This window comes from Bacillus sp. FSL R9-9497, assembly GCF_038005805.1.
GTDB classification, from domain to species: domain Bacteria; phylum Bacillota; class Bacilli; order Bacillales; family Bacillaceae_G; genus Bacillus_A; species Bacillus_A cereus.
On the sequence record NZ_JBBOTY010000001.1, the window covers coordinates 155,001 to 237,500 of the forward strand.

Consider the following 82,500-nt stretch of genomic DNA (forward strand, 5'->3'; position numbering starts at 1 on the left):
TCGCTCAACGGATAAAAGCTACCCCGGGGATAACAGGCTTATCTCCCCCAAGAGTCCACATCGACGGGGAGGTTTGGCACCTCGATGTCGGCTCATCGCATCCTGGGGCTGTAGTCGGTCCCAAGGGTTGGGCTGTTCGCCCATTAAAGCGGTACGCGAGCTGGGTTCAGAACGTCGTGAGACAGTTCGGTCCCTATCCGTCGTGGGCGTAGGAAATTTGAGAGGAGCTGTCCTTAGTACGAGAGGACCGGGATGGACGCACCGCTGGTGTACCAGTTGTTCTGCCAAGGGCATAGCTGGGTAGCTATGTGCGGAAGGGATAAGTGCTGAAAGCATCTAAGCATGAAGCCCCCCTCAAGATGAGATTTCCCATAGCGTAAGCTAGTAAGATCCCTGAAAGATGATCAGGTTGATAGGTTCGAGGTGGAAGCATGGTGACATGTGGAGCTGACGAATACTAATAGATCGAGGACTTAACCATATAATATGTAGCAATGTTATCTAGTTTTGAAGGAATATGCATTGAAATTTCTTCTTGACATTTCGAAAGAAATGTTTATAATGATAAAAGTCTGGTAATGATGGCAGAGAGGTCACACCCGTTCCCATACCGAACACGGAAGTTAAGCTCTCTAGCGCCGATGGTAGTTGGGACCTTGTCCCTGTGAGAGTAGGACGTTGCCAGGCTAATATTATTCCGCAGTAGCTCAGTGGTAGAGCTATCGGCTGTTAACCGATCGGTCGTAGGTTCGAGTCCTACCTGCGGAGCCATTATGCTTCCATAGCTCAGCTGGTAGAGCACTTCCATGGTAAGGAAGAGGTCACCGGTTCAAGCCCGGTTGGAAGCTTGGGAATAGGTTTAAAACTTTTTTGGCCCGTTGGTCAAGTGGTTAAGACACCGCCCTTTCACGGCGGTAACACGGGTTCGAATCCCGTACGGGTCACCACTTTTGGAGGATTAGCTCAGCTGGGAGAGCACCTGCCTTACAAGCAGGGGGTCGGCGGTTCGATCCCGTCATCCTCCACCATATATATTTAAAATGTCGGAGGGGTAGCGAAGTGGCTAAACGCGGCGGACTGTAAATCCGCTCCTTCGGGTTCGGCAGTTCGAATCTGCCCCCCTCCACCATTTTCTTTAAAATAACCTGAGAGGGTTTATTTTTTTGAAAAGATAACCATACTAGTAAATATTAATGGGCTATAGCCAAGCGGTAAGGCAACGGACTTTGACTCCGTCATGCGCTGGTTCGAATCCAGCTAGCCCAGCCATTTACGAGCCATTAGCTCAGTTGGTAGAGCATCTGACTTTTAATCAGAGGGTCGAAGGTTCGAGTCCTTCATGGCTCATCATTTTTGCGGAAGTAGTTCAGTGGTAGAATACAACCTTGCCAAGGTTGGGGTCGCGGGTTCGAATCCCGTCTTCCGCTTAATTAATAAGGGGCCTTAGCTCAGCTGGGAGAGCGCCTGCCTTGCACGCAGGAGGTCAGCGGTTCGATCCCGCTAGGCTCCATCTAAATAAAAAAGCTTACATCATATGATGTAAGCTTTTTTTGTGTTTAAAAAGACAGCTTTTATACTTGTCGTTTAAAATGAAGAAAACGTAAAAATAAGGGATGGGGAGATAATTGTGAAAGTTGTTATTGCATCTGATTCATATAAAGAAAGCCTAAAAGCTATAGAAGTATGTGGAGCTATTGAAAGAGGTTTTAGAGCAATTTTTCCTAATGCAGAGTATGTGAAAATACCAATTGGAGATGGAGGAGAAGGGACGGTTGAATCACTTGTTGATGCTACAGGGGGGAGAATTATATCAATTAGTGTGACAGGACCGCTTAGAGAAGGTATACAAGCTTTTTATGGCATTTCTAAAGATAAAAAGACAGCGTTTATTGAAATGGCAGCAGCATCAGGATTACAGCACGTTCCAGTTGAAAAGCGCAACCCACTTATTACAACGACAAAAGGAACAGGAGAACTTATATTACATGCGTTAGATCAAGGAGTGGAGTACATAATTTTAGGACTTGGAGGAAGTGCTACAAATGATGGTGGGGCAGGTATGTTAGCAGCTTTAGGAGTAAGATTTATAAATGACAAGGGTGAAATAATAGATCCATCTGGAGGCACATTACATTCGATTGTTGCTATTGATTTTTCACGAATGGACCCACGCTTAAAGGGGGTAAAGATAGAAGCGGCATGTGATGTGGATAATCCATTAGTCGGAATGCAGGGAGCATCTTTCATATTTGGGAGACAAAAGGGTGCAAATGTAGAGATGATGAAAGAGCTAGATGAGAATTTACAACATTATGCGAATATGCTTAAACGATATGTATCTTTTGATGTATCTGAAATACCTGGTGCAGGGGCAGCGGGAGGAATGGGAGCGGCTGTTATTTCAGTGTTAAAGGGAGACTTGCGGAGGGGCATTGAAATTGTATTAGATTATACAAATTTCGATAAACATATAGAAGATGCAAATCTCATTATAACTGGTGAAGGTAGAATAGATAAACAAACTGCATATGGAAAGGCTCCTGTGGGTGTTGCGGGGCGTGCAAAACGTTTTTCTGTGCCTGTAATTGCTATTGGAGGGTCTGTATCATCTGATTATTCAGCTGTGTACGAGAAAGGAATAGATGCGGTATTTAGTATTACAACGAGACCGATGACACTAGAAGAAGCATATAAAGTAGCAGAAGAAAATATCGAAATGACAACAAAAAATATTGCAATAGTATGGAAAATAGCATCAGAAAAACACTTCTAAATGTAGGAGTGTTTTATTATTATTATTTAATAATAGTGATTGCGATTGTTTCATTAAGTTAACTTTATACATAGAATAGTCTTGAAATTTGGTTTTCAGTATGAATATAAGTGAATAAATTGTATATCCATACAGAAAAATGTCGAGTTGAGTCAGACTATATAAAAGATTTAAAATATTTAGTGAAGGCATAAAAGGGGGATACTATCTATGAAAAAAGAAATCTCAGTTATTGGAGTTCCAATGGATTTAGGACAGATGCGTCGTGGAGTTGATATGGGACCGAGCGCGATCCGTTATGCAGGGGTAATTGAAAGAATTGAAGAAATTGGATATGACGTTAAAGATATGGGAGATATATGTATAGAGAGAGAAAAAGAGATAGATGAAAATACAAAATTAAGAAACCTTACACAAGTTGCAACTGTATGTAATGAATTAGCAAGTAAGGTGGATCATATTATAGAAGAAGGTCGTTTTCCACTTGTATTAGGTGGTGACCATAGTATTGCTATCGGTACATTAGCTGGTGTAGCAAAACATTATAAAAACTTAGGCGTTATTTGGTATGATGCACACGGTGATTTAAATACAGAGGAAACTTCACCATCTGGAAATATTCATGGTATGTCACTTGCAGCAAGTTTAGGTTATGGACATTCTTCACTTGTAGATTTGTACGGAGCATATCCAAAGGTGAAAAAAGAGAATGTCGTAATTATCGGTGCGCGTGCATTGGATGAAGGAGAAAAAGATTTCATTCGCAATGAAGGTATTAAAGTGTTCTCAATGCATGAAATTGATCGTATGGGGATGACGGCTGTTATGGAAGAAACAATCGCATATTTATCTCATACTGATGGTGTACACTTATCATTAGATTTAGACGGTCTTGATCCTCATGATGCACCAGGTGTTGGAACGCCTGTAATTGGCGGTCTATCTTATCGTGAAAGTCATTTGGCGATGGAAATGTTAGCAGAAGCTGATATTATCACATCTGCTGAATTTGTTGAGGTAAATACGATTTTAGATGAGAGAAATAGAACGGCAACAACAGCAGTTGCTTTAATGGGTTCTTTATTCGGTGAAAAACTAAAATAAATGTAAGAAAAGCAACTGAGAAGTTGCTTTTTTTATTTGAAAATAGGCGTATAATAATGATTTATATTATACTGTACAATAAAAATGTTTGACATCTTACCAATTTGAGCTAAAGGGGGTTGTTTGTAATTGTCGTTTGTTTCATGTATGGTATAATTAACTAGTTGTTGGAAATACATACAGATAGAGCATAAAACAATATTTCAATATATGGATAGAATTGCTCGTAAGTAGGAGGAAGGGATAGCATGCCTTTTGAAGATACGACCATTTTGAAATATCTTAGTACGGCATTAGATATTGCCATTGTATGGTTTATTATATATAAGCTAATTCTTATAATCCGAGGGACGAAAGCTGTTCAACTTTTAAAAGGGATTACAGTTATTATCGTCGTTAAGATGATAAGTATTTTCCTTGAATTGCGTACGCTATCTTGGCTAACTGAACAAGTATTAACGTGGGGATTTTTAGCCGTTATTATTATCTTTCAGCCAGAATTGCGAAGAGCACTTGAGCAGCTAGGGCGCGGAAGTTTATTTTCGCGTGTTGGAACAAATGAGGATGATGAACCTGAAATGGTTGCAACAGCGATAGCAAAAGCAACCGAATATATGGGGAAACGTAGAATTGGTGCATTAATTACTTTGTCAAAAGAGACCGGTATGGGTGATTATGTGGAAACGGGTATTCCGCTTAATGCAAACGTATCATCGGAATTACTTATTAATATTTTTATTCCAAATACACCTCTTCATGACGGAGCGGTAATTATGCAAGGAAGTACAATTAAAGCAGCAGCATGCTATCTTCCATTATCAGAAAGTCCGTTTATTTCTAAAGAATTAGGAACTAGACATCGTGCTGCCATGGGAGTTAGTGAAGTTACTGATAGTATTACAGTAGTTGTGTCTGAAGAAACTGGTCAAATTTCTTTAACGAAAAATGGTAAGTTGCATCGTGATTTGAAGACAGAACAGCTGAAGGATATGTTATTAGCTGAATTTAGTGGAAACGAAAAAACGACTTCTTCGTCTTTATGGAATTGGAGGAGAAAGCGTCATGGATAAGTTAATGGAGAATCATTGGTTTTTAAAAGGGATCTCATTACTATTGGCGTGTATGCTTTTTATGTCAGCGACGTTAACTGAAAAAAATACGACATCAGGTATATTACCTTTTGCAAATGATACGAAAGAAACATTAACTAATTATGCTATTAATCTTAAGTATGATGAGGAGAAATATATTGTAAGTGGTATTCCAGCAGAGGGCGTTAAGGTGAAATTAGAAGGCCCAAAAGCATCAGTTGCTACAGCAAAAGCAAAAAAACAATTTGATATACCGATTGATTTGCGAGATAGTCCAAAAGGAACTTATGAGATTTCTTTAAAAACGAACGGGCTTCCAGATGATGTGAAAGGAACAGTTCAGCCATCAACAATTAAAGTTACTCTTCATGAAAAGGCGAGAAAATATGTTCATGTAGATCTGAAATTATCAAATGAGGATCAGATGCCAGCGGGGACTACACTAGAAAAATCAAGCCTTAAACCGGATACTGTTGAGGTAGTTGGGACGAAAGAAGAAATTGAAAGTATTTCATCTGCCAAAGCGTATGTTGATTTAAAAGGTGTTAATAAAACTGTTACAAAAACGCCCGAAGTTACATTATACAATAAAGAAGGAAAACGTTTAAATGTAAGAACAAGTCCATCTAAGATTAGTGTAACGTTGAATGTGGCAACGCAAACTACAGCCAATAATACTGAAAAAACTGTTCCTGTAACGTATACGAAGAAGGGGAGTTTAGCAGAAGGATTGGCAGTTACAAATATCAGTGTTGAGCCGAGAGAAGTAACTATAGTTGGTCCAAAAGATATTTTGGATAATATACAATCGCTAGAGGGGGTCGAAGTAGATCTTAGTCAATTGACAGAGTCTACAACATTCGATGCCTCTGTTTTATTACCCAAGGGTGTAACAAGTGCAAAACCGAATCAAGTGAAGGTTTCGGTGGGAGTGCAAAAAACAAAACAAACGAAAACAAAAACGATTGATGGTATCCCAATCCAGCAAAATGGACTTTCTAAAGATGTTACTGCTCAGCTACTTTCGCCGCAAGATGGAAAGATAAGTGTTGATATTTCAGGAGAAGCAAGTATAGTAGATAAAATAACAGCTGCTCAAATAACAGCGGTAATTAATCTGCAAAATGTATCTCCAGGAACGAAAGATATTTCCATTCAAGTGAGTGGTCCTGGTAATATTTCAATAGAGCCAAAACAAAAAAGTGCTAAAGTTACTATTGTGAAGAAAGAAAAACCAGATAAAGAAGTACAGGGTAACGGTCAACAACCGGATTCAAACACCGATCAAGAAAATCAAAATGAGAAACCAAAAAATCCTGAACCTGATTCAGAAAAAGAACAGGAAAAGAATCAAAACCAAAATCAAAATCAAGATAAAGATAAAGATAAAGAAACGAGTCAAGAACCAACAGTAGATAATCACAATCAAAAAGAGCAAGAAAAAGGAGCGAATCATAATGGGTAAATATTTTGGTACAGATGGAGTACGCGGAGTTGCAAATAAGGAGTTAACACCTGAATTAGCTTTCAAAATTGGACGTTTTGGTGGTTATGTATTAACAAAAGATACAGATCGTCCAAAAGTAATTATCGGTCGTGATACACGTGTATCTGGCCATATGTTAGAAGGAGCTTTAGTAGCAGGGCTATTATCAACTGGAGCAGAAGTAATGCGCCTTGGCGTTATTTCTACACCGGGCGTTGCTTATTTAACAAAAGCACTAGACGCACAAGCGGGTGTTATGATTTCTGCATCTCATAATCCAGTACAAGATAACGGTATTAAATTCTTTGGTTCAGACGGCTTTAAATTAACAGATGAGCAAGAAGCTGAGATTGAAGCTTTATTAGACAAAGAAGTTGATGAACTACCACGTCCGACAGGTACTAATCTTGGACAAGTGAGTGATTACTTTGAAGGTGGACAAAAATATTTACAGTACATTAAACAAACTGTTGAAGAAGATTTCTCTGGCCTACATATCGCTTTAGATTGTGCACATGGTGCAACTTCTTCTCTAGCTCCATACTTATTTGCAGACCTAGAAGCTGATATTTCAACGATGGGAACTTCTCCAAATGGTATGAATATTAATGAGGGTGTAGGATCTACACATCCAGAAGGCTTAGCTGAATTGGTAAAAGAAAAAGGTGCGGATATCGGACTTGCTTTTGATGGCGATGGCGACCGTTTAATTGCTGTAGACGAAAAAGGAAACATCGTTGACGGTGATCAAATTATGTTCATTTGTGCGAAGTACATGAAAGAAACTGGTCAATTAAAACATAATACAGTTGTTTCAACTGTTATGAGTAACTTAGGTTTCTACAAAGCACTTGAAGCAAATAATATTACAAGTGATAAAACAGCAGTTGGTGACCGCTACGTAATGGAAGAAATGAAGCGCGGAGGTTACAACCTAGGTGGAGAACAATCAGGCCATATTATCTTACTTGATTACATTACAACTGGTGATGGAATGTTAAGTGCACTTCAACTTGTAAACATCATGAAAATGACGAAAAAGCCATTATCTGAGCTTGCAGGAGAAATGACGAAATTCCCACAATTGCTAGTAAACGTTCGTGTAACAGATAAAAAATTAGCATTAGAAAATGAAAAAATTAAAGAAATTATTCGTGTTGTAGAGGAAGAAATGAACGGTGATGGCCGTATTCTTGTTCGCCCATCTGGAACAGAGCCACTTATTCGTGTAATGGCAGAAGCACCAACACAAGAAGTTTGTGATGCATATGTACATCGCATTGTAGAAGTTGTGAAAGCCGAAGTTGGCGCTGAATAATTAGCTGAATTTATATGAAAAAGGAGCACAAAAAGTGCTCCTTTTTCATATGTTTTATAGACGATGAAAAAAATTTCATTGACGGTTTATCCATGTTTGTTATAAGATGGTCTTGTTCTTTTTCTCAAAGGAAATATTGTAAATTATAAAAGCGCCAGAACTACAAATAGTGTAGTTGACGAGGTGGGGTTTATCGAGATTTCGGCGGATGACTCCCGGTTGTTCATCACAACCGCAAGCTTTTACTTAAATCATTAAGGTGACTTAGTGGACAAAGGTGAAAGTGTGATGAGAGAAGAGGAACGGATGAAAACTAGCTGTATAAGTATATACGGACTTAAACCCAATCGAGAGGAAGGTGAAAGCCGTTACAAGCTTACAGGGCTAGCAATATGTAATCCGTTTTTTAGTATAAATAAAAATGGTATCGGACTATGTCGTTACATGTTCGCAGAGCAGTGTAAGCATTTGTAACGGCGACTAAACATGTGTGGAATCGTAGGATTTATTGGAGAGCAAGATGCAAAGGAAATTTTATTAAAAGGTTTAGAAAAGCTAGAATATCGTGGATATGATTCAGCAGGTATTGCAGTACAAGCAGAGAACGGTGTTGTTGTATACAAAGAAAAAGGCCGTATCGCAAAACTTCGTGAAATCGTAGATGAGAACGTAGCAGCAAGCGTAGGTATCGGACACACACGCTGGGCTACACACGGTGTTCCAAGTAAAGTAAACGCGCATCCGCATCAAAGTACATCAAAACGCTTTACATTAGTTCATAACGGTGTAATTGAAAACTATGAATTAGTGAAAAAGGAATATTTACAAGATGTAACGTTCGTAAGTGAAACAGATACAGAGGTTATCGTACAGCTTATGGAACAACAAGTGAGCACAGGATTAAGTGTAGAAGAAGCGTTCCGTAATACGCTATCTCTTTTACATGGCTCTTATGCAATCGGATTACTTGATGCTGAAAATCCAAACATGATTTATGTTGCTAAAAACAAAAGCCCGCTATTAGTAGGTGTTGGTGACAACTTTAATGTTGTGGCAAGCGACGCTATGGCGATGTTACAAGTTACAGATCAATTCATTGAGTTAATGGATAAAGAAATCGTAATCGTAACGAAAGAAAGTATTACAATTAAAAACTTACAAGGTGAAACGATTGAACGTGCACCGTTTACAGCGGAATTAGACGCAAGTGATATTGAAAAGGGAACATATCCTCATTTCATGCTTAAAGAAATCGATGAGCAACCACTTGTAATCCGTAATATAATTCAAAAGTATCAAGATGAAAATGGCGAAATTGAATTAAATCAAGACATCCGCAATGCGATTTTAGATAGCGATCGTATTTACATCATTGCATGTGGAACGAGTTATCATGCAGGTCTTGTTGGAAAACAATTTATCGAGAAGTTTGCAAAAATGCCAGTTGAAGTACACGTGGCAAGTGAATTCTCTTACAACATGCCATTATTAACAGAAAGACCATTCTTCATTTACATTTCACAAAGTGGTGAAACAGCTGATAGCCGTGCAGTACTTGTACAAACAAATGAAATGGGCCATAAAGCATTAACAATTACAAACGTGCCTGGTTCTACGCTTTCTCGTGAAGCTGATTATACACTTCCGTTATACGCTGGACCAGAAATTGCAGTTGCATCAACGAAAGCTTACACAGCACAGCTTGCAGTACTTTCAATTTTAGCGGCTGATATTGCTAAAGCAAAAGGTGAAGTTCTTGATTTCGATTTAACACACGAACTAGGACTTGTAGCAAATGCAATGATAGAACTTTGTGATCAAAAAGAAGAAATGGACGCATTAGCAAAACAATTTTTAGCAACAACGCGTAACTGTTTCTTCATCGGACGTAGCGTAGACTTCTACGTAGGATTAGAAGGTGCGTTAAAACTAAAAGAAATCTCTTACATCCAAGCAGAAGGATTCGCTGGAGGAGAGTTAAAACACGGTACAATCGCTTTAATTGAAAATGGTACACCAGTTATCGCACTTGCTACACAAGAGCACGTAAACCTTGGAATTCGTGGTAACGTGAAAGAAGTAGTAGCACGCGGAGCTAACCCATGTATCATCTCAATGAAAGGCTTAGAAATGGAAGGTGACAGCTTCGTATTACCAGCTGTACACGAAGCACTAGCACCGCTAGTAGCAGTTATTCCATTACAACTTATCTCGTACTACGCAGCACTTCACCGCGAGTGTGACGTTGATAAGCCACGTAACTTAGCTAAGTCTGTTACTGTTGAGTAGGAGATTGGTAGGTTAATAAATATAGTTATGCGTTTGAAATAAATTTTGATAGTTTATAATAAATTAAAACTAAGAAAAGAACTCTGTAAAAATCATTTTACAGAGTTCTTTTAGTTATTTATTGTTTTACATAACAAATTGTTACTTGTTCGTCTATGTGGAAAATCTGTAATGCTTTACCATCTAAATTTTTAACCTCATATGATGAATAAATAGGTCTTTCCAATTTCACTTCTTGACCATTTTGAGTTCCTTTTTCCACCATTAGCGTTAACTGATGGGAAGAAACGTCTGCTTGGTATGTTCCTGTTAAGTAATTATCTTTATTTGGATAAGAACCATTTGCATATGTTTCAAATGTCTTATCTGCTTTTAGGACTAACGTAGTTTTGACTCCGTCTCCGTAATCAATACCCCAATTACCTACAAGCTCTGTACCGTCTTTATAGTTGTTCTGTACATTCTTAAACTTAGCGGAATCCTCGTCTGGTGTATCAATTTTTCCTTTGAATATACCAGTTGTATCTTGGGTACTGTATGTTTTAACTGTATTACCACTAGATAAACTCGGTGAGTTAGAAGAACTAGTACCACTTGTTGTAGAAGTAGTTGTTGAACCACCCTTAGCTTCCGCTTTTAACTTATCAAATACAGGTTTCCAAATGCGTTTTGCTTCATCTAATTTATTGTTTGCTTTATCTATGATTGCATCATCCGTATCTTTAAGTGTTTTAGAGTAATCAAATAACTTCGATACTTCTTTGAAAGATTCTTTTAACTTTTGAACAGCTTTTACAATTTCCTTATGATCTTCCTTGTATTTTCCTGGTGCATCTATACGCTCTATTTTATTAAATACTTTATCTAAGTCTTTAATACTATCTCGTACCTCTTCATTTGACTTACTTCCCTTTTTATTATCCCTCACAGAAGCATCATAGTAATCTAGACGTCTTAATAAGTCTTCTTCAATGTCTACCATAAGTTGTGGGTAATCCTCAGGTAAAACCATAATCATCTTAACATCTTTACTTTCTTCTTTTGAGTTAGTTGATTTTTCCTTTGTTTCAGATGATTTACCTTCTGTCTTAGTTTCTTTACTTTCTTGTTTACCAGATTCAGCATTTGTTTTTTCTTTTTCTCCAAATAAACTAGTTACACTACAAGCTGACATAGAAACTACTAATCCGGATGCTAGTAAAATTTTACCTGTACTCTTTTTGAAATTCTTCATATGATTTTTCAATTCTCCCTCTAAAAACATAAAATAGATGTGCTTTAGCCCCTTTAAAACTAAAAAACATACCCCTTCTATATTTATTTTATAATACCTTTCTATGTATAATATTTTACAATTAATTACAGATGCAGTCAAAATTTATCTTAGTTTAACGATGTTTACAAAAAAGATGCGAAGCTTTATTCTTCAAGTAAAGATTCTAAGTGAGTTTTGATTAAAATTTTTTTATAAAAATCTCATACTTAGTTAAAAAGAGTAATTCTATTTTGATCAATCGCTTTTTCAAAATGGATTTTTTTGTTGTTAAATAAAGATTTATGACTTCATTTTTATCAAATTTTATTCCAAACCAACATATAGTTATAGCTTTAAAATAAATTTACAAATTTGTATCTAAAAGGGGTATTTTTGTGTCGAAAAAGAACATCTAAAATTGATAAGCGGAAAGAGCCCTATAGATTAAAGTTTTACTTTATCGGATTCACTTTTATTTATCTGAATTTTCCGTTACTATTTTAAGTATCCGTGAACAATTTCCTTTATTACGACAAGAAGAGACGGTAGATTCATGGACATTACAAGGGGGCTTATTATATGAAAGTGAAAGCAAAAACATATTTAAGTATAGAAGAGATTATTTCATTACCAACCGTATCAAGTACAAACATAAGTGATGATGGTAAAAACGTATCATTTGTTAAGAAGACGGCTGATTGGAAAGACAATATATATAGGAATCATGTATGGATATATGAAAAAGATAAGAAGCAGAGTTACCCATTATCAAATGGTGATATAGATAGTACACACCCATTATGGTCTCCAGATGCTAGGTGTATCGCATATCTTAGTCCAGTTGGTGATGGGGGAAATCAGATATTTGTTAAGTCACTAGATGATTATAGAGAGGTTCAAATTACTGATGAGAAAGAAGGAGTCAGTACATTCAAATGGGGTCCTACTGGCAAGGGTCTTTATTATGTTACGCAGTCAAAAGAATGTGAAGAGATAAAGAAACGTAAGGACCTATATGGAGATTTTCAACATATTGGTAAGGAACACCAGAATAATTGTTTATATTACATTGAAATAGAAAAGGTGATACAAAGTGATACAGATGAACACGAGAACAGAGTTGTTTATCAATTAACGGATGGTAAGGATTTTCATATCCATGAATTTGATATTTCAAATGATGGTAAAAAGGTTGTATTTATGGCGACACCAAGCTCAAATATGGCAGATTATATAAATGGAGATCTATACATACTCCATATTAAAGCTGGAGAGCTACAAAAGCTGAATGTGGATAAGTTGTTGGGAGGGAGTGTTTGCTTTTCTCCTGACGGCAGTAAAATATGTTACACAGCAAGCATAAGAGAGAAGGATTACTATAGAAACCATATACAAGATAGTACGTTAGAGATATATGATATGAATACTGGAGAGGTAATTCAGCCTCTAACAAACTTTGATAGTACAGTTATGCCATTACAGTGGACAGCTAAAGGAATTTTAATTAGATGGCAGGATAAAACGAATTATCGTATTGGATTGCTAGCCGAAGATGGCACTGTGGAAGCATTAAGCGACAAGGTAGATGGCTTTATAATGGATGCCTCTATAACAAAGGATGGAAATCATATAACCTATAATAAGGCTATAACAAATGAAACCTTTGAAATCTATTTAGACGATAAAAAAATAACGGATGAAAATAGCTTTTTCAAAGGGAAACTTAAAAGTAACAGGGAAATCATCTCATGGAAAAGTAGTGATGGTCTTGAAATAGAAGGTGTTTTATCAACGCCAGTAGAGTTTGACACTAATAAAAAATATCCTTTATTAGTAGTAATTCACGGTGGTCCGGCTTGGGCATCTTTTCCGATATTTTCAGACTGCTTCAATGAGAAATATCCGATTGAACAGTTTGTTGAAAAAGGCTTTATCGTTTTAGAGCCAAATTACAGAGGAAGTTCAGGTTATGGTAATGAATTTTTAAAAGCTAACTATAGAAAACAGGGGATTGCTGACTACGACGATGTTATATCAGGAGTTGATAAACTAGTTGATCAAGGGATAGTAGATAAAGATAGAGTAGGAGTTATGGGATGGAGCAACGGTGGATATGTATCAGCTTTCTGTTCTACATTTAGTAGAAGGTTTAAAGCTATTTCAGTTGGCGGTGGAATAACTAACTGGAGTACCCATTATGTAAATACAGATATACCTTACTTTATTAGAATGTATTTAGGAAATACTCCATGGAATGATCCAGATATATATACGAAGACATCACCTATGACGTATATTAAATCAGCTTGTACGCCTACCTTAATTCAACATGGGGAAAAGGATGCAAGAATTCCAATTACAAATGCATATGATCTATATCAAGGATTAATGGATATGGAAGTTGATACAGAATTAATTATATTTAAAGGAATGGCATATAGTTCTGACCAACCAGGAGTTCATGTGGCTATTATGAAGCAGAACTTGATGTGGTTTTCACACTATATGCTTGAAGAGAGTATGGAGGGTTTTAGGACTTTGTAATAGATGTTTGTACAAGATATATGATTGAAACGGTCTTCATATTGAGATGATTTATTATAAAATATATACTTAAACTACTATCAGTACATATATCAGGGAGGACTAATATGACAGGAAATAAAAATGACTTATTAGTAGAAAAACGTGAAGAGTTATTGAAAGTATTGCAAGCTCGTTTTGAGAAAAACATGAACCGCCATGAAGGTCTTGAATGGGCTAAAGTTGAAGCGAAGATAGAAGCTAATGCTGAAAAATTATGGTCACTTAACGAAATGGAAGTAACTGGTGGTGAGCCGGATGTTATTGGTTATGATGAAGAAAAGGACGAATATACTTTCTATGATTGTTCAAAGGAGAGTCCTAAAGGCCGCAGAAGTCTTTGTTATGATCTTGAAGCGTTAGAATCAAGAAAAAAGCATAAACCAGAAAATAACGCTATTGATGTTGCCAATGCTATGGGCATTGAACTATTAACGGAAGAACAATATCGGGAATTGCAACAACTTGGAGATTTTGATATGAAATCATCAAGTTGGGTACAAACACCTTCAGATATTAGAGAGCTTGGTGGTGCTCTATTTTGCGATTATCGCTTTGGACATGTTTTCGTGTACCACAATGGAGCAGACTCTTACTATGCTGCCAGAGGTTTTCGTGGTTCGTTAAAAGTTTAAATTAGGATAAATAAGAAAAAGAGCCTATATTCAGGCTCTTTTTCTTATTTATATTTTAAAAGTAAATTGTTACTACGCAGTTTTACTTAATTTATATATTCCGTGGTTGTTTTTACGGAAAAGTTTAGGGAAAACATAGCCATCTAATCCAATACGTCCAGCGTTCTGCCCTGCAACTAAAATGAACATAGTCAAAATAAGCAGGTTTGGGTTTACACTAACAGTTCCGCTTAATAAAAATGAAAGATTCATTATGATTCCGAAAAATGCAGCTGTTTTTGTTAATCCGCCTAAAATTAAACCTAGACCTACTAAAATTTCTCCCCATTGAACTAAAAAGCTAAATAGTTCTGCGTTTGGAAGGACAAAATGTTGAAGGAAATCTGCCCACCAACTTTGTACTGCAGGGTGGTCCCCTGATGCTTGAGCAATAGCACCCTTTAGAAAGCCACTTGCGTCAAAAGATTGTCCGAAGACTTTGCCTATCCCAGCAGCGAACCATGTATACCCTATGTAAAGCCGTAAAAGTAATAATATGAAAGTAGCACGTTTATCAGTTCTTAAAAAATTGATAACCATTGAAATCCCTCCAATATTGTATTTACACGTTTATTATATATCCAATGTGAAAAGATTCACAATGGAGAGAATGTGAACAAGGATAGGTTGTGAATAATTGTTTTATTTTTTGTAACATTTTATCTGCTTTGATAAACTAAGAATAGAGATATATGTAAAGGAGACAAAGACTCAATATGTGGATGAACTTGTAATGATTAGAAACTACTAGATAGATAAATTTTGCTCTCATAAGCGAGGGTTTATTTAGTTATCTGTAAATCATTCAAGGAATGCATATTTGGCTTGTACATCCCTTTTATAAGGATAGGTGTCTATTTTATGTATCTGTCTTTTTTGTGGGAAAGTTTATATCTCTTATATAAAATATGCGTCCTTTAAACTTGGAGGAGTATATGATGAACCAATTAAAAAATAAAGTAGCAGTTATTACAGGGGTAAGTCGTCTAGATGGTATAGGGGCAGCGATTTGTAAAGAATTAGCTGAATCAGGATACGATATATTTTTTACGTATTGGACAGCTTACGATAAAGAGATGCCTTGGGGCGTTGATAAAAATGAACAAATACAATTAAAAGAAGAGTTACTAAAAAACGGTGTTAAAGTATCAAGTATGGAGTTAGATTTAACTCAGAATGATGCACCAAAAGAGCTTATAAATAAAGTTACTGAACAATTAGGGTACCCTCATATATTAATTAATAATGCAGCATATTCTACGAATAATGATTTCTCTACGTTGACTGTTGAAGAATTAGATAAGCATTATATGGTAAATGTTCGTGCGAGTACCCTGTTAAGTAGTCAATTTTCTCGGGGATTTGATAAGAAATCTGGTGGTAGAATTGTTAATATTACTTCGGGGCAATTTCAAGGTCCTATGGCAGGAGAACTAGCTTATGCGACAACGAAGGGAGCTATTGATGCTCTTACTAGTACGTTGTCAGCAGAGGTAGCTCATTTAGGAATAACAGTGAATGCAATTAATCCAGGACCAACCGATACAGGATGGATGACTGAAGAGATAAAACAAGGGTTAAAGCCGATGTTTCCTTTTGGCAGAATTGGTGAGCCAAGGGATGCAGCTAGACTCATTAAATTTCTAGTAAGTGAAGAAGCCGAGTGGATTACTGGGCAAGTTATTCATTCAGAAGGTGGATTTAAAAGATAAAAAAGAAGGCATCTCACCAGGGTGAGATGCCTTCTTTTTTAATCTTTCTTCAATCTTCGTGCAACACCATTCCCTAAAGACTGTAATCCTTGAACGAGGATAATTAAAATAAAGACAGTTGCATACATTACTTCAGGCTCGTAGCGTAAATGTCCGAAGCGGTATGCTAAATCCCCTAGCCCGCCAGCACCTACAAGGCCAGCCATTGCTGTTGCGCCGATTAAGCCGATCGTTGCGATTGTTAATCCGAGTACAAGGGAGGGACGTGCTTCTTTCACCATAACGTGCCAAATGATTTTTATAGTAGAAACGCCCATCGCTTGGTAGGCTTCAATGACACCGCGATCGACTTCTAGTAAAGCTGTCTCCATTAAACGTGCGATATAAGGGGCTGTGAAGACGACAAGCGGTACGATAACACCTTGCACGCCAATGGACGTTCCCATTAGAAACTTTGTAAAAGGTAAGATGAAGAATAATAGAATGATAAATGGAAGAGAGCGAATGATATTAATAATTGTATTAAGAATAGGATAGATGATTTTATTTTCACGTTGCCCACCAGGTCTCGTTAAAACAAGTGTGACGCCAAGTGGCAGTGCAATAAGGATCGAGATGAGTAATGAAATAGATGTCATTTGAAATGTTTGGATTGTTGCTTCCCATATGACTTTACCCCATTCATCCAAAAAGGACTTGTTTCCCATAGTCTGTTCTACCTCCTTCTACGATGATTCCTTGCCCTTGTAAAAATGATAAAACACGGTGGATTTCATTTTGTTCCCCTTGCATATGAACGACTAGTTTCCCATATGTTTCATGTTTTAACTGCGTAATATTACCGGATAAAATATTCGGATACACTTGGAAACGTTTTGTGGCAACGGCTAAGGCAGGTTCCCCTGAAGTAGTGCCAATAAATGAAAGTGTTACAATTTCTCCAGTACTTTGTAGTTCTTTCTGTACCTCTTCTGGAATTTTCGCTGCAAATGCGCTATTTACAAATTTCTTCGTTGTTACATGTTGTGGGTTTGTGAAAATATCTTTTACAGTCCCACTTTCGACTACAGATCCATGTTCCATAACAGCAACGCGGTCACATATACGCTGGATGACATTCATTTCATGTGTAATGAGTAAAATCGTAATTCCGATTTCTTCGTTAATCTTTAATAACAAATCAAGGATAGAATCGGTTGTTTCGGGATCTAATGCGCTCGTTGCTTCATCACTTAATAACACTTCAGGTTCATGTGATAGCGCACGAGCAATTGCAACACGCTGTTTTTGACCACCAGAAAGTTCGCTTGGATACGCATCTTTTCGATTAAAAAGATCGACAATGCGTAAATACTTTTCTACTCTTTTTTCAATTTCTGCTTTTGGAATGCCAGCAAGCCGTAACGGTAATGCGATATTTTCATAAACGGTAACAGTTTTAAGTAAATTGAATCCTTGGAAGATCATTCCGATTCTTTGTCTCGCTTTTGCTAGTTCTTTTGTCGATAATGTTGTTAAGTCTTGTTGGTTTACAATGATATTTCCTGTCGTTGGTTTTTCTAATAAATTTACACATCGAATCAATGTACTTTTACCAGCGCCACTATACCCAATGATTCCAAATACCTCGCCTTTTTCTACTTTAAGGGAAGTAGACTTAAGAGCCTCAACATTCCCTTTTTTTGTTGTAAATACTTTGGATATGTTTTGTAATTCAATCATTATCGTCAGCTCCTACCAAGATGGTAAAACTGAACCATCAAATTTTTTCTCGATAAACTCTTTTACTTCCTTAGACTGATAAGCTTTCTTTAATTTATTTACAACGGCATCATCTTTATTTTCAGTACGAACAACGACCCAGTTCACATATGGTGAATCTTTTCCTTCGCGGAAGATAGAATCTTTCGCTGGACTTAATTTTGCACCTAATGCAAAGTTTGTGTTAATAGCAGCTGCTTTCACTTCACTTAGTTGTGTTGGTAATTGAGATGCCTCTAATTCGACAATCTTTAATTTTTTTGGATTTTCAATTACATCTTTTGCAGTCGCTTTTTCTGTAGCCTTCGGATCAACTTTTAAAACCCCTGCTTTTTCAAATAATTTTAAAGCTCGAAGTTCATTCGTTGGGTCATTTGGTACAGCAATTGCGTCGCCCTCTTTTAAGTCTTTTACATCTTTTATATCTTTAGAATATACGCCCATAGGGAATGTTACTGTTGAAAATACTTCAGCTAATTTCATATTGCGTTCAGCTTTAAATACATCTAAATACGATTTCGTTTGGTAGCTATTTACATCAAGGCTTTTTTCATCTAAAGATACGTTTGGCGCTACATAATCATTAAATACTTTTATATCAATTTCGAGACCATCTTTTGCTGCAACTTCTTTTACCTTTTCAAAAATTTGTTCATGTGGTCCACCTGTTACACCGACAGTAATCTTTTTCTCGTCTAATGCTTTTACCTCTTTATCTGAACTCACGCTACATGCGCCTAATAATAATACTGCTCCGCTTACAATGCTTAATAATACCTTTTTCATCTATAAATCCCCCTTCATATACGTTCCAAAATAAAAAGCACCTCCCAAAAATAAGAGAGGTGCCGAATAGACGAAATAGATTCCTCTCTTATCTTCCAAAACGAAAACTCGTTTTGCAGGAATTAGCACCTTAGCTTATACGTCATAAGCTCGGTTGCCGGGCATCATCGGGCCAGTCCCTCCGCCACTCTTGATAAGAGTATGTGTATGTAGTTTTGAATATGGTACTAATAGTAAATCTTACAAAAAGAATTGTCAATAATATTTTCAGAATATATTTTATTTTAAGGTAATCGAAACGTTCCCCTTTTTATGTCCTTTTTCTACATATATATGAGCTTCAGCAATTTCTTCTAATCGGTAAGTTCTATCAATAACAGGTTTTAGCTTTTCTGTTTCAGCTAGTTGTTTTAGCAGGTTCATATCTTCTTTACTGACCTTTGCCATCATTCCGTTCACAGATACATATTTTCCATTAGGCATTAATGCATCTGTACAAAGAGACTTTTTATATTTTCCAACTGCATCAAATATAATATCGTAGTGCTCGCCCCGCTTAGTAAAATCTTCTTCCATATAATCAATTACGTTGTCTGCCCCTAAAGTTGTTACTAAATCGAAATTCGAACTACTACAAATGGCTGTGACAGTCGCCCCGAAGTATTTAGCAAGTTGTATGGCAGCTGTCCCTACTGACCCAGAGGCGCCATATATAAGTACTCGTTGCCCTTTTTTTATCTGTCCTTTTCTAAGGAAGTGCAATGCTGAAGTTCCGCCGAAAGGAATAACGGCAGCTTCTTCATATGTCACATTGGTAGGTTTTAATGCTATTAATCCACTTTCATGCACGCATGTGTATTCCGCATAACCACCAAGGTTTAGTTCTGTTAATGCAAAAACTTGATCTCCTTTTTTAAATTGTGTTACATCTGTTCCAATGTCTTCGATTTCACCGGATAACTCTACGCCAAGTATAGGTTTTCTCGGTTTTCTGAAACCTAATATGATCCGCATAGGAATCCAAAATAAGAGTGGGCTATTAAAGCCACGTATTCTACAATCTCCAGTCGATACACTTGTTGCGTGAATTTTAACTAATACTTCATTTTTTTTAGGTTTAGGCTTTTCTACATTTTGAAGCTGGAGAACATTAGGTGGTCCGTACTTTGTACAAATAATCGCTTTCATAATGACCTCCTGAAATGAGTTGTTATTATTTACATCATATTTAAACTTTTTCTCAAACATGTTGTTATATAGGAAATAAATTTAAAGATAAATATTACGAATTATATAGATTTCATAGGAAAAGAGATGATATTATTTTTGGGAAGGAGGGGACGTTATGAAAAAACTTATTTTAATTTCAAGTTTAGTACTTGCAGTCGGTCTAGGAGTAGGGTGTAGTAATGAGAAAACAAAAAAGACTGACGAACCGAAAAAAGAAGCTGTGCAGAAAGAAAAGGAATTAACAGCGAAGGATGTTTTTAATAAAGCGAATGAAGCTTTTAAAAACGAAGAAAATGTAACGATGACATATGATGTGGGAATAAAGGCTGAAGGAACAGAGATGAATGTAATAAAGGCTAAAATGCAACTAGAGCCGAAGAAAAAAAATTCTCGTTCTGAAATGAATGTTTCTGGTACAGAGGTTGTTGTTTATGATGTGGGTGGCAAAATTGCTGGTCAGTTAAAAAATCCTAATACGGGTGAAATTATGTCTGTACCAGAGGAACAATTGAATGCTAACGGAATGAACGCGACTCAAGGAATGGTAGATAATTTAGAGATTCCATCGGAAATTTTAAATAAAGTGAAGATGGAGAAAAGTGGAGATAATTATAAGCTGAAGTTTGCATTAAAAGGGCAAGAGACAGAGAGTATGTTAGCTAGTATGGATGAAAAGCAGAAACAAATGCTACAAGGCCAAAATGCAAAGATAGAAGAAATAGATGGGGAATATATTATTACAAAAGATTTTAAATATGAATCAGCAAAGATAGATATGGTTATGAGTAGCAATGGTGAGGATAAAGCGCACATTATTACGGATGCAAAGTTTACATCGTATGATAAATTTGATCCAATACAATTGCCAGCAGCAAAGTAATCACTGTCAAGAGAGGTACCTGAAAGAACGGGTATCTCTTTTTGTTGCTAATAAGGAGAGTGTCCTTTGAAAAAAAGAAAGATAGCAGTGGTCATTGTCGCATATACGGTTTTGCTTGCAACGTCTGTACATACGTATAAAAAACAAATTGATCATCCTATTATGAGTGATGTAGGTAAATTGCTTCCGACAAAAATAAAACGTGTTGAAGGTGCTACGGAAGAGCACTCGTTAATAAAATTAGTGCGAGATGCAAAAGTTTCAGGAGAGAAAATTTCCATTGCAGGCATGCAACATAGCCAAGGAGGACAGACATATTATCCGAATGGCACGATGCTCGATATGAAAGGATATAATAAAATATTAGAATTTGATCCAGAGAAGAAGCGGATTACAGTTCAAAGTGGTGTCACCTGGAATGATATTCAGAAGAAAATAAATCCTTATGGCCTTGCGGTACAGGTCATGCAGTCTCAAAATATTTTTACTGTTGGCGGTTCATTAAGTGTAAATGTACACGGGCGTGATATTCGTCATGAGGCACTGATTGATACAGTAGATTCATTTAGATTGTTAATGGCAGATGGCACGGTACGTAATGTAAGTAGAGAAGAAAATGCAGAGTTATTTCCATATGTCATTGGGGGTTACGGTTTATTTGGAGTTATTTTAGATGTGACGCTGAAGTTAACAGATGATGAATTATATGAAATGCACACGAGAATGATAGATTATAAAGAATACGCATCTTATTTCAAAGAGAAAGTGAAAAGAGATGAGAATGTTCGTATGCACTTAGCGCGTATTTCTGTTGCTCCAAATTCATTTTTAAAAGAGATGTATGTGACAGATTATACTTTGGCACAAAATCAAAATATGAGAGAAGAGTACAGTGAATTAAAGGAAGAAAATATTATAGCTGCACCGAAATTTTTACTTGGTTTATCACGTTATAGTGATTGGGGAAAGAATACATTTTGGGATATACAAAGAGGTTATTTTGAACGTACAGATGGAAATTATGAGACGCGTAATAATGTTATGAGATCAGATAGTGCTTTTATGGAATATGAAAATCCAAATAGGACCGAAGTGTTACAAGAATACTTTGTGCCTATAGATGCTTTCACAGAGTATATAGATGATTTACGTAACGTATTAAATGAAGAAGAGTTTAATTTACTCAACATTACGATTCGTTACGTGGAAAAGAATGAAAATGCAGTTTTGTCCTATGCGAAAGATGATATGTTTGCGCTGGTTCTTTTGATTAACCAGGGACGCTCAGAGAGTGAGATAAAGAAAACAGAGGATGTCATTCGAAAGATGATTGATGTTACTTTAAAGCATAATGGTAGTTACTATTTGCCGTATTATTCTTATCCAACGAAAGAGCAGTTAAAGAGGGCATATCCTCGCATTGAAGAATTTCTCAAGAAAAAGAAGGAAGTAGATTCAGAAGAGAGATTTGTGAATTTATTTTATAGGGAGTATACGAAATGACATATAGAAGATTTGTGGCTTCGCAAAGTATCATCATGATGGCAGGAAGTATGGTATTTCCTTTTTATATATTATTGCTTCGAAACGTTGGAAATAGCTTCTCGCAATTTGGCTGGGCGTATGGCTTATTTGCTTTAACATCAGCACTTGTATATCCACTAGTGGGAAAGGTATCTGATCAAGTAGGGGATAAAAAATTATTAATCATATACGCTTGGTCCATGGCAATCTTAATGCTTTGCTTTCCAATTGCCACGGAAGTTTGGCATGTGTATATTCTTCAAATTGTAATGGGCGTTTTAGGTGCTGTGCAGCGTAATACTGAGAAGACTTCGTTAGCACGAAAGGTTGCGCAGGAAAAGGCTGGTTATGAGATTGGAAAATACCATGTGTGGACATCCATTGGCGGAGCAGTAGCGGTTATTGCCACGGGATATTTAGTAGATTTCTTTACAATTGGTACAATTTTTTATATTGCATCTATTTTATATGTAGTGAGCGGGATTGTATTAAGTAGTAAAAAAATATAACTATTCCTATTTTCACCTTAATACCCTTTATTTGTTATACTAAAAGGGAATACAAAAGAAAAGGGGACAGTGCCTTTGATGAAATTTGTAGTTTTAGCTATTCTTACTTTGTTTTTGATTCCATGGACAAGAAGTAGTAGTAAGCTTCGAGCAGTGGATAAGAAGGGAGATAAGAAGGTTGTAAAGGGTAAGAAATCATCTATTTTAGTTATTCCTGTTTTATTTTGGATAGGTATTGCAATCTATGAATACTTTTGGCTAATTGATGATCGAGTAGATTCGATTCTTACTCATTATTCTGTTGCAGTAGCAATTTTAATTGGGCTTGTTTTATTTTCACAAGATCAAATAGGGAAATTAGAAGGTACATTAAAAGGACTTCTAATGTTTATTTTACTCGCAAGTTACGGCTACTTTGGTTATTTGCACGATATAGTAATCTCGCAAAAGAAATATGATTCTGTTGTTAAGGTAGAGAAAGATATTTCAGAGCCATTTACTGAAAATGACCAGCCGTTTACAGTGCCGCCAAAGACAGCGGAGAATAAGATGAAAAAAGTATTTGGTGATATTCCAAAAGTAGCTTATTTTGAGCTAGGAGAATTAACGCCACAAATGGTAAACGGCGAAGCTTTATATGTAGCGCCGATTGAAGTTTCAGGTTTTTTTAAAGCACGTAAAGCTGAGACAATTCCAGGGTATGTAACGATGTCAGGTACGAATCCTGATGCGGAAGCGAAACTGCACCTCGGTTATAAAATGAAATATGTGCCAAGCATGTTTTTTGGTAATAATTTAGAGCGTGTGGTAAGGCAAGCAGAACCAAATTTAATCTTTAAAGGAAAACCTAAATTTGAGGTTGATGATAAAGGAAAACCATATTATACAATGACGTATGGTGAATTTATTTCAGGAAGATCTGGATTTGAGGTAGAAGGTGTTGTCGTAGTAGATGCACAAACAGGTGAAGTGAAAAGATATGATAAAGGAAAGGCACCTAAATTTGTTGATGGTGTATTAAATCATGAGACTGCATCTACGTTAAATACGTACTTTGGTAAATATATTCACGGATTTTGGAATACGAAATTTTCACAAACAGATATGAAAATTCCGACTGAGTGGGGAACGAAAGAAGGCGTGACCCCGATTTTTGGTAAAGATGGAACACTGTATTATTTTACAGACTTTACTTCTCCAAAAGAAGGAGTAGATTCAGCTCTAGGCTATTCATTAGTAGATGCACGCACAGGCAAGCTATATTATTATAATGGAAAAGAAGTAAAGGGGATTATGGATGGTTCAGCAGCTACAGAAGTAGTGGATAATTCCTTTAAGAGAGAGAAATGGCATGGGACAATGCCTGTCATTTATAACGTATACGGTAAACCAGCTTGGATTATTCCGGTTGTTGATGACGGAGGCCTAGTACGTGCGCATACAGTTGTATATGCTGCTAATGCAAAAATATTTGCGACAGGTTCTTCGCAGAAAGAAGCGCTTGAGAATTATAAAAACGTAATGAGCGGTAATGGTGATACATTTAGACCAACCTCAACAGGAAAAGAAGCGCAAAAAGAAGGTATTGTACAACGTGTATATAAAGAAAAATCTGGTGAAAATACAATCGTGTACGTACTTTTAGAGAATGAACAAAAGGTATTTATGATACCAGTGAAGAAATTTCCATATGCTATGTTTACAGAAGTAGGAGATCCAATTCAAATTACATATTTAGATACGGGAGAGACGATGGCCTCGGTATCTAAATTTACGAATAGCAATGTGAAAAAGTAAAGCGGTAGAATTTCTATCGCTTTTTTTACATTATGAAAGAGGAAAATGCACTGTACTTGACGTATGTTTATGATGTAACTATAATTGTTACGATTCAGTGTGTATAGGAAAGGGTGAATTGAAAAAGTGAATGAAGTTAATCACGAAATATATAAACCTGTAAAGGCAAACAGGTTGTGGATGATTCTTGTATTAGGGACACTTACGGCAATTGGGCCATTATCTATTGATATGTATTTGCCTTCATTACCGAAGTTAACGGATGACTTGCAAACAGGTGCATCCCTAGCGCAGCTTACATTAACAGCTTGTTTACTTGGGCTTTCAGTAGGGCAATTATTTGTTGGCTCAATTAGTGATATTTACGGAAGACGCAAACCACTTATTATTGCTCTTATTATTTATGTTGCTTCTTCTTTACTTTGTGCTGTTGCGCCATCTATTTGGACATTAGTATTATTGCGCTTCCTACAAGGAGCTTCAGGATCAGCCGGGATTGTTATATCACGTGCGATGGTAAGAGATATGTACTCAGGTTCTGAAATGACGAAGTTTTTCTCACTGCTTATGTTAGTAAACGGAGCAGCACCTATTTTGGCACCGATTATTGGGGGGCAATTGTTACAGTTTACAACGTGGCGCGGTGTTTTCATCGTTCTTGGAGCAATTAGCGTATTCATGTTAATCTCAGCTACTTTTGTATTACGTGAAACATTACCTCCTGAAGAAAGAGAAACGGGTGGTTTGTCAGGGACTTTGGCGACGTACGGAAAATTGTTAAAGGACCGTCTGTTTATGGGATATGCATTGTCACAAGGATTAGTAACAGCGGCAATGTTTGCATACATTTCGGGCTCACCATTTGTGTTGCAGAACATATACGGAGCATCACCACAGCAATTTAGTTTATTCTTTGCGATTAACGGCATCGGTATTATTATTGCTAGTCAGGTAACGGGTCGTTTAGCGGGGAAAGTGAATGAGAAGACATTATTTGTTGCGGGTATTATTATCGCAGCTGTTGGTGGTCTATCTTTACTACTGACAATCGTACTAGGAATAGGTTTAATTGGTGTTTTATGTTCGTTATTCCTTGTTGTATCAAGTGTCGGGGTTGTATCAACAACTGGGTTCTCATTAGCGATGAGAAATCAGAAACAAGCTGCAGGAACAGCATCAGCTTTATTAGGTTTATTACAGTTTATTTCAGGAGCTCTTGTTGCTCCGCTAGTAGGTATCGGTGGAAGTAATACAGCATTACCGATGGGTATTGTTATTGCGCTTTGTGAAGTAGGAGCAGTGTTATGTTATCTATTTATGGCCAGAAGAAGTGAGAAACAGTTTGAACTGCAACAAAAACAAAATCTAGAGGCTTAACAAAAAAGAACTGATTCAAAGGGAATGTTTGAATCAGTTCTTTTTTCATTTCTTTGAAATACCTCATACAGTTTTGTAAGGTGATGTAGTAAAGCATTGCAAAAATTATTTGTATAAAGTGACGATACTGTGACAAACATGTTGGTATATATATTACGGTGTCGTCTTAAGTGTAAAAAGTAGGATGTTCTCGGTATAATAACAAGTGGAGATAAAAGAAACTATAATGAGTAATAGTTGTAGATAAAAGGAGAAGAAGAGATGAAGAAGGTTTTGGGTATTGCCGTAATGGGAGGAATGCTCCTTCTAGCAGGATGTAATGGAAATAAAGATACGAAAGAACCGAAAGAAAAGGTAGAGCAATCTACAGAACAAACAGAAGAGATGAAAGAATACCGTGCAGTACATGAAAAATACGATACGAAAATGAATAAAGAAATTAATAAAGCACTGCAGTTATTTGAAGTAGCAAAAGAAAAGGGCGGTAAGGAAATAACGACTGCTACATATAAAGAAGATGTGCAAAAGGTAACAACGAGCATGTTAGAAGATATTGATCATATACGTAAAGAAATTCGTGTGCCGAAGTCGAAAGAGCAAGAACATGAAGTATATGTTGGTTTCTTGAATGAATCGGAGCAAGCAATGAAAAAATTACAGAAGTTAGCTAAAGAAGAAGATTCATCGTTGATTCGTGATATAGAAATTAATTTTGCAACAGCATCAACATACTATAAACGTTTTCAAGCAGAAATGAAAAAATAACCTTGCCTGTGCAAGGTTATTTTTTCTTCTTACTACCGCCTACTTCTTTATTTTATTTCTCTTTTGTATTCTTTTTTCGTTCCATCAGAGAAGACAACTTCTAAATCAAATTTTTGATAGTCTTTATCAAGTTTGAAAACGTTCACTACTTGATCGATTACTTCTTGGTCAGCAGTATTTTTATCAAATTTTAATTCTTGTAAGAGTGGGCTTAATTTTGTGATAGCCTCGTCTCCTGTTAATTTTACATCTGCTTTATGATCTTCAATTTTTGCTTCCATTTTCTTATCAGCTGCTACATTTTTATAGTCTGCTTCGTAGTCTTTCTTTGTATCTTGGTAGTCTGCCTTTAAATCGAATTCATTGAAGTTTAGTTTTAAATCTGCAGGAGCCTCATTTTTTGCTTCTTCAGTCGTCTTTTTATTAGAAGTTGTGTCTTCTTTTGCAGGAGCTTTACATCCTGTTAATGCAGGTACTAGCATAAGAGCTAATAAAACTGATAGTAGAATTCTCATTATAAATTCCTCCTTATGTAAATTCGTTCTATACAAGTTTTTCCCAAAAACATGTAATTATGTATGTGTTGAAAATAAATTATTATTCTGTAGTTGCAAGGGCTAATCCGCAATTTAAATCAAAAAAGATTTGTATGTATATGGTAAATTGAAGTTGTGAGGAGGGGCTAAAATGCATGAAGAATATAAAGAGATAATAAAAAAATCAATTGAATATATAGAGAATCACTTACATGAGGAGCTTACAACAGAAAGAGTGGCATCTCACAGTGCAGTATCGATGTACCATTTTCATCGCATCTTTCAAAGATATGTTGGGATGAGTGTAACAGATTATATTCGAAAGAGAAGGTTAACTCATGCTGCGCAAGTTTTAGTGTCAACGGAGAGAGCTGTTATTGATATTGCAGTGCAATACGGTTTTTCCTCACAAGAGGCATTTACGAGAGCTTTTAAAAGAATGTTTCAATTGCCACCAAAGAAATATCGAAAGTACTTTCAGTCATTTTATATAGAAAGAGAGGGTGTTTCAATGCAAAAAGGTATACCGAAAGGATGGATCTTAAGTGGAAGTCATCCTGCTGAATATGAGATGGGTTTAGATTATGAAGTTGTCCATCAGGGGAAAGTATCTGCATACATAAAAGCAAAAGAGAATGTTACGCACGGAGGATTTTCAACATTAATGCAAATGTTCCGAGCGGATAAATATGTAGGAAAGAGATTACGTTTTACAGCATTTATTAAGAGTGAAAATGTAAGAGATTGGGCAGGATTGTGGATGCGAGTAGATGGAAAAGATACAGAACCGCTCGCTATGGATAATATGCAAAATCGCCCCATTAAAAATACGAATAACTGGCAATCGTACTCGGTTGTATTAGATATAAAAGAAGAAGCACTTGGTATTGCATTTGGTGTTTTATTATCAGGAGAAGGTTGTGTGTGGCTAGATAGTATTCGATTTGATGAAGTAGATGAAAAAATTCCTTCAACAGATTTGGCAGAGAACTTTTATGAAACACTTTTAGAAGAGCCAGTGAATCTACAATTTGAAGAAGTAGAAAAATAAAAAACAAGGAGAAAAGATATGCTCAAATATGTAAAACTAATAAGTATTAGTTTAGTAATATCGTCTTGTATTATGGGAATTAATTATTTAGTTAGCTATCTTTGGTCAGGGCATATACCTTCTTTGACGTGAAGAACATATTTGATGTTTGTGTTTATATTTATGATGAGTTTTGGTTCAATGCAAAAAGAAGGAAAAGAGGATTATTGACAATAGTCTTCTTCGCCTTTCTTTCATTAACACAAATGGTTGTAACTGTTTTTGGAGATGCAGGTATGATTTTCAATATCATCTCACTATCGTTACAACTTGTAAGTTTGGGTGTAATTGTACCACATGAAATGCTTTCTAAAACATATCAAACAATCGGTGAATTATTTCCTGCAATATATGCAGGAAATGGCTATTATACAATAATATTTGGAGGAGTTAGTTTAGAAAGAAATATTATTTCATTATTAGTTATTGTATTGGTTATACAATTAGTAGCAGGTATGATTTTAGCTATAAAAGGAATGGCAAAGGGAAGAGGAAGCTCTGTAGTTAAAGTTGTATAAAAGTAAAAAGGTATCCTTCATGGGATACCTTTTACTTTTGTTACTTTGCAACTTCTGTCCACTTGTAGTTAAACTCACCACCGAAGTCAGTTGTTACAAGTCCTTTAATAAAAGAGCGTTGTAAGTAAGAACGACCTTGTTGGTATAAAGGAGCGACAGCGCCGTCTTGTAATAGAATTTTTTCAGCTTGCTTCATTGCTTCAAAGCGTGCTTTTTCATCGCCAGCTAAATCTGTTTTCACTTTATGAATTAGCTCATCGTACTCTTTGTTAGAGTATTTATCGAAGTTATAAGCACTATCTGTTGTAAATAGATCTAAGAATGTAATTGGATCAGCGAAGTCAGGGCCCCAGCCGTCAATACCAATTTCATAGTCACCACTTAATAGTAGTTTTAGCTGTTGTTTACGTGGTTGTGGTTTTAAATTCACTGTTAATCCGTCTAAGTTTTTTTCTAATTCACCTTTTAAATATTCACCAGTCTTTTTAGCTAAAGCATTGTCACTTGTTAATAGTTCGATTGTTACTTTGTCAGTACCAAGTTCTTGTTTTGCTTTTTTCCAGTTTTCTTTCGCTGTTTTCACATCATCCTTGACTAGATTTCCATTTTCTTTACGGAAGTCGTTGCCTTCTGGGCTCTTTGCGAATTTCGCAGGAACCATTCCTTCAGCTGGAACAGCGCCGTTATTTAAAATTGTTTCTACGTAAGCTTTTTTATTCATTGCGCCGTTAATAGCAAGGCGTGCATGTTGATTTTTTAATGTTTCATTTTTCTGATTTAGTCGTAAGAATTGAATGCCGACTTCAGCGCGTTCCTTGAAGTTTGGATCGCTCTTATATTTATCAACAAACTCTGCAGTTAAAGCAACGCGATCAATTTGTCCTGAATCATATAAGTTCACTTCTGTAGACTTATCTTTAACGACATTGAAGTTGATTTCTTCTAATTTTACCGTTTTAGCATCCCAATAGTTAGGGTTTTTCTTCAATTGGAAGCTTTGTTCATGTTTCCAGTTCTCTAATGTGAAAGCACCGTTGTAAATTAAATGATTTGTTTCCAAACCATATTTATCACCTTGAGATTTTAAGTACTCTTCATTAATTGGTAAGAATGTTGAGAATGTCGTTAAGCTTAAGAAGTAGGGAACAGGACGGTCTAGTTGTACTTCTAACGTTTTGTCATCGACAGCTTTGACCCCTAGTTGATCAATTGGCAATTGTTTTTGGTTTATTTGTTTCGCATTCTTTATATCGAAGAATAAGAATGCGTATTCAGCTGCTGTATCAGGATTTACGGCACGTTGCCAAGCGAAGGCAAAGTCCTTTGCTGTAACAGGAGTACCGTTTGACCATTTTGAATCACGCAGATGGAATGTATATTTTGTTTTATCGGGACTAATGTCAACCGACTCAGCGACACCAGGAACCGGTTTATTATCTTCTCCCATTGCATATAACCCTTCAAAAACATTGCGCATTACGTTCATGGATTCCCCATCCGTTGCTTTTGCAACATCCATTGTTGGAATTTCTGAAGCGAATGATAAGTTAATTGCCTGTTTATCAGGTGCTTTATCGTTTGCTTTCGCTCCGCTTGCATTATCTTTATTTCCCCCGCAAGCAGTTAGTAATAGACTTGCCCCTAAAACAGATGCAACAACAGGTATAACTTTTTTCTTCATTGTTCGTTCCTCCCTAAATGTGTTGTTCGTAACGTCATAATGCCCATGTCTGAAGTAGCTATAGAAGGAGAAAAAACCTATTATAAATATTTGTTTATAGGTAATCAGGTGTTCTATATGTATATACATGTTGATTTATAATCTATCGTTATATGTTTCAACGTAGTAGACATTATATTTTGATGGTGAAATATTTCGTTTCTTTGATTATTTAGAATATTAACACTGAAAAGAACTATATGTCAATAATAAAAATAGATTGTTAATTTCTTAGAATAATATATTGAAAAAGCAGATTCTCATGTGTGAGAGAACCTATTTTAAATATATTTTGCTAAAAAAATAATTGGTGTGGGCTAATAATAAGTGGGGATGAAGAAACCCCCACTTATTAAAGTTTCACTTTATTTTTCAATTTTTGCCCACTTGAAGTTTAATTGACCTGCAAAGTCTACTTGCACAATTCCTTTCACATAAGAACGTTCTAAATAAGATTCGCCTTTTTGGTAAAGAGGAGTGATAACAGAGTCTTTAAATAATATTTTCTCGGATGCTAGTAATGCTTCCCAGCGAGCTTTTTCATCACCAGCTAAAGTTGTTTTCACTTTTGCTATTGTTTCATCGAATTCCTTATTAGAGTAATGATCTAAGTTATAAGGGTTATTCGTTGTAAATAGCTCAAGGAATGTAATTGGATCCGCAAAGTCAGGGCTCCAGCCATCAATTCCGATTTCGTAGTCACCTTTTAATAAAAGCGAAACTTGTTGCTTACGCGGTTGCGGTTTTATATTTACTGTTAATCCATCTAGATTCTTTTCTAGTTGTCCTTTTAAGAATTCACCAGTTTTCTTATCAAGGTCAGCATCACTCGTTAATAATTCTAATGCTATCTTTTCAGAACCAAGCTCTTGTTTAGCTTTTTTCCATAACTCTTGTGCAGATTTTGTATCAACTTTTGTTAAATCGCCATTTGCAGTACGGAAGTCTTTTCCTTCAGGTCCTTTTGCAAAGTTTTTTGGAACGAGACCAAATGTTGGTGTAGATCCATCATTTAATAACGTATTTACAAAGGATTTTCTATCAATTGTTTGATCAATTGCTTGGCGTGCAGAAACGTTTTGAAGCACTTTGTTTTGTTGATTCATACGTAAAAATTGTACGCCTACGTTTGGACGTTCTTTAAAGTTAGCATCTTTTTTATATTTATCGACGAAGTCAGATGTTAGTTTTATACGATCTAATTGTTTTGACTCGAATAAATTTACTTCTGTTGATTTTTCTTTTACGACGTTAAAATTGATTTCTTCTAGTTTGACAGTATCTTTATCCCAATAGGTAGGGTTTTTCTTGAATTTAAAGCTTTGTTCGTGCTTCCAATCGCTTAGTGTAAAAGCTCCGTTGTACAAGATTGTATTATCTTCTAAAGCGTACTTATCACCTTGTGCTTTAAAGAATTCCTCGTTAATTGGTAGAAATGTTGGGAACGCTGTTAAGCTAATAAAATACGGAACAGGACGCTCCAATTCTACCTCAAACGTATGGTCATCAACTGCTTTTACACCAAGTTTGTCGGCTGGAAGTTCTTTGTTGTTAATTTTTGTTGCGTTTTTAATATCAAAGAATAGAAATGCATATTCAGAGGCTGTTGCTGGATCTACGGCTCTTTGCCAAGCGAACACAAAATCTTTAGCTGTAACAGGAGTGCCGTTTGACCATTTTGAATCTCGCAAATGGAATGTGTATTTCGTTTTATCGCCACTTACTTCATGAGATTTTGCAACACCAGGAACAGGTTTGTTACCTTCACCAAGATTATACAAACCTTCAAATACGTTTCGCATTACTTGACCAGAATCAGTATCTGTAGCACGAGCCGTATCCATTGTTCGTATTTCAGTAGGTGAAGATAAGTTTAAAACCTGTTTACTAGGTGCCTCGTCTTTTGCATTTGCTCCGCTTGCTTCGTTTTTATAACTACCGCAACCAGTTAATAAAATACTTACTCCTACAACTGATGCAATACCGGGTACAAACTTCTTTTTCATTTGATTTTCCTCCTAAATAATTAAGTTTGGATGATGATGAGGGAAATGAAAAATAAAAAATCCCTCTTTTCATATTGAGAAAGAGGGATTTTTACGTACAAGTTATGCACCCGTATATAAACGAAGTCCCTCATTCTATCTTTCAAGCATAAAGCTTGCAGGAAGTGGCACAGTATTCAAAATGAACCTGTTGCCGAGGTTTCAAAGGGCCAGTCCCTCCACCTCTCTTGATACAATGAGTAAACGAATAAATTTTATTAATTTTTGTGTTTCTTTGATAATTCAAAATCTTACACCTTGAATAATGAAGTGTCAACTAAATGAAATATAGTTTAAATTTTCAGTTTTCTTAAACGAAAAAACCACTGCATAGGGCAGTGGTTTTTCTACTAGAAGTTAAAGTTATCTGGATCTGGACCAACGCGACGATCTTCATTTAAAGCTTGAATTGCTTTCATATCATCAGCATTTAATTCAAAGTCGAAGATGTTTGCATTTTCAATAATGCGATGTTCTTTAATTGATTTGGGAATTGTTACAACTTCGTTTTGTAAATCCCAGCGTAAAATAATTTGCGCAGTTGATTTATTATATTTTGTCGCAATTTCTTGTAACGTTGGATTATCTAGTAGTTGTCCTTGCATTAATGGTGACCAAGCTTCAAGCTGGATATTATGTTCTTTACAGAATGCATGTAACTCTTCTTGTGCTAAACGTGGGTGGTATTCCACTTGGTTGACCATTGGCTTAATTTCAGCAATTTCAAATACGTCTTGTAAGTGGTGAATGTGGAAATTACTCACACCGATAGCGCGAACACGGCCATCTTTATAAAGTTTTTCTAATGCTTTCCATGATTCGGTATATTTCCCTTTCACAGGCCAATGTACTAAATATAAATCTAAATATTCTAGACCTAATTTCTCTAATGTAGTTTCAAATGCTTGAAGTGTTGTTTCATATCCTTGATCGCTATTCCATACTTTTGAGGTAATAAATAATTCTTCGCGTGAAACACCGGATTCACGAATCGCTTGTCCAACGCCTTCTTCATTTTGATAGATTGCTGCAGTATCGATGCTGCGGTAGCCATTTTTAATTGCTGCTTTTACAGAATCAATTACTTCTGAACCATCTTCTACTTTAAAAACACCTAAACCAAACCAAGGCATTTTTACACCGTTATGTAATGTTGTATAGTCTTTTAAACTTGTTAAAATCATATTATTTCCCCCTAGCTTTTTTGTTTGTTGCTTCTACTGCTTTTTGAATTGCCTCTGAAAAATTATATTCGTATAAAGTTTTGAGACCCTCAGCTGTGGAACCACCTGGCGTTGTTACTTGTTCGCGGAGGTTAGCTGGATTTTGCGTTTGTTCGAGCATAGAAGCAGAGCCAGAAATCATTTGAATGACAAGATGTTTTGCGGTTTCTTCATCGACTCCATAACTTTTTGTTGTTTCAATTAAGCTTTCAGCAAAGTAATAAAGGAAGGCTGGTGCACTTCCAGTAACTGCAGTAAGCTGATGAACTTCTTCCTCAGTACAAAGTTGCGAAGTACCAATCCCTTTTAAAAGCAGTTGCAGGGTTTCTTGATGCATCGCGTTTACTGATTGTCCCATTGTATATAAGGAGATAGATTTTCCAATTTCAGCAGCTGTATTAGGCATAATCCAAGCAACAGGCGTGCCCTTTGGGAGTCTAGCTTCTAAATAAGATGGTCCAATGCCGGCTGCGACTGTTACGACTAGTTGATTTGATAGTAACGGAGATAGCTCAGCTAATAACTCTTCATGAGCAGAAGGTGGCATTGCTAAAACAACCGTATCAACAGATGTAACATGCTGTTTCCAATCTGTTGCAGTAGACACATTATATCGATGTTGTAACTGTTTTAGCTTTTCTACGTTGCTTCGGTTAGAGACGATAATTTCTTCGATGTACTCTTTGCTTGTTTTAAGTAATCCGGAAAATATAGCTTCTGCCATACGACCGGCACCAATAAATAAAATTCGATGTTTAGTTAGCATATCCTTTATTCCTTTCTAGTAGAGATATGTTATAAAAACGATATCATCTTTAAGAGAATTTTGTAAAAAGAAAAGACTTACCGTAGATGGAATGGATAATGAGAAGGCGGAAATTCATGCTAATATTAGCTGTTATTAATCTCTTTATATGTGTAGCTGGTTTGCTAGAGTGGAAGAGCAATTATAAGGGGCAAGAACATACAAATAATTATATCTAGAAAATAATTAGAATTGAAAAACCCCTGAGGCATATATGCTTCAGGGGTTTACTAATAGAATATAAGATTATGCTTTTGTCATACCAAGTAATACAGCGCCGCCGATAATTAAAACACTACCGAGTGCAATAAAGATCAATTGGCGTTTTGTTTTCTTTTCACCTAAGAATACAATCGCACCGAATGTTGAGATAACGATTCCAGTTTGAGATAATGGGAAGCTTGTTGCTACTCCAACACGTGGTAATGAAAGAAGTAAGAATAAGTTTCCAGTTCCCCATAGTAAACCAGACAAAGCATTACGGATTGCATATTTGTTAAATGGTTTATGTTTAGACGTCAGTACAACTGCACCAACAAACATACCAACTGCTTGTGGTAAAATAGCAGACCAACCATCGATATTATACCAACGAATAATAATTACATATACAAGATAGCCGAAAGTAGAAACAATTAAAGTAAGAAGTCCTTTTTTCAATTGTCCAGGTGGCTGAGCATTTTCTTTATCATCTAATGATGTGAATACAACACCAACTACGATTAATAGGATTGCAATCGTTCCCAGAATGATCGTTGTAGTAGTAGTCCACTCACGGAAAGCGATAACCCCAAAGATAGAAGTTGCAACAAGTTGCATACCAGTAGAAATCGTTACAGTAGTTGAAACACCTAGTTTTTCAACTGTTTTTAATTGGTTTACTTGTCCTAAAGCCCAGAATAAACCTGAAATAAAACCAACAATTAAGATTGTCATTGTTAAAGCTGGTTGAGTAAATACATACATAATTGTTGCGAAGAATAGAGCACCGATTGTCATACCTACCGTTTGGCTATATGCACCACCGCCCATTTTTACGCTTACTAATAAGATGTTTCCCCATGCAATTGCAGGAAGAAGCGCTAATAAAATGTCCATTACAAGACTCCCTTCGGTTTGCTATACCAATATAGTTACATATCGTTCTAACGATCGGTAATGCCCCACTAATAGAGTAGAAGATTACCGATCGCTAAAACAGGATGAAGAATTCACGATATAAATGCGTTTTCATTTCTTCATTTTTTGAAACACCTCCATATAATAACAGGAAATTGCCTATTTTAGAAAGTGAATTCAAATAAAATGTATATTTTAATAAGAGGTAAAATTCAGTTATTTCCCGGTGGTATATTTTATTTCCTAAGAAATAAAGAAGCAGCTTCGAAAAAAGCTGCTTTAAGAGTTAGTAATTCTTTTATTAATAAGTTGAATACATAGTAGAAATAAGAGTGACATAACGATAGTAATAACTACAAGTGTCCAGGCGAGTTGCATATTACTTGCATCAATAGCCATGTAAATTGCAGTTGGGATTGTCTGTGTTTTACCAGGAATGTTCCCGGCAAACATAAGTGTAGCACCAAACTCACCGAGCGCGCGGACAAAGCTCAAAATCATCCCGCTTAGTAAGGCAGGAAATGCGAGTGGAAGTGTAACGTGCAGAAAAACTTGATATTCACTTGCGCCAAGGTCACGAGCACTTTCTTCAATTTGTACATTTGCGATAGAAAATCCCGTTTTCGCTGATTGGTACATAAGCGGAAATGCAACAACTGTAGAAGCGATGATCGCAGCAGTAGATGTGAACATAATAGACTGCTGAAATAATGATTCAACCCACTTTCCGATCGGGCTGTTGTTTCCAAAGATGATAATGAGAAAGAAGCCGATAACAGTTGGTGGAAGTACCATTGGTAATAAAAATATGGTTTCTAATAGTACTTTATATCGCCATGAGGAGCGAGCTAGTGCTCGCCCGACAATTGTCCCTAAAATTGTAACGAGAATAGTGGCGCACGCAGCTACTCTTAAAGATAGAAAGACAGGCGATAAAATAGCATCAATGCTCATAGTAATTACGACAGAACTGTAAATCCATATTTCTTAAAGATAGATTGTGCATCTTTTGACTGCAAATACTCATAAAATGAAGTCGCCTCTTTCTTATGTTTAGATTCCTTTATAACACCTAAAGGATAGTGGATTGGCTCATGAGAAGTAGCTGCTGCTGTCTCACCAATCTTTACTTTATCCGAAATGAGAGCATCTGTTTTGTATACGATACCAGCATCGACATTCCCTGTTTCTACATATGTTAACACTTGGCGAACATCTTTTGTAAATACGACTTTATTTTGAACATCATTCCAAAGGTTTTCGTGTGTTAGAGAAGCCTTTGCATATTTGCCAGCAGGTACAGATTCAGGTGTACCAAGTGCAATTTTTTTGATTTTCTCATCTTTTAAATCTTGAAATTTTGTAAGAGAACTATCTTTAGGGATGACTAGAACTAGTTCATTTCCAAGAAGATTTTTCCCTTCTTTTTCATTAATGAATCCTTTCTTTACAAGGGTTTGGAATTTATCTTCTGCTGCTGAGAAGAATAAATCAGCAGGTGCACCTTGTTCAATTTGTTGTTGAAGTGCTCCAGAAGCACCGAAGTTAAAAGAAAGTTTGATATTTGGCTCTTTTTCTTTATATTGTTTTTCGATTTCTTTTAATGCATCTTGTAAGCTTGCAGCAGCTGAGATAGTCAGTTCAACTGTTTTATCCTCTTTAGCAGTTGACTTTGTATGCTTTTCCCCACTTGTACAAGCAGCGCTAAATATAAGAAGGAAAGAAAGTATAAGTGCCCCGATGGAACGTAATGTAAATTTATTCATAAAAAAATCCCCTTTCATTTTGATACATCTAATTATAACTAAATATAACTAATTATAACTAGTTATAATTGAATATAATTTGAACATATATCTATTTTTAAAAAATAGGAGAAATATTCTTTTCTTTGTTACAATGAAAGGAGAAAGTGAGGAATCGTCTATGGATCATCATTCCTACACAACGGAAGAAGTAGCAAAGCGATTAAAAGTATCAAAATTAACTGTATACGACTTAATTAAAAAAGGAGAACTTCCTTCTTATAGAGTTGGTAGACAGATGCGCATTGATGCAGCAGATTTAGATCAATATATAAAGCAAATGAAAACAGGAAAAGTACAAGTTAATCCTGTAAAAAACGATGGTAGTAGTATCTTGAACACGTGTATTATTAGTGGTCAAGAACTAACGTTAGATATGTTAGCTAAACGTATAGAAAATCGTTTGCCAAGTTCTAATGTTTTAAGAGCGTATCAAGGTAGCTTAACGAGTTTAGTGAAAATGTATCAAGGAGAAGGAAGTATCGTTAGTTTGCATTTGTTTGATGGTGAAACGGGTACATATAATATTCCTTACGTAAAACGTATTTTAGTAGGACAGCCATGTCTTATGATTAATTTATTGTCCAGAAATGTAGGGTTTTATGTTCAAAAAGGAAATCCGAAGAAAATAAAGACATTGGCTGACATATCCGGGTCCACTATAAAGTTTGTGAATCGAGAAAAGGGTTCTGGTATTAGAGTGTTAGTGGATGAACAATTACGAATCCAAAAATTAAATAAAGCTGATATTAGTGGATATGAATGGGAAGAATCGAATCATCTTGGTGTTGCCACTCAAGTTGCAAATGGAAAAGCTGATGTAGGAGTAGGTTCAGAAAAGTTTTCGCAAATTGTAAATGTGGACTTTATTCCAATCATGAAAGAACAGTATGATTTAGTAATTTTGAAGAATAAAGAAAATGAAGAGTTGATTGAAGTTGTGAAAGACATTCTGCAATCGAAAGAATTTCATAATGAATTAAATGCGATTGGCGGATATGATATTACGAAAACAGGTCAAATTGTATATGAAACAAACTAAAAAGCTGCTTGTCTATAAGACGAGCAGCTTTTTCTATATAAAGGGGGTTGGGGAAACAAAGTGTTAAACAAGACCTTGAGCAAGTGTATAAATGAAAGCCGTAAGAAGAGTAGCTCCACTTGCAAGTCCGATAAAGTCTGATTTGTTGAAAGTAATGTTGTTCATTATAATCTCTCCTTATTTGTTTAATGTAGTTGCAACAGCTTTTGCATCGACAAGTGCGGATAGCACCATGCCCATTGTATTTAAAAGTTTATTTGATTTCATATTGTTCATCATGCGTATCCGCTCCTTTTCGAATTGTTGTTGCCCTGCTTATGTCTTAATTATAGGAAATATGTCTACTTGCAACTATCGAATTAGCTTACGAAAGACTTACACTTTTGTAAGAAAAAAAGACATTCGTGTAAGAATGTCTTTCATAGCATATTGATATGATGATGTTCTTCAATTGTTTTTAAAAAACTACGCATTGAATTCGTCATATAGCTATCTTTACGGCGTATGAAAACCGTTGAAATACTGCCGTATTTTTCAGGGATTGCATGACAATGTACCTTACCTGCTTTAGAAAGATGATGGACAGCAGACTGTGGTACGAGTGTAATTCCGAGACCGAGTGCAACACTGTTTAATATTGTCTCTAATATATTGAATTCCATAATTCTTTTTGGTAGCAAACCTTCATCTTTAAGCCAACGTTCTAGTTTGGAGCGGTATCCACATCCTTGGTTAAAAACGAGTAGAGGAGTTGTTGTAAATTCTTCTATATGAAAGGCTTTATTTTGTGTTATAAGCATTAATTTCTCTGTACTAACATCGTATTGTTCGATTAGTGGATGTTTAATAGGACCTGATATAAAGGCACCATCTAATTGGTGATCAAGTACTTCTCTAATTAATTCTTCTGTTAGACCCGCTTGTAATGATAAATCGACATTCGGATAGCTTTTATAGTAAGAAGATAAAATGGTAGGCAGTGTACTTACTGTTTCGACTGTACCGATTTTTAATATACCGGAGGGTGTTTCGCTATCTAAAAATACTTGTTTTAGTTCATCGACATCTTGCAAAATTTTACTAACATAAACGAGCATTTTTCTTCCTTCAGCTGTTAAAGTCATTCCTCGTTTATGGCGGTAAAAGAGTGGGGTTTTTAATTCGTTTTCTAGTTGTTTAATACGTGCAGTTACATTTGATTGTACATAATTTAATTCCTTTGCTGCGCTACTTACACTACCCTGATCGGCAACGCTTTTAAAGATTTGTAAGTCTCGTAATTCCATTTTGTAATCCCCCTTGATGTTAACTATCATTATAAATGATAGTTAACATCATTTTGAATCATTTTACGTGATATATTTTTTCTTTTACAATTCTCTTTGTGCAAATAGAAAGAAACGGGGGATTGCGGTGAGAAGAGGTCAAATGATAATAGGGGCTTTAGCGTGTTTAATTGCGAGTATGTCATGGGGAGCGATGTTTCCAGTTGCTGATCATGCGCTAGAATACATAGATCCATTTTATTTTTCGCTTATTCGCTATGGAGCAGTGGCGATAATGCTGATTGTATTGTTGTTAATGAAAGAAGGAAAACAGGCATTTCGTTTAGAGGGAAGAGGAAAGTTACTCGTCTTTTTTGGAACGATGGCATTTACAGTATATAATGTCCTCATATTTTTAGGGCAAATGTTGATGGGTAAGTCGGGTGTAATGGTAGCTTCCATTATGGAAGCACTTATGCCGATGATTTCTATTTGTATTTTATGGGGATATAAGCATATAAAACCGAAGAAGTATATGATAACGAGTATGGTTATTGCTTTTGTAGGAGCTGTGTTTGTTATTACAAAAGGTGACATGAGTTTCTTTGTAACATTGAAAGATAATATGTTCCCATTAGCATTTATATTTATTGGTGTTGTAGGCTGGGTTATTTATACGATGGGTGGTCAAACTTGTAGTGATTGGTCAACATTACGTTATTCTACGTTGACGTGTGTATTCGGTACGACTGTTACAGCGATTATAACGGTAATTATTACGTCGCTTGGATATATTTCAGTTCCGAGTATGGGAACGATTTCTATTGTGAAATATGATTTGTTATTTATGATGACATTGCCAGGTATTGTAGCGCTACTTGCTTGGAACTATGGTGTGAAAATTTTATCATCCATTAATGGGATTTTATTTATTAATTTTGTACCAATTACGACTTTAGCTATTATGATGATGCAAGGGTATCAAATCACAATGTTTGATATTATAGGGACTGTACTTGTTATTGCAGCGCTTATTCGCAATAACGTTTGTCAGAGAAAAGAAGAAAATATAAATAAGAGAGTTTTACAAGAAGAACAATTACGTCAAGCTGTTTAATAGGCAAATGGAGGATTTCACATGTTAGAAAGTTTATTGTTTTTCTTCGCCGTCGGAGTTGCCTGTGAGCTTGCAGCAATTAATCGAAATGGTCGTAAAAAGATAAAACAACAAGCTGAGCTGATACAGCTTTTAAAAGAATTGAAAGAAAGAAAAAATTAAAAAGACGACCGGGCATAGACGGTCGTCTTTTTCTATATAAAGGGGAAAGGGGACACAAAGTTATACAAGCGTAGCAGCGTAAATAAAAGCAGTAAGAAGAAGAGAGCCGCTAGCTAATCCTAAAAAGTCTAATTTGTTAAAAGTGATGTTATTCATAATACATTCTCCTTACTTGTTTAATGTAGAAGCAACAGCTTTTGCATCGAAAAGAGCCGATAATACCATGCCCATTGTATTTAAGAAATTGTTCGTTTTCATTTTGTTCATCATATTAATCGACTCCTTTTCGAATAATTGTTGCCCTGTTTCTGACTTAATTGTATGAAATATAGTAAGAAGTAACTATCGAATTAGCTTACAAGAAAATTACACTTTTGTAAGAATTAAAATGTAACAATTCATACTCATTTTTATTACCAACTCCTAAAACTTAGTGTTATAATTGTTGTAAGAATATGATTATACTTCGGATGTTTAGAAAGGAACGAAATAAATGTATAAACCAATTACATTTTTGTTGAAATATATATTTAAAACAGCTGGGAAAGTAGACGTGCAAGGAAGAGAAAAGCTACCAGAAGGTGGTCCGTATGTTGTTGCGTGTACACATACAAGTTTTATGGATGTATTAATGTTAGCTACAGGGATGTACCCAACTCAAATTCATTACATGGCAAAAAAAGAATTATTTGAAGGGAAATTCAAAAATTGGTTCTTTAAAAATGTAAATGCATTCCCTGTAGATCGCGCGAATCCGGGACCGAGTACACTTAAAATTCCATCACGTTTATTAAAAGAAGGAAAGGTAGTAGGGATTTTTCCGAGTGGAACGAGATCAGCGGAAGATGTTTCATTAAAAGCGGGTGCTGTGACAATTGCGATGCGTTCTAATGTACCTTTAGTGCCGGCAGCTTATGTTGGTCCATCAAGTGTAAAAGAATTAATAAAGGGGAAAAAGGCACAATTGATTTTTGGAGATCCGATTCAAATTGAGGCTGGAGAACAAATAGATCGAAAAACTGCTATGAAAATGATGACAGATCAATTAAATGAGAAATTTGAGGAGTTAAAAGAAGCTTTGCAATCAAATCAAAAATAAGAAAAGACGACCGGGCATAGACGGTCGTCTTTTCTATTACTATTTATAATAAAGGGGAAAGGGGACACAAAGTTATACAAGCGTAGCGGCGTAAATAAAAGCAGTAAGAAGAAGCGAGCCACTAGCTAGTCCTAAAAAATCTAATTTGTTAAAAGTGATGTTATTCATAATATATTCTCCTTACTTGTTTAATGTAGAAGCAACAGCTTTTGCGTCGATAAGAGCGGAAAATACCATGCCCATTGTATGTAAGAAATTGTTCGTTTTCATTTTGTTCATCATATTAATCCGCTCCTTTTCGAATGGTTGTTACCTTGTTTCTGACTTAATTGTATGAAATGTTGCCGAAAGTCACTATCGAATTAGCTTACAAAAAAATTACACTTTTGTAAGAGAAATGAATGAAGGTGTAATGATAAGAAGATTTGACATATGTTCATGAGATTCATTAACTTAAAGATAGAGGTGAGTGTATGGCTAATATTAAAGATATCGCAAAGATGGCGGGAGTTTCAGTTACGACTGTTTCGAGAGTGTTGAATGATCACCCATATGTAAGTGAAGAAAAAAGAAAAGCGGTTATAGAGATAGTTGAGAAATTGAATTACTCGCAAAACGCAAATGCTGTTCATTTATCAAAAGGAAAGACGAATATTGTTGGTGTGATTTTACCGTATATTAATCATCCGTGTTTTGATGCGATGGTGAGCGGAATGATGGAGATTGCGTTAACTCATAATTACAGAGTGTTACTTTGCCAAACGAATTATAATAAAAAAGAAGAAATGAAAAGTTTACATATGTTAAAAACAAAACAATTGGATGGTCTTATTATTTGTTCCCGTGCAAATGATTGGGAAACGATAGAACCGTATGCTTCTTACGGCACAATAATTGCTTGTGAAGACAATGATATTTCAAACATCTCAAGTGTATATACGAATCATTCAGCGGCCTTTCAATTAGGAATGGATTATTTGATTGAGAAAGGTTATAAAAAAATTGGTTATTGTACGGGAAGAAAATTAGGGCCGAGTAGTCAAAAGCGTTTTGATGTTTATAAACAGCAATTGCAATCTATAGACGAAGAGGTTAATGAAGAATGGATTTTTACAGAATGTTTTACACTAGAAGATGGTGTAAAAGTGGCTCATAAGTTAAAAGAGATGCAGGATCTTCCTGAAGCATTAATAGTAGCAGGTGATGAAGTTGCGATTGGGGTTATGACAGAGGTTGAAAAATTAGGGATTCAAGTTCCTGAGGATTTAGCGATTATTGGCTTTGATAATCAACCTATCTCGCAAGTGTTACAATTGACAACTATTGATCAAAATTTAAAGGAGATAGGGAAAACTGCTTTTGAAATGTTGCATAGAAAAGTGAATGACGAGAGTTCTGAACAAGAAAAGCTGGAAATTCCATACGAACTTGTGGAACGCTCTACGGTTTAATTTTAATCCGTTATGTGTATAATCGCATAACGGATTATTTTTTTGAAATATCTTTGACAGGAAACGCGTTTCATACTTTATAAAGGAGTTAAACCGGTCTGTAATATCCATGGATTCTTTTCAAGTGTTAAAGCAGTGAATAGAATTTGGAGGAATATGCATGAATGAACTTTTATCGAGTATGAAAAAGTATGTAGATGATGATGAAAAGATTTTGGTTTTTGTGGTAGGGATATTTGAGAAGGATAATTTTATATTATCGTATCAACATGGGGTTTTTGTTGCCACTACTAGACGTCTCCTTTTTTACGGGGAATTTCCGTACTATCCTTCAACATTTAAAGAGTACTCATATTTGCATATAGATAGCATAGATTTTCATCCGTACTTTGAGTTTACTTGTAATCATGAAACCATTCGCGCTAAGTATATTCAGAAAGGGAATGTGGAGCAATTTGTCCGTGCAGTTAGAGCAAATATGAATAATTAATCAACCCTCTGTTTAAACATAATATTTCAATTTTTAAGAGGGGAAATGCGGAATAAAAACCACTTCTAAACCTCTAGGAGATAGTGATACAATGTCAAATGGGGGGAGGGGATGAACTATGGTTAATCAACGTATAAAGGAAATAACACTAATTACAATTGGTTCATTATTATTCGCAATTGGTATTAATTACTTTGCAATTCCAAACCGTTTATCGGAAGGTGGAATTATTGGTTTAACGGTTGTTACGTACTACTTATTTGATTGGTCACCAGGAATTGTGAACTTTGCCATAAATGCAATTTTACTAGCTGTTGGTTATAAATTTTTTGATAAGAAAACAATGATTTATACAATTTTAGGGATTGTAGAAACATCTTTGTTTTTATACGTTACAGAACATATTGAGTATCATGTAAATAGTGATACATTATTAGCAGCTTTATTTGCTGGTTTATTTGTGGGTATTGGATTAGGCTGTATGTTCAAAGCCGGAGGTACATCGGGAGGATCAGCAATCTTAGCTCGGTTAGCAAATCAATATTTAGGTTGGAGCGTAGGTAAAGGCGTACTAATTATTGATATTGTTGTAATTGCTGGTTCTGTATTTATAATAGGGCAAGAAAAGGCAATGTATACACTTGTAGCTGTGTTCATCGGAGCGAAGGTGATTGATTTCATTGTAGAAGGAATGGATACAAAAACGGCTGTTACGATTATTTCGAATCAACCAGATTTAATTCGTGAAGCTATTACGAAAAATATGACACGCGGTGTTACTGTATTAGAAGGGCGCGGCGGATATACTGGTAAAAATAAAGAAGTTTTATATGTTGTTATTAATAAACAAGAGCTTGTTAAGTTAAAACAAGTTATTAGCCGGGTAGATGAAGATGCTTTCGTTGTTATACATGATGTACGTGATGTACTTGGCGGTGGCTTTAAAGCAAGCTAAAAGGTGAACGAGTAAATTCGTTCACCTTTTTTAATTCTTACAAAAATGTAAGTGTAATGTAATGAGATTCAATAGTAGATTTTATTCCCCCTTTTTAAAATGGATGTATATATATCCTGAAGAGGAGGAATGTTTATTATGAAGAAAAAAATGATCACTACTATAATAGCGATGATAGTGATAGTAGTAATGTTACTGCCTACGAAACTTGGACCGGTTATCGATAAATATAATCCATTTTATAAGACGAAAGAATACTATACGGTTGTGAATACAATTGGTCAGCATATTGGTGATGAGTGGTATGAATATGAATTTATTGCATTCGATGAACGTGGTAGAGAGCAGAAAATAAAGAAAACGGTTAAGCATATGTTAAAGAGAGATGAAGCATTAAAGGTTTTTGCAAAAGGACGTTACGGTGAATCGATTGAAGAGATTGAGGTTGCAAATATTCCTATAAATGCGAAGAGTAAACTTTTAACGATGAGATAGTAAAATATACCCCTAGCTATTTTTTGTCGAAAATAAAAATACTGGGTAAGGGTATTTTAAGGGTTGGCAAAAAAGCCTTAGTCCATATAGACTAAGGCTTTTTTATTATATAAAGGGGAAGGGGGTACATTGTAGTAGCATGGGTGAAAGGTATAAGAAGAGTAGCTACTAGCAATGCAATTTGGTTATGTGATTGTTCTTCTTATTTGGCTTACTTTCTAACTTTATTGTACGAAATATAAGTAAGGGGAACTATCGAATTACATTACACATAACTTACAAACATGTAAGCCTTCTGTAATGTAATTCGATAGTTAAAAGATAGTAATTTTCATATAGTGTAACTAGAAAGTCTTAATGTATTACTTTCTGTTTGTAATGAAGAATGAAAAACCAACTAATTTTTAATAATCCTCATCTGAATAAAGATGAGGATCCTTTTTTAAACCTTACAACATTGTAAGGTTTACGTAAGTTAATTCGATAGTAAATTTGTCATATTTTTTGCATAATAGATACAGATAGAAAAATAATTAGGGATCTAGTAAGAAGGGAGAAAAATGGGATGCGTAAAGAAGAAGTAGTGAAGTTACCAATTAAAGATTTCTGTAGCTACTTTACTGTTGCCGTAGTGTGTATTGGATTATTTGATATCATAACAAACTTAATTGTTAAATAATATAGATGATAAAACAAGAAAGGAAGTCCTTTCTTGTTTTTTTTATGGGGGCATAAAGATGAAATGGATTGATAGTCATATACATGTTGATCAATATAAGGATGAAGAGAAGAACAGATTACTGAAAGAGGTGGAAAATAGTAATGAAATAAAGGGGCTTATTGCTGTATCTATGAATTATCAATCTTGTAAGGAAACGTTATCTTTAGCGAAGAAGTATCCCTTTATATATCCAGCGATAGGGTTTCATCCAGAGCAACAGATTCATAAAGAAGAGTGTGAACAGATTTATAAACTTATTGAACAGAACGCAGAGGAAATTGTTGCGATTGGTGAAGTAGGTTTGCCCTATTATTTGAGGAAAGAAGATGAAAGCATTGCTGTAGATTCATACATAGCTGTATTAAAAAAATTTATAGAACTAGCTAGTAAGTATAATTTGCCGATTATATTACACGCAGTTTATGAAGATGCTGACACTGTATGTGATTTGCTAGAGAAATATAAAGTTTCACGTGCACATTTCCATTGGTTTAAAGGAAGTGATGAAACAATGAAACGGATGATGAAGAATGGTTATTATATTTCGATTACACCGGATGTTTTACATAAGGAGAAGATTAGAAAAATTGTTTCGTATTATCCGCTTGAATATATGATGGTAGAAACAGATGGACCGTGGGAATTTCAAGACGATGTTATGACGCACCCGAGAATGATTCGAGATGTATTAAAGGAAATTAGTGTTATAAAAAACATATCTGTTGATCAGGTTGCAGAAACAACATATGAAAATACCATTCGATTTTATTTGAAAGGATAGGAGAATTATAATTTTCATAATGTAACGGAAAAAGTAAAAGTTGAATTTATTTAATAAAATGCCACGGTTTGATATATGAAAAAAACCACCAAGCGTTCCGCTCGGTGGTTTTTTATTAGGATTCTAATTTTTTAGCACGTTTTAATAATAAAAGAAAGACAATGATAACGAACCCCAGTATAAGGAAGAAGCCATATTGCTTTATATAATCAATTATGTCATTCGCACTGGTTGGTTTTTCAACGTGAATGCCGTCTTTATTCGTCGTAATATGAATATCTTTCATTTTTACTTCATTTTTTTCCTTTTGTAAATCAATCCATTCTATATTTGGAATACTTTCTAGATCCTTTAATACTTCTTTTAATGGTTTCACACCTAAGTAAGGATGATAAAATGCCCCAATAATCCCATCGGATAATTTAGCAACAGATAAAGCATTTGCTTTCATTTTAGCGATAGCTTGTGGCTTGTCTTCTTCAATAAAACCGACTGTTTCAGGCATTAATTTCATTCCATGTAGAAATGATGGTGTACTTCTATATGCCGGAGAGTGCATGGATTTCCAAGTTATATCACTTAACTGTAGTTGTCCTACATAAGTTGAAAAGTATCTTGATAATATTTCATACCCTTTTTGAGACATCGTGTAATGGGGTGCTTCAAATGCGACGGGATATAGTTTAGCATCTACAAGTTCTTGAATGCCTTTTTCAATATGCTCAGTTGTATATTTTTCTTCAAATTCTTCCCCTTTTTTTACGTATGCATTATATGCTTCTATATTAGGAAAGGCATCTTTTGTTTTTGGTTTTTCATGTTTCGGTTGGCGAATTGGTTGATCTGACTTTACGTCCCAAAATTCAAAACCTTCCCCAGTTTCACTATCATAAAATTGGTGCGTATAACCGTGCATAATAATTGCTGCACCCTCATCTTGCATAGAGCGTAAAAGATCGACTAGTTCGGGTTTATCTTTTAAATGTAGTGTTTTTCCTGTCTCTGGATCTGTATATACAGGAATAACAGTGATCATGTAAGGAATCTTTTTCTCTTTTAGTAATGTAGCAATTTCTTTTAATTGATTTATATCTGCGGCTGGATGGACGTCCTCAAGACGTAAATAAGCTTCTACCTTATTGTTCGTTGGCTTTTGTCCGAAGTAAGAAAATAACACTTCACCGATGTAATGAGACATCCAGTCAAAGAGATTTGGCGTTGCAACGTAATAAGAATTATTTTGTTGCACAATTAATGGATAAGGATTCTTCCCTTTTAAAGCGTGGGCAAGAATTGTTCCAGTTGTATCAAGATGTTTAATTGATCGTTCTTCCTCTAATGTATTCTTTATTTTACGTGTTGGATATTCAATTGTATCAGAGTTTATATCTTCATTTTTAAGTGTGATAAACGAAAAACGATTGGATAATTGTTCTATATTTTGACCTAAAAATAGTAGTGGCCCTGAGAAACTTTCTAGAAATTCTTTTGTTTCAGTAGAAAGTTCTTCTTGTTTTTCACCTAAGTAAATAATATGTGTATATGAAGATTTATCAGTTATTTCAGCTAACTGTTTTATGTTTTTTATTGTTATGTTATTAGTAAAATGTCCTACTTGTGTATTAAGTATTTGGGTATCACTTGTAATTTGATCATCGTTCGAACTGTATAAAATAAGGGCTTTTGGATTTGCGTTTTTTTGTGCGGAAATAGGGACAGGAATTAATAGTAGTAAACTAAATAAGAGTAGCAACCATTTTTTCATATTATTATTCTCCTAGTTTATATTTAGAATTCAATTTACAATTATATACAAAAAATGCGTTATAGTCTATGAAAGTTACATTTTTGCACGTATTTACCAGCTGTTTTTTCACAAAATCGGTCTAAAGCATGATGATAATACGTATAGTTATTTGCTATGATAAAAGAGTAAGAGAATGATGAAATTTGGGTAATTGTAAAGGGAAGAAGGCTGAAAGGGGACAAATTTCAGCGGAGAAAGAGGTAGAGGTAGTGAAGAAATTCTTTGTAGGATTTTTAGTTGTTCTTGGAGTATATTTATATTTCCAAGGAAAGTCTGAAGGAATGGATAAGCTAGTGAATGGAACAAGCTATGTTGATTCAGAAGAAGCAAAACAGATGAAACAAATCATTATAGAGGAAGCGAAGAAAGTAAATCTTCCGGAATGGATACCTCTTGCAATTGCCGAGCATGAAAGTCGATTAAATCCAAGAAGTGTTGGAGATAATGGAACTTCATTTGGATTGTTTCAACTACACCGCGGCGGCGGGCTTGCACCAGAACATTTAACTGATGATGAGCTGAAAGATCCACGTACAAATGCGCAAATTGCAATGCCGCATTTAATGAAAGGATATAAGCGTGGGGTGCAAAAAGGTTTGACTGATTTTGCATTACTGAAATATATAGCGAATACATCTGGATGGCCAGGGAATTTAGGGCCAGAGTGGACGGATAATAACATGAAGTATAACATCGGACTAGAAGATGTGTACTATCGAAATAAAGGTGTAATTAAAGAGTAGGTTTTCTATACCTACTCTGTTTTTTTATGAATAATTTCATCCTTTTCTTTCGTGAAATACTGCGTGAGTTGTATTTTCACCTCTTCTAGTTTTGTAGAAACTTGCGGTATTTTATATCCTACATACAATGGTGAAACGACAAATCTAGGTACAACTTTACAAATGATTTTTCCATTTAAGTAATAGAAGAATAAGTTATAACTACTGCATCCTTTATGGAAATCTATCAGTATGTAACGTACAGTTTGCTGAATGTAATTTGCCATTTCATCTATATATGAAATATTATCAATGATTATATTGAATTCAGTGAAGCCAATAATGGGATGCTCTGAAATATTAAGCTCAATGCGTTCATTTTTTTGAACAATTACCCCTTGGAAATTTTCTTCTTCAATATTTTCAAGATAATTTACATATTTCATTCCGATAATTTGCATGTGTGCATGATGCAAACTTCCACCTGAAAATGGACCGTGATTTTTGTATAAAATTACAGATGCAAATTCTTCGTTCTTCTGTAAGTGTAACCAATGTTGAATAGAAAATTGCATTAATTTTCGCATATGTTCTTCTGTATATGTTGCGATATGATTTTCGCAATTATCCGTTTCAATCAGCACCGTTTGAAATGTATCTTGTAATGTAGGAAATTTATTTTTTAACCAAATAATAGAACCATCAGTTGCTAAAATATCCGTTAAATGTTCTTTATCGCAAAATGGACATGCAGCGCTTCTATTCCGAATACTTTCTGGTTTTTGTTTACCGATATCGTTTAAAAAATATAGTTGTTGTGTATCCATTTGTATATATGCCCCTTTAAAATATGTGTAAAAATCCCGCTTAATACATTCGGGAAAAGGAGAAGGAAATCCTCTAAAGACAATATGGAAAAAATAAAAGACAAGATATCCTCATTACGATAGGGTACCTTGTCTTTTATTTTTTCTCTAATAGTGTGTATGGATAATATAGAACATTTTCATTATTTTTCTTTTTTCTATTTTTTATTGTGTATAAAGTAATTGCTGTGCTTGCAATTATAATAATGGCTTTCTTCATATTCATATACCCCTTTTTATTGTTGGTTTAATTCTTGGCTAACTGCTTTTGCATCGACTAAAGCGTGTAAAATCATTTTCACCATGTTCATCATATTTCTTCACTCCTTTTTATAGTTCATTTAATTCTTTTACAACTGCTTGTCCGTTCACTAATACCTCAAAGATTGCTTTTACGATTTCTTTCATCATGTTTGTTTCCTCCTTGTGTTTGTCTCTCTTGTTTTACATCTTTATTGTATAGGGAGGCATCTTTTCGTACTATCGCTTTCCATTACGTGAACATAACAGTTTTGTAAGATTTGATGTCACTTATTGAAATGTTTAGTCTATCTTCATTATTTTCAGAAAAATGACTATTCAAACATGAAATTGGAAAGTATAATAAAGAAGTAAGTATTAAATTCCGTACGAAAGGGGTGCATGAGATGAAACGTTCTTTAGCTGCGCGTGCCAAATTTTTAGATTTTATCTATTTTTGTCGTGCGATTTTTCATGATGTAGTTGTTAACGGGATACGTATGCCCTTTTTTAACAATTGCATAGTGACTATTGAACGATAGAAATCTCTTCACCCATTTTTAATAAACGTGTGAAAAGGGAGCTATTTGGCTTCCTTTTTCTATGCCGAAAACCATGGGGAATGTTTCTTTCTCATGGTTTTTTATATTGAAAGGAGTACGGAAAATGACTATTTGTAGTGTAAATAATGTAACGAAATCTTTTGGTGGAAACATCATATTTGAAAATATATCGCTTGAAATAAAGAATGGTGAACGTGTTGGGTTAGTTGGTCGTAACGGTAGTGGGAAGACAACAATCTTTGGGCTTCTAACGGGAATGGAGAGTTTGGATGCAGGAGCCATTCATATGAAGAAAGGTACACGTATTGGTCATGTCGCACAAATTCCGAAGTTTGATGAGGCCATGACTGTATATGATGTATTGAGTTCCGCTTTTAAAGTAGAAAAGGAATTAGAAAAAGAAATGCATGCTCTAGAAAAAAATATGGCGGAGGAGCAGGAACAATCTGCTTTGCAAAAGCTAATGGAGAGGTACGGAGTAATTCAAGAAAAATTTGCATTTCTCGGTGGTTATGAAATAGAGGCAAATATAATGAAGGTAGCAAATGGCTTACAAGTCACAAACTTATTTCCAAGAGTATTTACGGAATTAAGTGGAGGAGAACAGACGAAAATAAGCCTTGCATATATGCTATTGCAGAAACCAGATTTACTTCTATTAGATGAACCAACAAATCATTTAGATTTGTTTGCAGTTGAATGGTTAGAGAAGTTTTTAAAAGAATATACTGGAACAGTTATGGTTATTTCACACGATCGCTATTTCCTTGATGAAGTTGTAAAGAAAATTTTGGATTTGGAAGATGGAGAGATTCACGTGTACCATACGAATTATTCTCAGTTCGTTGAGGAGAAGGAAGAAAGGTTACTTCAAGAGTTTCAAGCTTATCAAGAGCAGCAAAAGAAAATAAAGAAAATGAAAGAAGCAATTAAGCGCCTACGTGAATGGGCAAATCAAGCGAATCCTCCGAATGAAGGATTGCATAAAAGAGCGAGGAATATGGAACGTGCGTTAGAGCGTATAGAGAAATTAAAGAGGCCGATTTTAGAAAGAAAACAGATGGGTCTTCAGTTTGAAGGGCAAGAGAGAAGCGGAAAAGATGTTGTTGTAATGAAAGAAGTGAGTAAAGGTTTTGCTGGCCGACCTTTATTTGAACAAGCGAATTTACATGTTCGTTTTCAAGAGCGTGCTGCTATCGTTGGTCGTAATGGTACAGGAAAGACTACATTATTAAAACTACTATTAGAAGAAATAAATCCAGACGTTGGTGAAATTCGCATTGGTAGTAGTGTCAAAATTGGTTATTTATCACAGCATACGTATGGAAATGTGAAGAGTAATGTATTGGAAGCGTTTAGAGAGTATGTGGCTGTAACAGAAGGAGAAGCAAGACATATATTAGCTAAGTTTTTATTTTATGGTCCAGCGGTGTTTAAGAAAGTAACACAACTGAGCGGTGGAGAAAAAATGAGATTAAGACTTGCGCAACTTATGTATCAAGACATCAATTTTCTAATTTTAGATGAGCCGACAAACCATCTTGATATTGAATCAAGGGAAGTTTTAGAGGAAGCCCTTGAGCAATATAACGGGACGATTTTAGCTGTTTCACACGATCGATATTTTTTAAATAAGTTATTTGAAAAGACGTACTGGATTGATAGATGCAAATTATTTGAGTTTGCAGGAAATTATGCATGGGCTCGTCAAAAGTGGGAGGAAAAGCTTGAGAAGCAAGTAATAAAGCAGAAACGCCAAGGGAGAAAAAGTGTTGAAACGGTTCCTGTAAAAGAGAAAGAAGCTAGGAATCTTGAAGAGATTGAAAATGAGTTAATGCATGTAGAAGAAGATATATATGCAATAGAATGTGGAATGGAACATGTAGCTAATGTTGAAAAACTTGAAAAATTATATGAGGAAAAAACGAAGAAAGAGTTGTTACGAGCAGATTTATATAATGAATTAGAGAATATTGTGGAGTAATGAGTAGAAAGCCACTTCCTTTCAGTTTTGCTGGAGGAAGTGGCTTTCTTCATAATGATATTTTGCTTTAAAGGTTAAATGAAGCGATGTGTTTCACGTGAAACAGTAACTTAGATAAATCCATTTTCCTCAATTTGCATAGTTTGTGAAACATATGAAAATGATAAGGTGAAAAATAAATGTCATTAGTGGTTTTTCGATAGGAGTAATTACAAAAACAAAGGCTAATTATTTCCCGAGAGATAAAGTGAGGGCTTTTACGGGCACCCCGACCCTGACCTAACTTCTTTTGCTTTCGCTGAATTTTGAGGTGGGGGTCTTACTGCACGGCAAATAGCGGGATAAATATGTGTAACAGAGACTAGTGAATGAAAACAAAAAGAGAGCAAAGTTACAGCTTTACGCGCTGAACTCTGCTCTCTTTTTGCGTGGCATCTTCTCTCGTTGAAATTATAATAGCGATCCCGAGCATGATAAAAAAAGCTAAAAAGAGGACGAACTTTGGGAAGAACGGGAATAGTAATAGCGCTCCGACTATCATAATTGTTAATAATACGTAGTGCAGGACGTATTGGAATAGGTTGTCCATATTTTCGCCCCCTTTTTGGTAATTGGTTATTAGTATTCTATGTTTCATGCTGAACGAATAGAAGTGAATTTTTAATTTTTTTATAAGAAATAAAAGAGAGCGATTGAAGAGTTTATTTCAACAAGTAAACGAAATTATGATGGATATTATAATCAGAAAGTAGATGAATTAGCTAAGCAAGCATTAGAAACGTTGGATATTGAAAAGCGAAAGGAAATTTATAAAAAATTATATCAAGAGTTAAGCGAAGCCCCGCCTGTAATCTTCTTGAATAATAGCAAAATGGTGTCTACACATCATGCACGAATTCAAGGATTATAAGAAGGTGACTATAACGGAGTTTTATTAAGTTTACCTAAATTAAAGATAGAATAATAATTTTAAAAAAATTCTTGAAATATTTATTTAGAAAGAATTGACAAAATATAACTGAAGATATAAGCTAATAACCATAAAGTCTACCGGAAAGGTCGGAATAAGATTGTTACCCCTCAAAAACATCTATTTTTTTACGATTAAAACCGACTTTTCCGATTGGCTATAAAATGTTGCTGTGGGAGGCATACATAAGGCAAGCAGTTCATAAGGTTTAATTATTAAAAAAAGAAAAGTTAGGGTGGGGACAATGAAGAAAAAGACAAAAAAATGGGCTGGTGTATTTTCGGTATTACTGAGTAGTTCGCTTGTGTTATCTGCTTGTGGGGGACAGGAGGATGCGGCTTCTACAGAGCCGGTTAAACAGCAGGATTTAAAAAGTGTGAAAATTGAAAAGATTGCTGCGACAGATAAAACGAAAGTGCCAGACAAAGCGAAGAATAGAAAAGATACGTTAGTAGTTGGTATTAGTAAGCCAGGCGGCGTATTTTTACCATACTTTCAACAAAATGGTTGGGATGGAAACGTAACTTCAGTTATTTTTGCATCTCTCGTATCAACCGATAAACAAGGGAAACCAATTCCAGAATTAGCTGAGAAGTGGGACGTTTCTTCTGATCAGTTAACATATACATTCCATTTACGTAAAGATTTGAAATTTAGTGATGGATCGCCATTAACGGCGGATGATGTAGCTTTCACATTGACGCTTTTACATGATAAGGCATATGAAGGTGAAGTAGATATCTCTCAATATGCCGTTAAAGGTGGTAAAGAATATAAAGAAGGAAAAGCAACTTCAATTGAAGGTATTCAAGTTGTTGATCAACAAACAATTAAAATTACAACTGAAAAAGTGAATTCACAAGCTATATTTGTTTTAGGAGGTACAGTACTATCAAAAGCTTATTATGGAAAAGATTATAAGCAAAATACAAGCTTAGATTACTTAAAAGATTTATATGGAAAGCCATTAGCTGCGGGTCCATATAAATTTGAAAAGTATATTCCAGGTCAAGAAGTTCGTTTTGTAGCAAACGAAAATTATTATGCGGGTAAACCAAAAATTCAAAACTTTATTTATAAAATTACTTCTGGTGATACGAAGCTTCAGTTATTCCAAACAGGAGAAGTTGACCATACTGGCTTAGGTACCGGTGATGAGGTTCTTGAACAGGCTAAGGCTTTAGAATTCGCAAATATCCAAATCGAAACAGCGCCGTCATTTAGTTATATTTATATGAATAATAATAAGCCTTACTTAAAGGATAAAAAGGTTCGCCAAGCACTTATTTACGGATTAGACCGCAAAAAATATGTTGATACAGCGTTAAAAGGATACGGTACAGTAGCCAATGTACCAATTCATCCAACTTCTTGGGCTTATACGGAAGAAGGAGTTAATAAATACGAATACGATAAAGAAAAAGCGAAAAAATTATTAGATGAAGCAGGGTGGAAAGTTGGTTCGGATGGAATTCGTGAAAAAGATGGTCAAAAATTAAAACTTTCTTATTTCGGTCCAAGTTCGGCTAAAGATAGTGATTTATTAATTCCGATTGCGAAAGAGAATTATAAAGAAATAGGTGTAGAGTTTAATCCTGAATTTATGGACTTTAATACGATGCTTTCTAAGGTAAACAAAGGAGATTATGATTTAGCTTCTGTTTCGACACCGATTACAAGTGACCCGAGTGAAACAGCTGGTGAATATTTGTCTACTGCAAATGAAACTAGTCTTGGTTATAAGAATGCAAAAGTAGATGAGCTAATTCAAAAAGGTATTGAAACTGTAGATATCGAAAAGCGTAAACCTATTTATAAAGAATTGTATAAAGAATTAAGTGATGATCCACCAGTAATTCTATTAAACTACCGTAGAACAATTACTGGTTATAACGGGAATATAAAAGGAATTGATCCTGAAAAGTACAACAGTATTAGTGCAAACTTACCGGTATTATCATTTGAAAAATAACGATAAGAATGTATAAGTAGAAGACATTTTTTCATTCGGTTAGTAATGTGCCGCTTTGAAAAAATGTTCTTCTATTTTAAGCATAAGATTGGAGAGAAAAAGGGTGAAAACATATATTGTTCGTAGGTTGTTACAAATGATTCCTACACTGCTTGGTACATCAATTATTATCTTCGTCCTGTTCGCACTTCTTCCTGGGGATTATATTGATTCAAACCCGAAAATTACACCGGAAAGAGCAGCTGAACTGAGGGAATTATATGGGTTGAACAAACCGATTGTTGAGCGTTATTTTCATTGGTTAGGTAATGCATTGCAAGGGGACTTTGGCTTCTCGCTTCAATATCAAGAGCCTGTAACGTCATTATTAAATAAATTTATTTGGAATTCTTTTAGTGTAGCAATTATTGCATTGTTTTTTATTTGGCTAATTGCACTTATTATCGGTGTATTCTCGGCGACGAAACAACATTCTTTATTCGATAAACTTGTAACAATCGGTGTTTTTGCAGCAATGTCATTCCCTTCATTCTTTATCGGCTTGTTTTTAATTAAGGTGTTTGCGGTTGACTTTAAGTTATTACCGATAGGTGGAATGATTGATGTTGGCAGTAATTCAACAGGATTTGCTTACGTGATAGAAGTTGCAAAACATATGATTTTACCAGTATTTATTTTGACACTTCTTGGGGTCGGCTCGCTAACTCGGTATTTTAGAACAAGTATGTTAGAGGTTGTAAGACAAGATTACATACGAACAGCAAGAGCGAAAGGTTTGAAGGAGAAGACGGTTATTTATAAGCATGCATTAAAAAATGCAATATTACCAGCAATTACGTTATTAGCATTTGAATTACCGGGATTGTTTTCTGGGGCAATTATTATTGAACAAATTTTTAACTGGCCAGGGATTGGTAATATTCAATTAGAAGCATTAAATTTCCGTGACTATACAGTATTGATGGCATTTACGATGTTTCTTTCTTGTTTAACAATCGTTTCAAACTTTTTAGCAGATATCGTATATGCAGTTGTTGATCCAAGAATTCGGTTGAAGTAAGGGGGGAAAGAAATGGAGACTGTTACAGTAATTACAGAAAAAAAAGAAAAAAAGAGCAGAAGCGAATCATCACCATGGCGACAAGCTTTTAAAAAGATAAAGAAAAATAAGATGGCACTTGTAGGGTTTTATGCATTAATTTTTATGTTTTTATTTTGTTTTATCGGTCCGTTCTTTTCTCCATATGCATCAGGGAAAATACAAGTTGCGCTCATTAACAAACCACCTAGTGTTTCTCATTGGCTTGGTACAGATCAATTAGGAAGAGATATTTTAACAAGGCTTATGCAAGCGGGACGTATTTCATTAACCATTGGTTTAGCTTCAATGGTTTTATCGGTTATACTTGGAGCTTTATTAGGAGCGATTGCAGGTTTTTATCGTGGGATTGTGGACAATATTATTATGCGGCTTGCAGATATTTTAATGTCAATGCCAGGATTACCGTTACTTATTATAATGGGTGCGATTTTATCAGAGTGGAAAGTACCGTCTGATTATCGTTTGTATGTCATTATGATTATTTTAAGTCTAGTAGGTTGGCCAGGGCTTGCACGCCTTGTAAGAGGGCAAATTTTATCACTTAGGGAGCAAGCATTTATGCAAGCTGCGGATGTGTTAGGAATAAAAGATTACCGGAAAATTATATATCACTTAATACCTAATGTTTTACCCATTTTAATTGTTGTATCCACATTAGGTGTTGCAGGTTCTATTTTGGGAGAATCCGCACTAAGTTACTTAGGCCTCGGAGTCGTTCCACCTACACCATCATGGGGGAACATGATTAGCGCAGCTAACTCATTAATCGATTTCCAAAAGCGTCCATGGTTATGGATTCCGCCCGGTTTTGCAATCTTTATAACAGTTGTATCAATTAATTTACTTGGTGATGCACTTCGTGATGCGTTAGATCCAAAGATGAGACGGTAGGTGAGAAGATATGAGTAAAGCGGTAGTAGAGCTGAAAGACTTACAAACACATTTTCAAACTGACGAGGGGACAGTAAAGGCTGTGAACCATGTTAGCTTTGCGGTTCGAGAAGGGGAAACAGTTTGTGTAGTAGGAGAATCAGGTTGCGGGAAGAGTGTAACAGCTTTATCTATTATGGGGCTTATTGCTGAATCAGGCAGTGTAGTGGGTGGAGACATTTTATATGAAGGAAAAAGTCTTTTAGGAATGAAAGAGAAAGAACTTCGTAGTTTACGAGGTAATGATATTGCAATGATTTTCCAAGAACCAATGACATCGCTAAACCCCGTCTTCACTGTAGGAGAGCAAATTGTAGAAACGTTAAGGGAGCATGAATTACTTAGTAAAAATGAAGCATATAAGAAGGCAATTGAGTTAATTCGTAAAGTTGGCATAGCCCGCGCTGATGAAATCGTCCATTCTTATCCGCATGAACTGAGCGGCGGGATGTTACAACGTATTATGATTGCTGTTGCACTTAGTTGTAATCCTAAGTTATTAATTGCGGATGAACCAACAACAGCTCTTGATGTTACCATTCAGGCTCAAATATTGGATCTACTAAGACAAGTGAAAGAAGAATTTAAAACGTCGATTTTATTAATTACACATGACTTAGGTGTCGTAGCGGAAATGGCTGATTATGTTGTCGTTATGTATGGCGGGAAAGTTATTGAAGAAGCTCCAGTACTAGAGATATTCCAAAATCCAAAACATCCTTATACGAAAGGATTATTGAAATCAAAACCAGTAATGGGAAAACGAATAGATAAACTATATTCTATTCCAGGGCAAGTTCCGAATTTAGTTGGTTTAGGTGAGTTTTGCTACTTTAGTGGGCGTTGTGAGCATTGTATGGAAATATGTGAAAAAGAAGCTCCAAATCTAAATGTAAATGATGAAAATCATAAAGTAGCTTGCTGGTTATATGAGGAGCGTGCGGAACAATGAGTGAACCATTATTAGAGGTAAAAAACCTAAAGACATATTTTCCAATCAAGGGTGGCGTATTTAGTAGAACAATTGGGCATGTAAAAGCAGTTGATGGAGTAAGTTTTACTATTAATAAAGGTGAAGTGTTTGGTCTCGTTGGCGAATCAGGGAGCGGAAAAACAACAATAGGAAAAACAATTTTACGCCTCGTTCAAAAAACGGAGGGAGAAGTGAAGTTTAAAGGGAAAGATGTTCATTCTTTATCCAAGGATGAATTAAGAAAACATCGCCCTAATATGCAGCTCGTTTTCCAAGATCCATTTAGTTCATTAAATCCGAGAATGAGAATTGGAGAAGCGCTTGGAGAGCCAATGTTGGCCCACGGATTAGCGACGAAAGAAAATGTTCGTGAAAAGGTAATTGAAGTATTGGAGTTATGTGGATTAGCTCCTTATCATATTGACCGGTATCCCCATGAGTTTTCTGGTGGACAACGTCAGCGTATCGTAATCGCAAGAGCTATGGTATTAAATCCAGAATTCATTGTAGCTGATGAACCTGTGGCGGCACTAGATGTATCTATCCAAGCACAAATTATTAATTTATTTAGTGAGTTACAGGAGAAAAAGGGATTATCTTATTTATTCATTTCGCATGATTTAAGTGTAGTAGAACATTTATGTACGAAAATCGGAATTATGTATTTAGGTACGATTGTGGAGACAGCACCGCGTGATGAGTTATTTACCAATCCGCTACATCCTTATACGAAAGCATTGTTATCAGCTGTTCCAATACCAGATCCAACAGTGAAGCGAGAGCGAATTATACTAGAAGGGGATATTCCAAGTCCAGCAAATCCACCTTCGGGCTGTCGTTTTCATACACGTTGCCCATTTGCAACGGATGTTTGTAAAAAAACAGTACCAGAATTCCGTAATGTTGGTGCAGAGCATTTTGTTGCTTGTCATCACGTATAAAAAAGGGACTCTTTCAGAGATTGAAAGAGTCCTTTTTTTATATACTAGATGAAGCTTGTTTCAATACAAATTGCTCGATTGCGTGAGCAACACCATGTTCATTGTTTGTTAGTGTTACAACATCACATAGCTTTTTTACATCTTCTTCAGCGTTGCCCATTGCAACAGATAAGCCTGCTACTTCTAACATTGGTACATCATTAAAATTATCACCAATAGCAACTGTATCTTCAATAGGGATATTAAAATGAGCTGCCATCTGCTGTATCCCGTTTCCTTTATGTCCATTCCTATCCATAATTTCTAAGTTAGTAGGAGCCGATGCTGTAACCATAATATCAGCATCTTCTTGTAATATACTTAATAGCTGTGCGCGATGCGCTGCATTAAACGTTAAAATGAAGAATTTAGATATTTCTAGTTCTTGGTTATTCACAACATCTTCTATTTTTTTGAAATCAGTAATTAGGTTCGATTTCTTTTGCTTTTCTGTAATTCGTTCAAGTTCCTCTAATGTAACATCAAGCGCATGCTTATTTTCTTCGAATGCTTGCATCACTTGATCTTGCCATGTATATGGAGAATAAACTCCTTTATTCGTATATAGCTTATATGGGAAACCTTCAGATTCTAGTAATTTTGCAAGTTTGTACACTTTGTCGTTTTGTATACAACGCGAGTTAATTACTTTTCCATCCACATAAACAATAGCCCCATTGCTTGCTCCGACTGGAAGAGATAATTTATATTCTTCCAATAGCTTTAAAGCATCCTCTTTCGCACGACCAGAACAGATCATTACAATATGACCGGCTTCTTGTGCAGTTTGGATTGCTTGTAGGTTTTCTTTGGAGATTTCAAGATTAGATGATAGTAGTGTACCATCCATATCTAATGCGATTAATTTCAAAATGACCACCTCTTTGTTTTTATTATACATAGTTATATAGAGGAAACATATAAACTTATCTTGGAAAGACGGTATTTTATCTCATATTAAAAGTAAGTAAAGATTAGATAGGTTTAGTGGCACTAAATAAACAATTTGTAACAAAAATAGAGAGGAATATGACTACATTTCACTTTATGACTGTAATGTTACACGGATGTTACAAACGTGAACTTAGTGAAAAACGCATTAAATAAAGGTTTTTGAGGGTTATTATAAAAAAACGTAAAAAAAGTGTAATAAATTTTACGTAATTATATTGCAACGTAATAATAGTTATGTTACATTAATGTTACAAACGTTACGTTATCAAATTTAATGTAACGTTAACATAAAAACTATGAAATAAACATTTCTTAGAAATTACATATAGATAACTTATAAAAAGGGAGGATAAATGATATGAAAGAGCAAGTATTACAAGTAACAAAAGGTGACTTCGTAGGATCAGCAAGTGGAGCGGTAGTATTAACAGCGTTAATCGTATTTCTATCAAGCGTATTAGTATAATAGAAGCTTTGTAACAAAAGAAAAAAAGGAGGATAAATGATATGAAAGAGCAAGTGTTACAAGTAACAAAAGGTGACTTCGTAGGATCAGCAAGTGGAGCGGTAGTATTAACAGCGTTAATCGTATTTCTATCAAGCGTATTAGTATAATAGAAGCTTTGTAACAAAAGAAAAAAAGGAGGATAAATGATATGAAAGAGCAAGTGTTACAAGTAACAAAAGGTGACTTCGTAGGATCAGCAAGTGGAGCGGTAGTATTAACAGCGTTAATCGTATTTCTATCAAGCGTATTAGTATAATAGAAGCTTTGTAACAAAAGAAAAAAAGGAGGATAAATGATATGAAAGAGCAAGTATTACAAGTAACAAAAGGTGACTTCGTAGGATCAGCAAGTGGAGCGGTAGTATTAACAGCATTAATCGTATTTTTATCAAGTGTATTAGTATAATAGAAGTTTTAAATCAAACAAAAAAGGAAGGAGAATGAGGGATATGAACAGTGAACAAGTGTTTCAAGTAACAAAAACAGATTTATTAGGATCCTTAGGTGGAGCGGTAATATTAACATCATTTATTCTATTCCTTGCAAATGTATTAGTATGAGATATATAAATACAATCATTCAAAAAAAATAAAGACTCTAACGTATTAGTAAGTAGTTAATATGTTGGAGTCTTTTTTATATTCTTCTTATATACCTTCAAGTATTAAAGTTACCTCATTATCCAGCATTCAATGCTAATTAAACGCTGCGGTTGAAACTTGATTCAACGAATAATCAAAAATCCACTGAATAAAATCCCGCTTTATTTCAAAGAGAAAAAAGTCGAATTTTATATGTAAGAAAAAAAGAGGAATTTGACAGAAAAGATAGAAAATTTTAAAGGTCAGAATTTGTTAGCTTGCTAACTAATTTCTATTAATTAATGTTGGAAGCGTTTTCGGTTGGTTTTAAGTATGGACCATTTAATCTATTTACAGGGGGATGAAGATATTATGAAACAAAAATCTATGGATACGCTAGCTGCACAAATGGAGGACTTTTTTCCAGTACGTGATGTAGATCATTTGGAATTTTACGTAGGGAATGCAAAGCAATCGAGTTATTATCTTGCGAGAGCGTTCGGATTCAAAATTGTGGCTTACTCTGGATTAGAAACTGGAAACCGTGAAAAGGTATCTTATGTTCTTGTGCAAAAAAATATGCGTTTCGTTGTGTCTGGAGCTTTAAGTAGTGAAAATCGTATTGCAGAGTTTGTAAAGACTCATGGTGATGGCGTGAAGGATGTGGCACTACTTGTTGATGATGTTGATAAAGCATACTCAGAAGCAGTGAAACGTGGTGCCGTCGCAATTGCTCCACCACAGGAATTAACAGATGAGGACGGTACATTGAAAAAAGCAGTTATTGGTACGTATGGTGATACAATTCATACGCTTGTAGAGCGTAAAAATTATAAAGGGGCATTTATGCCAGGATTCCAAAAGGTAGAATTTAATATTCCATTTGAAGAGTCTGGTTTAATTGCTGTTGATCATGTAGTTGGTAATGTTGAAAAAATGGAAGAGTGGGTTAGTTATTACGAGAATGTTATGGGCTTTAAACAAATGATTCATTTTGATGATGACGATATTAGTACAGAGTATTCGGCGTTAATGTCGAAAGTTATGACGAATGGAAGTCGTATTAAGTTTCCTATTAACGAACCAGCAGACGGAAAGAGAAAATCACAAATTCAAGAGTATCTAGAATTCTATAATGGAGCTGGTGTACAACATCTTGCTTTATTAACAAGTGATATTGTTAAAACAGTTGAAGCGCTTCGTGCAAATGGGGTGGAGTTTTTAGATACACCTGATACTTATTACGATGAGCTAACTGCACGAGTTGGAAAAATCGATGAAGAAATTGATAAGTTAAAAGAATTAAAGATCTTAGTAGATCGTGATGATGAAGGTTACTTACTACAAATCTTTACGAAACCAATTGTAGATCGTCCGACTTTATTTATTGAAATCATTCAACGTAAAGGTTCTCGTGGATTTGGTGAAGGAAACTTTAAAGCGTTATTCGAATCAATTGAAAGAGAACAAGAGCGTCGCGGAAACTTATAAGATTTGTATCCACCAGCAAAAGTCCCTTTGCTGGTGGAAATTTCATTTTTATAAGGAGGAATCAGGATGAAATTTGTTACATTTCGTCTTCCTTCAAAAGAACTACGGGCTGGATGGCTTGAAGGTGACAAAGTAATAGATATGAATCTTGCTAGTGAAGGGAAAATCCCTTCTTCTATGATGGATTTTTTAGAGAAAGCGGATGAGTATGTAGAAGTAGTGCGGAATATTAAGAATCCAAATAAGGGTATATATGCTTTAGAAGAAGTACAATTGACAGCTGCTCTTCCTAATCCGAGTAGTATTCGAGATTTTTACGCATTTGAACAACATGTAAAAACAGCTCGCGGACGAAGAGGATTAGATGTTGTGCCTGAATGGTATGATATTCCGGTTTTTTATTTTACTAATCATCGTGCTGTAATTGGTTCCGGTGATTTTGTAATTGGTCCGAAAAAGTCTAAAAAGCTTGATTATGAGTTGGAGATTGCTTGCGTAATAGGAAGAGAAGGGCGAAATATCTCTCGAGAGCAAGCAGAGGAATATATTTTTGGTTATTGTATTATGAACGACTGGAGTGCGAGAGACTTACAAGCAACAGAAATGAAAGTAGGTCTCGGTCCAGCGAAAGGAAAAGACTTTGCAACTTCATTAGGAGCACATCTCGTTACGAAAGAGGAATTAGACGTTTATCGTAATGGTGATCGATATAATTTAGAAATGACTGCTCATGTAAATGGAAAACTATTATCAAAAGGAAACTTCCAAGATATTTACTATACATTTGCTGAAATGATTGAACGTGCTTCAGAGGACGTTACGTTATATCCAGGAGATGTGATTGGTTCTGGGACATTAGGAACAGGATGTATTTTAGAACTGGGTACAGAAGAGTGGCTACAAGATGGAGATGTTGTAGAACTGTCGATTACTGGTTTAGGTACACTACGTAATACGATCAAAAAAGAAAAGGAAGCGGGTGATGGGCATGTTTTATCGTCACATGGGAGAACTACCTCATAAACGACATGTACAATTTCGTAAAAAAGATGGGTCGCTTTATCGTGAACAGGTAATGGGAACAAAAGGTTTTTCTGGTACGCAGTCTATTTTGTATCATCATTATATGCCAACAGAAGTAGGTCATTCTGCATTATCGCATTCTTGTCAGTTGCAGTATGAAGAGGATGTTGCTCTTTCTCATCGCCACTTTCGAACGAAAGAAAGTAAAAAAAGTGGTGATGCAATAAGTGGACGGAATTTCATACTTGGAAATGAAGATTTGTTAATTGGAGTAGTGAGTCCAACAGAAAAAATGGATTATTTCTATCGTAATGGTGATGGCGATGAAATGTTATTTGTTCATTATGGAACAGGGAAAATTGAAACGATGTTTGGAACGATTCACTATAGAAAAGGCGACTATGTAACGATTCCAATTGGAACGATTTATCGTGTTATTCCAGATGAAGGAGAGACTAAGTTTCTTGTTGTAGAGGCAAATAGCCAAATTACAACGCCGCGTCGTTATCGAAATGAATACGGACAATTGTTAGAGCATAGTCCGTTTTGTGAAAGAGATCTTCGTGGTCCAGAAAAATTAGAGACATATGATGAAAAAGGCGAGTTTGTCGTAATGACAAAATCAAGAGGCTATATGCATAAACATGTTTTAGGACACCACCCGTTAGATGTTGTTGGATGGGATGGCTATTTATATCCGTGGGTATTTAATGTAGAGGATTTTGAACCAATTACAGGGCGCATTCATCAGCCACCGCCAGTACATCAAACATTTGAAGGACATAATTTTGTTATTTGCTCTTTCGTACCACGTTTATACGATTATCATCCAGAGTCAATTCCGGCACCATATTATCATAGTAATGTTAATAGTGATGAAGTTCTTTACTATGTAGAAGGAAACTTTATGAGTCGCAAAGGTGTGGAAGAAGGTTCTATTACACTTCATCCGAGCGGGATTCCTCATGGGCCGCATCCGGGGAAAACAGAGGCAAGTATAGGGAAGAAAGAGACGCTTGAATTAGCTGTTATGATAGACACATTCCGTCCGCTTCGTATTGTAAAACAAGCACATGAAACAGAAGATGAAAAGTATATGTATAGCTGGATTGAACAAGGTTCATATACTGTGAAATAAGTAAAAAAAGGCATGCTCTCAATAAGGGAGCATGCCTTTTTCACGGAATCGACATGTATAATAATACCAAAAAAATAATGGAAAGATATATAGAAAGAATAATAAGGATCGTGCATATTTAGAAGAATTTCTACTTGTTTCGACAAAAGTATTGACTAGGAAAAGCGTAATGAGTAAAATGAAAAAGCGAATTAAAAATTTTCAGAAAATTTAAAACTTGGAGGAGTGAAAGATGAAGCAAATTTTTCAAAAGAAGCCAATTGCAAAGTTAATGCAAGAAAGTAAGCAAAAAACGTTAGCAAGAACATTGGGCGCGCTAGATTTAACTATGCTTGGAATCGGAGCAATTGTTGGAACTGGTATTTTTGTTCTAACGGGTGTTGTGGCAGCGAAACATTCTGGGCCAGCTATTATATTATCATTTGCGATTGCCGCTCTAGCTTGTGCCTTTGCTGCATTTTGTTATGCTGAATTTGCTTCTTCAGTTCCTGTCTCGGGCAGTGTGTATACGTATACATACGCGACGATGGGGGAAGTGTTCGCATTTTTAATTGGCTGGGACTTAATGCTGGAATATTTACTTGCTACATCTGCTGTAGCGAACGGTTGGTCTGCATATTTTCAATCTTTATTAAAGGGGTTTGGAATTCACATTCCGACTATTCTCTCCTCGGCTCCTGGTACAGGAAAGGGTGGAATAATTGATTTACCTGCAGTTCTAATTATTTTAGTGATGACAGTTCTTTTATCTAGGGGTGTTCGTGAAAGTGCACGAGTAAATAACATTATGGTATTTATTAAAATAGCAGTTGTTCTTATTTTTATTTTTGCTGGTTTTAATTATGTGAAACCTGAAAACTGGACGCCTTTTATGCCATTTGGTTTAGATGGTGTAATGGCTGGAGCGGCTACAGTATTCTTCGCATTCATAGGATTTGATGCAGTTTCAACAGCGGCAGAAGAAGTGAAACGTCCGCAACGTGATTTACCAATTGGTATTATTGCATCGTTATTAATTTGTACAGTTCTTTATATTGTTGTTTCGCTTATTTTGACAGGGATTGTTCCATACGGCCAGCTAAATATATCAGATCCAGTTGCTTTTGCACTTCAATTTATTGGACAAGATGGTTTAGCGGGGGTAATTTCAGTAGGAGCAATTACAGGAATTACAACAGTAATGCTAGTTATGATGTATGGGCAAGTTCGGGTTTCTTATGCGATGAGCCGAGATGGTTTACTGCCGAAGCGTCTTGCTAAAGTTCATCCGAAATTTAAAACGCCATTTTTAAATACATGGACAACGGGGATTATTGCGGCACTGATTTCAGGATTAATAGATTTAAATGTTTTAGCACATCTTGTAAATATGGGGACATTGTCAGCATTTGCACTCGTAGCTGTTGCGGTAATCGTAATGAGAAGAACTCATCCAGACTTACCAAGGGCATTTAAGGCTCCGCTTGTACCATTTTTACCAGCATTAACAGTGATTTTCTGTTTATACTTAATGCTTCAATTATCGGGGACAGCGTGGATTAGTTTTGGGATATGGATGGTTATTGGTATAGCGGTTTACTTCTTATATAGCCGAAAACATAGTGCTTTAAATAATAGTAAAAAAGAAGAAGATGTTGCAAATTTATAAGCGGAAAAATCCATTCTAACAGAATTAGAATGGATTTTTTATTTGAAAATTTACATTTTTCTGAACTTATTATAAGATAATTGTTGGCTAACTAAAGGGGTGAAATGATGAAAAATACGTGGCGTGAGTTAAGGGAGATGGACCGTAACGTATGGATTCGATTTATTGGAGAGACGTTAAATGGAATTGCAATGATGATGTTAATGCCTTTTTTTGCATTATATTTAAAAGATAAGGTAGATTCGTTGTTGGAAGTTGGGGTTATTATGGCGCTTTCTCCAATTGCTGCAAGCTTTGGATCACTTATAGGAGGGAGAATTGCTGACATATATGGAAGAAAGCCTATTATGATATTTTCTATGGCAAGTAATGCATTATTAATGCTCGGTTTTCTATTTATAGAAGGATTTATTCCATATGCGATTTTATCTATTTTTTTAGGGTTGAGTAATTCTTTATTTCATCCAGCTGCATCAGCTATGGTCGCAGATGTAACGGCACCAGAAAAAAGAACAGAGGCATATGGTTTATTACGAATGGGACACAATATAGGTGCTGCCATTGGTCCGATAATGGGAGCATCAGTAGTTGTGTTGTCAAAGAACCTTGTGTTTATTATTGCCTCTTCTACAATGCTATTTTATGCGTTACTTGTATTACTTCTTATTCAAGAGACGATGCCAAAGAGGACAGATAAGGAAGAACATAAAGAAAAGGAATCTGGGGCAGTTTGGAAAATTGTAATGCAAGATAAGGCATTAATGATTTACTTATTAGCAGGTATTATCATTTCGATGGGGTTTTCTCAAACCGAAGGCATGTTGCCACTACATTTTGATAATGAAATGAAGCGTATTTTTGGAACGAATAATCCATATCCATATTTAATGGCGTTAAACGGACTATTAGTTGTTTTATTCCAGTTTCAAATTTCAAAATGGGCTACGGATAAACCAGTCGGGAAGACGATGTTATACGGTGCATGTTTATTCGGGATTGGATTATTTTTTATAGGGTGGTTACCGAAGTGGTTTGGAGAATTTAATACAAATGCTACAATTATTTTAATAACACTACTGTTCGTTTATGCTATATATACGTTAGGTGAGATGATTATGTCGCCTGTACAGATGACATTTGTAGCAAATTTGGCCCCTGAGCATTTGAGAGGGACTTACATGGGAGCTGCAAGTTTGCAGTGGATTACAGGAAGCGCATTTGGTCCACTTTTGGGAGGTTTTTTATTAGATCGATTACTTGGTCACTTTCTATTTACAATTTTAGCTGTAGGATGTGTAGTTGCAGGTATTGTATATGTTTCTTTAGATCGCCTTGTGGAGCAAAGGCAAAAAGACACACTGACCAAACAATCGTCTTAGTGAATAGGTGACATACACAAAAAAGGGGATTTCTACATATTTTAGGTACATAACTAGATTAGATTGCCATTTTATTTTGTGTACCTATATAGAAAATGAAATGAAAAACCAATAAGTGATGTTATTTAATTATTTATGGAAGTTACATTTTATTTCAAATAGGAACTACCTATTTTTATAAAAAGTGCTAAAATAGAAAAATGAAAACAATTGGTTAGGGTGATTTCATTGACGAAAATTAAATTAGGTTTATTATATGGTGGAAAATCAGCTGAGCATCAAGTTTCGCTACAGACGGCTCTTGCTGCTATTAAAGCGTTAAATCAAGATAAATTCGAGATTCATCCAATTTATATTACAGAACAAGGTCAATGGGTACGCGGTGAGCGTATTGAAGGTGAAGTAACAGATGTTGAAGCTTTAAAAATGAGCGGTGCAGAAAATGCGATTTCTCCGTTATCATTAAGTACAGAAATTATCCCATCTGCAGCTTCTGAGGAGAACGCTATTGACGTTATTTTCCCATTACTACATGGACCAAACGGTGAAGATGGAACGGTTCAAGGACTATTAGAATTAATGAATATCCCTTATGTAGGAAATGGTGTTCTAGCATCATCTGCTGGTATGGATAAAGTTGTTATGAAAAACATCTTTGCAGAGGCTGGTTTAAAACAAGCAAAATATGCATCCTTTATTCGTAGTGCATGGGAAAAAAATCGTGAGGAAGCTTATTCTAAAGTAGAAGATAAGTTAGGATATCCTTGCTTCGTAAAACCAGCAAACCTTGGTTCAAGTGTTGGTATTAATAAGTGTAAAAATCGTGAAGAACTTGAGGATGCATTTGTAGAGGCATTCCAATTTGATCGCAAAATTATTGTAGAAGAAAATATTGTAGGTCGTGAAGTAGAAGTTGGGGTACTAGGTAATGATGAGCCGAAATGTTCAGTTGTAGGTGAAATCGTTCCGAAAAAGGACTTCTATGATTATAAGTCGAAATATATCGATGGTGATACGGCGCTAATTATTCCAGCTGAAATGACAGAAGAAGAATCTAATGTAATTAAGCGTGATGCGATTATTGCATTCCAATCATTAGACGGTGCAGGTTTAACGCGAGCTGATTTCTTCTTAACGAAAGATGGAGAAGTGTATATTAACGAAGTAAACACAATGCCAGGATTTACACCGTTCAGTATGTTCCCTCTATTATGGCAACATACTGGGTTACCGTATCCAGAATTAATTGAAGAGCTAATTCGTTTAGCGATTGAACGTCACGAAGAAAAACAAAAAATTAAATATACAATCTAACAAAAAGGAGGAAGCACTATTCATAGGAATAGTGCTTCCTCTATGTAAGGAGCGTTTCTATATGATAAAGCGAATGTTAAAGCAAGTGGAACAGATGGTAAATGGTACTGGATTAGAAGAGCAATATGAGGGAATTACTATTCAAGGCGTGTCTATTGATACGAGAAAAATTGAAAAAGGAAACTTGTATGTTCCGATTCAAGGGGAGCGCTTCGATGGACATGCTTTTGTAGATAAAGCTGTTGAAAATGGAGCTGTGGCTACATTATGGATGAAAGATGTAGCGAATCCACCTGAGAATCTTCCGGTTATTTTTGTGGAAGACACGCTATCGGCATTGCAAATGTTAGCGAAAAATTATCGCGATCAATTGGATGTTAAAGTTGTAGGTGTAACGGGTAGTAACGGTAAAACATCTACGAAAGATATTGTAACAAGTCTTCTTGCGACTAAATTCAAAGTGCAAAAAACAGAAGGGAACTTCAATAACCATATCGGATTACCTCTTACCATTTTAAACTTAGAAGAAAATACAGAAGTAGCAGTATTAGAGATGGGTATGTCAAGCCGAGGCGAAATTGAATTCTTATCTAAGTTAGCTCGTCCTAATGCAGCTATCATTACGAATATTGGTGAGGCACATTTAATGGATTTAGGATCTCGTGAGGCAATTGCTGAAGCGAAATTAGAAATTGTTACAGGGTTACAAGAAGGTGGCGTGTTCGTATATAACGGAGATGAGCCTTTATTAACGAATCGTGTTCCTGAAATGAATTTAGCAGCAGAAACGGTTACGTTTGGTGATGCAAGAGCAAACGATTATTATCCAACGACTGTAACATTACAAGCAACTGGGACACATTTCAAAATGAATAGAGATGAAAATATTTCATTCTACTTACCGGTGTTAGGAAAACATAATGTGTATAATACACTTGCTTCAATGGCAATTGCGAAACATTTTGGTGTAACGTGGGAAGAGATGAAAGAAGGTTTAGTAACACTTCAAATGACGGGCATGCGTATGGAAATTGTGAAAACAAATAGTGGTTTAACAATTATCAACGATGCTTATAATGCAAGTCCGACGGCTATGGAAGCAGCGTTCCATTTAATGAATGGTTTAGATGGTTTTGCTAAAAAAATCGTTGTGCTTGGTGATATGTTAGAACTTGGAGATCAAGAAGTGCAGTTCCATTATGAGGTAGGAAAATTAATCGATCCAGCAAAAATCTCGCATGTATTCACATACGGTAGATTAGGGGCTCAAATTGCTGAAGGAGCGAAAATTAATTTCCCTAATGAACGTGTAAAGGCGTATGATAATAAAGAAGAGTTAGTAAAAGATTTACAAGCAGTAGTCGATGTGAAAGATGTTGTATTAATAAAAGCATCTCGCGGTATGAAGTTAGAAGAAGTAATTACGATGTTGAAATAATTGGTGTATATAAATAGGGATGATAGTTACGAAAATAGAAGAAACTTATAATAAGCGCTTACAGTAAATATAAAAAAATAAAAGTGAAGAAAAAAACTCTGAATATGAAAATAAGGTAACAGTTGGGTTTGCTTTTTACACATACAAAACTTATAATTGATAAAGTGTAATAACGTTTAGAAGTATTTTCGCGAAGAATATACGCCCGTTTATATACGTGAGCATTCAGGAAAAGGGCTTTTCCGCAAATTCGGAAAACGCCTTTTTTTAAATGATAAGTATAGGATAGAAAAGGAGAAGTAACATTGACAACATTTCGAGAATTAGGATTAAGTGAATCTTTACTGCAATCTGTTGAAAGTATGGGCTTTGAAGAGGCTACGCCGATTCAAGCTGAAACAATTCCACATGCATTGCAAGGTAAAGATATTATTGGGCAAGCGCAAACAGGTACAGGGAAAACAGCAGCATTCGGATTACCACTATTAGATAAAGTGGATACAAATAAAGAAGCAGTTCAAGGTATTGTTATCGCACCAACGCGTGAATTAGCAATTCAAGTTGGAGAAGAGCTATACAAAATTGGTAAACATAAACGCGTTCGTATTTTACCAATCTATGGTGGTCAAGATATTAACCGCCAAATTCGTGCTCTAAAAAAACACCCACACATTATTGTTGGTACGCCGGGTCGTATTTTAGATCATATTAACCGTAAAACACTTCGCTTACAAAATGTAGAGACTGTTGTTCTTGACGAAGCGGATGAAATGTTAAACATGGGCTTCATTGAAGATATTGAAGCAATTTTAACAGATGTGCCAGAAACACATCAAACATTACTATTCTCAGCGACAATGCCAGATCCAATCCGTCGTATTGCTGAGCGTTTCATGACTGAGCCTCAACACATTAAAGTAAAAGCAAAAGAAGTAACAATGCCAAACATTCAGCAGTTCTATTTAGAAGTGCAAGAAAAGAAAAAGTTTGACGTGTTAACACGCTTGCTAGATATTCAATCTCCAGAGCTTGCAATCGTATTCGGTCGTACAAAACGTCGTGTTGATGAATTATCAGAAGCGTTAAACTTACGTGGTTATGCAGCAGAAGGTATTCACGGTGACTTAACACAAGCGAAACGTATGTCTGTATTACGTAAATTTAAAGAAGGTGCTATTGAAGTTCTTGTTGCAACAGATGTTGCTGCACGTGGTCTTGATATTTCAGGTGTAACACACGTATATAACTTCGATATCCCACAAGATCCAGAATCATACGTTCACCGTATCGGTCGTACTGGCCGTGCAGGTAAAAAAGGTATTGCAATGTTATTTGTAACACCACGTGAATCAGGGCAATTAAAAAATATCGAGCGCACAACAAAACGTAAAGTTGATCGTATGGAAGCACCGACACTTGACGAAGCATTAGAAGGTCAACAACGTTTAATCGCTGAAAAACTTCAAAGCACAATTCAAAATGAAAATTTATCATACTACAAGCGTATTGCAGAAGAAATGTTAGAAGAGAACGACTCTGTAACAGTAGTAGCTGCTGCTTTAAAAATGATGACAAAAGAGCCGGATACAACTCCAATCGCTTTAACATCAGAACCACCAGTTGTTGCAAGAGGTGGCGGTTCTAAAAAACGCGGCGGTAACGGAGGCGGATACCGTGATGGTAACCGTAATCGTAGTCGTGATGGACGCGGCGGTGGCGATGGACGTAATCGTGACCGTAACCGTGATGGAAACCGTGATCGCAATCGTGATGGTAACCGCGATCGTAATCGTGATGGTGGTAGTCGTGGTCGTAGAGGTGAAGGCCAAGGTCGCCCTGGTTCTTCAAATGGACGCGGCGAAAGAAAACATCATAGCCGTCCACAAGCTTAATAAAAAAAAGAGAATGCCCTTTGCGGGCATTCTCTTTTTTTATTTCTATAATTGTGCATACTACATAATAGTTATGATAGAAAAGGGGCTGTTATATGCTTGTAAGGCTTGGTTACGTTGCGATGAGTGTACATTTGAAGAATGCATCTCCATCTCAAACGATGACGTATGCACAGTTTCAGAAATTAGATGATCGTGCTGCTGCAATTCGTAAACTTGAAAGAATTGCTAATTCCAATTTAGAAAATTGTTTACGTTTATTAAAGCATAATAAAGGGCATGACATATCTTTCTTTCGGCTCAGTTCAAAGCTCATTCCTTTAGCGAATCATGAGGAATTGCTAGAGTGGAACTATATTCGTCCTTTAAAAGAAAATTTAAAAAAACTAGGTGAATATGCAGTTCATATGAATATGAGAATTGATTTCCATCCAGATCATTTTGTTGTACTAAATTCATCTGAGGAGAGTGTTTTTAAACAATCTGTAAAAACATTGCAGATGCACAAAAAATTATTAAAAGGCATGGGGATTGAACATAAGCAACGATGTATACTGCATGTTGGAGGAGGATATAAAGATAAAGAACTTGCATTAGAGCGCTTTATAGAGAATTGGTCGAATGTCCCAAGGAGTATTCAAGAAATGATTATATTAGAAAATGATGATACAACCTTTACGTTAGAGGAAACATTATATTTAGGAGAAAAATTAGATATTCCCGTCGTATTTGACTTGCATCACCATATGATGAATAATGAGCAAGAAGATTGGTATGAAGATTGGGCACGTGTCGTTCATACGTGGGAAACGTCTTTGTTGCCGGTTAAAATGCATATCTCTAGCCCTAGAGAGGGGAAAGATCCAAGAGCCCATGCAGATTATATTAATGTAGACGCATTTTTATCTTTTTTAAGAAGGATAAAGGGAAGTGTTCCGCAAATTGATTGTATGATTGAGGCGAAGATGAAGGATGAGTCTTTATTTCAATTAATGAGAGATTTAAGTGAACAAGTAGATGTAGAAATTATCGATGGTGCAAGCTTTTATATTAAATAAGCTTTGCACCATCGTTTTTTTGGGTTAAAAAAGGGGTTAAAATGCCACCGGTTATTAAACCTGTTAAATGACTGATCGGATTGGCAGAAGGGTTAAAGAAAGTAAATAGCAGTAATAGAAGAATCATAATTGAGAAAATGGCAATTTCTTTTGGTTTTGAAGAGCGGTATCGATTGTACAATAAAAATAACTGTGCACCTAATAGTCCGAAAATACCACCTGATGCACCTGCGTGAATATATTCAAGCGGCATAATAATATAAGAAGAAATATTTCCGGAAATTCCAGAGAGAAAAAATAGAATAAAAAAAGAAAAGTGTCCGAGTTGCTTTTCGATAGAGGAACCAAGAGCAAACAAAAAAATACTATTAGAAAGAAAATGTTGTAAGTCTACGTGTACGAGAAGAGAAGTTATGACACGCCACCATTCTCCTTTAGCGATATATTCATTAGAGGCTGCCAGTGGTAAGAGAAAAAAGTCGCCTAATATCATCATGACTAAATGAATAAGAAGTAAGGTAAGAATAGTCGGTTGTAAAGAAATATGAGTGGATCTTATTAGCATACGGTTACTTTCACCCCTTTTGCATCAGAAAGATTCTCTGTTATTCTTATAAATATGAAAGAAGAAAGTTAAATAGAAGAAGGGGATTTCGAAATGATTATAGGGATTGGTATCGATATTATTGAATTAAATCGTATTGAAAAAATGCTAGATGGAAAGCTTAAATTTATGGAACGTATTTTAACGGAAAATGAACGTAATGTTGCTATGGAGCTGAAAGGAAGTCGCCTTACAGAGTTTGTAGCTGGAAGGTTTGCAGCGAAAGAGGCGTATTCAAAAGCTGTAGGTACTGGTATCGGAAAAGAAGTGAGTTTTTTAGATATTGAAGTGAAAAATGATGAAAGAGGTAAGCCAATTCTGATTACAAGTACAGAGTATATTGTTCATTTATCAATTAGTCATAGTAAGGAATTTGCTGTTGCTCAAGTTGTTTTAGAAAGCTCGTCACGCTAGTCTGCATATTTTATATCTTTGTCTCATATATTTGAGGTAGCGATAAGGAAGGTACATCTTCCATTCATTTATAGGGGCAAAGGGGCTGAATTGATGAAAAGGCGTCTGTTTTTAGTTCTTGTCGGTTTGTTGACCGTTTTTGTGTTGGCGGGTTGTATGGAAAAGAAGCAAGATGATGTCGTGAGAGATTTAGAATCAAAAGTAAAAGGGATGAAAAGTTATCAAGCTGAGGCAAAATTATCTATTAAAACAGGCAATGAGCCTCAAGAGTATAACGTAGAGATTTGGCATAAGGAACCGTCTTTTTATCGTGTGAATTTAAAAAATGCAAAAAAAGATCAGAGCCAAATTATTTTGAGAAATGAAGAAGGTGTATTTGTATTAACGCCAGCACTTAATAAGAGCTTCCGTTTTCAAAGTGATTGGCCGCAAAATAGTAGCCAGGCTTATTTATATGAATCACTTGTAAGAGATATTTTGCAGGACAAGAAAAACCTTACTTTTGAGAAAACAGATAAGTATTATATTTTTAAAACAAAAACAAACTATCAACATCAAAATATGTTGCCGAGACAAGAGATTACATTGAATAAGAGCGACTTGACTCCAGTTTCAGTGAAGTTAATGGATAATGATCAAAATGTTCTTGTGAAAGTAGATTTCTCTAAAGTGAAATTCGATGCGAAATTTGATAAAGGTGCATTTGATACGAAACAAAATATGTCTAGAGCACAGGTAGATGTTCAAACAACAGCGAAAGAAGACAAACCGTTTGCTATTTTGTATCCACTTGATACACCACAAGGTATGACTCTGCAAGATGAAAAAGAGTTGAAGACAGACAGTGGCAAGCGTGCGATACTCACATACACTGGAAATAAGAAATCCTTTACTTTAATACAAGAAAAGGCAAAAGTTGCAGAGGCATCATCAGCGGTAAGTGTAAGTGGAGAACCAGTTGATCTTGGGTTTACGATTGGTGCATTAACGAAAGACTCTGTAACGTGGTCGCATAACGGAGTAGAATATATGCTCGTGTCTAAAGGTTTAGAGCAGAAGGAGCTGTTAATGGTTGCTCGTTCGGTTACAGCGAAGCAGGTGAAGTAAACTTCTTAGACGTGGTGATATATGTGCACCACGTCTTTTCTTAGTTTGAAGGTGGATTTCATAAAAGAAGCATATAAAAGAATAAGCTTCGCATATCGTGTATAAGGAAGTGTATTTATGGAAGAAGCACCATTTTACCGTGACACTTGGGTGGAAGTGGATTTAGATGCCATTTATAACAACGTTACACATATTAAAGAGTTCATCCCAAGTAATGTAGAGATTTTTGCTGTAGTTAAAGCAAACGCATATGGGCACGATTATGTACCAGTGGCTAAAACGGCATTAGAAGCAGGTGCAACGAGGTTAGCTGTTGCTTTTTTAGATGAAGCTTTAGTGCTTCGGAGGGCTGGTATTACTGAGCCGATTTTAGTGTTAGGTCCCTCGCCGCCGCGTGATGTAAATGTAGCTGCTGAAAATGATGTAGCGCTAACTGTTTTTCAAAAAGAATGGGTGGACGAAGCAATTAAACTTTGGGATGGTTCATCTGTAATGAAATTCCATATTAACTTTGATAGTGGTATGGGGAGAATTGGAATACGTGAAAGAAAAGAGCTAAAAGAATTTTTAAAGAGTTTAGAGGGTGCACCGTTTTTAGAGTTAGAAGGAGTATACACGCATTTTGCAACGGCAGATGAGGTTGAGACTTCGTATTTTGATAAGCAATATAACACGTTCTTAGAGCAGTTAAGTTGGTTGAAAGAATTCGGAGTGGATCCTAAGTTTGTTCATACAGCTAATAGTGCTGCGACGTTACGTTTTCAAGGGATTACATTTAATGCAGTGCGAATTGGGATTGCAATGTATGGATTATCTCCTTCTGTAGAAATACGTCCTTTTTTACCATTTGAATTAGAACCAGCGCTATCACTTCATACGAAAGTCGCTCATATTAAACAGGTAATTAAAGGTGATGGAATTAGTTATAACGTCACCTACCGAACGAAAACGGAAGAATGGATTGCGACTGTAGCGATTGGCTATGCAGATGGGTGGCTTAGAAGGTTGCAAGGATTTGAAGTGCTTATAAATGGTAAAAGGGTACCGATTGTAGGGCGAGTAACAATGGATCAGTTCATGATTCATCTTCCTTGTGAAGTGCCACTTGGTACGAAAGTTACGCTTATTGGAAGGCAAGGAGATGAGTATATTAGCGCTACAGAGGTTGCGGAATACTCAGGGACTATTAATTATGAAATTATTGCAACGATCAGTTTCCGTGTGCCAAGAATATTTATACGGAATGGTAAGATTGTAGAGATAATTAATTACTTGAACAATATATAGAAGGTAGTATGATTGCTTCTTGTCATTGGAGTGACTGTTCATTGCTGGATAATAAGCTCTTTTTGATGAGAAGCTTTTTACTTATAATCATTTTTTATATAAGTTGCACGTAAGTTTTGAAGAGGAGTTCTATTGTTTTTAGTTAGTTATGAGATAAAAAATTTAAGAAGATGAATGTTTTGTTTGTGAATTGGAAAACATAAGCAAGGAATAAGGAAGTCTTTGCAACAGGCTCCATACAATGGTATTATTACAATAGGTGTCATATATATATTTGGGTGTGTAGTTGACGGTGGAGGTGTATTTTTGTGTCCGAATCAAGTGTAACTACTGAAATCGTGGTTCGGTTGCCAAAGCAAATGGTAACGGAATTGGACGGAATTGGAAAACAAGAGAATAAGAATCGCCATGAACTAATTTGCCAGGCAACACAATTGTTATTGCGTCAACATAAGACGAAGAAACGCTACCAACATGAATCAATGCGACGTGGGTACATTGAAATGGGAAAAATTAATCTTGGTATTGCATCTGAAGCTTTCTTAGCAGAGTATGAAGCAGCTCATACAGTAGAACGCTTAGTTAGCGGGGGGTAATATTTTGATTGTAAAACGCGGCGACGTGTATTTTGCAGACCTTTCCCCAGTTGTTGGTTCTGAGCAAGGAGGCGTTCGTCCGGTTCTTGTCATTCAAAATGACATCGGAAATCGTTTTAGTCCAACGGTGATTGTAGCGGCTATTACTGCACAGATTCAAAAAGCAAAATTACCCACTCATGTGGAAATTGATGCGAAAAAGTATGGTTTTGAGAGAGATTCTGTTATTTTACTTGAGCAGATTCGAACAATCGATAAGCAACGCTTAACGGACAAAATCACTCATTTGGATGAAGTGATGATGAGTCGTGTAGATGAAGCGTTACAGATTAGTTTAGGACTAATAGATTTTTAAATCGGCAGTTTAAGTTGCTCTCTTTGAAGGGCAACTTTTTTTATTATAGAGGAGGTTACGGTTGTATATGGAAATGGTAGATAATCGACAAGCGTTAATGAAAATGTTAGTGAAAGAATTAGGCTTTACCGAAAAGCAAGTTCGTCATGTTATTCAATTAACAGAAGAAGGTAACACAGTTCCATTTATTGCTCGTTACCGAAAAGAATGGACAGGCTCTTTAGATGAGGTGCAGATTCGTACGATTTTAGAGAGATGGCAATATATGATGCAACTTGAAGATAGGAAGGAAGAAGTTCTTCGTCTTATTGATGAGAAGGGGAAACTGACAGAAGAGCTACGACAGCAAATTGTTAAAGCTACAAAGTTGCAAGAAGTAGAAGATCTATATCGTCCATATAAAGAGAAAAGAAGAACGAAAGCGACAATTGCTAAAGAAAAAGGATTAGAACCATTAGCTGAATGGTTATTGTTATATAAGAAAGAAGATCCGGCTAAAAAGGCAGTGGAATTTATTAATGTAGAGAAAGAAGTGCAATCTGCAGAAGAAGCTTTACAAGGTGCACAAGACATTATTGCAGAAATGGTTTCAGATGAAGCTGCGTATCGTAGCTGGATTCGAAATGTTACTTTTAGAAAAGGTGTTATGTCTTCGTCCGTGAAAGATGAAGAAAAAGATGAAAAGAATATATATGAAATGTATTACAGTTATGAAGAACCATTGCAAAAAGTAGTACCACATCGTGTATTAGCAATGAATCGTGGCGAGAAAGAAGATATATTGAGAGTTGCTGTTGTTCCGCCAGTAGATGAAATAGTAACTTTCTTAAATAAGAAAGTAATTCGTAATAACGATTCGAAAAGTGCACATTATGTACAATTAGCGATTGAAGATGGTTATAAACGATTAATTCAATCTTCAATCGAAAGAGAAATTCGTAAAGAATTAACAGAAACAGCTGAAGAACAAGCGATACATATTTTCTCTGAGAACTTACGTAACTTATTATTACAACCTCCGATGAAAGGGAAAGTCGTGCTAGCGGTAGATCCGGCATATAGAACTGGTTGTAAATTGTCTGTAGTAGATGATACGGGGAAAGTACTACATATCGATGTTATTTATCCGCATCCACCTGTTCGTAAATATGATGATGCAAAAACGAAAGTTCTTTCTATTATAGATAAATATCAAGTTGAAATGATTGCAATTGGTAATGGGACAGCATCTAGAGAAACAGAAGAGTTTATAGTAGATGTATTACAAAGTGTGAACCGAGATGTCTTTTATATTATTGTAAATGAAGCGGGTGCTAGTGTATATTCAGCTTCTGATTTAGCCCGTGAGGAATTCCCAAATTTACAAGTTGAAGAGAGAAGTGCCGTTTCTATTGGAAGACGTCTGCAAGATCCACTTGCTGAACTTGTGAAAATTGATCCTAAATCAGTTGGGGTTGGACAATACCAACATGATGTATCTCAAAAGAGACTGAATGAGTCATTAACATTTGTAGTAGAAACAGCTGTTAACCAAGTTGGGGTTAATGTAAATACGGCTTCGGTTGCATTGTTACAATATGTTTCAGGTTTATCGAAAACTGTTGCGAAAAATATTGTGGCAAAGAGAGAAGAAGATGGGAAATTCACGAAGCGCACGGAATTAAAGAAAATCCCGCGTTTAGGTGCAAAGACGTATGAACAATGTATAGGTTTCTTACGTATACTAGAAGGAGCGAATCCATTAGATCGAACAGGTATTCATCCAGAGCAATATAAAAATGTTGAATTGTTATTGAAGAGTCTAGGGTTATCGATAGATGACGTAGGACAACCGCAATTACAAAAGAGATTGGAAGAAGTAGAGATTTCTAAGTTATCTCAAGAAACAGGAGTTGGGGAGCCGACGTTAGTTGATATTATAGATGCGCTTATTAGTCCAGAAAGAGATATGAGGGATGAGTTGCCTAAACCACTTCTGAAAAAAGGGATTTTGAAATTAGAAGATTTAAAACGTGGTATGGAACTAGAAGGAACAGTTCGTAACGTTGTTGATTTTGGTGCTTTTGTTGATGTTGGCGTAAAGCAAGATGGTTTAGTACATATTTCTAAACTTAGCAAACAGTTTGTAAAGCATCCGTTAGATGTTGTATCAGTAGGGCAAATTGTAAAAGTATGGGTAGATGATATTGATACAAAAAAAGGACGCGTTGCACTATCTATGTTGCCGATTGAATAGTAAGAGAAGAGAGCAGATGAAACTGCTCTTTTTTTATGGAATAAAAAGTGTAATGGATTATGAGCTTTGATGTATTTTGCTATAATAAAACCAGCATTCATTTAATAATTTAATTTGATACCGGTTTTTTTCGAAATATGCACGTTGCATTTGTTTTTTTAGCCACGTAGGCATAGGAATCCCTCCTTGTTTAATCCTGCTCTCAAAAATCTAAAATGCTATTGATGAGAGGTTGGTGAGTGGATTTCTATTCATGTTTTGTTTTTAGAAACCACGCTTCTTACATGAGGATGGGTATATGTACTATTTAATATATGTATAAGAAGGGAGAAAAGTGTAAAAATATTTTTTTGTTTAGGAGGAATGAGAGTGGATGAGCAAGAAATTCAGCGACTAGTGGAAGAAGTGTCACTACAATACTTTGAGATGCCGTTCTTACATAAAGCAGTGTTTAATAATAGATTACGTACAACTGGTGGGCGTTATTTATTGAAGAGTCATAATATCGAACTGAATTATCGATATTACGAAGTGTATGGTGAAGAAGAGTTAGTCGGGATTATTAAACATGAGCTTTGTCATTATCACTTACATATTGCAGGAAGAGGGTATAAGCACAGGGACAGGGATTTTCGTGAGTTGTTAAAGAAAGTTGATGCACCACGTTTTTGTAAACAAATGATTAATGAAGAGAAGGAAAAAAAGATTTATAAGTATGAATGTATGGAGTGTTCACTTCAATATGTAAGAAGGCGTCAAATAAATACAAAAAGATATGTCTGTGGAAAGTGTAAAGGGAAACTCAAACCGATATCGAAAACATCTTGACAGTAAAAACGCAATCCAGTATATTATAAACATGTCACGTTTGAACAAGATGTTGTTAAAAACTTCTTGACTTACAGAGAGAATTTTTATAAGATACAAATTGTCCTCATTATTCCGCAGTAGCTCAGTGGTAGAGCTATCGGCTGTTAACCGATCGGTCGTAGGTTCGAGTCCTACCTGCGGAGCCA

Annotated in this window: 81 protein-coding genes, 10 tRNA genes, 2 rRNA genes, 2 pseudogenes and 2 riboswitches (1 of these 97 cut by a window edge); of the genes and pseudogenes, 70 read left to right on the top strand and 25 right to left on the bottom strand. The window is 35.6% G+C overall.

Features of this window, described 5'->3' with window-relative positions; genetic code table 11:
- The 18 genes from MKY21_RS00885 to glmS all read left to right on the top strand — a co-directional run.
- Positions 1–481 (top strand): 23S ribosomal RNA (locus tag MKY21_RS00885) (it extends 2,442 nt beyond the left edge of the window).
- 90 nt (positions 482–571) lie between these two features.
- Positions 572–687, top strand: a 5S ribosomal RNA gene (gene rrf, locus MKY21_RS00890).
- Positions 688–696: 9 nt separating this feature from the next.
- Positions 697–771, top strand: a tRNA-Asn gene (locus MKY21_RS00895).
- Positions 772–775: 4 nt separating this feature from the next.
- Positions 776–848, top strand: a tRNA-Thr gene (locus MKY21_RS00900).
- Positions 849–872: 24 nt separating this feature from the next.
- Positions 873–947: transfer RNA gene (locus MKY21_RS00905), tRNA-Glu, on the top strand.
- A 5-nt stretch (positions 948–952) separates the two neighbouring features.
- Positions 953–1,028 (top strand) — tRNA-Val (locus tag MKY21_RS00910).
- A 17-nt stretch (positions 1,029–1,045) separates the two neighbouring features.
- Positions 1,046–1,129: transfer RNA gene (locus MKY21_RS00915), tRNA-Tyr, on the top strand.
- A gap of 65 nt (positions 1,130–1,194) precedes the next feature.
- Positions 1,195–1,269, top strand: a tRNA-Gln gene (locus tag MKY21_RS00920).
- 5 nt (positions 1,270–1,274) lie between these two features.
- Positions 1,275–1,347, top strand: a tRNA-Lys gene (locus MKY21_RS00925).
- Between the two features lie 8 nt (positions 1,348–1,355).
- Positions 1,356–1,427: transfer RNA gene (locus MKY21_RS00930), tRNA-Gly, on the top strand.
- Between the two features lie 10 nt (positions 1,428–1,437).
- Positions 1,438–1,510, top strand: a tRNA-Ala gene (locus tag MKY21_RS00935).
- A 117-nt stretch (positions 1,511–1,627) separates the two neighbouring features.
- A complete protein-coding gene (locus tag MKY21_RS00940) occupies positions 1,628–2,773 on the top strand; it encodes a glycerate kinase (protein ID WP_061664882.1) in 1,146 nt (381 codons plus the stop codon).
- Between the two features lie 210 nt (positions 2,774–2,983).
- Positions 2,984–3,877 carry an arginase gene (gene rocF, locus MKY21_RS00945; protein WP_000711563.1) on the top strand — a complete coding sequence of 298 codons (894 nt, stop codon included), beginning with the start codon at positions 2,984–2,986 and terminating at the stop codon, positions 3,875–3,877.
- A gap of 248 nt (positions 3,878–4,125) precedes the next feature.
- Positions 4,126–4,947, top strand: a complete 822-nt coding sequence (gene cdaA, locus MKY21_RS00950) for a diadenylate cyclase CdaA (protein ID WP_001115698.1) — start codon at positions 4,126–4,128, stop codon at positions 4,945–4,947.
- On the top strand, positions 4,940–6,433 hold the full coding sequence (locus MKY21_RS00955) for a CdaR family protein (protein WP_000359596.1): 1,494 nt from the start codon (positions 4,940–4,942) through the stop codon (positions 6,431–6,433). Before cdaA ends, MKY21_RS00955 begins: the two co-directional genes overlap by 8 nt.
- Positions 6,426–7,772 carry a phosphoglucosamine mutase gene (gene glmM, locus MKY21_RS00960; RefSeq protein WP_000521476.1) on the top strand — a complete coding sequence of 449 codons (1,347 nt, stop codon included), beginning with the start codon at positions 6,426–6,428 and terminating at the stop codon, positions 7,770–7,772. The genes MKY21_RS00955 and glmM overlap by 8 nt, the downstream gene beginning before the upstream one ends.
- 288 nt (positions 7,773–8,060) lie before the next feature.
- Positions 8,061–8,246 carry a hypothetical protein gene (locus MKY21_RS00965; RefSeq protein WP_001206405.1) on the top strand — a complete coding sequence of 62 codons (186 nt, stop codon included), beginning with the start codon at positions 8,061–8,063 and terminating at the stop codon, positions 8,244–8,246.
- Positions 8,247–8,258: 12 nt separating this feature from the next.
- On the top strand, positions 8,259–10,061 hold the full coding sequence (gene glmS / locus MKY21_RS00970) for a glutamine--fructose-6-phosphate transaminase (isomerizing) (RefSeq protein WP_000334163.1): 1,803 nt from the start codon (positions 8,259–8,261) through the stop codon (positions 10,059–10,061).
- Positions 10,062–10,179: 118 nt separating this feature from the next.
- Here glmS and MKY21_RS00975 read toward each other — a convergent pair whose 3' ends face one another.
- A complete protein-coding gene (locus tag MKY21_RS00975) occupies positions 10,180–11,307 on the bottom strand; it encodes a DUF3994 domain-containing protein (protein WP_016118993.1) in 1,128 nt (375 codons plus the stop codon).
- Positions 11,308–11,895: 588 nt separating this feature from the next.
- Here MKY21_RS00975 and MKY21_RS00980 point away from each other — a divergent pair.
- Both MKY21_RS00980 and MKY21_RS00985 read left to right on the top strand, forming a co-directional pair.
- Complete coding sequence (locus MKY21_RS00980) at positions 11,896–13,860, top strand: S9 family peptidase (protein ID WP_268500906.1); 1,965 nt, start codon at positions 11,896–11,898, stop codon at positions 13,858–13,860.
- A gap of 107 nt (positions 13,861–13,967) precedes the next feature.
- On the top strand, positions 13,968–14,534 hold the full coding sequence (locus MKY21_RS00985) for a DUF4256 domain-containing protein (protein ID WP_000147389.1): 567 nt from the start codon (positions 13,968–13,970) through the stop codon (positions 14,532–14,534).
- A 72-nt stretch (positions 14,535–14,606) separates the two neighbouring features.
- Here MKY21_RS00985 and MKY21_RS00990 read toward each other — a convergent pair whose 3' ends face one another.
- Positions 14,607–15,113: a DoxX family protein gene (locus MKY21_RS00990; protein WP_341075260.1), complete on the bottom strand. Its 507-nt coding sequence runs from the start codon at positions 15,111–15,113 to the stop codon at positions 14,607–14,609.
- Positions 15,114–15,508: 395 nt separating this feature from the next.
- Between MKY21_RS00990 and MKY21_RS00995 the strand changes: the two genes are divergently transcribed.
- Complete coding sequence (locus MKY21_RS00995) at positions 15,509–16,285, top strand: SDR family oxidoreductase (protein ID WP_001987627.1); 777 nt, start codon at positions 15,509–15,511, stop codon at positions 16,283–16,285.
- Positions 16,286–16,323: 38 nt separating this feature from the next.
- Here MKY21_RS00995 and MKY21_RS01000 read toward each other — a convergent pair whose 3' ends face one another.
- The 4 genes from MKY21_RS01000 to MKY21_RS01015 form a co-directional block, all read right to left on the bottom strand.
- Positions 16,324–16,992: a methionine ABC transporter permease gene (locus tag MKY21_RS01000; RefSeq protein ID WP_000527151.1), complete on the bottom strand. Its 669-nt coding sequence runs from the start codon at positions 16,990–16,992 to the stop codon at positions 16,324–16,326.
- Complete coding sequence (locus MKY21_RS01005) at positions 16,967–18,007, bottom strand: methionine ABC transporter ATP-binding protein (RefSeq protein ID WP_000571622.1); 1,041 nt, start codon at positions 18,005–18,007, stop codon at positions 16,967–16,969. Before MKY21_RS01005 ends, MKY21_RS01000 begins: the two co-directional genes overlap by 26 nt.
- A 12-nt stretch (positions 18,008–18,019) precedes the next feature.
- Complete coding sequence (locus MKY21_RS01010; RefSeq protein WP_000756992.1) at positions 18,020–18,832, bottom strand: MetQ/NlpA family ABC transporter substrate-binding protein; 813 nt, start codon at positions 18,830–18,832, stop codon at positions 18,020–18,022.
- An 85-nt stretch (positions 18,833–18,917) separates the two neighbouring features.
- Positions 18,918–19,032: riboswitch (SAM riboswitch) on the bottom strand.
- Between the two features lie 79 nt (positions 19,033–19,111).
- Positions 19,112–20,020, bottom strand: a complete 909-nt coding sequence (locus tag MKY21_RS01015; RefSeq protein ID WP_016118995.1) for an NAD(P)-dependent alcohol dehydrogenase — start codon at positions 20,018–20,020, stop codon at positions 19,112–19,114.
- 157 nt (positions 20,021–20,177) lie between these two features.
- Between MKY21_RS01015 and MKY21_RS01020 the strand changes: the two genes are divergently transcribed.
- The 6 genes from MKY21_RS01020 to MKY21_RS01045 all read left to right on the top strand — a co-directional run bounded on the left by MKY21_RS01020 (position 20,178) and on the right by MKY21_RS01045 (position 26,914).
- Positions 20,178–20,942: a DUF6612 family protein gene (locus MKY21_RS01020; protein WP_000733612.1), complete on the top strand. Its 765-nt coding sequence runs from the start codon at positions 20,178–20,180 to the stop codon at positions 20,940–20,942.
- A 66-nt stretch (positions 20,943–21,008) separates the two neighbouring features.
- A complete protein-coding gene (locus tag MKY21_RS01025; protein WP_000746284.1) occupies positions 21,009–22,445 on the top strand; it encodes an FAD-binding oxidoreductase in 1,437 nt (478 codons plus the stop codon).
- Positions 22,442–22,975, top strand: a complete 534-nt coding sequence (locus MKY21_RS01030) for an MFS transporter (RefSeq protein ID WP_000222367.1) — start codon at positions 22,442–22,444, stop codon at positions 22,973–22,975. The genes MKY21_RS01025 and MKY21_RS01030 overlap by 4 nt, the downstream gene beginning before the upstream one ends.
- 78 nt (positions 22,976–23,053) lie before the next feature.
- A complete protein-coding gene (locus MKY21_RS01035) occupies positions 23,054–24,772 on the top strand; it encodes a DUF3981 domain-containing protein (protein ID WP_000674048.1) in 1,719 nt (572 codons plus the stop codon).
- Between the two features lie 117 nt (positions 24,773–24,889).
- Positions 24,890–26,149: a multidrug effflux MFS transporter gene (locus MKY21_RS01040; protein ID WP_223153447.1), complete on the top strand. Its 1,260-nt coding sequence runs from the start codon at positions 24,890–24,892 to the stop codon at positions 26,147–26,149.
- A 261-nt stretch (positions 26,150–26,410) separates the two neighbouring features.
- Positions 26,411–26,914, top strand: a complete 504-nt coding sequence (locus MKY21_RS01045) for a hypothetical protein (RefSeq protein WP_000756518.1) — start codon at positions 26,411–26,413, stop codon at positions 26,912–26,914.
- 47 nt (positions 26,915–26,961) lie between these two features.
- On the opposite strand, the gene MKY21_RS01050 is transcribed toward MKY21_RS01045, so the two are convergent.
- Positions 26,962–27,429: a YusW family protein gene (locus MKY21_RS01050; protein ID WP_001221553.1), complete on the bottom strand. Its 468-nt coding sequence runs from the start codon at positions 27,427–27,429 to the stop codon at positions 26,962–26,964.
- A gap of 172 nt (positions 27,430–27,601) precedes the next feature.
- Between MKY21_RS01050 and MKY21_RS01055 the strand changes: the two genes are divergently transcribed.
- From MKY21_RS01055 to MKY21_RS01065, 3 genes and pseudogenes are all read left to right on the top strand, one after another.
- Entirely contained in the window at positions 27,602–28,501 is a 900-nt protein-coding gene (locus tag MKY21_RS01055; RefSeq protein WP_000544203.1) for a helix-turn-helix transcriptional regulator, read from the top strand.
- 18 nt (positions 28,502–28,519) lie between these two features.
- Positions 28,520–28,711, top strand: a pseudogene (locus MKY21_RS01060) (hypothetical protein).
- Entirely contained in the window at positions 28,708–29,058 is a 351-nt protein-coding gene (locus tag MKY21_RS01065; protein ID WP_000156941.1) for a hypothetical protein, read from the top strand. The pseudogene MKY21_RS01060 and the gene MKY21_RS01065 overlap by 4 nt, the downstream one beginning before the upstream one ends.
- A gap of 40 nt (positions 29,059–29,098) precedes the next feature.
- Here the strand turns inward: MKY21_RS01065 and MKY21_RS01070 are convergent, their stop codons facing one another.
- The 7 genes from MKY21_RS01070 to modA form a co-directional block, all read right to left on the bottom strand.
- Entirely contained in the window at positions 29,099–30,739 is a 1,641-nt protein-coding gene (locus tag MKY21_RS01070; protein WP_000730942.1) for a peptide ABC transporter substrate-binding protein, read from the bottom strand.
- A 404-nt stretch (positions 30,740–31,143) separates the two neighbouring features.
- Positions 31,144–32,784 carry a peptide ABC transporter substrate-binding protein gene (locus MKY21_RS01075; RefSeq protein ID WP_098783689.1) on the bottom strand — a complete coding sequence of 547 codons (1,641 nt, stop codon included), beginning with the start codon at positions 32,782–32,784 and terminating at the stop codon, positions 31,144–31,146.
- Between the two features lie 132 nt (positions 32,785–32,916).
- A riboswitch (SAM riboswitch) is annotated at positions 32,917–33,021 on the bottom strand.
- 152 nt (positions 33,022–33,173) lie between these two features.
- Positions 33,174–34,007: an aldo/keto reductase gene (locus tag MKY21_RS01080; RefSeq protein WP_016118999.1), complete on the bottom strand. Its 834-nt coding sequence runs from the start codon at positions 34,005–34,007 to the stop codon at positions 33,174–33,176.
- A 1-nt stretch (position 34,008) separates the two neighbouring features.
- Complete coding sequence (gene proC / locus MKY21_RS01085; protein ID WP_000956280.1) at positions 34,009–34,812, bottom strand: pyrroline-5-carboxylate reductase; 804 nt, start codon at positions 34,810–34,812, stop codon at positions 34,009–34,011.
- Positions 34,813–35,097: 285 nt separating this feature from the next.
- Positions 35,098–35,949, bottom strand: a complete 852-nt coding sequence (locus MKY21_RS01090) for a GRP family sugar transporter (protein ID WP_000353544.1) — start codon at positions 35,947–35,949, stop codon at positions 35,098–35,100.
- A 300-nt stretch (positions 35,950–36,249) separates the two neighbouring features.
- Positions 36,250–36,924: a molybdate ABC transporter permease subunit gene (modB, locus tag MKY21_RS01095; protein ID WP_016119001.1), complete on the bottom strand. Its 675-nt coding sequence runs from the start codon at positions 36,922–36,924 to the stop codon at positions 36,250–36,252.
- 5 nt (positions 36,925–36,929) lie between these two features.
- Positions 36,930–37,736 carry a molybdate ABC transporter substrate-binding protein gene (modA, locus tag MKY21_RS01100; RefSeq protein WP_086392636.1) on the bottom strand — a complete coding sequence of 269 codons (807 nt, stop codon included), beginning with the start codon at positions 37,734–37,736 and terminating at the stop codon, positions 36,930–36,932.
- A gap of 160 nt (positions 37,737–37,896) precedes the next feature.
- Between modA and MKY21_RS01105 the strand changes: the two genes are divergently transcribed.
- Positions 37,897–38,817, top strand: coding sequence for a substrate-binding domain-containing protein (locus MKY21_RS01105; RefSeq protein WP_137070165.1), 921 nt, complete (start codon positions 37,897–37,899; stop codon positions 38,815–38,817).
- A gap of 63 nt (positions 38,818–38,880) precedes the next feature.
- Here MKY21_RS01105 and MKY21_RS01110 read toward each other — a convergent pair whose 3' ends face one another.
- On the bottom strand, positions 38,881–38,982 hold the full coding sequence (locus MKY21_RS01110) for a DUF3948 family protein (protein ID WP_001060018.1): 102 nt from the start codon (positions 38,980–38,982) through the stop codon (positions 38,881–38,883).
- Between the two features lie 254 nt (positions 38,983–39,236).
- Positions 39,237–40,103: a LysR family transcriptional regulator gene (locus tag MKY21_RS01115; protein ID WP_000423032.1), complete on the bottom strand. Its 867-nt coding sequence runs from the start codon at positions 40,101–40,103 to the stop codon at positions 39,237–39,239.
- A 127-nt stretch (positions 40,104–40,230) separates the two neighbouring features.
- Between MKY21_RS01115 and MKY21_RS01120 the strand changes: the two genes are divergently transcribed.
- Together MKY21_RS01120 and MKY21_RS01125 are read left to right on the top strand one after the other, a co-directional pair.
- Positions 40,231–41,199, top strand: coding sequence for a DMT family transporter (locus MKY21_RS01120; protein WP_016119004.1), 969 nt, complete (start codon positions 40,231–40,233; stop codon positions 41,197–41,199).
- A 21-nt stretch (positions 41,200–41,220) separates the two neighbouring features.
- Complete coding sequence (locus MKY21_RS01125) at positions 41,221–41,361, top strand: YrzO family protein (protein ID WP_000894065.1); 141 nt, start codon at positions 41,221–41,223, stop codon at positions 41,359–41,361.
- A 60-nt stretch (positions 41,362–41,421) separates the two neighbouring features.
- Here MKY21_RS01125 and MKY21_RS01130 read toward each other — a convergent pair whose 3' ends face one another.
- Positions 41,422–41,517, bottom strand: coding sequence for a DUF3948 family protein (locus MKY21_RS01130; protein ID WP_001060007.1), 96 nt, complete (start codon positions 41,515–41,517; stop codon positions 41,422–41,424).
- Between the two features lie 337 nt (positions 41,518–41,854).
- On the opposite strand from MKY21_RS01130, the gene MKY21_RS01135 reads away from it, so the two are divergent.
- Positions 41,855–42,460: a lysophospholipid acyltransferase family protein gene (locus tag MKY21_RS01135; protein WP_000277767.1), complete on the top strand. Its 606-nt coding sequence runs from the start codon at positions 41,855–41,857 to the stop codon at positions 42,458–42,460.
- Between the two features lie 72 nt (positions 42,461–42,532).
- Here the strand turns inward: MKY21_RS01135 and MKY21_RS01140 are convergent, their stop codons facing one another.
- Entirely contained in the window at positions 42,533–42,628 is a 96-nt protein-coding gene (locus tag MKY21_RS01140; protein ID WP_001060007.1) for a DUF3948 family protein, read from the bottom strand.
- A 305-nt stretch (positions 42,629–42,933) separates the two neighbouring features.
- Between MKY21_RS01140 and MKY21_RS01145 the strand changes: the two genes are divergently transcribed.
- The 5 genes from MKY21_RS01145 to MKY21_RS01165 all read left to right on the top strand — a co-directional run bounded on the left by MKY21_RS01145 (position 42,934) and on the right by MKY21_RS01165 (position 47,353).
- Positions 42,934–43,911, top strand: coding sequence for a LacI family DNA-binding transcriptional regulator (locus MKY21_RS01145; RefSeq protein WP_001273898.1), 978 nt, complete (start codon positions 42,934–42,936; stop codon positions 43,909–43,911).
- Positions 43,912–44,071: 160 nt separating this feature from the next.
- On the top strand, positions 44,072–44,401 hold the full coding sequence (locus MKY21_RS01150; RefSeq protein WP_001004249.1) for a PH domain-containing protein: 330 nt from the start codon (positions 44,072–44,074) through the stop codon (positions 44,399–44,401).
- 118 nt (positions 44,402–44,519) lie between these two features.
- Complete coding sequence (locus tag MKY21_RS01155) at positions 44,520–45,356, top strand: YitT family protein (protein ID WP_000248046.1); 837 nt, start codon at positions 44,520–44,522, stop codon at positions 45,354–45,356.
- A 138-nt stretch (positions 45,357–45,494) separates the two neighbouring features.
- Entirely contained in the window at positions 45,495–45,851 is a 357-nt protein-coding gene (locus MKY21_RS01160; RefSeq protein ID WP_000728422.1) for a YxeA family protein, read from the top strand.
- Between the two features lie 737 nt (positions 45,852–46,588).
- Positions 46,589–47,353: a TatD family hydrolase gene (locus MKY21_RS01165; RefSeq protein WP_341075266.1), complete on the top strand. Its 765-nt coding sequence runs from the start codon at positions 46,589–46,591 to the stop codon at positions 47,351–47,353.
- A gap of 115 nt (positions 47,354–47,468) precedes the next feature.
- On the opposite strand, the gene MKY21_RS01170 is transcribed toward MKY21_RS01165, so the two are convergent.
- Positions 47,469–49,118 carry a DUF2334 domain-containing protein gene (locus tag MKY21_RS01170; protein ID WP_044795055.1) on the bottom strand — a complete coding sequence of 550 codons (1,650 nt, stop codon included), beginning with the start codon at positions 49,116–49,118 and terminating at the stop codon, positions 47,469–47,471.
- A gap of 251 nt (positions 49,119–49,369) precedes the next feature.
- Here MKY21_RS01170 and MKY21_RS01175 point away from each other — a divergent pair, with 251 nt between their 5' ends.
- Positions 49,370–49,903: a transglycosylase SLT domain-containing protein gene (locus MKY21_RS01175; RefSeq protein WP_000713249.1), complete on the top strand. Its 534-nt coding sequence runs from the start codon at positions 49,370–49,372 to the stop codon at positions 49,901–49,903.
- Positions 49,904–49,914: 11 nt separating this feature from the next.
- Here MKY21_RS01175 and MKY21_RS01180 read toward each other — a convergent pair whose 3' ends face one another.
- Together MKY21_RS01180 and MKY21_RS01185 are read right to left on the bottom strand one after the other, a co-directional pair.
- On the bottom strand, positions 49,915–50,709 hold the full coding sequence (locus MKY21_RS01180; protein ID WP_001998916.1) for a DUF4931 domain-containing protein: 795 nt from the start codon (positions 50,707–50,709) through the stop codon (positions 49,915–49,917).
- A 136-nt stretch (positions 50,710–50,845) separates the two neighbouring features.
- On the bottom strand, positions 50,846–50,974 hold the full coding sequence (locus tag MKY21_RS01185; protein WP_001998915.1) for a hypothetical protein: 129 nt from the start codon (positions 50,972–50,974) through the stop codon (positions 50,846–50,848).
- Between the two features lie 421 nt (positions 50,975–51,395).
- Between MKY21_RS01185 and MKY21_RS01190 the strand changes: the two genes are divergently transcribed.
- Together MKY21_RS01190 and abc-f are read left to right on the top strand one after the other, a co-directional pair.
- On the top strand, positions 51,396–51,530 hold the full coding sequence (locus tag MKY21_RS01190; RefSeq protein ID WP_000830643.1) for an RAxF-45 family protein: 135 nt from the start codon (positions 51,396–51,398) through the stop codon (positions 51,528–51,530).
- Between the two features lie 124 nt (positions 51,531–51,654).
- On the top strand, positions 51,655–53,535 hold the full coding sequence (gene abc-f / locus MKY21_RS01195) for a ribosomal protection-like ABC-F family protein (protein WP_000150884.1): 1,881 nt from the start codon (positions 51,655–51,657) through the stop codon (positions 53,533–53,535).
- Between the two features lie 391 nt (positions 53,536–53,926).
- On the opposite strand, the gene MKY21_RS01200 is transcribed toward abc-f, so the two are convergent.
- Positions 53,927–54,124 carry a hypothetical protein gene (locus tag MKY21_RS01200; protein ID WP_000369254.1) on the bottom strand — a complete coding sequence of 66 codons (198 nt, stop codon included), beginning with the start codon at positions 54,122–54,124 and terminating at the stop codon, positions 53,927–53,929.
- 102 nt (positions 54,125–54,226) lie between these two features.
- On the opposite strand from MKY21_RS01200, the pseudogene MKY21_RS01205 reads away from it, so the two are divergent.
- The 6 genes and pseudogenes from MKY21_RS01205 to MKY21_RS01230 form a co-directional block, all read left to right on the top strand.
- A pseudogene (locus MKY21_RS01205) lies at positions 54,227–54,445 on the top strand (ABC transporter substrate-binding protein); the annotation flags it as partial.
- A 304-nt stretch (positions 54,446–54,749) separates the two neighbouring features.
- A complete protein-coding gene (locus MKY21_RS01210; RefSeq protein ID WP_000730665.1) occupies positions 54,750–56,477 on the top strand; it encodes an ABC transporter substrate-binding protein in 1,728 nt (575 codons plus the stop codon).
- Between the two features lie 103 nt (positions 56,478–56,580).
- Positions 56,581–57,537 (top strand): ABC transporter permease, encoded by a 957-nt coding sequence (locus tag MKY21_RS01215; RefSeq protein ID WP_000860748.1) that lies wholly within the window; start codon positions 56,581–56,583, stop codon positions 57,535–57,537.
- A gap of 12 nt (positions 57,538–57,549) precedes the next feature.
- Complete coding sequence (gene opp4C, locus MKY21_RS01220) at positions 57,550–58,470, top strand: oligopeptide ABC transporter permease (RefSeq protein WP_000451080.1); 921 nt, start codon at positions 57,550–57,552, stop codon at positions 58,468–58,470.
- Positions 58,471–58,480: 10 nt separating this feature from the next.
- Positions 58,481–59,461 (top strand): ABC transporter ATP-binding protein, encoded by a 981-nt coding sequence (locus tag MKY21_RS01225; RefSeq protein WP_000030767.1) that lies wholly within the window; start codon positions 58,481–58,483, stop codon positions 59,459–59,461.
- Positions 59,458–60,423 (top strand): ABC transporter ATP-binding protein, encoded by a 966-nt coding sequence (locus MKY21_RS01230; protein WP_001294519.1) that lies wholly within the window; start codon positions 59,458–59,460, stop codon positions 60,421–60,423. The genes MKY21_RS01225 and MKY21_RS01230 overlap by 4 nt, the downstream gene beginning before the upstream one ends.
- Positions 60,424–60,460: 37 nt before the next feature.
- Here the strand turns inward: MKY21_RS01230 and MKY21_RS01235 are convergent, their stop codons facing one another.
- The gene (locus tag MKY21_RS01235) at positions 60,461–61,333 is read right to left on the bottom strand and encodes a Cof-type HAD-IIB family hydrolase (RefSeq protein WP_000766423.1); all 873 of its coding nucleotides are present in this window, start codon (positions 61,331–61,333) and stop codon (positions 60,461–60,463) included.
- A gap of 441 nt (positions 61,334–61,774) precedes the next feature.
- Here MKY21_RS01235 and MKY21_RS01240 point away from each other — a divergent pair, with 441 nt between their 5' ends.
- The 14 genes from MKY21_RS01240 (at position 61,775) to uvsE (ending at position 74,885) form a co-directional block, all read left to right on the top strand.
- Positions 61,775–61,882, top strand: a complete 108-nt coding sequence (locus tag MKY21_RS01240; RefSeq protein WP_000664237.1) for a DUF3948 family protein — start codon at positions 61,775–61,777, stop codon at positions 61,880–61,882.
- A 41-nt stretch (positions 61,883–61,923) separates the two neighbouring features.
- Positions 61,924–62,031 carry a DUF3948 family protein gene (locus MKY21_RS01245; RefSeq protein WP_000664237.1) on the top strand — a complete coding sequence of 36 codons (108 nt, stop codon included), beginning with the start codon at positions 61,924–61,926 and terminating at the stop codon, positions 62,029–62,031.
- Positions 62,032–62,072: 41 nt separating this feature from the next.
- A complete protein-coding gene (locus MKY21_RS01250) occupies positions 62,073–62,180 on the top strand; it encodes a DUF3948 family protein (RefSeq protein WP_000664237.1) in 108 nt (35 codons plus the stop codon).
- Positions 62,181–62,221: 41 nt separating this feature from the next.
- Complete coding sequence (locus MKY21_RS01255; RefSeq protein WP_000664237.1) at positions 62,222–62,329, top strand: DUF3948 family protein; 108 nt, start codon at positions 62,222–62,224, stop codon at positions 62,327–62,329.
- A 43-nt stretch (positions 62,330–62,372) separates the two neighbouring features.
- The gene (locus MKY21_RS01260) at positions 62,373–62,483 is read left to right on the top strand and encodes a DUF3948 family protein (RefSeq protein WP_001083690.1); all 111 of its coding nucleotides are present in this window, start codon (positions 62,373–62,375) and stop codon (positions 62,481–62,483) included.
- Between the two features lie 393 nt (positions 62,484–62,876).
- On the top strand, positions 62,877–63,995 hold the full coding sequence (gene hppD, locus MKY21_RS01265; RefSeq protein ID WP_000810922.1) for a 4-hydroxyphenylpyruvate dioxygenase: 1,119 nt from the start codon (positions 62,877–62,879) through the stop codon (positions 63,993–63,995).
- Between the two features lie 66 nt (positions 63,996–64,061).
- Complete coding sequence (locus MKY21_RS01270) at positions 64,062–65,018, top strand: fumarylacetoacetate hydrolase family protein (protein WP_341075271.1); 957 nt, start codon at positions 64,062–64,064, stop codon at positions 65,016–65,018.
- Positions 64,984–66,156 (top strand): homogentisate 1,2-dioxygenase, encoded by a 1,173-nt coding sequence (locus MKY21_RS01275; RefSeq protein WP_013141710.1) that lies wholly within the window; start codon positions 64,984–64,986, stop codon positions 66,154–66,156. Before MKY21_RS01270 ends, MKY21_RS01275 begins: the two co-directional genes overlap by 35 nt.
- A gap of 232 nt (positions 66,157–66,388) precedes the next feature.
- Positions 66,389–67,804 (top strand): amino acid permease, encoded by a 1,416-nt coding sequence (locus MKY21_RS01280; protein WP_000809361.1) that lies wholly within the window; start codon positions 66,389–66,391, stop codon positions 67,802–67,804.
- 107 nt (positions 67,805–67,911) lie between these two features.
- Positions 67,912–69,183, top strand: a complete 1,272-nt coding sequence (locus MKY21_RS01285; RefSeq protein WP_000799719.1) for an MDR family MFS transporter — start codon at positions 67,912–67,914, stop codon at positions 69,181–69,183.
- A 228-nt stretch (positions 69,184–69,411) separates the two neighbouring features.
- Positions 69,412–70,497 (top strand): D-alanine--D-alanine ligase, encoded by a 1,086-nt coding sequence (locus MKY21_RS01290; protein ID WP_000161427.1) that lies wholly within the window; start codon positions 69,412–69,414, stop codon positions 70,495–70,497.
- Positions 70,498–70,558: 61 nt separating this feature from the next.
- A complete protein-coding gene (gene murF, locus MKY21_RS01295; protein ID WP_000595970.1) occupies positions 70,559–71,935 on the top strand; it encodes a UDP-N-acetylmuramoyl-tripeptide--D-alanyl-D-alanine ligase in 1,377 nt (458 codons plus the stop codon).
- Between the two features lie 305 nt (positions 71,936–72,240).
- A complete protein-coding gene (locus MKY21_RS01300) occupies positions 72,241–73,827 on the top strand; it encodes a DEAD/DEAH box helicase (protein WP_000206600.1) in 1,587 nt (528 codons plus the stop codon).
- A 95-nt stretch (positions 73,828–73,922) separates the two neighbouring features.
- Complete coding sequence (uvsE, locus tag MKY21_RS01305) at positions 73,923–74,885, top strand: UV DNA damage repair endonuclease UvsE (protein ID WP_341075274.1); 963 nt, start codon at positions 73,923–73,925, stop codon at positions 74,883–74,885.
- Here uvsE and MKY21_RS01310 read toward each other — a convergent pair.
- Entirely contained in the window at positions 74,878–75,450 is a 573-nt protein-coding gene (locus MKY21_RS01310) for a rhomboid family intramembrane serine protease (protein WP_000908524.1), read from the bottom strand. The genes uvsE and MKY21_RS01310 overlap by 8 nt on opposite strands.
- 93 nt (positions 75,451–75,543) lie before the next feature.
- Here MKY21_RS01310 and acpS point away from each other — a divergent pair, with 93 nt between their 5' ends.
- The 6 genes from acpS (at position 75,544) to MKY21_RS01340 (ending at position 81,484) form a co-directional block, all read left to right on the top strand.
- Positions 75,544–75,903: a holo-ACP synthase gene (gene acpS / locus MKY21_RS01315; RefSeq protein WP_000583417.1), complete on the top strand. Its 360-nt coding sequence runs from the start codon at positions 75,544–75,546 to the stop codon at positions 75,901–75,903.
- 156 nt (positions 75,904–76,059) lie between these two features.
- Positions 76,060–77,010 carry a LolA family protein gene (locus MKY21_RS01320; protein ID WP_001998927.1) on the top strand — a complete coding sequence of 317 codons (951 nt, stop codon included), beginning with the start codon at positions 76,060–76,062 and terminating at the stop codon, positions 77,008–77,010.
- A 117-nt stretch (positions 77,011–77,127) separates the two neighbouring features.
- On the top strand, positions 77,128–78,297 hold the full coding sequence (gene alr, locus MKY21_RS01325; protein ID WP_000390614.1) for an alanine racemase: 1,170 nt from the start codon (positions 77,128–77,130) through the stop codon (positions 78,295–78,297).
- Positions 78,298–78,605: 308 nt separating this feature from the next.
- Positions 78,606–78,893: an antitoxin EndoAI gene (locus tag MKY21_RS01330; protein WP_000004570.1), complete on the top strand. Its 288-nt coding sequence runs from the start codon at positions 78,606–78,608 to the stop codon at positions 78,891–78,893.
- A gap of 4 nt (positions 78,894–78,897) precedes the next feature.
- On the top strand, positions 78,898–79,248 hold the full coding sequence (ndoA, locus tag MKY21_RS01335) for a type II toxin-antitoxin system endoribonuclease NdoA (RefSeq protein WP_000635965.1): 351 nt from the start codon (positions 78,898–78,900) through the stop codon (positions 79,246–79,248).
- 67 nt (positions 79,249–79,315) lie between these two features.
- The gene (locus MKY21_RS01340) at positions 79,316–81,484 is read left to right on the top strand and encodes a Tex family protein (RefSeq protein WP_000426240.1); all 2,169 of its coding nucleotides are present in this window, start codon (positions 79,316–79,318) and stop codon (positions 81,482–81,484) included.
- Positions 81,485–81,541: 57 nt separating this feature from the next.
- On the opposite strand, the gene cmpA is transcribed toward MKY21_RS01340, so the two are convergent.
- Positions 81,542–81,658 (bottom strand): cortex morphogenetic protein CmpA, encoded by a 117-nt coding sequence (gene cmpA, locus MKY21_RS01345; protein WP_001143642.1) that lies wholly within the window; start codon positions 81,656–81,658, stop codon positions 81,542–81,544.
- Positions 81,659–81,853: 195 nt separating this feature from the next.
- Between cmpA and MKY21_RS01350 the strand changes: the two genes are divergently transcribed.
- Together MKY21_RS01350 and MKY21_RS01355 are read left to right on the top strand one after the other, a co-directional pair.
- Positions 81,854–82,312 carry a SprT family protein gene (locus MKY21_RS01350; RefSeq protein ID WP_000344235.1) on the top strand — a complete coding sequence of 153 codons (459 nt, stop codon included), beginning with the start codon at positions 81,854–81,856 and terminating at the stop codon, positions 82,310–82,312.
- A gap of 113 nt (positions 82,313–82,425) precedes the next feature.
- Positions 82,426–82,500, top strand: a tRNA-Asn gene (locus tag MKY21_RS01355).

Excerpts from the sequence above, each read along its gene's own strand:
- MKY21_RS01145 (WP_001273898.1), top strand. The coding sequence starts at position 42,934 with ATGGCTAATATTAAAGATATCGCAAAGATGGCGGGAGTTTCAGTTACG.
- MKY21_RS01005 (WP_000571622.1), bottom strand. The coding sequence starts at position 18,007 with ATGATTGAATTACAAAACATATCCAAAGTATTTACAACAAAAAAAGGG.
- MKY21_RS01280 (WP_000809361.1), top strand. The coding sequence starts at position 66,389 with ATGAAGCAAATTTTTCAAAAGAAGCCAATTGCAAAGTTAATGCAAGAA.
- alr (WP_000390614.1), top strand. The coding sequence starts at position 77,128 with ATGGAAGAAGCACCATTTTACCGTGACACTTGGGTGGAAGTGGATTTA.
- MKY21_RS00980 (WP_268500906.1), top strand. The coding sequence starts at position 11,896 with ATGAAAGTGAAAGCAAAAACATATTTAAGTATAGAAGAGATTATTTCA.
- MKY21_RS01110 (WP_001060018.1), bottom strand. The coding sequence starts at position 38,982 with ATGAACAACATTACTTTCAACAAATCAGACTTTATCGGACTTGCAAGT.
- MKY21_RS01130 (WP_001060007.1), bottom strand. The coding sequence starts at position 41,517 with ATGAATAACATCACTTTTAACAAATTAGACTTTTTAGGATTAGCTAGC.
- MKY21_RS01160 (WP_000728422.1), top strand. The coding sequence starts at position 45,495 with ATGAAGAAAAAAATGATCACTACTATAATAGCGATGATAGTGATAGTA.
- MKY21_RS01075 (WP_098783689.1), bottom strand. The coding sequence starts at position 32,784 with ATGAAAAAGAAGTTTGTACCCGGTATTGCATCAGTTGTAGGAGTAAGT.
- cmpA (WP_001143642.1), bottom strand. The coding sequence starts at position 81,658 with ATGCCTACGTGGCTAAAAAAACAAATGCAACGTGCATATTTCGAAAAA.
- MKY21_RS01310 (WP_000908524.1), bottom strand. The coding sequence starts at position 75,450 with ATGCTAATAAGATCCACTCATATTTCTTTACAACCGACTATTCTTACC.
- MKY21_RS01115 (WP_000423032.1), bottom strand. The coding sequence starts at position 40,103 with ATGGAATTACGAGACTTACAAATCTTTAAAAGCGTTGCCGATCAGGGT.
- MKY21_RS01080 (WP_016118999.1), bottom strand. The coding sequence starts at position 34,007 with ATGATTTTAACAAGTTTAAAAGACTATACAACATTACATAACGGTGTA.
- MKY21_RS01125 (WP_000894065.1), top strand. The coding sequence starts at position 41,221 with ATGTTAGAAAGTTTATTGTTTTTCTTCGCCGTCGGAGTTGCCTGTGAG.
- opp4C (WP_000451080.1), top strand. The coding sequence starts at position 57,550 with ATGGAGACTGTTACAGTAATTACAGAAAAAAAAGAAAAAAAGAGCAGA.
- murF (WP_000595970.1), top strand. The coding sequence starts at position 70,559 with ATGATAAAGCGAATGTTAAAGCAAGTGGAACAGATGGTAAATGGTACT.
- MKY21_RS01155 (WP_000248046.1), top strand. The coding sequence starts at position 44,520 with ATGGTTAATCAACGTATAAAGGAAATAACACTAATTACAATTGGTTCA.
- uvsE (WP_341075274.1), top strand. The coding sequence starts at position 73,923 with ATGCTTGTAAGGCTTGGTTACGTTGCGATGAGTGTACATTTGAAGAAT.
- MKY21_RS01045 (WP_000756518.1), top strand. The coding sequence starts at position 26,411 with ATGAAGAAGGTTTTGGGTATTGCCGTAATGGGAGGAATGCTCCTTCTA.
- MKY21_RS01150 (WP_001004249.1), top strand. The coding sequence starts at position 44,072 with ATGAATGAACTTTTATCGAGTATGAAAAAGTATGTAGATGATGATGAA.
- modA (WP_086392636.1), bottom strand. The coding sequence starts at position 37,736 with ATGAATAAATTTACATTACGTTCCATCGGGGCACTTATACTTTCTTTC.
- MKY21_RS01255 (WP_000664237.1), top strand. The coding sequence starts at position 62,222 with ATGAAAGAGCAAGTATTACAAGTAACAAAAGGTGACTTCGTAGGATCA.
- MKY21_RS01210 (WP_000730665.1), top strand. The coding sequence starts at position 54,750 with ATGAAGAAAAAGACAAAAAAATGGGCTGGTGTATTTTCGGTATTACTG.
- MKY21_RS01230 (WP_001294519.1), top strand. The coding sequence starts at position 59,458 with ATGAGTGAACCATTATTAGAGGTAAAAAACCTAAAGACATATTTTCCA.
- MKY21_RS01340 (WP_000426240.1), top strand. The coding sequence starts at position 79,316 with ATGGAAATGGTAGATAATCGACAAGCGTTAATGAAAATGTTAGTGAAA.
- MKY21_RS01035 (WP_000674048.1), top strand. The coding sequence starts at position 23,054 with ATGAAATTTGTAGTTTTAGCTATTCTTACTTTGTTTTTGATTCCATGG.
- MKY21_RS01180 (WP_001998916.1), bottom strand. The coding sequence starts at position 50,709 with ATGGATACACAACAACTATATTTTTTAAACGATATCGGTAAACAAAAA.
- rocF (WP_000711563.1), top strand. The coding sequence starts at position 2,984 with ATGAAAAAAGAAATCTCAGTTATTGGAGTTCCAATGGATTTAGGACAG.
- MKY21_RS01010 (WP_000756992.1), bottom strand. The coding sequence starts at position 18,832 with ATGAAAAAGGTATTATTAAGCATTGTAAGCGGAGCAGTATTATTATTA.
- MKY21_RS00990 (WP_341075260.1), bottom strand. The coding sequence starts at position 15,113 with ATGGTTATCAATTTTTTAAGAACTGATAAACGTGCTACTTTCATATTA.
- MKY21_RS01050 (WP_001221553.1), bottom strand. The coding sequence starts at position 27,429 with ATGAGAATTCTACTATCAGTTTTATTAGCTCTTATGCTAGTACCTGCA.
- MKY21_RS01030 (WP_000222367.1), top strand. The coding sequence starts at position 22,442 with ATGACATATAGAAGATTTGTGGCTTCGCAAAGTATCATCATGATGGCA.
- MKY21_RS01165 (WP_341075266.1), top strand. The coding sequence starts at position 46,589 with ATGAAATGGATTGATAGTCATATACATGTTGATCAATATAAGGATGAA.
- MKY21_RS01270 (WP_341075271.1), top strand. The coding sequence starts at position 64,062 with ATGAAATTTGTTACATTTCGTCTTCCTTCAAAAGAACTACGGGCTGGA.
- modB (WP_016119001.1), bottom strand. The coding sequence starts at position 36,924 with ATGAGCATTGATGCTATTTTATCGCCTGTCTTTCTATCTTTAAGAGTA.
- abc-f (WP_000150884.1), top strand. The coding sequence starts at position 51,655 with ATGACTATTTGTAGTGTAAATAATGTAACGAAATCTTTTGGTGGAAAC.
- MKY21_RS01275 (WP_013141710.1), top strand. The coding sequence starts at position 64,984 with ATGTTTTATCGTCACATGGGAGAACTACCTCATAAACGACATGTACAA.
- MKY21_RS01090 (WP_000353544.1), bottom strand. The coding sequence starts at position 35,949 with ATGGACATTTTATTAGCGCTTCTTCCTGCAATTGCATGGGGAAACATC.
- MKY21_RS01000 (WP_000527151.1), bottom strand. The coding sequence starts at position 16,992 with ATGGGAAACAAGTCCTTTTTGGATGAATGGGGTAAAGTCATATGGGAA.
- MKY21_RS01285 (WP_000799719.1), top strand. The coding sequence starts at position 67,912 with ATGAAAAATACGTGGCGTGAGTTAAGGGAGATGGACCGTAACGTATGG.
- MKY21_RS01135 (WP_000277767.1), top strand. The coding sequence starts at position 41,855 with ATGTATAAACCAATTACATTTTTGTTGAAATATATATTTAAAACAGCT.
- MKY21_RS01020 (WP_000733612.1), top strand. The coding sequence starts at position 20,178 with ATGAAAAAACTTATTTTAATTTCAAGTTTAGTACTTGCAGTCGGTCTA.
- MKY21_RS01055 (WP_000544203.1), top strand. The coding sequence starts at position 27,602 with ATGCATGAAGAATATAAAGAGATAATAAAAAAATCAATTGAATATATA.
- cdaA (WP_001115698.1), top strand. The coding sequence starts at position 4,126 with ATGCCTTTTGAAGATACGACCATTTTGAAATATCTTAGTACGGCATTA.
- proC (WP_000956280.1), bottom strand. The coding sequence starts at position 34,812 with ATGCTAACTAAACATCGAATTTTATTTATTGGTGCCGGTCGTATGGCA.
- MKY21_RS01225 (WP_000030767.1), top strand. The coding sequence starts at position 58,481 with ATGAGTAAAGCGGTAGTAGAGCTGAAAGACTTACAAACACATTTTCAA.
- MKY21_RS01170 (WP_044795055.1), bottom strand. The coding sequence starts at position 49,118 with ATGAAAAAATGGTTGCTACTCTTATTTAGTTTACTACTATTAATTCCT.
- MKY21_RS00955 (WP_000359596.1), top strand. The coding sequence starts at position 4,940 with ATGGATAAGTTAATGGAGAATCATTGGTTTTTAAAAGGGATCTCATTA.
- MKY21_RS01190 (WP_000830643.1), top strand. The coding sequence starts at position 51,396 with ATGAAACGTTCTTTAGCTGCGCGTGCCAAATTTTTAGATTTTATCTAT.
- MKY21_RS01320 (WP_001998927.1), top strand. The coding sequence starts at position 76,060 with ATGGAAAAGAAGCAAGATGATGTCGTGAGAGATTTAGAATCAAAAGTA.
- glmM (WP_000521476.1), top strand. The coding sequence starts at position 6,426 with ATGGGTAAATATTTTGGTACAGATGGAGTACGCGGAGTTGCAAATAAG.
- MKY21_RS00995 (WP_001987627.1), top strand. The coding sequence starts at position 15,509 with ATGATGAACCAATTAAAAAATAAAGTAGCAGTTATTACAGGGGTAAGT.
- MKY21_RS01260 (WP_001083690.1), top strand. The coding sequence starts at position 62,373 with ATGAACAGTGAACAAGTGTTTCAAGTAACAAAAACAGATTTATTAGGA.
- MKY21_RS01200 (WP_000369254.1), bottom strand. The coding sequence starts at position 54,124 with ATGGACAACCTATTCCAATACGTCCTGCACTACGTATTATTAACAATT.
- MKY21_RS01105 (WP_137070165.1), top strand. The coding sequence starts at position 37,897 with ATGGATCATCATTCCTACACAACGGAAGAAGTAGCAAAGCGATTAAAA.
- MKY21_RS01185 (WP_001998915.1), bottom strand. The coding sequence starts at position 50,974 with ATGAATATGAAGAAAGCCATTATTATAATTGCAAGCACAGCAATTACT.
- MKY21_RS01140 (WP_001060007.1), bottom strand. The coding sequence starts at position 42,628 with ATGAATAACATCACTTTTAACAAATTAGATTTTTTAGGACTAGCTAGT.
- acpS (WP_000583417.1), top strand. The coding sequence starts at position 75,544 with ATGATTATAGGGATTGGTATCGATATTATTGAATTAAATCGTATTGAA.
- MKY21_RS01070 (WP_000730942.1), bottom strand. The coding sequence starts at position 30,739 with ATGAAGAAAAAAGTTATACCTGTTGTTGCATCTGTTTTAGGGGCAAGT.
- MKY21_RS01245 (WP_000664237.1), top strand. The coding sequence starts at position 61,924 with ATGAAAGAGCAAGTGTTACAAGTAACAAAAGGTGACTTCGTAGGATCA.
- hppD (WP_000810922.1), top strand. The coding sequence starts at position 62,877 with ATGAAACAAAAATCTATGGATACGCTAGCTGCACAAATGGAGGACTTT.
- MKY21_RS01015 (WP_016118995.1), bottom strand. The coding sequence starts at position 20,020 with ATGAAAGCGATTATTTGTACAAAGTACGGACCACCTAATGTTCTCCAG.
- MKY21_RS00965 (WP_001206405.1), top strand. The coding sequence starts at position 8,061 with ATGAGAGAAGAGGAACGGATGAAAACTAGCTGTATAAGTATATACGGA.
- MKY21_RS01240 (WP_000664237.1), top strand. The coding sequence starts at position 61,775 with ATGAAAGAGCAAGTATTACAAGTAACAAAAGGTGACTTCGTAGGATCA.
- glmS (WP_000334163.1), top strand. The coding sequence starts at position 8,259 with ATGTGTGGAATCGTAGGATTTATTGGAGAGCAAGATGCAAAGGAAATT.
- MKY21_RS01250 (WP_000664237.1), top strand. The coding sequence starts at position 62,073 with ATGAAAGAGCAAGTGTTACAAGTAACAAAAGGTGACTTCGTAGGATCA.
- MKY21_RS00985 (WP_000147389.1), top strand. The coding sequence starts at position 13,968 with ATGACAGGAAATAAAAATGACTTATTAGTAGAAAAACGTGAAGAGTTA.